Raw genomic sequence first — 115,343 nt, 5'->3', positions numbered from 1 at the left:
AAAGCCTAAGAACAACGTATGACCAACGACGCGCGACGAGAAACTCATGTCCCTGCTGTGATTTCCTGCCTTAACCATTTCATGACACATTGTTTCTCTGCGCTGAATTGCCTGCCCTTTGGATATACCAGGTAAAAGCCTTGATGCTCTGGGGCTGGCACATCACCGAACACCACCATATCCCCTTGTGCAACATAGCTCGACACCAACACAAAAGGCGAAATGCACAATCCCTGCCCCGACAATGCCGCGTCAATCGCCAAACCGGTTTGATACATATTCAGCATCTTTCCGAGTTTCGTGCCATTTTGTTTACCCATCACTTTAGACCAGTTCTGGTGCGAGTCATCAATAAGTTGGTGTCCGGTAAAATCGCGGTTCGCAGGCAATGGCGGATGCGATTCTAGATACAGCGGGTTATATACGATTTTGAGGTTTACTGGAGATAACAAATGCCATTCAAGTTCGTCGCCAAAAGGAGGAACGCCAAAACGGACCACAAAATCCACATCATCCGCAAAAAAGTTACTCACCGCTTCAGAAGAAGAAAGCCGCAAGTCTATGTCCGGATGACGTTGCTGAAATTGACCAAGACGCGGGATCAGCCACTTCACACCGAAAGACGGCGGTACACTCATCAACACGGATTGGTTTACATCGCCCAGCGCTTTTACGGCATGATTGAGTATTGATAAGCTTCTCGACACTTCACCAAAGAGCACCTTCCCACCTTCCGTTAAACTGACACCCCTCGCCTCTCTGAAAAACAGCACATGTTCGAGCTCTTCTTCAAGACGACGAACGCGTTGTGCCACCGCGCTGGGGGTGAGGTTGAGTTCCTCCGCAGCAATTCTCACATTGCCGTGACGTGCGACCGTTTCAAAGATTCGTAAACTGTTGAGATTCGGTAACCGCATCAAACGTCCAGACTGTAGTTTTTCTTCACACTAGCACAAAATTTTCGCGCTTGTTCCCGTGACGTCTAGCCAGATAGAATTTTTCTCAATAACGGATCATACCGACGAACCACAGTAGTGAATGTCGGCAACAGGAACAGTCAGAGGTGTTTCATGCCATCTTTAGTCACCATCGCTTTCATTGCTTTAGGGGTTGTTTGGGGGACCATGTTTCTCTTCACTAAATGGGCTGCTGAGTTCATCACTCCCGTGCAAATCGTATTCTTACGCGTGGTATTTGGTTTCCTTCCACTGTTTTTCTATGCCCTTTATAAGCGCGTGTTACGTTGGGAAGATGTAAAGCACTGGAAACATTTTGTGGTGATGTCCCTCATCGCAACCTCTCTTTATTACATCGCATTCGCCGAAGGCACCGCCTTACTGCCTTCGAGCATCGCCGGCATGTTAAGTGGCGCAATTCCTTTGTTTACTTTCGTCTCGGCAGCACTGTTATTACGTGACGAACCCATTACCCTCGGCTCAATTACGGGCACTGCAATGGGCTTTCTTGGCGTGTTGCTGATTGCGCAGCCTTGGCAGAGCGATGTGAGTAGTGTGAATGGTCTTGGAACGCTCTATATGATTGCGGGGGCATTTAGCGTCGGAATTTCGTTTGTATACGCGAAGCACTTCATCAAACCCTTGGGCTTGAAACCCCTCGCCCTCGCGACGTATCAAACGGGTTTTGCCATGGTGTTCTTGCTGTTCGTCACCGACATGTCAGGCATCACCCTTGTATTTGAAGACGCAAAAGCATCGCTGGGATTAGTCTTCGGCCTCGGCATTTTAGGCACGGGCATGGCTTACATCATCTATTACTACTTGGTCGATCAAATGGGGGCGATTGTCGCATCAGGGGTGACGTATATTCCGCCCGTCGTGGCACTGCTCATTGGGGCATTCTTAATTAATGAACCTATCAGCAGTGTCGACCTTGGCGCAATGGCATTCATCATGGTGGGCGTGTGGTTTGTTCAAAAGGCTCGTACTCAATCTGTCAAAGAAGCGTCATGAATTCGTCGCAATAACAGAGGTACCATAACGACAAGCGTGATCATTTATGCAATACTTTGCGTAGTGATTAGTACATCTAGTATTAGAGAGGTGTCGTATGTTTTCACTGTTTAAGAAAGACCCAACGAAGAAACTGCGTGAACAATATAACGCCAAGCTAGAACGCGCGATGCAAGCGCAACGCAACGGTGATATCAGTTCTTACTCATTTATCCACGCAGAGGCTGAAGATCTTTGGCGAGAAATCGAACGTATCGAAAGCAGCGCCAAATAACCTTTTCACATTCCCTTATCAGCCCATGTTCAACCTAAAAGCCATTGAATCGCTCAATGGCTTTTCCTTTTGTCACGTACTCATTATCGCCCACGCATCCTTGCCGTGTTAAGCTATAAATCTTAACTACAGCTTAATGAAAATCATGCTACGAGATTACGATTTGAACCTACTGACGGTTTTCGATGCTGTCATGACATTAGGCTCTGTGACAAAAGCCGCCGACAAACTTAATATGACCTCCGCCGCTGTCAGCCAAAACCTGTCAAGGCTTCGAGAACATGTAGGCGAACCGCTTTTTGTTAGACAAGGTCGCGGTATCCAACCGACACAGCATGCTATCAACATGCACAAGCACGTCGCAGAAGGGTTAAGTGCCATAAGGTTCGGGCTTGAGGCCAATACCTCTTTTGACCCGAGCACCAGTACTCGCGAGTTTATGATCGGTGGTCACGCGTATTTTGATTTGGCCGTATTGCCACAGTTGCTGAAAAAGCTCAGTGATATCGCACCACGAATCAAAGTTAATTTAACGCCTTATGAAGACAATCACTTCACGCCAAGTCAGGTACTTAGTGAACGTGGCGTCGATCTATTCCTTTCATCTTTGCCCATTAGCCACCCTTCGGTTATTACCGCCAAAGTGTCTGAAGAAACCCTTGTGGTTACCTACGCGAAAGATCACCCTCGTTTAAACGGGAAAGTAACGCTTCAGCAATTTTTCGCCGAAAAGCACACCGCACTAACAAGCCGACGCTTCGGTAGCTTCATGTTTTCAAACTTGATTGAAAAACCCTTGCCTGCTCGTAAAGTACATTATCAAAGTGACTCGATGCTTAACCTAATGGCGACAGCAGCGATGACCGATTTACTGTGCTTTACCCCCAAGCGCCTCGCGGATTTATGGGCAGAAAAGCTCGAACTGAGCGTCCAGCCCTTGCCCTTTGACATCCGCCCTATCCCAACGTTTCTCTGCTGGCATCAGGCCAAACAAAATGATGAAGGCATTACATGGCTGCGTAAACAGATAGAAGACATCCTTACAAACCATTAAGCAACACTTAACTATTGTTTATTGCAACACGAATCGTTCGCGCTAAGCCATTTCTTTATAGTGATTCTCGTTCCCTTCTCAATTAACGAAGAAAGCGAGATCACTATGAAAACAACATTCAAGCCTACGTTAATCGCATTATTGATTGCATCTATCAGCGCACCTGCAATCGCACATACCTATACATCAAACACCAAAGCACCGACGGCAACCACACAAGCCTTCGCCGCTGAGCAACGCGCCACCCTGCCTTTCTCAGACAAGAAAGATTTTGAGCTAGTCGAAAAAGGGCTCATCGCGCAGCAAGACAATCTTGAAATTAAAGACGCCAACGGCAAAGTCGTTTGGGAACTCGGTAACTACGCATTCCTGCTTGATGGCAAAGACTACGACAGCATTCACCCAAGTCTTCAGCGCCAAGCGCAATTGAACATGCACCACGGTTTGTACAAAGTCACCGACCGCATCTATCAAGTCCGCGGTTATGACCTTGCTAACATCACTTTCGTACAAGGTGACACAGGTTGGATCGTTTTCGATCCACTGACTGTGCCAGCAACGGCAAAAGCAGCCCTAGATTTCGTGAACCAAGAACTGGGTGAGCGCCCAGTGAAAGCCGTGGTATACAGCCACGCGCATGCTGACCACTTTGGTGGCGTAAAAGGCATCGTGACCCAAGAGCAAGCGGATAGCGGTGAAGTAGACATCATCGCTCCACGCGGCTTCTTGCATCACGCAGTGGCTGAGAACGTACTGGCAGGCAATGCAATGTCTCGTCGCGTGACGTACCAATACGGCAACGCGCTAGAAAAAGCGGCAACAGGCCAAGTTGATGCCGCCATCGGTAAAGGCGTGGCGCAAGGCGAAGTCAGCCTAATCGCACCAACCACTGTCATTAATGACGAAACGGAAACCAAAGTGATCGATGGCATCACCATGGAATTCCAAAACACCCCGGGCACAGAAGCACCCGCGGAGATGAACACTTACTTCCCACAATTCGATGCATTGTGGATGGCAGAAAACACAGTGGGTGGCTTGCACAATGTTTACACCCTTCGCGGCGCAGAAGTGCGTGATGCGAAAGCGTGGAGCAAATACATCAACGAATCCATTCACATGTATGCCAACAAATCTGACGTGATGTTCGCGTCACACAGCTGGCCACGTTGGGGCAAAGAAGACATCAACCACTTCTTGCGTAAACAACGTGACATGTATGGCTACATTCACGACCAAGCACTGCGTATGGCAAACCACGGCGTCACCATCAACGAAATTCAAGACGAATTTGTGGTGCCTGATGTACTTGCAAACGAATGGTACAACCGCGGTTACCACGGCAGTTACCACCGTAATGCAAAAGCTGTCATCAACAAGTACCTGGGTTACTTCGACATGAACCCAGCAACATTGCGCCCTCTCGCACCTGCCGATGCAGCGCCAAAATATGTTGAAGCCATGGGCGGTGTTGAGAACGTGCTTAGCGTTGGCCAAAAAGCCTTCAATAGCGGTGACTACCGTTGGTGTGCAGAGATCGTCGACAAAGCGGTATTTGCCGAGCCAAGCAACAAAAAAGCGCGCTACCTGCAAGCAGACTGCTTAGAGCAACTCGGTTACCAGAGTGAATCAGCGGGCGAACGTAATACTTACTTAATGGGCGCTTACGAGCTTCGCAACGGCACACAAACCGGTGATGCGACCAAAACAGCAGGCGCAGACATGGTCGTTGCCATGGACACCGAATTGTTCTTGGATTACCTCGGCGTACGTTTGAATGGCACCAAAGCGGCGAATGTCGATTACACCATCAACTTTGTACTGCCAGACGTGAATGAAACCTTCTTGGTGGAGCTGGAAAATGCTCACTTGAACAACCTGAAAGGTATTCAATCTGACAACCCAGACATGACACTGACGATGAACCGTTCTGAGTTAAATAAAGTCTTGATGGGACAAACAAGCATTGCTGACCTTGTGAAATCAGGCGATGCAAAAATCGAAGGTAACGGTAAAGCATTGACCGACATTGCGGGCATGATGGACAGCTTCGATTTCTGGTTCAACATCATCGAACCAAAGAAGTAATCATCACTTAGCACTGCCTTTTACTCACCGTGAAACGTGAGTACATGAACGCCCCCTCTTTGACGAGGGGGCGTTTCTTTTTCTTCCTGTTTGAAGACATGGCGTTTCAAATCTGTTTCTGACCATTCAATTCATGAATGCACGCCAATCGAACAAAACACCTCACCTATAACATTCGTCTGTAGCCCAATAAAATCGTGGCTTTCATTGATATACCAATCGTTTTCGTATGTAATTCTCGCGCGCAACATCGCGCGTCATCTACAGATACTATGTTTTCGGAAAACAGCACATAAATGAAAAAATCCTTTGTTATCGCAGCGACTTCCAGCCTGCTTCTCTCCGCCTCTGTGCACGCAGAACAATTCTTGAACATCTACAACTGGTCAGAATATCTTCCCCAGCCATTGATTGAAAAGTTCACACAAGAAACCAAGATCAAAGTGAATTACTCCACGTTTGAAAGTAACGAAACCATGTACGCCAAGTTGAAATTGCTCAACGCAAAAGGCTACGATTTGGTCGTTCCTTCCACCTATTACGTGTCTTTGCTGGCGCAAGAAAATCTGCTGCATGAATTAGACAAGAGCAAAATCGCGGCGTTTACTCACCTTGATGCCTCTATCCTTAATCAATCGTTTGACCCAGAAAACCGCTACTCTCTTCCCTACATGTGGGGCAGCACGGGCATGGGTTACAATGCAGACATGGTGGATGGCAAAGACGTAAAACGCTGGGCAGATCTTTGGAATGAGGCGTTCGCCGGTCAGCTAATACTGACTGATGACGTACGCGATGTGTTCGGCATGGCATTAATCATGAATGGGCACAGCGTTAACAGTCGCGATGAAAATGAAATTCGCCAAGCGTATGACAAACTAAAAACGCTAAAACCAAACGTGACTCTGTTCAATTCAGATGCCCCGCATACCCCGCTGATCATGGGCGAAGTCAATGTTGGTATGCAGTGGAACGGCACGGCGTATCGCGCGACGGTCGAAAACCCAGCCATACACTATGTTTACCCAGAAGAAGGAACGATTTTCTGGATGGATAACATGGTTATCCCTAAACATGCAGAGAACAAAGACGCGGCGTATGCCTTCATCAACTTCTTGATGAAACCAGAAAACCAAGCAGTATTGGTGGAAGAAATTGGTTATGCCGTGCCAAATCTACGTGCGCTACAGCACCTTCCTGAAGCGTTGAGAAACAGCGAAGTGATCTTTCCACCCATTGAGGTGAAACAAAAAGGTCAATTCCTGTCAGACATCGGTGATGCCGTCTCTATCTATAACCAATACTGGCTGGAGCTAAAGAAATAATGAAGGTTATCTACAGCGAGAAACAAAAGCTTCACCAAGTAAAATACGAATTCCTTGGCGGCGAACCGACCCCATGCTTTGAAACGCCTGAACGCGCCGACATGGTGCTTAACGCCATTAACAGCGATGGCGGCTATCAAGTTATCGAACCCAAAACGTTTGGTATTGACCCAATGTTGTGGGTACATACTCCAGATTATGTTGCGTTCCTGCAAAACGCATGGAACGAGTGGGAAGCCACTTACGGCCCAGAGCACGATGCATCACCTTACTGCTTTGCGCCTGCCCGACACCTTCGTAACCGCGTGCCGAAAGACATTGAAGGCAAGCTGGGTTACTACAGCTTTGACATGACAGCAGCGATCACTAAAACCAGCTTTGAAGCCATTTCTTCCGCGGTAGACTGCGCCCTGACAGGTGTTGACGCACTGATAAATGGCGAGAAAGCCGCCTTCGCATTGTGCCGTCCACCAGGCCACCATGCAGCACCGGATTTGATGGGGGGTTACTGCTACATCAATAATGCTGCTATCGCAGCAGAGGGTTTGCGCCGTCATGGTCATGAGAAGGTCGCAATCCTAGATATCGACTATCACCACGGCAACGGCACACAGGCCGCTTTCTACGATCGTGACGACGTGCTTTTCGTGTCTATCCACGGTGACCCAGACTACGATTACCCGCACTACTTGGGTTTTGATGATGAGCACGGCGAAGGCAAAGGCAAAGGCTTCAACCTCAATCTGCCATTGCCACAAGGCAAAACCGATTGGTCGTTGTATCGCCCGACCCTAGAAATGGCCATTGAGAGAGTACGCACCTTTGGCCCAGAATCGCTCGTGATTTCATTGGGTATGGACACGTATGAGCACGATCCAATCAGCCACTTCAAACTCAAGCTCGAAGACTATCTAAACATCGGTGAAATGCTGGGCGAGTTGGGTTTACCTACCCTCTTTGTGTTTGAAGGCGGTTACGCCGTTGACGATCTGGGCCATAACACCGTTGCAGTATTGAACGGATTTAGGTCTGCCAAGTGATCAATAGAACCTAAAAAGAAAAGTCGCCAACATTGGGCGACTTTTTTGTATCCACTCACTCCCATGACCGCGAGAGCATGCTTTTAAAACTACAGAACAAAACCCGCAAAAATAAAGCCGAAGATAATACTGAACACCATGCTCAACAGACCTGGGATCATAAAGCTGTGGTTAAAGATGTATTTACCAATCTTCGTCGTACCCGTGCGGTCAAAGTCGATTGACGCAATGATTGGACCGTAGTTAGGAATGAAGAAGTAACCGTTCACCGCAACAAACGTCGCAATAATCACTTCCACTGGCAATTCCAGCGAAATGGCAACCGGCACCAATACTGCTGTGGTTGCGCCTTGGCTGTTTACCATTACCGACAAACCAAACAAGGCAAATGCAAACGTCCACGGCGCGACTTCTACAAGGCCAGAGACAGTTTCTTTCACGATGTCGCCGTGACCTGCGATGAAGGTGTCACCCAACCATGCAATACCGAAGATCGCCACGATAGCGCGCATACCCGCATGGAACACAGAACCTTGCGTGATTTCATTGCCATCAGGCTTACAAATCAAAATGATCAACGCGCCCATGGATAGCATGATGATTTCAATGGTGTGTGCCATGCCCATGGCAGAACCGTCAAACTGAGGACGAAGTGCTGGGAATGCCCCCATGATGACCACGGCTAGCGCACCAAACAAGAACAGACCAACCGCCGTTTTTGCTTGTGGCTTAACCACGATTTCCGCCACTTCGATTTCTTGTTCCATCTCTTTACGGAACGCAGGATCTTGCATGCGACGTTGATATTCAGGATCGTCTTTCAGCTCTTTACCTAGCTTGTTCACGATGACACATGCTGCAGCTAGACCTAGGAAAGTACCCGGAATCGTGATCGCCAGAACTTGTGCAAGTGTGATGCCTTGTGGCTCAAGGAAAGCAACCAATGCCACAACAGCGGCTGCAATTGGGCTCGCCACAATCGCGAACTGAGAAGCGATAACGGCCATACCCATAGGGCGCTCAGGTCGCACGCCACTACGACGGCTCACTTCCGCGATAACAGGAAGCACGGAATACGCTACGTGACCCGTACCCGCAAGGAAGGTAAATAGATAAGTAACCAATGGCGCGATAAAAGTGATGTGACGAGGATTTTTGCGCAAAATGCTTGAAGCAATCTTGATAAGGTAATCCAAACCACCTGACGCTTGCATTGCCGCAGCCGCAGCAACAACCGCCATGATCATAAGCATTACATCAATCGGTGGGCTGGTAGGTTGAAGACCAAAACCAAAACTCAGGATGGCAAGACCAACGCCACCTAGAACACCTAGACCAATCCCGCCGATGCGAGCCCCGATAAGAATACAGCCGAGAACAATGAAAAACTCGATGAAAAACACATCAATCTCCTTGATGACAACGTTAATAATGAACTCGCGCATCATAGTTATTTCGCGAGTCAAATAATCAATTACGCATCACACTTGGAATTCAAAAGTTTCCTTAAGAATCAGTTGTTTTTCAAAAAGAGCGTTTCAGATCTACCTTTATGATTTTCAGAATCATTGATTAATTTTGTAGCACATATAAATACCGATTAAATAACGAAATATACGTGCCAGAGGCATATATAAATAAAGAAAACCAACAGTGGACATGTGTATGTAGAAATAAAAAAGCCGAAGACAAAAAGTCTTCGGCTAGTATTCGCATCGCGATTTTATTTCAGGGTATTGAGCTTACGCGTTTGCTAACATATCCAATGCCACAGCTTCAGCGATTTTGATACCATCGATACCCGCAGACAAAATACCACCCGCATAACCCGCACCTTCGCCACCAGGGTACAGACCTTTGGTGTTGATGCTTTGGAAATCAGCGCCACGCTTGATTTGTACAGGTGAAGATGTACGCGTTTCAACACCCGTTAACATCGCGTCTTTACTATCAAAACCACGGATTTTCTTTGCAAACGCAGGCAAGGCTTCACGAATCGCTTCAATCGCAAAATCTGGCAGTGCATCGCTCAAATCGGTCATTTTCACATTTGGTTTGTAAGATGGCTCAACCGCTTCATAAGGTTTACCTTCACCCGCCGCCAAGAAATCGCCGACCATTTGAGCAGGCGCATCGTAGTTGCTTCCGCCCATGATGTACGCATTACGCTCAAGCTTACGCTGCAACGCCACACCCTGAAGAGGATCATTGTCGAAATCTTCTGGAGAAATGCCTACCACAATCGCACTGTTCGCATTGCGCTCGCTACGAGAATATTGGCTCATACCATTAGTAACAACAGCATGCTCTTCAGATGTCGCCGCAACAACAACACCGCCCGGACACATACAGAAGCTGTAAACCGAGCGACCATTCTTACAATGGTGAACCAGTTTGTAATCCGCAGCGCCTAGCAGTGGGTGGCCCGCACTCTTACCAAAGCGCGCTTTATCGATCATCTCTTGCTTGTGCTCAATACGGAAACCAATCGAGAACGATTGTGCTTCCATATAAACACCTTTGTCGTGCAGCATTTGGAATGTGTCACGTGCGCTGTGGCCGATAGCAGCAACAACATGCTTACTGTTGATCACTTCACCGCCGTTGAGCGTCACGCCTGTCACATGTTGATCGTCGCCTGTCCCTTCAATGTTGATCTCATCAACACGCGTTTCAAAACGAATTTCACCGCCAAGCTCGATGATCTTACGGCGCATTTTCTCAACCATGGTCACCAGTTTGTAGGTACCAATGTGCGGTTTGCTTACGTAAATAATTTCTGCAGGTGCGCCCGCAGCAACAAATTCTTGTTTTACTTTCAGGCCTTTAAAGCCTGGATCTTTCACTTGGCTATACAGCTTACCGTCAGAGAACGTCCCTGCACCACCTTCCCCAAATTGGACATTGGATTCGGTGTTCAACTCGCTCGTACGCCAAAAGCGGAATGTGTCTTTCGCACGTTCATGCACCGATTTACCGCGCTCAAGAACGATTGGCTTGAAGCCCATTTGCGCAAGAATTAGCGCCACGAACACACCACATGGCCCCATACCAATCACGATTGGGCGCTCAGTTAAGTTAGCCGGTGCGGTAGCAACATATTTGTATTCAGTATCTGGCGAAACGCGAACGTTATGATCGTTCTCAAACCCTTTTAACAGCTGCTCTTCATCAACATCTGTTAGCGTCACGTCCAAGGTATAAATAAGAGTAATTTGATTTTTTTTACGCGCATCATAACCACGTTTGAAAACATGGATATCAACCAACTGCTGCTCAGAGATAGACAGAACCTCTAACACATAACGCTGCAGCGCATCTTCACTGTGATCCAGCGGTAGTTTAACTTGGTTGATACGAATCATAATTCACCTGATATTGGGCATAAAATTAGGCGCGTAGTTTACGTTATCTTTCAATAAAATGTAATACAGATCACACAAAGATAAATTATCTTAGTAATCAGAAAGATAAAGCAAGAATCTACTAAAAATATCACCTGCGATGGCAAGTTGACGCGAAGAGCAAAGCGACGCACCTCAGAGAGACATTGTACGCACGTCAAAACACGCCTTTTGTGTTCTTTTCAAAACAACAAGTCTCACCGTGATTGGTTTATGAGGCAACTGTTCACATTGCTTTCAGCTACACTCGTTTGCAATCAGCATGAAAGGGACAAGATGTATGAGTGCAGAACGGAAGCAATGGATACACGATCTTCTAAAAAAAGGAATTGAAAACGGTGATGCTCACGCTGTCGCTGTCGTTGACGAATCACAGTATGTACAGCACAACCCAATGACCAAAGAAGGTGGAATTGGACTCGCAGAACTGTTCACTCAACTCGCGAAAACAAACCCTCATGTAGAAATCATCCGCATTTTTTCCGATGGCGATTACATCTTTGCCCACACAGAGTACGATTTCAGCAGCGAGAAGATCTGCTTTGAAGTGTTCCGTTTCGAAGGCGACAAAACGGTCGAGCACTGGGATAACCTTCAACTTAAACAAGCGCCCAACGTTTCTGGCCATTCAATGACTGATGGCACAACGCAGGTTAGTGACATTGCACAGACAGAAAGCAATCGCGCCACCATCAACGCCTTCGTTCAAGATGTTCTGATTAACAAGCAAGCCCACCTGATGCTTGATTACATGAATGCAAACAATTACACCGAACATAACCCACAACTTAGCGACGACATTGATTCACTGATCGCTGCGTTGGGCACAGCAGACCAACCCGCGACCCTTCTCTACGAAACCCATCATCGCACCCTTGCTGAAGGCAACTTCGTTCTTAGCGTCTGCGAAGGCTTCCGAATGGGCGAGCATACTGCCTTTTACGATTTGTACCGCCTTGAGAATGGAAAGATCGTGGAGCATTGGGACACGGTCGAAACCGTTCCGCCGCGTTCAGTATGGAATAACGAGAACGGGAAGTTCTAGGCCTTAAGCTTGTTCAAACATTCTGAGTACCCTTCTGGGTAAACGTTGAACCAAGAATAAACGCTGAATCACTGATCTTGGTTCAAGGTGCATGCGTAATACGATTGAACTTAATGTCTAAGGATTACGCATGTTTTCATTCTTCAAAAAAGACCCGACCAAAAAACTTCGAAACACGTACAAGGCAAAATTAGAACAGGCAATGAAGGCGCAACGAAATGGTGACATCAAAACCTATTCGCTGATAACCGCTGAGGCAGAAGATATTTGGCAAGAAATCGAAAAGATCGAGAGTAGCGTCAAATCATCCTAAACAATGTGCAGCACTGTCAGGCTCACTCGAATCGATCCCAATAAGCTGATCCATTTCCTAGTTTTTCGACGATGAAATCCAAAAACACTCTGACTTTTTCTGGCAAATAGTCCCGTTCAGGGTAAACAGAATAGAGATTTTTGTAGGGCATTTCATAGTCGTCAAACAAAGCAACCAGCTCTCCGTTCCGAATGGCCTCTCCGACAACAAATGTCGGAAGCCTTGCTACGCCGGAACCTGCAATTACAGCGTCTCGAAGTGCCACGCTATTATTAACACGGTAATTGCCTGCGACTTTCACCTTGCAGAGGTCACCGCTTTTTGACGAAAACGTCCACACATCCGCATTACTGGAATAGCTATACGTGAGGCAATTTACATGTACCAGTTGTTCCGGTTTTGTCAGGTGCTTACGATGTTTGTTATGAAAAGCGGGAGACACGCACACGATGCTATGCAACGGCACCAAACGTCGTGCAATCAAGCTCGAATCCGTTAATTCTCCTCCTGTTCTAATCGCCAGATCATACCCCTGCTCAATGAGGTTAACGTCGCGGTCATCCAACACTAAGTCGATATGAAGCTGAGGATGAAGCGCCAGAAACTCAGGGATTAGCGGGGCAATGTGCAATTGGCCTATCGACATCGGCAACAGCACCTTCAGCACGCCTTTTGGTTCGCCTTGCAACTCCCCCACCGCATCTTCTGCTTGTTTTGCCGCTCTACTGGCTTGTGCTGCGTATTGGTAATAGCGTTCACCCGCCTCAGTCAAACTGAGTTTTCGCGTGGTGCGATGAAACAGTCGTGCACCTAGCTGCGCTTCCAACTGTGTGATTCTCTTACTCACCGCCGATTTAGAGATATTGAGTACACGCGCGGCACTTGAAAAGCCCCCCGTATCCGCAACAGCAACAAAAATCGGAATCGCATTAAACGTATCCACACACACCACCAATTGTTGATAAAAACTCAACATAGAGTCTACATAAAACCATATTGTTTACAAATTTAAACAAGCCTAAAGTTTCACCATCAACGTGATGACTGTGACAACGAAGTCGAAATACAGATGGTGGAGGTAAACATGGTGCGCTTAGAACATATCAATTTAGTGATGGAAGACATTCGACCAACGTTAGCTTTTTTGCTGACCGCGTTCCCGCAGTGGCGAGTCCGTGGTGAAGGCGATATGACATGGGGCAGTGCAGATTATGCATCGACCCGTCATTGGCTTCATGTAGGAGATGATGATTATTACCTGACACTCAACGACGGAGCTGTTGGCGAAATTAGGGATCTTAAAGGTATTCAACCCGGCGTCGCACACATAGGTTTCGTGGTTGACGACCTTCAAAGCGTCATTCACCGCTTATCACTCAAAGGGTTCAGTGTTGATATTAAAGGCCGCGACCACCCTTTCCGACAAACCGTGTATTACAACGACCCTGCAGGCTTTCAATTTGAATTCTTGCAATACAACAGCGACAAACCGTCAGAGAAAAACATGTACGGCGGCGAAAGCGGCGAGCTCGAAAAGAAAGAGACCAACCAGAATACAACCCATGCATAAGATGCAGTAAAGAGAGGTAAGAAAAATGGATATTCAACAAGTCGACACCCTAGTACGAAATTTATACCAAGCCGTTGACAATAAGAACGTTGATTACCTTAGTAACGTGTTAACTGAACAGAGCCGCTTTCGTCTGGGTAATTACCCAGAAGTGACTGACAAAACACAAATCCTAGAAGGAAATCGTCAGTTCTTTTCCAGCATAGAAGCCATGAAACACACCATTGATAACATTGTGTTTCAACGCTCAGATAAGACGGATTCTACCCATATAAGTTGTTTTGGTACTGTGGACTATGTGAGATTAGATGGCAGTGAACACGCCGCCGTTTTTTCTACGTTTTTAGATGTGAAAAATGGTTTAATTTCGGATTATCGGGTGTTTGCAGACTTATCGGGTTTATAGGCATCACACATAAAGACCGAGCTCCGTGTCGTACTCGGTTTCCCCCTTTGTCTATCCGCGATTCCTGTTCCCTTTTCCTCGTTCACAGAGCGATCTGCGAAAGCGATCACATCTGGAGACTCGTACACAATCACCGCGTCTAATTCTCTCGCCACAATTTGTTCAATGATTGTCATTTCATGCTCCTTGCTCGAAAGCCGCCAACACTTTCAACGAAAATACCTCCCAACCCGGGGCGGTAAATACGATATCTCGGATGGCTTTGATTTGATGGTAAGCGTCATTCGCGCTCATCTTTTGTGAATGCATCAGATAGGCGGCGAGCGCAATGCCTGTTCGATCTTTTCCAGAGCGACAATGTACGATGACTTTTCCAAGTGAGCGATGGCGAGCGATGAATTCAACAATGCGAGGTAAAGCGTCAAGGCAAAAACTGACATCACCCTGTAGCGGGGGCGCGTTACTTGATAGAGGAATATGTGCGTAGTCGATTCCACACTCTTTAAGGCGCGCGATATGCACGCCTTCTCCATCATTCATGGACAAAATTGCGGTGATACCTGCATCAGCGAGTTGAACGATATCCCAAGGGTCTTTGTCGGGACCAGAACGACCACCCACTGCGTTATCTTCTATCCAGAATATTTGTTCCATTGCGTCACTCGCTCCTTGCTTATTCACTCAATGAGGCAAGCCTACTCCACCCCACACGCCCCCAACACCACATTGACAACATGCTCGATCTTATCATCGATGTCCTTCCCTTCTGGGATAGCGCGCATTTCGAAGACTTGTGGCCACAGGAACATGCCGTTGAACAGGCTCGAGTAGGTGTTTGTGAAAAGCTCGGGGGTCATGTTTTTAAGCTTGCCCGCTTCCAACCCTTCTGCAAACCATGCAGAGAGTGCTTTGGCATTATAGAGCTTGGAAATGATGGTGTGTGCCATGTCAGGCTGGCGAAGAAACTCGATCAGGATGACACGCGTCAGCGGAATACCGTAGGAGTGATAAAGAATATCGACTTCCTTTCGGCTAATGGCTTTCAGCTGCTCATAGGCGCTGATTTCTGGGTCAAACGGATAGCTGACGGTTTCATCGATTGACGCTTGAATGATGGTCAGCACCGATTCAAACAACACCTCTTTGCTCTCAAAATGGCGATACAGCGTGCGCTTCGACACTTCTGCAGAGGTGCAGACTCTGTCCATATTTGCAGCGATAAAACCATGTTGAATAAATTCTTCTCTCGCCGCGTTGATGATGGCCAGACGTTTTTGTTCCGAGCGTGTCATTACATTTCTCCGTTTACCGACACACCAACTTTAGCAAGGCAGATCACCAAAGTACACTTTTGAGTTTACCTTTGACAAAAACACACCTAAAATAAACTCCAGAGTTTACTTCTGGGCGATACAACGGCTTAGAAATAACCAATAAACACATAAACCTTCAAACAGCGGTCGCGCCTGACCCTTCTTTCTAAGGAGAAAAAGGTGAACATGATTTCTAAAAAGTCAGCATTGGCAACATTCAAAGCCAATACCCTCGCTGCGAGCATCGCGGTGTCTGTCCTTCTATTGAGTGGCTGTGGCGAGAAAGAGGTTCAGCAAGTGGCTGCCCCCGTAGTTAAACCAGCCCTTACCGAACTTGTGTCAGCACGTGGCAGTGATGAACTGAGTTTCAATGGTGTGATCCGTGCGGCTGAACGTGCTGATCTCGCGTTTCGTATTGGCGGCCGTCTCACCGATGTGTTTGTGAAAGAAGGCGACCAAGTCAAAGAAGGCCAAGTGTTGGCAGTGCTTGATGCGCGTGATGCAAAAACCGCGTTGGAATCTGCCAAGCTAGAACTGAAAAACACCGAAGTGGAATACCGCCGTGCGAAGGCGATTTTCGACAAGAGCCAAGCCATTTCTAAAAGCGATTTGGACGCCATCACCACGCGCTACGACTTAGCCAAGAACCGTGTGGACGATGCAACGCGTCAGCTTGAATACACCGAATTAAAAGCCCCGTTTGACGGCATCATTGGCCGTAAATTCGTCGATAACCACGTTCAAATTCAAGCGAACGAAACCATCGTGGCGTTACAGGATCTGAGCGATTTGGAAGTGGTGATCAACATTCCTCACAAAGTGATGTTGTCTGGCCTAAATCAAACCAAAGCCTTGGCAGAACTGTCTGCGATTCCGGGTCAACAATTCCCGCTGGTTCTCCGTACCTACGCCACCGAAGCTGATCCTGTTTCCCAAACCTACCCCGTTGTTTTGGGCTTTGAAGATTTAAAAGGCTTCCGCGCCTTGCCGGGCATGGCGGTCAAAGTCGTCCCTGCTGATGCGAGCAATGGTCAAGAACAAGCGCAGGTTTTAACGGTGCCTCTCACTGCGGTCGTTCCTGACAACCAAGGCAAACAGTTTGTGTGGGTGATCAACGCAGACAACAAAGCTGAGAAACGCTTTATCGAGGTCGGCGCACTTAGCAAAAACCGCATCGTAGTCAAAAGTCACCTCGCGCAAGGAGAGCGTGTGGTAATCGCAGGTGTGTCGAGCATTCGCGAAGGATTGGAAGTGCGTCCTTACACAGACAAGTCGTCTGCTAAAAACAATGGCGGAGCGTAATCGATGGACTTAGCACGTATTACCATCGCCAAACGCACCAGTGTTTGGGTATTGATTGCCCTCACGCTGCTGGGTGGCTACATCAGTTATTTGAAGCTCGGGCGCTTTGAAGATCCTGAGTTCGTTATCCGTCAGGCTGTTATCAATACACCATATTCAGGCGCAACGGCACAAGAAGTGTCAGACGAAGTCACGGACGTGATTGAAGGCGCGGTGCAATCGCTTCAAGAACTTAAAGAAGTGAAATCCGTGTCGAAACAAGGCATGTCGGAAGTCACGGTCGAAATCAAACTCGAGTTCGCCAAAAGCGCGGCGGATTTACAGCAAGTGTGGGACAAACTTCGCCGCAAGATTTCCGATGTGCAGCGACAGCTCCCTCCCGGCGCTGGCCCTTCTATCGTCAACGATGATTTCGCCGACGTGTATGCACTCTTCTTTGCCGTCACCGGCGAAGGGTTTACCGACAAGCAACTGCAAGACTACGTCGATACCTTGCGTCGTGACTTAGTGCTGGTGCCAGGGGTTGCAAAAACCTCCACGTTAGCCGAACAACAAGAAACCATTTTTGTTGAAATCTCCAGCGAACGTTTAGCGAAATTCGGCGTATCTGCGGAGAAAGTCTACCAAGTGCTGCAAAAGCAGAACATGGTAACGGTAGCAGGCAGCATCGAAACCGACGCCATGCGTATTCCCGTGATCCCAAGTTCAAGCATTGATTCGTTCGCTGACTTGAAGAACCTGCAAATCGCCGTTGGCAACAACAATACCGTGCTGCGTTTGGGCGACATTGCTGACGTCACCCGCGGCTACAAAGAACCGGCATCTATGCTGATGCGCTACAACGGTGAACGTGCGATTGGCTTTGGTATCTCCAATGTCACCGGCGGTAACGTGGTCGACATGGGTGATGCGGTAAAAGCACGCATTGCAGAATTGGATGACCAACGCCCGTTGGGCATGGAACTGCATGTCATTTCCATGCAATCCGACTCGGTGCGCGATTCTGTCACCAACTTCATTGATAACCTGATTGCGGCAGTCGCCATCGTCTTTGTCGTGTTGCTGCTGTTCATGGGCGTGCGCTCCGGCGTGATCATCGGCTTTGTTCTGCTGCTGACCGTCGCAGGCACACTGTGCGTGATGTTAATCGAAGACATCGCCATGCAGCGCATTTCATTGGGTGCGTTGATCATCGCGCTGGGCATGTTGGTCGATAACGCCATCGTGGTGACCGACGGTATTTTGGTGCGCTTCCAGCAAAACCCAGATGAAGACCGTGAAACCATCGTCTCAGACGTGGTGAATGCCACCAAATGGCCACTGCTTGGCGGTACGGTCGTCGGTATCTGTGCGTTCAGCGCAATTGGCTTGTCCCCTTCCGACATGGGTGAATACGCGGGTTCCCTGTTCTGGGTGATCTTGTATTCCATGTTCCTAAGTTGGGTGTTTGCCGTCACCATCACGCCGATGCTTTGCTTGGATTTCCTCAAAGTGAAAGCCGCAAAAGCCGACCAAAAACCGGGCCGCGTCGTCACCGCCTACAAAGGCTTGTTGCAATGGGTATTGGCGCATCGTGCATTGAGTTCACTCATGCTGCTTGGCACACTCGCCACCGCCATGTGGAGCGTGCAGTTCGTGCCGCCGGGCTTCATGCCTGAATCACAACGTGCGCAGTTTGTTGTCGATGTTTACTTGCCGCAAGGCTCTGACATCAAACGCACCGAAGCATTGGTCGCGAACATTGAAAAAGATGTGCAAGCCAAAGAAGGCATCACCAATATTTCTAGCTTCATTGGCGGCGGTGGTTTGCGTTTCATGCTGACCTACGCACCCGAAGCGCGTAACCCAAGTTACGGTCAATTGCTGATCGACATCGACGATTACAAAAAAATCGCGCCATTGTTGGGAGAGCTACAACACGCGCTTTCCGTGAAATACCCAGATGCATCTATCAAGGTATGGAAGTTCATGCTCGGTCGCGGGGGCGGCAAGAAAATTGAAGCTGGCTTTAAAGGCCCAGACAGTGCCGTGCTGCGTGAATTGGCGGAAAAAGCCAAAGCCATCATGCTAAACGACCCGAACTTGATTGCCGTGCAAGACGATTGGCGTCAACAAGTGCCTGTGCTTCGCCCCGTGTATTCCGCGGAAGACGCTCAACGCTATGGGTTGACGACACAAGAGATCAACCAAGCAGTTGCGCAAACCTTGTCTGGTCGCAGTGTGGGTGTGTACCGCGAAGGCGACGATTTGATTCCAATTGTGGTGCGCTCGCCAGAAGCAGAACGTAACCATCAGCGTGCGATTGAAAACACCGAAGTGTTTAGCCACACCGTTGGTGGTTTCATTCCCGTTAGCCAAGTCGTGGAGTCGGTCGATGTGGTGTACCAAGATGACATGCTGCGTCGTATTGACCGCACCCCAACCATTCTGGTGCAAGCTGACCCTGCCCCAGGCGTGTTAACGGCGGATGCGTTCAACAAGGTTCGCGCTGAAATTGAAGCTCTCGAATTACCAGCGGGTTATACCCTGAAATGGTACGGCGAATACAAGGCATCAAAAGACGCGAACGAAGGCTTGGTGATTTCTGCACCGTACGGTTTTGCCGCGATGATTTTGTCCGTCATCTTTATGTTCAACGCGATCCGTCAGCCGTTGGTGATTTGGCTAACTGCCCCGCTCGCCATCATTGGTGTGACGGTCGGTTTGATCATCTTCCAAACGCCGTTTGAGTTTATGGCGATACTCGGCTTCTTGAGCCTGATCGGGATGATGGTGAAAAACGCCATTGTATTGGTCGACCAAGCCGACGTGGAAATCAAAGATGGCAAAACCGCCTACAACGCGATTATCGACGCCGCACTCAGCCGCGCAAGGCCAGTATTGCTAGGCGCATTGACCACCATCTTAGGTGTCGCCCCCCTCTTGGTAGACCCGTTCTTCAAGAGTATGGCCGTCACCATCATGTTTGGTCTGCTGTTCGCGACCATCCTGACCTTGGTAGTTATCCCGCTGTTCTATGCGATTTTCTTTAGGGTGAAGGTGGAACCGGTTTAAGCGCTAAAGCTGAAAAGTAGAGAGCAAAACGCCACGTGATTACGTGGCGTTTTTGTAGGTGCTCAAAGAACAGTCGCTTTGATCAAGAATGTGTTGAAGAGCTAAAATTTTTAGGCATCAAGTTGCGCTATTTGCTGTACTATTCGTGAGGTTAATGCACAGTATGCAATGTTGCTCGTATGAATTGAGCTATGGGTATAGTGAACAGTACATATTTAGGTCGGGACGCCCGATTTCTACAATTTCTAGTTTGGCATAAATGGTTATCTGGCTGATTTTCAATCACTAAATTTAAAGTCTGTTCTGCTGTAAGCGGACTAGTCGGGCGTCCCGATTTTGGACTAAACGGGCAAGTTGCCGATAGTAAGGTGTTATATGTTTAAAGCAAACGAAATGTACTCAGTTGTTAAGCCTCTTGAAAACCTTTTTATTCAATTTTAAAAAGTTTTGCTTTTTTTCATACATCGTTCTATTTTGTCTTTATTTTTGTACTTTTAAACGATAAAGTTAGGCGAAAATATACTCCTAACATGCGCCATTGTATATATTATAAGTTTGGGAAAAATATGGAAATACTAGAATCCCTTAAGAAAGGGTTGGAATCTGGAGACAGCGATAATGATCTAGCAAGAAAGTTTTTCTTGTCATATCAGACATTAATTTTTAAAGATCAACAAGATACTGAATTTTCAATCAAAGATCGCATTAAAAAAGAACTTAACATACCTTTCGTTAGTATTCAGGTTACTGGTTCTTCAAAGACAGGCGTTAGCTTTTTTAAAAAAACCAAATTCACTGAAGGTGAATCTGATCTAGATATATCAATCATCAACTTAGATTTATATAATCATTTCTTGGAAGAAGTACATAAGATTACAAATGGCTTTACTGACTTATCAGTCTTTCCTGAATTCAAAGGAAAATCAACCGACAAGCAATTTATCAACAATTTAAAGAAAGGATTTATAAACCCTTTCTTTATGCCTGACTGTGAAAAAAAATCCAAATGGCTGGATTTTTTTAGAGAAGTATCTAACGACTACTTCCGTTTATTCAAAAGTATTAACGGAGCAATTTATTCATCAGAGTACTTTTTTGAGTGTAAACAAGCTGAATGTATTGAAGAATTTAAAGGGAATATGAAAGCATATGATTCGTTACCAAGTAAGATCTAAAGAACTGATAGACTTAGTCAATGAAATTAAATCTCGAAGACTAATTTTGTCCCCGTATTTTCAAAGGAATTTAGTTTGGCGTGATGTCCACAAAATTGATTTTATTAAAACAATTTTGATGGGCTTACCATTCCCTCAAATATTTATTGCGAAAGGAAGTATAGATTTAGAATCAATGACAACTACTTCATGTATTGTTGACGGACAACAAAGAATGTCAGCAATAGTTGAGTTTACTTCTAACAAATTAAAAGTTGATTCAAAATTATTTAAGGACTTCACGCCAGAAATTAGAGAAAAAGTACTTAAATATCAAATTCCAATCATTGACTTGGATTTACAGAATGATGCCCCTGAGGTTAAGGAAATATTTCAAAGATTAAATAGAACATTTTATTCTTTGAATGCTATTGAGAAACTTTCCTCAGAATATGCTGCTTCAGAATTTATGCTGATAGCAAAGCACTTTACAGGAGAGATAGTATTTAAAGAAGAATCAGATGAAGACTCTCTTTTATTAATAGACCCGACCATACCTGAATCATTCATCGAATGGGCAAACTCTCATGAAGTGAACCATTTTAAAAAATTAATAGTTGAAGGTAATGTGTTTACGCCATATGAAATCAGCAGGCAAATTCATTTAATGTTTACATTGAACTTATTAGCCACTTTCAAGGGCGGCCTTTACACTCGTAATGAATTAGCAACTAGGTATTTAGATGAATTAAAAGAAGGCTTTGAAGAAAAAGACCAGGTTTTAGATAGGCTTGAGAGTACTTCAGAGTTTATTTTGAAGCTTGATTTATCGAATAAGTCATACTGGTTTAATAAAGCAAATATGTTTAGTTTATTTAGTCATTTAATGAAAACAGACAATCTGACTCTTTTGGGTGAAATAGACGAAGTAAAAGAAAAACTAAACTCTTTTGAGCAAAATATTCCAGCTGATTATCAAATAGCAGCAAAAGAAGGTGTGAATAACAGAAAAGAAAGGCTCATTAGGGCTCAACATCTGAAAGACCTATTAGGTTAACAACGGGGACATATATGGACGCTCTCTGAACGTCAAGTCAATACGCTCTTGTCGTTTCGCATAGCGAGACGATATTGAGGTTGTTTTTGCCACTGCGTTCAGTGTTGATGCTCAGGTTTTCATTCCCTTTAAGGGAGCGGAACAGAGGAAATAGCGGGGACAGGCACTTTTAGAAAAGCACAATATTATCAGTTGCATACAGTCAGTGTCCCCAAGCTCAAAGACGCTGAGTAAAGATAAATGGTCGGCCTTGGAACGATATCCTTTTCATATTGTTTGATTGCCAACCATTTTGATTGCTAATGACTAAACCCCGTTCATCCCTAATCAGTATCGACGCAACCCCTTACTATCACTGCGTTTCACGTTGTGTTCGGCGATCATTTCTTTGTGGGTATGATGAAAAAGCCCAGCAATCCCCTTGGCAACGTTGTCCAAGCGACGGCAGCTAGAACCTATAAACTGTGAATCCCTCCGTATACCTCTGATACAAAAGGCTAATTAGCACGAGATACTGTTACCATCACTTTGAATATTCAGGTATCGGGCGAACAATTAAAGGTAAGCCACACATGTATGGAAGCGAGAGTAAGAGGACGTTTTGTAATCAACGCAAGAAACTGACCTTACTTGAATATGCCGCCTTCGGTAAGGTTGCTATGTGTAGAAAAGGGATATTGAATTGCTAAAACAATGGATGAAATTACTAAGCGTGTTCACCTTGGGCGCAGCATTTTGCTTTACCATTGGACTCTATTTCGTCAGTGATATCTTAGACCGTAACAAAGAACTGATTTCAAAAATGGCGCAAGGCCAACTAGAGTTATCCCGATACTCTTATAGCAATGAAGCAAAGGAAATCATAAAAGCATCTAACGCCCTCGCCCTTGAATCGTCTTGTGACGGAGAACTTTCGTCAGATATACCCGAAGCACTCTCTTTAACTAGCTTATTTTTGGGTACTATCACACACCAAACAACGAAGACTCATGAACAGTCTATGGCGACTGCGCTCATCGTTCTAAGTCACCTTCGAGATAGTGGCAAAGTTGAAACCGCCGACTCGCTTCTTGTCGCAATAAAAAGTTACTGTGAAGCAAACCTCAACATTTTCATGAGTTGTGAAAAAATAGATAACACCCTACCTAGCTTTCAGCCAGATTGCGGATAGAAAATCAAAACAACGCAATAGCGGGGACAGGCACCTTTAGAAAAACACAATTTTGTCAATTGCATGCATTCAGTGCCCTCAAGCTCAAAGACGCTTAGTAAAGATAAATGGTTGGCTTTGGAACAACATGCTTTTCATATCGTTTGATCGCCAACCATTTTGACTGCAAATGATCTGAGACTGGCACTAATCACCCCCACCGCATCCTCCGCCGCCATCGCCACTTGCGCAGCTTGAACCCGCACAGCCAGAAGAGCAGCCAATATGGCTGGCGCAGTAGCCAATGCCATTCGTTGCGGATGACGTGTTCTGACAATCAAGCGAATAGATGAAACCGTCTTCGATATTGAGCTTCGCATCAATGGCAAAAAGCAGTGGTAATTTAGTCGGGTGAATGGGGTTAATGCTTTCTCTTGCACAGGCTAAGCGCCAAGCACGTTTGATCCCCTCTTGAGCGGAGGTGGGTGTTTTCATCGCTTCTGTTGGTGTGTGGTGAAGAAACCGTCCAAACGCTTTATCACAAAACTGCTGGTATTCCTTGGTGAACAAGATGAACTCGTGCCAAGCAACGTCAACCACCTGTGAAGGCATCGCAACCTGCTTTTTGTTCGCCTGATTGCAGATGGTGAGATACTCTTTGAGGCCATCTATCACTAACATCAAATCTTGATCAGTGAGATGCGGGTATTTATTCGCGACTTTCTTTTTAATCACTGAATTGAAACGATAAGTCCCAATGAAAACCAACTGCGCTTTCCGCTTTTTCTTGTAGGCAAACACACCCCAAAACATGCTCACCAACACGATGAGAAATATCCCTATATTCATCAATTCGTCCATTCCCTTTTTGTACGCTAAATCAATCGTATCTAAATTGAAAAAGAAAAACTCAATTTCAGTAAGAATCAATGAGGTTTAATGGTTCAACATGAATATGCACACCCTATAATGCGCACCACTGCACGCTCCTACTCCATCCATTCAGGTAGAATATTTATCATTTATTCAATGATTTATTTCGAGGATAGTCATTAGAAATGGACGGTATAAACGTTTCTTTAGAAGCCATGGATTCAGCGTCATTCTCCGAGTATTTGCAATTCGCCATCCCCTCTTACGCGCATGACAATGTCGAGTCTGGTCGGTGGGAAAAATCCGACGCATTGGAACGCTCGAAAAAGGTTTATGCGCAACTTTTGCCAGAGGGGTTAAACAGCCCAGACGACCACTTATTCAACATCATTGAAGGCGCGACGAACCAAAACGTTGGCTACATTTGGGTGAAAATTGAAACCCATTTTGGGGTGAAATCTGCGTTTATCTATGGTGTCGGAATATTCGAAGATTATCGCCGTAAGGGCTACGCTAAATCAGCCCTTCGCTGCATTGAAACGGTAGCATCTGACCTTGGCGCAACCAGCCTTGGCCTTCACGTTTTTAGCCATAATTCAGCGGCTCAGTCACTCTATTCAAGCGTGGGTTATCACGTCGTTAGCCACAACATGAAGAAGAGTTTGGTTAGTTAATTGGGGAAAGCGACGCTGTCACTTCCCCTAGCCCCAACAATCTAGCGTTCAAAGCTCGGAATTAACCGCTTTGCGAAAACCATAGCGGTTCAACATTAACCAGCCACACCAGAAGAAAGACGTAAGCAAAACAGCGGTCAAAATGGCAGGTTTAGGGTTTTCGAGGGAACTGATCGACCCCGCGTAAGCTGCAATGAGTGTGTACGGCAATGTCACCGCTATCCACGATAAAACAAACGTCATGAACTTCATGTGGCTGATCCCTGACATACAGGCAGTCACTTCGGGAAGGATCGGCAGCGCGCGGGACAACAGGATCATTAGCACGCCGTGTTTGCGAAATTTATGGCGAAGATCTTGCTGTTTTGCATCGTCTTTAATCACCACATTCAGTAGTTGGTCACCAAAGAAATAGCTCAACCCATAGCCCACCACTCCCGCCAAGAATGTGCCGATAAATGCTGCCAGCGCGCCAATGTATGGCCCTGCAAAGTAGCCCCCTAACATCATGATCGAAAGCGTCGGCACGGCGATAAAAAGGTCTAAGAAAAGCAATGAAATCACTATTGCTGCCACCACTAAGGCATTAACGGACTCAGCTGCCGTCAGCCAGCGCTCGATACTCTCCATGGACAACCAACCAAGGCCGTTGACCACTAAAAATGTAGATGCAAAAAAGACGGCCATTAGGCTCATGAGTTTAATGAGAGATGTCATAAGCCCTCCTTAGGGATAACGCATTGTAATGTCATGTGGCGCATTGCTTTCTTGAAGCTCTGCAACGGACAACCGTGCGCTAGAGAAACTCGGCGCTTTAAAGGTAATACGCGCCCCTTGAGAGAACCCCAAGCCCTCTTTGGGAAGGATACCCGTCCAATTCTTAGTGACCTTGCCATCGTCGTCTTCATCATGAAGGACTTTAATCGCAAACAATGTTGGTACGTTTTCCAACACCACAACGCGCTCAGTGTCCGTGGACGGGTAACGCAGAATGCTCAGTGCTTTGTCGTGCTCCTTAGGAAACCCTTCCTCTTGAAACAACATCACCAATATTGGCCCTGGTCGGCTTGTATCAATCCCTTTAACTCGTATTTCCACACTGTTTTCTAATGCATCAACACTCATCGATATTCCTCCTAAAATCATGGCAATCACCGTTAGCTTCAACGTCATTTATGACCCCTTTAACAGCTTTTTTGCGGCAAAGGGGGCGATAGCAAGCAGTACTCTCAAAAATCGCGTCATCCCAATGTCAAAATCCTTGTTCCCCTTCTCGATACCCGCAATGATTTCAAACGCCGCCGACAACGCGCTGATCTTTCCTTTGCCTCTGCCCGAGGTCATTTTTGTGTCCACCAGCGGCAAGAATGCCTGCTGAACACCCATTGCAGAGCCTTCAAATTGATAACGTAAGCTTTGAGAAAAAATATTGAGCGCGGCTTTGGTTGCGCAGTACACAGCCGACGATGCTTTAGGTACTAACGCAAGCGCGGAGTTAACGTTAACGATTCGCGATGAGGACGCCGCTAACAGTGACGGCAATAAGCCATGCGTTAATGCACACACCGAGGTGAAGTTGGTGTTAATTTCATGCTGAATAGAGTCAAATTCGAAGCGATCATCGTTAAAAAATGGCGTAAATTGCACCGCGGCATTGTTTATCAATACGTCGATTTTGGGGTGCTGGTGCTGAATAGAATGCGCGATGGAATGGACGTTTTTCACATCGGAAAGATCGGCGTTGTAGGTAATAACAGATGGCCAGTCACGTTTTAGTTGATCAAGTTTTTCGGCGTCCCGACCAATCACGATCAGTTGATTTGTCTCGGCCAAGCATTCCACCAGCGCTCGCCCGATGCCGGACGTGCCGCCTGTTAGCACAATACTTTTGTTGGTTAGCTTCATGATGTGTCCCTATCTGAATGATATGGAACTCATCGTAATGAACCGACGACCAAAACAAATTAACACATGTTAAAACGCCAAATTTTTCTGCCAGTGAAATGAACATTTAACCCTAGTATTAGCTCTGGCCTTAGCTATAAAAGCGCAGGGATCTACTTACGTTGATAGGCGTTTTGCATTCCAAGTTTCGCGCGAATGCGAGACAGCGAGACTTCGGTGATCCCAAGATAAGAAGCGATGTGGTAGTTCGGCAATGAAGCCGCTAAATCCGGTTGGGCATCGACAAATTGAAGATACAGTTCAGTGGAAGAAAGCAGAAGTAAATCGGCTTCCCTCTGCTCTTTTTTCATCGCAAGCGCCGTTACCATGGCAAGAAACGCATCTTTCCACCCTGAGTGACTCTCGCTTAACTGCTTTAAGCAGGACGCTGATATTTCAAAACACATGCCTTCCGTTAGCGCTTGGCAGGAGAATCGTGTCGGGCGCGATGCCACGAAGGAAGAGAGGCTTGCTGAAACGTCGCCGCTTTGCAAAAACGATTTGTTTCTTCGTGTTCCATCTGGCGTGAGGTAGTAATTACAAAATGTACCGGAACAGACAAATCGAAGTTTATCCGCAATATCACCCGCGTGAAATAGCACGTCTCCTTTCGAAAACGCGCGAAGCGTTCCTTTGTCAATAAAGGCAGTCCACCCTTCATCTGAAAGTGTAAATCGCGTTCGAAAATCATTTTCAAAAAGGCTTAAGAATTGGGTGTTTTCCATTTATTTTCTTTTCCATGAAATGTGAATCAACAGAGTGATACGACAGCGTGTTTCCTTCCGATCCAATGTTATCACTGTATTTTCCGGTGAATCCGCTGCGCACGCCGCTCAAGATGGCGTCACTCGCTTGTGCTACCTATAAACCCATAGAGCTATTCAGTTGCCAGTTTTGACATTGAACACCCCTCACGATATGCATCTAATCTATTTAGAATCTGCTACTTATGCCCTTCTTTGCATTGTTTTTTGAAATTAAACGCTGCAATTCTTTCCTGTCTAATATCCAGTACAGTTTTCATCTTCGCCTTTGCTTCTAATAGAACACAGTGGCACATAACAATTATCCGCCACTTTTTTCAACATCAACATTTCTGTCGGCAATAACAACGCACTCAAAGCCGCGCGGAAAGCATTAATTGGAGAAAGGTATGAACATCAACGACCAAGATCTATCAGAGCCGAATTCACTCTCACTAACGTCCGAAACGCAGCAGGACGACCTCATTAGCGCAGCCTCAACCACCCGTGCTTTATCAGACATTATTGGCACCAATGAAAACGACACCCTTCATGGCGATGAAAACGACAACCGTATTTATGGATTAGATTACAACGACACACTCTATGGCTACGGCGGCGATGACGAACTTTATGGTGGCTCGCGCTCCGATACGCTCTACGGTGGTGATGGCAACGACAAACTCTACGGCATGGCCGATACCGCCCCCACTGGTCCTTATTATGGATTTAATAAACTCTATGGCGAGAACGGAGATGATGAGCTCTACGGCAGTTTAGGGGTGGATTACCTCTATGGCGGACGGCAAAACGATACCCTTTACGGCGATCAAGGCAATGACCGTCTGTATGGTGAACAAGGCCATGATGCTTTATACGGTGGAGAGGGAATGGATCGTTTGTACGGTGACGGAGGCAATGACTCACTCTATGGAGAAGATGGCATTGACCAGCTTTATGGCGGCAGTGGCGATGATTTTCTTTCTGGCGGCGATGGCAATGATAAGATTTTTGGCGATGCCGGAGACGACGAGCTTAATGGCAATTCAGGTGATGATGAGCTCACTGGTGGTGCTGGCAATGACATCCTCAATGGCGATGAAGGCGACGACGAGCTCATTGGTGGTAGCGGCAATGACCAGCTCAATGGCGGGGATGGCGAAGATACCCTCCTTGCCAATGAAGGAAACGACACCCTGTATGGTGGCGAAGGTAACGATACGCTTTATGGCAACGAAGGCGACGACACGCTCGTTGGCCAAGGCGGCAACGATACCCTTTATGGCGATCAAGGCAACGATACTCTCACCGGCGGGCGTGGTAATAACACGCTAGATGGTGGGTCAGGCTATGACAGTGCGTATGGCGCGGCGGGCGACGATATGATCACTAACAGCGAATTTGCCGTCGGTGCCGGTGGTCAAGACATCATTTGCGCCAATGCTCACACCGCAGACATTGCCATCGGCGGTGCAGGCAGTGACTGGCTTGAAGGCTATGGCAGCGACCAAATTGGCGGCGGCAGCGGTAATGATGTGCTGATAAGCTTTGGTCGAAACGACACGATGCAAGGCGGAACGGGAGATGACGTTTTACTTGTCGAAGGCTCAACCGCAAATAACACACGTCTTTTCGGCGGCGCGGGTAACGATTACTTGTCAGGAAATGACCATGACCAACTTATGATTGGCGGAAGTGGTGCTGACATATTTCATTTTGGCCATTCGATTTTACGCAATGAAGACACCCTCTCCAATGCGCTTCCTTCTAGCGGTAACGACCGTATTGTTGATTTCGAAATAGGCGTCGACACCATCAGCATTGATACTGGCCTCGCGAATAGTTTTGATGATCTGATCATCGAGCAGCACGGCATCACAACACGCATCACCCTCTCAGACGATTCAACCATTACCCTAAACAACACAAGCGCGGATGCGCTTAGTGCGTCAGATTTTGCGTTTACAAGCGCAAACACCTACGCAGACCGACTTGGTGATTGGCAGAGCTATGTTGATCACTATTGGGGCTTTTCGACTGCCGCACACCCTGACCAGTACTGGCACAACGACACCAACAACGTAAAGAAAATCGGTAACAATACGAACAACTATCTAGAAGGAAGTTCAAATACCGCTGAATACTTCGATGGCGGTGCGGGTGATGACACGATAATTTCGACAGGGGGTAACGATATATTGGTAGGTGGAGAAGGTAACGACACTTTCGAACTACAACAAAAGCTCCGTTTGCCTAGCAACAACTCTACTGATATCCAAATTGCGCAGATTGAAGATTTCACCGTTGGCGCAGACACGATATTCGTCACCTTTAACTCTTACGATCTAAACGGCTTTGACTTGTCATCGATTACCGCGGAGCAAGTAGGTTCATCAACCCTATTCACACTTAATGAATACTTCCAGGTTGTATTGAAAAACTTCGATGCCTCCACGTTTGAAAGCGAGCTCGTTTCTTACAACATTCGCGGTAACAGTGGCAACGAAACGCTACTCGGTGATGAAGCCGCGAACACAATCTCCGGAAACAGTGGTAACGACATCATTGAAGGCAAAGGCGGTGACGACACGCTTTCTGGAGAAACAGGCAACGATACTGTGTCGGGCGGCAATGGCAATGACCAACTCCTAGGAGGTGGTGGTAATGACATGCTATTCGGTAACGAAGGTAACGATGAGCTCAATGCTGAAGGCGGCAATGACCAGCTAGATGGCGGCGCGGGAGACGATGTGCTCATTGCAGACATTGGCACCAATATGCTCACTGGCGGTTCAGGCGCTGACACGTTTAGCGCGGGAGACTATAAAGAATATGGCACGCAAAATAGCCAATACAACAATACGGTGACTGACTTTGATGTCGACGAAGACAGCATCATTGTTGCCCACATTATCGACGATTCAAGCCTCTATCACATCGATGAGGACGGTGTTTATCATGCCGACACACTGCTCGAGCAAACGGGAAATGATGTTGTCATGCAATTCTCACCAACCGCCTCTTTCACCTTCCAAAACGTTGATCTTGATGATATTTCCGGCGAACAATTTCACTTTACATTAGCGGGCAGAAACAACGCGAACCATATCGTGGGTTGGAATGGCGATGACACGCTGATTGGCCGTAACGGCAATGACACTTTAGAGGGCGGCGCAGGCGACGATCGATTACAAGGTGACGAAGGCTTTGATACGCTCACGGGCGGTGAAGGGGCAGATACGTTCGTTGTGGATGACGATAGTGCCAACTACGACAGTGATGTTGAAACTGACACCATCACAGACTTCACGATCGGTGAGGATAAAATCGCGTTTGATGATTACTACCACGAAGAGATCGACTTCAATGACTTCATCGTGACCCAACAAGGCGACGATACCTTGGTGCAGATCATTCGAGAATACACTGCGGGTGACAGTCAATATAGTGAAGCCCAAGTGAACGTTCTGCTCACAGGGATTAATGCAGAAGACATCAACGCCAATGACTTTGAGTTCTTCTACTCAGGCTGATAGCCTTCAACACCGCGTATAAAAAAGCACAATCCCTGTTCGGGATTGTGCTTTTCTTTTCTGTTTCGATCAGAGTTAAACCTTATATCGCGCCACGGAAATCAAACAGTTCATAGTGCGTATTGTTTTTCGGCATACCAAGAGACTCCAAGCCTTCTTGCATCGCTTTTCTCACCTCAGGGTTTCCGCAGAAATACAGTTCGGCATTGTCGACATTGCCGTTCAAATCATCCGCGATACGTTCCGGCGTGATGCGCCCTTCTTCCGAATAGACAATCTTCAATGTCACAGACGGCAAGTTTTCAGTGAGCTGTTGCAGCTCCTCGGCAAAAATCGCAGCCTCTGCATTTTTCACCAAGTAATACAGCACCACATTCGGACACGGTTTTGATGTTAACGCGCCGGTGTAATTAAGCTCTTGAAGCCAAGCAACAAAAGGCGTGATGCCGATCCCTGAACCCATCCAAACTTGCGGTGACGACGAGCGGTTCAGCTTGAATCGACCATAAGGCATGTCCAAACGCACCATGTCACCATTGCTTAAATGGTCATACAAGGTTTTGGTGTAATCCCCAAGCCCAGCAACAGAAAAACGCGCAACACCTTGATGTTGGCTGCTCGCAATCGTAAACGGATGCGGTTCTTTGGCGATCTTTTCATGATGAAGCACCGAGATGAACGCAAACTGCCCGGCATTCCAGGTTGGTCTGCCTTGAAGGGGTTTGGCTTCAAAGCTCACCACGCCGTTTTCTTTCTTCACATTCTGCACTTTGGCGAGATGGTGTTTGCTGGTTGATTTACCAAATGCGTAATACCACCATGCGAGCAAGCCCACAATGGAAGTAATATTCATGGCGATGCCCGCAGGAGAGAACAACTGGAAAGGACGCACGGCAAACAAGTAATGGAAGACAGACACGAAAAACACCAAGCCCATCAAGCGATGGCTCCATTTCCATAAATGGTAAGGCAAGACACGCATAAAACTGATGACCACCAGCCCAAGCAGCAACCATGTCGCCCACTCTCCAGTATCTGAGCCTATTTCCATCAAGCTCGAGTCATCGCGTGGCGCTTCCGATTGTGGTACTAACCACCAATGCATAAAGATGGAGAACACGGACCACATGCCCGCCCAGCGGTGCGCTTTATAGACGCGATCTAGCCCCCTAAAGATTGTTTCGAGGATCTCAAGCCGCGTAGACAACACAAAGGTCAATGCCATCGCCACCAGCGCATTCGCTGCGAAAAACGCCGCAACCCAGCGTTGCAGCGTCAACTCTTCAGGCAGCAGACTGCCAATAAAGACAAAGCAAGCCAGTACTACGGCAATCGCCACTATGTTTTTCTTGTTTTCTAGCATTACTTTCATGTTGTCACTCTTCGTTTCATACCGTGTTGTTTATTCAGTGAGTTTCCGTTCGCTGTGCAGATTACGCATTGAAAAAAGTACGACAATGCAAAGTTAAACGGTTATCAGTGAAAATAATGTGAAGTACCAAAAGTGAAACAGAAAAATGCCACATTGCGGCGCATTTTCGTTGCCTAAAACGGCAACTGATCACATCACGCACTGATACAGTGCATCGAAATATGAACGTTTGGCTTCCAAGAAACATCATTCGAGATAAGTTTAAAGAGTGGCTTCTTTGATTTTTAGTCGGTCTAAAGAAATACACCCCAACGAAAAAATATAACGTGTAAACTTTAACAAACAATAAATGACCATCAAAATGGGCATTTTATGGGGAGCCGCTCAACTCAACAAAGCAATCACTATGAAAAACCCAAACAAATATAAAGCTAATTTAATGCATCCATGCATTCTCACAAGACACCCTGCATGAAAAATTGGTCATAATCATTTCGTTTCGTTTCAAAATAAAGAAATAAATAGTCAAATATTAAATAATGACCAACCCCTCCATACTTTTGAGCCAAATAAGTATCATCCCTCTTATTTAGTTCTAATTTAATCTGCAAACTCACTCTGGCGTATCTATTATAAATTTCTTACACACATGATGAAAAACTATCCAATAGGCAGTTTGATTTGGAAATAATCATCAAAAGCAAATGTGCGCCATGTATATTGTTTTTAATAATATCGTCACACACCAACGCCACAGACTCTTTGTCCATGACAATGTTTGGAGAGATTGATTCACGCTGTTTAATTGAAATCAATTCCAACCAACTGGTTGACATTTCAAACCAACGCAGTGACAGCATTCCATTCACTCTTGATTGCAATCAAACACTTACATTATCGATATGGTCAAAACATGGTGGGCTGGCATTAAATAATGGTTTCTATAAAACAACAAACCCATATTTATTAAGCCTGAGTATTTCAAGTGTAGGAATGAATAAAACGTTTAATAGTAAAGAGTTGTCGTCAATCAAAAGAATAACTGAAAACAATAACATACCATTCAAAACAAGAGGAGAGATAAAAATAGAGAAACAGCAAGACTTTGTATTCTCTGGAGAATACAAAGATGTAATAACCATCGATGTTTCACCATCGATAAATGGAAGTTTTTAAATCATCGCCGTATAAAAAAGCACTTTCATCGTAAACGTATACGCCTTAAAAGTGCATTATCTCCCAACGGCATAAATGACAAACTGAAAAATAGTGTACAACCCATTGAAGGAAGACATTATCATGAAAAAACTAGGCATCTATTCAATCGCCGCTTCTGCATTCTTCGCTGCATCTGTTTCGGCTGATCCCGTTTCAATCGCTATTCAAGGTAACGTAGATCCCATCTGCCAAGTATCAGGATTAGGCCCTGTAAATTATCAAGCAGGTATTCTAAATTCAGGTGCAACGCTTAGCACATCGATCCCTGGCCTCACCGTACAATGTAATTATTCTTCCGGCGCAAATGTGACCCTCACAAGCACGAATGAAGGCATGAAAAGTAATTCATCAACTGACGTGGTGCACTACACAGCCACACTGAATATGGCGACGTTAGCAGACCTTACGCTCGACACTTCCGCGTCCAAGTCGTCAGTGGGTGCGTATTCGGGCTCATCCCTTCTCGCTACTGGCGAAACCGCCGCACTTGATATTGCCGTTACAGGTGCAGCAACCTACGCAGGTGATTACTCCGATACATTAACCATCACGATTGCCCAGCAGTAAAAAATCATGGGAGGCTTCTGCCTCCCGTTTTTATTGGCAAGGAGTTTTCGTCTATGCAGGTAATTTCGTCTATACAGGTAATTTCGTCTATACAGGCAGCAATAACTCGTATTTCTCTGCTGCTGGGAATGATGGTCATTGTTCCGTCTTACGCTTATCAGGTTCAACCCATGATTGCGGAGATGACCCCAACAGGCAGACGTGCGCAATTATCGATGCGCATCAATAACACCAACGATTTCCCTCTCACTGTCGAAATGGTGCCACTCAAACTCAGCATGAATAAACGCGGTGAGGAAACCCTTACACCCGCGGATAACGATTTATTGGTGATTCCCGTCACTGCCGTTATCGCACCCGGTAAATCGCAGTCCGTCACCATTCGCTATTTGGGTGCGCCCGACATTACGCAATCACAGGCTTATCGCATTTCTGTTCGCCAACAAAATGTTCTACGAAACAATGAGCAAGACCTAGACGTAGGTTTGTTGATGCGGTTTGACACCTTGATGAATGTAAAGCCAGAAAACGCTGATCCCAACCTTGCGGTGACGGGCCTTTCTTCTGGCAAGCAGCATTGGTCCGTCACGGTGAAAAACTCGGGTGACAGCTATGGCCGACTGAACGAGATGAAATGGACGCTTAAAAATGGCGGGCAGACGCACACCATAAAAGGTAGTGACATTGGTAGCTATATCGACGCCACACTGGTGCTTCCTCACTCTTCTCGAATTTTCGCCATGAAGCCAGTTACGGGTTTTAATGCACGCAATACGACGATCAGCCTCAGCCCTGCCCATTAGCCGAACAGCGCTCCATTGGCTGTGGGTTATCGCTGTATCGCTTGTTTCTGTTCGTGCTTCTTACGGGCTAACCATTTCTCCTACTGTATTAGAAATGTCAGCCTCAACCCGCAGCACGGCCCAAATTCGTCTGGAAAATCACAACACCCACAGCATTCCCATTGAAGCATCACTGCGTCAGTTGGTGTTTGATGCTAATGGTGGGTATGACACGCAAGACGCTGACGACGTAGGCTTGATGATCTTTCCTCCCGCGGCCGTGCTGCCTGCTGGCGGTATCCAAGTGTTTCGGTTGCAATGGTTAGGCGGTAACACCTTACCCGCGTCACAGAGTTTTTTTGTGCGTTTTACACAGCCTCCACTTGAGAATGACATGGCTGACGCCCCTTCCGGCGTCGCCATTGAAATTCACTACAACGCGTTAGTTCACCTCTCTTCCCCATCCCAGCGTGCCGAAGTCTCTTTGAGCGTTGATCCAAATGGTGAGGCGACGGTATCCAATCGTGGTAACCGCTACACCTTCTTGAGTCGCCTTCAGTTTTTGCACGATACGCACCCAAGTATTGATGCACCCGAACAGGTGTTTGGAGAGCGTTTTTTACCGCCATTCAGTTCCTTTACTTTTCCAGCGCCTGCATCCCTTCACACTGGGGAATACGAAAGCGAAGCCCAATGAGGAAAACACGGTTTATTGCCCTTTATGCTTTGTTCCTGCTTTTGCTAGCACAAAGCAGCGTTGCCTTTGCCGAACAGAAAATCAACCCAACAGGGCGCGACATTACGCTGACCTCGTTACTTCGAATCAGTGACAGTGTGATTGGTGAAACCGATATCACCATTACCGCGAAAGACGACATTTTACTGCCCAAACTCGCGACTTTAGACGTCCTCAAAACCTTGGTGGATGAAGATGTTCTCGATGCACTGTCTGCAGACGCCGAGGGCGAGTACTTATCGCAGCTGAATTTTGAACGCATGGGGTTGGGTCTGACGTTTGAGTTTTCCACTCTTGAGTGCGTGATCAGTATTCCCAATGACAAAATGCTGACTCAACAACTCTCCATGGGCCGGGTGTCGGCTTACACCGATTACATTTCCCCGTCGCTGTTTAGCGGATTTCTCAACGTGACATTGTCGAATTCGCTAAACCAATCCGTTGATGATGACACCGACCGACAGCACAACCAGAATCACCGTTTTGAATCCGCACTGAACTACCGTCGTCTTTCATTGGAATATGAATCCACGTACGACGATATTGATGGGTTGGGAACACATTACCTGCGCGAAGGCACGCGCTTGAATCTCGACTTTCCTGACGCCGGCTCACGCTTAGTGTTGGGTGACATGTTCAACAATGGCACCTTGTTTCAAAGCAGCGCCGACATCGCTGGCATTGGGTTAACCCGTGATTTTTCTCTGATCTCTACCAAGAATGTCAGGCCCACCGCTGCGCAATCTTTCACGCTCACCCGCACGTCCAGTGTTGATGTGGTCATTGATGGCGCCATTGTGCAGCGATTCACCTTAAACGCCGGGACGTATAACCTAAACGATATCCCTATTGCGCAAGGGCTAAACAATATCTCGCTCATCATCACGGATGCGAGCGGTCAGAAAGAGGAAATCGACTTCTCCGTTGCAACGGGCAGTGAATTGTTAAACACAGGGGAATTTGAATATTCCCTCATGCTCGGCGCGCCACGCGTATTTGACAGCGACAGACTCCGTTACGATACGGACAAGCGCCTGATCATGGGTAACGTGGAGTTCGGTGCTGCGCCTTGGCTAACGGTGGGTGTTAACGGCCAACAGCTCGACGATGTGTATCAATATGGCGGAAATGTTCTCTTCGCCACATCACTAGGCGTAACAGAACTTCATGCCAGCCAAAGCGAACACCCCTCTTTTGGTTCAGGCAATGCCTTTCGTTTTGCCTTTGATGCTGATATTCCTGAAAGCCACACGTGGCTTAACCAATTCAGCATCCTCTACGACCAACTTAGCCCCAACTTTGCTGGCACCGACGATGTAGACACAGTACGAGATGCCTCTACAAACCAAGAACCTTTGAACAGCGTGCAGCACTTTTGGTCCGTGTTTGCCGCCTTTCAATTGAGTTCGGTTTACCGTGGTTCATTTTCCGCCAACTTCAGCAAAGGCCACCGAGACAATGATAACTACTGGTCTGCAAGCCCCAGCGTTTCAGGCCCTATTTTTGACACTGACGCCACGTGGAGCACACGCGTTGACTACCAGCGTTTCGATAACGGTGATGACGAACTCTCTGGCACACTCACGTTAAGTTGGCCGCTTGGCAGAAAGACGCGTGTTGTCAACCGGCTCCAATCTGAGAACCGCTATGCAGGGTTAGATGTCAGCTACCAAGATGCAGTAGGAAACACAGGCGGTATATCCGCATTCGCCTCAGTTGAAACCCAGGAATCAACGGATGCAAATCTCAATGCGTCGATCGATTACACGGGCAATCGCTATCAAGCCAGCATTGACCATGCCACACGTTACAGCGACATTAACCAAGATGTCCGCACGCACAACACACGCGTTGAGATCTCCAGTGCCATCGCATTTTCAGGCACGACTTTCGCCATTGGACGAGAAATTGGCGAAGCCTTTGCGGTGGTCAGTAAACACTCGACGTTGTCAGAGAATCGCGTCGCAGTTGACCCCGCGGAAGACGAGAAATTTGCGCGGGTATTCCTTGAAGGAAGCAGCCATGTTCTGGTGTCCGATCTCGCGACATACAGTGATCAAATCATCAGCTATCACGTTGATAATCTGCCGCCAGGTTATGACCTTGGTGAAGGTGGCTTCGCGTTGTATCCCGGCTATCGGCAAGGCTATGCCCTCAACATAGGCTCAGATGCCGTCATTACTGCAATGGGTACGTTGATCAACAGGCGCACCGCTTCACCCATCGCGTTGGTGGCAGGAATCGCTTACTACCTCGATGATGAAAACATTGCCCCGCTAGATTTTTTCACCAATCGCCAAGGCCGTTTTGCCATCTCAGGCCTGCGGCCGGGTAACTACAAACTTGTATTGAAAACCAACGCGGAACAAACACTGACCCTATCCATCGACAGTGTTGATGACACTTTTGTTCGCTTAGGAGAACTGTATGTGGATTAAAACAATGCTGGCAGGCATGTTGGCGCTTTACCTTCCCGCGTCTATTGCCGAGGAATGCACCGCCTCGATACTCAATCTCAAACCGGTACTCAGTGCCAATACTTACGATGTGTTCTCTTCCGCCAGTTACCCGCTCAAAAAACAGTATGAACTGACCACCAACATCCCAGAAGGTTGTTCACTTGACGTTGTGATTGAAGTGAATGACGCTGCTAGTGCATTGAAGAGCAACAATCATAGGGAAATGCGCTTCGAATATTACGCTCAGGCAGGACGATTAGAAGCGGGGAAATGGCGCATCACGCTTGATAGCCATCAGCAAAGTACTGTGTTTGAGCTTCGTTTTCCTAACAACCAATGGCTAGAAGCCGCCGAATACAGTGGGATGCTTAAAGCGACCTTGTATCAAGAAAACAGCGTGATGGAGCAAGACCAATCGGAATTACGCATTGCCACCAAGGTCGTGCCGAGTGCAAGAATACAATTCTATGGGCTCACTCAGCGCCATTACAACCTCGATCTCGGCTCGCTAAAAACGAACAAGATCATCAACTATGCACCGCGTCTCTGGGTGGAAAGTACCGCCCCTTATACCCTCTCTGCGGCGTCCCAATTCAATGGAAAACTGCGTCACCAATCTCAAAACCCGAAATGGGATTTAGATTACATGATGCGAATTGCGAGTGAACAGATTGCCTTAGACGGCGGAAGCAGTGAATGGCGAAGCAACGTCTCGACCGAAGGCACACCGCTCCCGATCCAAATCATTATTGGTAACACGGAAAGAAAAGCGGGCGGGCGTTACAGCGATACCATTCACATTCACGTCGAGCCCGATTTGTCTTATACGCCATAAGGCGAAACGGACACACGATTCCCTCTGTGGGTATAAACACAGACGGACAAGAACATTTATGTCCGTTGTGTTATTCCTCATCCCAATAGGGCGTGCCCGAAAATCTATCGGCAAGAAAATCGATAAAGGTACGTACGCGACGAGAAAGATGACGGGTCTGCGGATACACGGCATAGGCATTCAGTGCGTTAAACCCACAACCATCCATAATAGGAACAAGCTCCCCTCGTTTTATTGCGTCCGACACCACGAAGGTAGGTAAATGCGTAATGCCTAAGCCAGCCACCGCCGCAGAGACCAAATATTCACCACTGCTCGCCTTTATGACGGTGTTAATTTTCACCTTCTTTTGAACACCCTCCGCCGTTTGAACACGCCAATGTTGAGTGTCTTTGCTCAAACTGTAGCTCAAGCATTGGTGCGTTGATAGCTCGTCAATACACGTTGGCGTTCCGTGTTTCTCAAGGTAGGACGGACTAGCACAAATAACATGTTTTACCGAGGCGATTCGACGAGCAAGCAACGTAGAATCCGGTAAATCGGCAATGCGGATCGCGAGATCATACCCTTCTTGAATCAGGTCTACTTGCCTGTCATTAAAATCCAATTCGAACGCAATGTGTGGGTGCTCAAGCAAAAAGTCATTAATCGCCGCACTCATGTGCATCACGCCAAAGGTCGAAGGCATCGCTACTTTCAGTGAACCTCGCAATACGCAATGCGCCTGCGACGTTGCTTGTTCGGCTTCCCGTAAATCTTCAAGAATACGCAGACAGTAAGCGTAATAGGATTTACCCGTATCCGTGGGATGCATAGAACGTGTCGTGCGATGAAAAAGCTGCACGTTAAGATAATTCTCGAGTTCTTTCAGGCGTCGACTAACCGCTGACTTTGCGATCTCCATGTGGTCAGCCGCCCCACTAATGCTGCCAAACTCCACCACGCGTACAAAGGTTTCCATGTTCGTGAACTTATCCATTATCCCTTCGATTCCTTCCCTCGATTGTTCTCTATTGAAGAACAGCTAATTAACAAAACTCGAGTTTATTCTCCGTTTACGCATTCTTATACTTTCAAGGAATGTTCAGGAAGTAAACAAAAGGGACGGATAAAATAATGAAAAGAAACATCATCACTGCAGCTCTCCTCGCCACCACCGCTTTTGGTGCAGCAACGGCGACAGCCAACGAACCAGTGTGGGATGCAAACAAAGTACAGCTGATTTCAGAAAAGCTGGATGACGGCGTTTATGCTTACTACCCTTCTGACGCAAAAGAACTCGAAAGCAAAGGCCTACCTGTTGCGACCAGCGGCGGTTTCATCGTGGGCGATAAAGGCGTGTTAATCATCGATACCATGCTGAACAAACGTTTGAACATGCAAGTCCAAGGCATGGTAAAAGCGGAAGCAAACAAGCCCATCATTTATGCGGTCAACACCAGTTCTCATGGTGACCACTCCTACGGCAACATGTATTTGCCGAAAGAGACAAAAATCATTCAACACCAAGAAACACAAGATTACATCGACGAGCATTTTGAACACGATACGCAGTTCATGATGCAGAACTTTGGTAAAAATCGTGGTATCGAAGAAGTCTTGCCAACAGACGCGGACATTCTTGTCGGTGACGGCGGCAAAATCACCCTCGATCTAGGTGGCAAGATGGTCGAAATCATGGATTTTGGTTTCGCTCAAACCGGTGGTGATCTGTTCATCTGGGAACCTGAATCAAAAACCATGTGGACAGGTAACCCAATTGTGGCCGTGAAGCCTTCTCTACCTTGGTTGCTTGGCGGCCATTTGCTGGAAACGCTTGAGTCGTTGCAAGAAGTTCGCGCTTTCTTGCCTGATGATGCCACCGTTATTCCAGGCCATGGTTCACCCATGACGCCTGACGATATTCAATGGCACATTGATTACCTTGAAGCGGTAAAAACACAAGTACAAACGGCTATCGATGACGGATTAACACTCCAAGAAACCGTGGCGAAAGTGCAACTGCCTGAGTTTACAGGTTACGCCCTGCGTGATTGGGTTCACCCTGGTTTGAACGTGCCTGCGGCGTATAAAGACTTGTCGGCGAAATAGTCGATAGCCACGATCCAAAAACAAAAAAACAGAAACAAAAACCAGAAACGAAAAAGCCATCCGAACGGATGGCTTTTTACTCTCAACAACAATCATGACTGTCGATTCATCAACAGCAAATTCCCACCGGAAAGCCCTAAAACAAATGCGCAACCACGGTTAAACCATCGTGCCATTTTAGGCTGTTCAAACCACTGCCTGAGGTAAATGCCAAACACGGCATAAATCGCAATGGCCGCGATTTCTAGGCCCAAAAACGTCACGCCGAGAACGAAAAACTGCGTATTCACGCTTGCAGAAGTATCAACAAATTGCGGTAAAAATGCCGTGAATATCAAGATTGCTTTTGGATTTCCAGCGGCCAAAGCCAACTCTTGCTTGAACAGCGCTTTTACCGGTTTATGACGTTCAGAATCGGTCACAGGAATGCTGGTTGAGCGCCACAGTTGAAACGCAATCCAGAAAAGATAGAGCGCACCAAACAGTTTAATGGCGAAGAAAACCGTTTCAGAGGCATACAAGATCACGGCGAGGCCAGAAGCCGTCAGGGTAATCATTGCAGAAAAAGCCAGAATTCGCCCTAAGCTGCCAATCATTGAAGCGCGAAAGCCATAGCAACGCGCATTATTCATCGCGAGTAGATTGTTTGGCCCTGGCGTCATGTTCAATGCAAAACATGCGGGCACAAAAAGTAATAGTGAAAGCAGATCCATGCGTTGTTCCTTACCAGCATTCTGTTTCTAACCTTATGCGTCAGCGTACGTTGTGCGCATCATTCAGGTCAATGCCCAATAGTTCCCCGACATCAAGGCATACAAACTAGATCGACGCATTCTATCGAACCCTCTCGCAATGATTTTATCGTCTTGCCAGAATCGCCATTCGCAGACGGTAACGATTCTCAGTGCTCAGCAACAAACTGCGCAAACCATTCCACAAACTGAACGGCCACGTCACTGGTGTTCTCGCGATAGCTAGCGTAATACCCTGTATCGTTCTGCGTGGAAATATCCGATAACACAATCAAGTCACCACGTTCAATCTCTAGCCGGAACACTTCGACAGGGCACAGCGCGACACCATGGCCGGCGATCACGGCAGTGGCTAGTAAGTTGAAATCCTGAAAGAGTGGCCAACTGTCGGTGGCTGTCCAAGGCACACTTGCGGCTTCAAACCACTCTTGCCAACCTTTGCGATTTTCATCATGGATAAGCGGCACCGTTAATATTTGCTCAGGCGCGTTTAACGGTCCGTGTTGTTGAAGAAAAGTGTTGCTGCATACGGGTTTGTTCGCGCGCGAGAACAGCCATTTAGACACAACATGGGGACCTTTTTCTTGCCCTGTGGTGATCAACACATCCAGCTCATCATCGCCTAAGGTGTCATCCACCGTCGCATAGACAATCTTCACATCGAGATCGGGGTGAGAAGACGTGAAAGTATTCAGGTTGGGTACAAGCCAACGGTTAGCAATGGACGGTATACATCCCACCGTGAGCGATTCTTTGCTCACGAGCGTTTTCACTGTGCGACACGCATCTGCGATATCAAAGAGTGCCGGCGATACTTTCCGGTACAACAATTCCCCCGATCGTGAGAGTCGTATTCCTCTTCCCTCTCGGATAAACAATTTTGTACCCACCCACTCTTCAAGGTTCTTTATTTGATGGCTGACCGCAGCGTGCGTGACAAACAATTCTTCCGCAGCCCTCGAAAAAGAGAGGTGCCTCGCTGTGGCTTCAAACGCTTTTATTGCAGATAACGGCGGTAATTTCATTGTAAGAAAATCTAACAAGTTGGTTGAAATTAGATCAATTGTTCAGCATCACGCTTCAATTCATCATCTTCTTCAAGGTTAGCAGCCTCATACATTCAAGCGTGTCGCATTCTCGACGATAGCGGCAAAGCGCTTGAGCGTTTCTCTTTTGTAAATTTTCTAACACTTGGAGATGCCATGTTTATTCGATCACTCAATGACGTTGAATCGACAGACCGATTTGTGAACTGGGGCAACGGGACGAGTCATCGACTCTTGACCCAACAAGACGGCGTCGGTTTTACCGTCTGCCACACCGTGGTTCGCGCGGGCACAGAATCTAAGTTGCACTATCGAAACCATCTTGAAGCGTGCTACTGCATTGCGGGAAATGGCGAGGTAGAAGACATGAATGGCAATGTGTATGCCATCAAAACAGGTGATATCTATGTATTAGACCAACATGACCCTCATTTTTTGCGCGGAGGCCAGTCAGAAGACCTCATTTTGGTCAGTGTCTTCAACCCCCCTCTTTCAGGCACCGAAAAGCACGATCTCAATAACCCAGAAGGTTCCGCTTACTAAAAGCGACAACACGTTCTAGCGAGAACATATGCAGTACGCCCAAGGAGGGATTATATGTCGACGTCACACACCACATCATCTGCTACGAAATACACATTTATTGACAAGGTTAAAGCGATTGGACCTGCAGTCGTGATCACGGGGTCTTTTATCGGCCCAGGCACCATCACAACCGCCACACGAACAGGCGCAGACTTTGGCTACAGCTTACTTTGGACCATTCTCTTTGCCATTGTCGCCACGATCGTTCTACAAGAAATGGCTGCAAGGTTAGGGGTAGTCACACGACAAGGCTTGTCTGAAGCCATCTCTAAAACCTTTGAAAACAATGCACTCAAACACCTCGCCAGAGGCCTCGTGGGTATAGCGATCCCGCTGGGTTGTATTGCCTATATGGGGGGCGATTTAACAGGTTCGGCGGCAGGCCTTTCCACCCTCACGGGTGTATCGACACAAATTCTCGGGCCCCTTGTCGGTATTACTATTCTGGTACTGATCAATTTTGGACCGTTTGAATTAATTGAAAAATTACTCATGGTCTTAGTGGCCATCATGGCAGTGGTTTTTCTTATTGCGGTGTTTGCCGTCGGGCCAAATTGGTCGGACGTTGCCACGGGATTAATCCCTTCAATTCCTGACGGTGGCATGTTTTTGGTTCTTGGTTTGATTGGCACAACCATTGTGCCCTACAACTTCTTTGTTCATGCCATCAATGCAAAAAAAGCGTTCACCAGTACTGATCAGTTGGAATTGTCCAAACTCGATATCATCGTGGCGATCACGGTTGGGGGCTTTATCACGGCCGCCGTCATGATCACGGCAGGAACCGTCATCAAAGGCACATCAGTTGAAAGCATTGCGTCTATGGCGAAAGCACTCGAACCCGTACTCGGCGATTTTGCGAGTCCGTTTCTGAGCGTGGGATTGATTGCCGCAGGCTTGTCCTCTGCAATCGTCACACCGCTGGGTGCATCTTATGTCTTAGCGGGGTTATTTGGTTGGAAATACGACAAATCGGATAAGCGTTTTTTCTTTACCAATCTGTCTATTTTGATTTTTGGTATTTTCATTTCCGCTACGGGATTGAACCCTATTTTCGTCATTATCTCCGCACAGGTATTGAACGGAATTATCTTGCCCATTGCTGTCATCTTGCTGGTGATGATAACCAGTCAGGCGAAATTTATGCGCGAATACGTGAACAGTAAAGTATCGCTCGCGTTTGGTATTCTGATTAGCCTGATCACCATCTTTTTAGGCGCGAAGAGCTTTATTTCAACGGTATCTTCATTGGGAGGAATCGGATAAGCGAACGCTATAACAAGAACCGCAGAGCAGCACTACGTTCACATGCGGCATCGAGTCCAACATTTTGCAGCTTTATTGGGCTGCTTTTTTCTTTTCAACGGCAGGTCATGTGAAACGGCGCGGAAGAACAATGCAAGGGCGAATCAACCCAACCTTCCGTAAAAGGTCATTCTTGCCGACTCGGAAAGTGAAATACCCTTCTCGGTGTTGTAGGCCAGCACCACCAGCATACGTGTTATGTCACCAACAACCGGTGTCACACGGTGCATGGCATTCCTTCCTCGAAACAACACCAACGCACCCGCATCCATGGCCAAGGTTTTCGTCTCCACCATCCCATCAAGGATTTGCCCAGACCGTTCAAAATTCATTTCACCCTTGTCAGCATCGCGCACGTCTTTCACGTATTCAAACGCGCCACCACCTTCCGGCGATTGAATCATTAAGGTGATAGCAAAGGATGAATTATCGAAGTGCCAACCAAGCTCCTGCCCTTCGTTTGCATAGTGCAAGTTGACAGACGAAAGCGGATCATCATAAGGATAAAGCGCTTGCTCTCCGAGCACATTGCACAGGAAGCGTTGGAATCTTTCGTCTTCATAGAGCGAATGTAGATGAGAAACTTGCGGAATTTGGTCGGTCGTGATGCAGCCTTTGGACGAAGACACTAAACGATTACGCGGGTGATCTTCTGCAAACTCATCATCAAGCGGGGTGAGGTAGATGTTGTGTTGTTTTTCCGAGTAAAAAGCAAGGTGTTGATTCTCTTCACCCTCTCTTTGGATAGACGAAATCGCTTCAGGGCGCAGAAAGTCCCTAAGCACCAACACACCGTGTTCATCAAGCGTGCGTTTGCATTCAGCGTAAAATTGCTCATCGTCGATTTGGTAGCTTGTAGTATCGACAATATTACTCACATCTATCATCTCACCAAGATCCTTCTGGCAGTGTGTCATCGTTGCATTCATCACCGATACATCGATGAGAAACACCTACAGTGTAAGTGCTTCATTGTCATGCCTGTGCGATCTTTCTGAGACAGAGAACGTACGACAGTCGATAACTTCGAACAATGACACCGCTTTCTGTTTTGTCACTCCAACCACTCTCTGTGCGCTTTTTCTGCATCGCCTAAGTAATCCAATATCCAATTCACGGCGGGGTTTTCTTTGTCGGTTCGCCAAGCAATACAACACGGGCTTTTGCTTGGTGGCTCAACCAAGGTTTTCTCTATCAACTCGCCGCTTTTTAAATACGGTTCTGCCATGTGAGATGGCATTGCACCAATCCCTAACCCGCTGCGAAAACACTGAATGGCGCTGTGCCAATTTGGCACCGTTAAACGTCGCTGGTTATCGAGCAACCAAGTGGCACGCTTCGGCAAGATGCGCGAGGTGTCTTCCAAACAAATGGCGGGATAGCTCAATAATTGTTCGTGACGAATCGGCTCTTGCTCGCTGGCCAATGGGTGATTTTTCGACACCACGAATCGCCACGTCAAAATGCCCATGTCACGATAGCTGAGGTTCCCACTGACAGGTACCGCTGCTGTTGCACCGATAGCAATGTCTGCGCGGTCATAAGCCAATGCATCCCATACGCCGTTAAACACTTCCATCGTCAGCAGCAATTCAACGTCAGGAAAGGCATCGTAAAAATCACGAACCAATGAATCGACACGGTCTTCTCGCACGACGTTATCTAAAGCAAGCGACACACTGCGTGTCCAACCGTTTGCGACACGTTGTGTTTGTATGCGGATTTCATCCATTTGTTTCATCAAGCCGCGAGCCTCTTCGACGAAGAATACCCCTGCAGGCGTTAATTTCACCGAGCGATGCAAGCGTTCAAATAAATTCACAGCAAGTTTTTGTTCCATTTGGCGAACCGTGTAGCTCACCGCGCTTGGAACTTTGTGAAGCTCTTCAGCCGCAGCCGAGAAACTGCCGCGTCGTGCGACAGCATCAATAACTTGAAGATCAGGATAAGAAAACATATGTGAAGACGCCCTTTTTCATTGGTGTACCTGCCACTCAACGAGCAAATATTCTCTTATATTGGCCACACTTAGCCATCAAATCAAATTTTTTGAAAGCAATGGAGAAATTTTACCGTTTCACAGAGTTTTTCGTGGCGGATACACTCCACGACATTGATAAACGAACGGACAACGTAAAATGAAAAATTCTGTTCCTATGACAACAATGGTGTGGTTTGCAGGCTTGAGCATGCTTGGCTTCCTTGCAACCGATATGTACCTACCCGCTTTTGAAAACATCCGTCTTGAAATGGGTACGACGCAATCCATGATCGGCCTATCTTTGACTGTGTTCCTATTGGGCATGGCGTTAGGTCAAGTGGTTTACGGTCCGTTGTCTGACCGCATTGGCCGCATTAAAGTGCTGGTCGGCGGTATGGCACTGTTCACGGTCGCGACCGTGGCGTGTTTCCTATCCGACAGCATTGAAGTGTTTCTTGCTGCACGCTTTGTACAAGCGTTAGGTGCATGCAGTGCGTCTGTGATTTGGCAAGCCATCGTGATAGATCGCTATGACAGCAAAACATCTCAACGTGTTTTCGCAACTGTCATGCCGTTGGTTGCACTGTCACCGGCTTTAGCACCACTTGCGGGTGCGGCACTGGAATCTCACTTCGGCTGGCGCAGTATTTTTATCGCGTTGGTGGGTTTAGGTGTGTTGTTGGTTGTTACCACGCTTCGCCAAGAAGAAAGCGCACCCGCCATAGATACGAACGAAAAAATGGGCGCGAAACTGGTTAGCGACTACAAGCACATCGTGAGTTCACGTAAGTTTGTTGGCAACATGCTTATCTTCGCTGGTTGTTCAGCGGCGTTCTTTGCATGGCTAACAGGCTCACCGTTCGTGATGACAGAAATGGGTTATAGCGGTGCTGACATTGGTATGAGCTATGTACCACAAACTATCGCGTTCATTGTGGGTGGCTACAGCTGCCGTGCATTGTTGAACAAGTACGATGGTTCAGTGCTTCTTCCTTGGTATGTGGGTTTGTTTATCGCGAGCGTATCGGCCATTTTCGTGGTGTCTTGGCAGTCTGATGTCACTACCATCATGCCAGTATTGATCCCATTCTGTTTCTTGGCAGTGGCGAACGGTGCGATTTACCCCATCGTGGTGAACAAAGCGTTGGAAGATTTCAAACACTGTAGCGCAACCGCTGCAGGTCTATTGAACTTCCTACAAACCATGATCTGTTTTGTTGCGAGTGGCATTGTATCAGCGCTAGCCGTTAGTGGTTTGTTGACAGTCTCTGCGGTAATGATGGGCGCTGCAGCTTCCGTTGCACTTGGTCTCGCGCTCAGCTGGAACGGCAACCGTGCGACGTTAGAAGAAGGCCCACAAGCGGCATAATTCATCGAAACAACAGACGAAAAGACATAAAAAAAACCGCCCTTATCGGCGGTTTTTTTGTTTATGCAGTGCGCTGACCGACCCCCATCAACACCCGCATGTCCCCCATGTTGAATGGAATGGAGGTCGAAATGACGTTCAAGCCCGCGTTCGTGTACGCCTCTTCAATTTCACTCACGGTGAAACCGGCGCCTGAACTCTCGCTCTTTTCCCAATCCCATTGCACCAGCAAACCACCATCCACCAACAGCATGGCTAACAACGCGATGGTTTCTTGATAATCCGGCACAAACGCAAGCGATGATGAAGCCACGATCACATCAAAACGTTGACCCGCTTGTTTGTATTCTCGAACAAATATTTCATCAACGACACCGATCACAGTGCTCACGTTCGGCAAATCTTTTGCTTTCAAGGCATTGATCATTTCCACAGAGGGGTCAATGGCAGTGATTGAAGTCACTTTCGGCGACAGCTTTTCTGTCAACAAACCGGTACCACACCCAAAATCGAGGATCTTACTTCCTTTGATTGCCACAACGTTCGCCAACGCACTGGCTACTTTTTCCGAATAGGCGATAACCGCTGCATTGGAATCCCATTCTGCAGCCATATCATCCCAACTTTTACTCATGTTCTGCTTCCTACAGCTTGGCGAATAAGAGAAAAATACTAGGGCAAATCACTATTCGCTGCCACCAAACCCCATGCGTTTTGTAGCGTATTGAGTGATTGGTTCACCTCTTGCCTAGATAACTTTAGAATTCCCTTGAAAAAAGCCAGAGCAATTGGCTCTGGCTTGTTCATTTTTTGGGTTTTGGCTACCTCGATCAGCGAGACACCAAACCCATTTCCATCGGTCCACCAAATTTCGGCAACGTTGGGAATACGGTATTAAGGGCACCGTTCCCCAATCCAAGCCATTTCACCATGTAGGCGGCATATTGTTCGTGCGCTATTTTCGGGATGATCCGACCTTCACCGTTGTCGTCTTTGCCACCACGAGTAAAATCTGGGTACTCGCCACAGCATTCGCCGCCGTGTGTTGGCCCGCCAAACATAAACTGCCCGCCGCCCCAACCGTGGTCTGTGCCCTTACGGGCATTATCGTGCATGGTGCGTCCAAACTCAGACAGTGAACATGTCAGTACGTTTTCAGATAAACCATCCGCTTCCAGTGCGGCATACAACCCGGCGACCGCCTCTGAAAATTCTTTCATCAAGCCATCTTGACGGCGAACTTGATTATCGTGGGTATCAAAACCACCGATAGAGACGTAAAACACCTGACGGTTATGACCCAAAAGCTGTGCTGCATCGATCATTTGCTTGATGCCACGCAGCTGGGTGCCAAGGTTTGATGTCGGAATTCGGTCATCCATAGGAATGCCTTCAACAATCGGCTCCATTTGTTTTTGCGCCGATACCGCTTGTTGCACAACATTGGCATACCCTGCGACCAACGGTGAGTCATAATGCTGGTTCGCCATGGATTCATAGCTCGAGCGAATAACTGCACTCGACAAGGCTTGTAGTTCTTGAAAGCCATTTTTGTTCACGAACATGGAATCCGTGGAATAGCTGTTCAAAATGGAGTTAGGGCCGGTGTAGAAGCAATTTGGCATGTCAGCCATAGAGCGGGCCATCACATCCATCGACATCCCCAACCAACCGTGCTGACTGTACGCCTCTCCCATCCAACTGTGTTGCCATACTTCTTGCTGCTTGTTATGAGCGAAAAGATAAGGCGGCAGTTCTGCGCGGCCAGACTCAAGATCTTCTTTTGATGTCGGCGCGAGCAATGGCCCTACATTCATGACGACATTCGCTTGGTTTTTTTCAAACAACGGCATGAGTGCACGCATGGATTTGTTCAGGCCAAATTGCACGCCATTTTTATCTTTAATGTTAAGCGGCATAACGTGACTGCGCGGTACTGCAATGCCTTGGCGTGATGCGTTGAATTTATTGAAATTCTCGCTATCCAGCGGCAAAACTTGATGGAAAAAATCATTACCGCCATTCATAAAAATGCAGATTAAGGCTTTGTAGTCTTCAACGCCTCGTGCTTGAAGGCTAAAGCTCATAGGTGCGGCAGCAGCAGCGCCTGCAATACCGGCTGATTTGATGAAATCTCTACGTGTTAGTTTCATGATGCGCGGTTCTCCTGAACATGGAAATATGGGGAAGATAAAGCGATAAACATTAATCGCTGAACCCACTTACCTGCGTGCATATCGAGACCGTTGTAATGATCAGACAATATGTGTTGCAGCTCTACCGGCATAGCGCCATTAAAAAATCGTTCTGATACTTCAGCAACAAAGCCTTGAATATCTTTGGTATCAAATGGCGCTTTTAAATCTTCAACGTTGATATAAAGTTGTTTTTTTAGTGGTTTATTTTTGTCTTGCAGATTAAGTCTGAATATTCCATATATGAAATTGTGCACATAAATAATATGGGACCAATCAATAATCTGTAATTCTGGGGAGACCAAATTGTTTTCACTTACAACACCATTAGGGGCGTAATCAGGTAAGTAAAAGTTAAATACAGACGGTGAACCCAGCGGATATTGGTTACACGTTTTCAGATACACTAAATCCGTTTCTACCAATGCGCTACCTGCCCCCGGTTGTGCATCTAATGCGCGGTAGATGTAAACCAAAGATAACCAAGGCTCACGGATTTTACTCATGGTCATTGGTGTGGCGGTGTACACTTCCTCGTCTGCAAGCACAGCCCAAACAACCGCTTTTAGATCCCCGACAACACCCTCTCCGTTATTCAAGAACACTTCGGTCACACGACGAACATAGTCTGGTGATGGATTAGATGTGGTCAGCTTTTGAATCAAGCCTTTACTGATGTTAGGGGCTGTAGAAGGATGATGTAGCAGCATATCCATCACGCGATCCATTTCTACATCGGCACTGGTATTTTTAGGGAAACGGTGCCCCATGATCATCTTTTCACCAGGGTCATGATACTGACCGTTGTTGGTCATGGCTTCTATCATGTGGCTATCAAGACTGTCCCAACCTGTGAAGACGCGTGCCAATTCCTGAATGTCTTTTTCGTCGTAGCAAGCCACGGGTTGGCCATTGTTTCCCATGATGTAGCTACCATCAATGTCACGTTCATACAGTCCAACAGAAAATAACTGCAAAATCTCACGTGCGTAGTTTTCATCTGGACGACGCCCTGTTAAAGGGTCACCCATCTGATTGCCTACCATGGTCAAGTAATGCCCCATCACTGGCGATAGAGACACTGCTTTCAATAATTCTCGGTAATTCCCAAACGCATGCCCACACAGCAAATCGTTATAGTGAGCGATTGCAGGTGTGTGGTTAATGAGGGTGGCATCTTGATCTGAGGCCACAAAAATTTGGCTTAGCGCGTAACCCACTTTTTGTCGCAGTTGGTCATCGCCATACAGCGCGATATCTAGCCATGCACGAATACGTGTCGAACGAGATATCATTTTTCCGTAACCCTGTGCTGCGAATTGTTTTTCGCATTGCTTTAAGTGAGAGGAAGCTGGCAGCTTCACTTGTTCATCGAACCAAGCCTTAGCGCGTTTGTTGACTAATGCATTTGCCTCGCCCTGCTTCGGACCAAACGTCGCGAGATCCAACCAACGTGAAGCATGTGTGAAAGAATCAAATTGCATATCAATTACCCTTAAATGAGTCGGGCAAAAGTGATTTGTATTTTTACTACTGGTTATCACTTTTGAACCATTGGACACACATTTAAGAATATTCATATATTTCACTCTGCAAATAAAGCCTGACTATTTATTGGGAGAGAGTCAGAATAATAGATTAGATCTCAATATAGAGACATTTACGTCATTGACTATTTACACCAATATGAACTAGCACTTTATTTTATTCTAATTACTGAAACGAAAATTTGTAATAAAACGTCGTAAAGCATTGGTAATTCTATTATTTCTCTTCATTAAATTACCGTAATTTAATGAAGGATTTTTTACGCATGGATTATATCGTATAAAAAAGAGCCTGTTGGCTCTCGTTTTATTCGGAAACAAAGCGCTAAGGCGATGTCGGAATGAATTCAATTTGATGAAGCACACTACCCGGTAAGAACGGGGTTGAATCCTGATTGGCATATTCACCAAACCCCGAGCGGTAAAACGGTGAAAGTGGATGGCCACTCTGCCCGCCTGGCAGTGTGAGAACTCCATTCACTTCATCGCCAGGCTGAACAATCAGACGCTGTGATGCGCCAAAATGCTTACCCTGCACGGCGGGCATAAACCTGTCTCCAAACCCTTCCACGTCGGGCATATTCAGCAGATTACTCAGCACTGGGATTTGCTGACTGAACGGATGTTGAACTTGAAGACGATTCACATCCCCCCAACGCAGCGCTTTCAACGATCCTGTTTCATGCCCTGTCATGTCCACCATGAGTTGCGCGCGCATATCAATGTATGTGGTTGTGAAAAAGACGTTCCAATTGGCCGCACCTAGAGGCTTCCAGCTGTCAGCCTGCGCTTGAACCAGTTGCCACAATGCGGGCTCTAGCTGTCTTTCTATTAACGCCAGACTTAGATTCTGCGCAGCAAGTTGAGACTCTATGGGCGCGAACAGTTGATCGATGAGTGTATCTCGGTAACGTTTCACTAAGCTGTAACCGACGGAGTCGGCACATGCACAGCCTTGCCACCCTTCTATTTCCCTGATGTCTTCGGAAAATAAATCAGGATCTGTTTTCAATACACCGAGCAAAAAGCCCTGCCATCGCGTTAAAAACAACGCCTCGTTATCCAATTGAATCTGATAGAAATCATCAATGTCGAACACGTCTTTCTCAAACAACCGTGCTTTTATCTGCTCGCTGCGCGCACCAAGTGCATAACCACCATCACCAAACCGTCGATGCTGAGAAGCACTCACAGCGCGGCTGTTCGCTGTCCAAATTCGTTGATCTTTCGGATTAACCCGCGAGGGAAGGTCGCGCGCTTGTTGTAACCAAGCATCATCAAAACGTGAAGATGAAACGGGCACATCACTCGGTTTGCGCCTGTCAGGCACTGCACCCGTGATTTGCCATGCGATATCACCACGGCTATCCGTAACCACCATGTTTTGCGCCGGTATGCCAATCTTCTTACTCACAGCAAGCGCGTCGGACACGGAGTTAGCCACTTCAAGGTTCATTAAGTTCAGATTGATGGCGTAATCCTGATAGCCAACCCAGGTCAGCGCATATTTCTCGTTATCAATCCGTCTTACTGGTCCAAAATGACTCACTTCGACATAGAATGTCTTCTCGCCATTTGGCAAAGGAATGCTTTCAGCATCAAGCGCCGTTTTGTCTTTATCAGACAGTTTTATCCAATCTGCCGTATCGATATACGAGTTCGTAAAGCCCCACGCAACCTTGTTATTTGAGCCAACGACAATCGCAGGCACACCCGGTAGGCTCACGCCCGTCACCTGTGTCTGTTTTTCATCATTGATGATGTTGAGCTGCGCGCGGTACCAAATCACTGGCGTACTGAGCATGAGGTGCATATCGTCCGACAACATGGCCTTACCATTGCGAGTCAACGCACCGCTCACAGCCCAATTGTTGCTGCCAACTTCTGCGTTTTTCTCGATGGGTTTCACCATCGCCGTTTTTAGGAAAATACTGTCGAGCTCTGGAATTGACACTTTTTTAAGGGGAAGGCGACTGCCATCCAACGCGGCTTGGAATTCACTGGTTTGAATCAGAAAAGCGAGGGTGTTAGCACCAAAAGTTTGTTGAATAGCGTGATAGACAAGATCTCTGTCAATGCTCAGCCCCTGCAAATCCAAATACATGCTATACACAACCAGTAGTGAATCCTCGGGCTTCCAAGGTTTTCGCTTTGACTGCGTGAGCAAGTATTCGAACGTTGGAAAGGACGCATGGGCAAGTGCATCGTTAACGCCTTTGGCATAAACAGACAGCATCTCTTTTTGTTGCTCAGGAAAAGCGGCGAGCATTTTTTGACTGCGTTTTCGAAGTTGGTGGAAACGTACCTTTTCATCGAGCGGCAATGCGGCAGCACCAAACAACTCCGCAAGCTCACCTGCGGCGTTGCGGCGGAGTAAATCCATCTGAAAGAAGCGATCTTGACCATGCGCATAGCCAAGCGCATACGAAGCATCTAATCGATTTTCAGCATGTACAATCGCTGTGCCCAATTCATCGCGACGTAAAAGAGTGGGCTTAGAGATCACAGAGGACACTGTGTTTCCAGACAATGTCGGCAAACTGATCGTGAGCGCGCCATAAAAAAGTGCTGTGGCAAACAAGCCCAGCAATATTAGCGCTACAAGGATCACCCTGATCTTTTTAAACATGTCCCTAAACCTTAAGCCAAAGCGCAATGAACGTTTTCTATCCGCTTTGAGAAATAACCTCATACCCCAAACGTTGAGCTGTTTAGTCGTTATCTATTTATTTAGCATATACCCAGAATGACTATGCATACCATTTCATCATATTGATGCTGAACACAAAATAGTCATTTCACAATATAAGGCACTAAATGCAGATGGTCTCAATAACGATGTATGGATTAGTGGTTTTAATGGGCAACACAATATAGCTTAGTGGGCAAACCTGCCGCTTTTATGGCTAATGACCATGAAGACCAATACGATTGCCTTCACTGTCTTTAATATGGGCATAGTAGCCATTGTTGCCAATGGCGGTTTTAGGTACGAGCACTTCAGTTTCATTTGCTACACGCTCTAACACCGCATCCATGCCTTCTACATTGATATACACCATGACGCCCGCAGTGCTCGGCGTGCAGCCTTCACCCGCGATAAGCGTACCAGTCGCACCGTATGCTGCACCCTCTTGCACGGGGAACCATGCCATGTCCGTGCCGTTCATATCATGACGTTTAAGAGAAATAGCAAACACGCGCTCATAAAAAACGATCGCCCTTTCCATGTCTTCAACGGGAATTTCAAACCAAGTAACAGGGTTCATGCTGGGCTCCTTTGCCTATTTTTTGACTCGCTATCACATTGATTAACACTAGCGCATGCTACTTTTCATTTACGCCCAAAACGACAAAAGCCCCCATAAATGGAGGCTTTTTCTCGAACTCAGGAATTATTTTACGTATTCACCACGACGTAACGCATCAATACGTTTGTCCAGTGGCGGGTGCGTCATGAACAATTCGCTCAGTGATTTTTTACCGTTGATACCGAAAGCGACCATCGAACCTTCAAGACGGCTCTCATGGCTCACCTTCAGACGCTCAAGTGCAGCGATCATCTTCTCACGGCCAACCAAGTTAGCAGAGCCCGCATCCGCATAAAATTCGCGATGACGGCTAAACCACATGGTAATGATGCTCGCCAAAATACCGAACACCACTTCCAGAATCGATGACACGATGAAGTAGGTCATAAAGCTACCACCGCCCTCGCCTTCTTCATCATTGTTCACGCCACTGATCGCACCAGCGATGAGGCGAGAGATAAAGATAACGAAAGTATTCACTACACCTTGCATCAACGTCAGTGTCACCATATCGCCATTCGCGATGTGACTCACTTCGTGCGCAAGTACAGCTTCTGCTTCGGCGCGGGTCATGTTTTCAAGCAAACCACTTGATACGGCTACCAGCGAGTCGTCACGCTTTGCACCAGTAGCAAACGCGTTAATGTCGTCTGAGTAGTAAATAGCAACGGTTGGCATGCCAATGCCCGCTTGTTGCGCTTGACGGCTTACGGTGCTCATCAACCAGTGTTCTGTTTCGTCGCGCGGGTGTTCAATCACTTGACCGCCCACTGAACGTAGTGCCATTGATTTTGACATCATCAAAGAGATCAATGAACCACCAAAACCGAATAACGCAGCCATCAACAACAAACCAGACAGGCTGCCAGGTTGCATGCCGGTGACGGCATATACGATGTTAAGAACAATACTGAAGACGAAAACAACCGCGAGGTTGGTCAACAGGAATAAAGCTATGCGTTTCATGAGTAATCTTGTCTCCGAAATGATTGAAGCGCTCAGGTGAGATAGTAGGGTCAAACGTGCGAAAAACAAGTCCATGTAGCAATTTGTTACGCATTAGCTTGACGAATTAGAACACTGCCTCTTTTATATACAGCACAGCTGACGTTTAAAAAGTTTTAAGGGATTAGACTTTGGTCGAGTTGTCTTTAGGCACTATCCAGAATAGTGTGTTTGAAACGGTGAGCGCATCAGGTTGATACGCTTTTGCATCCAAGTTTGGATGCGATTCTAAGGAGAGAAAACCATGGCTGACAAAGAGAACTATCGTGTCGCTATCGATATACTTTGCTGTCACTTAGGCATGAGCTTTGACGAAGCTTGCGCAGAACTTGGTCTCGCTGATGACGAGAACCATAAGTTGCAACAGGTTTCTGAAATGCAGCAGTCTCTAATGGGATTGCTAGAAGACAACAAATAGTCGTACTGCACTGAGCAGATAAAGAATATTGAAAAGCCAGCATTCGTGCTGGCTTTTTGTTGTTTAATGTCTAATTTTTTACGCTTTTTTAGAGCGACCTATCAGACTAAAGTCCAAGAGGTTTTATATCAATATAGGCGCTTAGATCACGTGTTTTCACTTTCGTCATGTAAGGTATTTCACCGAGTTTTGGCACCTGTAAGTGATGCTCCAACGTTTTGACGATATCACTGTAATGTTCTGTGCCGGGATTAATACGGTTAGCAACCCAACCTGCAATTTCCAGCCCGTCACGACGAATCGCTTCTGCCGTTAAATAGGCATGATTTAAACAGCCAAGTTTGATGCCTACAACAAGGATAACGGGAAGCTTTTCTTCTTTTACCCAATCTGCCAGTGTCGCATCATACGTGACAGGCACTCGCCAGCCGCCCGCGCCTTCCACCAACGTAAAATCTGTTTTTGCTTGGATGTTTTTCAATCCATCAGTTAGCACGGAGAACATAATCTCTTTGTTTTCTAGCTCGGCAGCGATGTGCGGAGAACACGGTTCATGAAGCAAACAAGGGTTAACTTCATCGTAACCGAGGGCCAAATTTGATGCCGCACGTAAGCACACTGCATCTTCATTTGTCAGCCCTTCATGTGTTTCGTCACTGCCTGCTGCAATCGGTTTATAACCACCGACGAGCAGCCCAGCTTTCGCCACTGCTTGCATTATTGCTACAGAGGCGACCGTTTTACCCACCTCGGTATCTGTGCCAGTCACGAAATAGCTTTTAGTCATTGGTTATCACTCCAAAGCAAACTTGATAAGTCGCGGGGACAGTGCCATCAGCACGTTGGAATTGACGATACGCCGACTCTACCGTGAGCAATGCTTTTCTGCCATTTAATCCCGCCTTTCTTCCTTCGTCTAAATGCGTTGCACCTATGCCTTTAAGATCTTTCATCAGTGCAAAAGCCGAAGGATAGCTCTCTGCTATCGCTTTGCATTCTAGGGTGTACCCTGTGAAACCAGCTTGCGCGAGCGCAATGTTTACCGCCTTAATGTCTACAAAGGCATTCACATGCTGTTCAGAATCTACGACTTCCCACGCTTTTTTCAGCTCCAACAGTGAACCGTCGAGAAGCGTTGAAAACACAATCGTCCCGCCGGGTTTCACCACACGTTTTAACTCAGACAAAGGCACAGAGAGATCTTTACACCATTGCAGAGCAAGCGAACTGAACGCCATATCGACACTGTTCGACGCCAATGGCAATGCCTCAGCATCTCCCGATACATAAGTCAGTGAATCGCCACAACGGTCTCGTGCTTTTTCAAGCATACGATCAGACAAATCAAGCGCGATAACTGACGCACCTTTACTGGCCAACTGCGCGCTGAAATATCCCGTCCCACAGCCCAAATCAAGGATGTGCCTACCCTTCCAGTCATGGTGCATCGCCATCAATTCATGACCAACTCGACGCTGAAACGCTGCACTTTTGTCGTATGAGTTTGCCGCTCGTCCAAACGCCGCTTTGATTGCAGCTTTGTCATCATGTTGCTGTGCGTTTAATTCTTCATCAAACAAGGAACCGAGCGATGCTGCGTTACTCATGTCGATCCCCTTCGAGTATGTGGCGTAACTTGCAGGCTAACGCGTTAACGTCATCCAATGTTTGATTCACAGACAAAGTAATACGAAGCCGCGATGAGTTCGGTGGCACCGTCGGTGGCCGAATAGCACCCGTCCAAAAGCCTGCTGATTTAAGATGTTCTGCCGCTGTTAGCATCGTTGTGACATCACCAAGCACTACGGGTTTTATCGGTGTTTGCGTTTCCACGACTTCATGGTGTTCACTCAACACACGGTGAAACCGTGAAGACAATTCATGCAATTTCTCTCTGCGCCAGTTGTCTTTTCTTATCATGCTTACGGCTTTTGACAGCGCATAAGCCTGTGCGGGCGGCATGGCAGTGGAATACACATAGTGCCGCGCGAACTGCGTCAGATAGTCATGCACTTGCGCGCTGCACATCACAGCAGCGCCCATCATTCCAAAGGCTTTTCCGAAGGTCACAATCAAGATGTCAGGCTGAATGCCTGCATTGTCGCAAGATCCGCGCCCTTCTTTACCCAACACACCAATGCCATGCGCATCATCAACCATCAAACACGCCTCATTCGCACGACACACAACATCGATGTCGGCAAGTGGTGACAGATCGCCGTCCATACTAAAAACACCTTCTGTGATGACAAAACGGGAGGGTGCTTCTGATTGGTTTTTTAACGCACTGTCGAGTTTGGCGGTATTGTTGTGCAGGAATCGCAGCATGGTGGCTTCAGACAAGATACCCGCTTCCATTAAAGACGCGTGATTGAGCTTGTCTTGAAACAGAACATCCCCTTTCTCTAGCAAGGAAAAAATCACCGCTTGATTCGCTGAAAAGCCACTATTAAACAACAGTGCTTTGTCAAAACCGAGCCAGTCACACAGCGATGCTTCTAGTGCCTGATGGGCGTGTGAAAAGCCCGTCACAAGGGGCGATGCTGTGCTACCAGCACCGTAAAGAGATAGCCCATCCTGCCACGCTGAAATCAAAGCAGGATCATTGGCAAGACCGAGGTAATCGTTGCCCGAAAAGTTCAGGTACGTATTGTTGTGCTCGTCAATGAGCTTCCCATCTCGATGATGGAAAGCCTTCACTGAACGATGAAGCCCTTGTTGCTGACGTTCAGCAAGCTTCTGCGCGATACGGCTTGGCAGTCGGCTTGGTTCACTCATGGAATATTGCGAACCTTAGACGCTGGCTTCGTAGAACAAATCGTCTTTGCCAGGACGCGAAGCAACACGTTCAGCGACTTCGGCTAACAGAGACTCTTCCTGAACGGCATCAGGTTTCTGCGCACGTTGTTCGCTGTTGATTCCCAACTTTTTAAACAACATCATGTCTGCATCTTCGTCTGGGTTTGGTGTAGTAAGCAGTTTGCACCCGTAGAAAATTGAGTTAGCACCCGCCATAAAACACATGGTCTGCATTTGCTCGTTCATGTTTTCACGGCCGGCTGAAAGGCGAACAGCAGATTTCGGCATCATGATGCGCGCAACGGCAATGATGCGGACAAAATCGAACGGCTCGACATCATCAACGTCTTCTAGCGGCGTACCTTTCACTTTCACCAACATATTGATTGGCACACTTTCAGGGTGGTGAGGAAGGTTAGCCAACTCCATCAACAAACCCACGCGGTCACGGGCATTTTCACCCAAACCGATGATGCCACCTGAACACACTTTCATGCCCGCGCCGCGCACGTTTGACAATGTGTCCAAGCGATCTTGGTATGTACGCGTGGTAATGATGTTGCCGTAGTATTCTGGCGACGTATCCAGGTTGTGGTTGTAGTAGTCCAAACCCGCACCTGCCAACTCTGAGGCTTGAGCTTCATCCAGCATGCCCAAGGTCATGCAGGTTTCTAACCCCATGCCTTTCACCCCTTGGATCATTTCCTTGAGGTATGGCATGTCGCGTGCTTTAGGGTTTTTCCATGCCGCCCCCATACAGAATCGGGTTGCGCCAGAACGCTTCGCTTTATCCGCTGCATCTAATACGCGCTCAACTTCTAACAGGCGCTCTTTTTCAACATCAGTACGGTAATGGGCACTTTGAGGGCAATATTTGCAATCTTCTGGGCATGCGCCCGTTTTGATAGAAAGCAATGTGCTCACTTGCACTTCATTGGCGGGATGAAACTGTCGATGAACCTGCTGCGCTTCAAACATCAGATCCATAAAAGGTTTTTCGAATAAGGCCTGCACTTCCTCGACAGTCCAATTATGGCGAACTTCCACCTGTAATACCTCAATTTGGAATGAATGACATACCCAAAACACCTAATGAGACGCACCTAAGTGCCAACCCTTTCTCGACAGTGACGAGAATACAAAGTGATTTGGGTATGGTGACTTGTTCAGTCTAAAGTCAGGCATTACAATGTCAACAGTGATTGACTTCTATAGTTTACAACTGGATATTTTATATACATGGATATTGCTTTCGATCGTGAACATATTTGGCACCCTTACACCTCAACCATCAACCCGCTTCCGTGCTATCCCATCGCGCGCGCAGATGGCGTTTTTCTTTACTTAGAAGATGGCACCGAACTCATTGATGGCATGTCTTCTTGGTGGGCAGCGATTCATGGTTACAATCACCCTGTGTTGAATAAGGCTTTGATTGATCAAGCGGGAAAGATGTCTCATGTGATGTTTGGTGGGATCACCCACGAGCCCGCGATTGCACTTTGTAAACAACTTGTCGAGATGACACCCGCGCCATTAGACAAAGTATTTCTGTGTGATTCAGGCTCAATTTCGGTGGAAGTTGCACTCAAAATGGCGTTGCAATATTGGCATGCGAAAGGCGCACCGAAATCGAAATTTTTAACACTGCGCCACGGTTATCACGGCGATAGCTTTGCAGCCATGTCGGTCACCGATCCAGACAATTCGATGCATAAGCTATACAAAGGTTTTCTTCCTGAACACATCTTTGCCGATTCACCTGAATGTGGCTTTTATGATAAATGGAAGGAAGAGGACATTGCTGATTTTGAACTCAAACTGACAAGCAACGTTGATGACATTGCAGCGGTGATTCTTGAGCCTATCGTTCAAGGCGCAGGCGGCATGCGTATTTATCACCCTACATTTTTGAAACGGGTGCGTGCGCTGTGTGATGAACATGGGGTGTTGCTAATTTGCGATGAAATTGCCACCGGATTTGGTCGTACAGGTAAGCTCTTTGCCTGTGAACATGCGGGTATATCGCCGGACATTCTTTGCGTAGGTAAAGCCCTAACGGGAGGCTATATGACCATGGCCGCCACGATCACAACAAAACACGTTGCTGATACCGTATGTAGCGGTGAAGCAGGCTGTTTTATGCATGGCCCGACGTTTATGGGCAACCCTCTCGCCAGCGCCGTGGCAAATGCAAGTTTACAGCTTTTAAAAGACACTCCGTGGCAGGAAAAAGTGCTGACCATTGAGTCACACCTTGCATCCATGCTGCCCCCACTAGAAAGCCTTAATGCAGTAAAAGACGTGAGGTGGCTTGGGGCGATTGGCGTCGTTGAACTCAACACCCCCGTACACGTAGAGTCAATTCAAAAACACTTTGTTGAGTCAGGTGTTTGGATCCGTCCTTTTGGACGTCTTATCTATATCATGCCACCATTTGACATGCGTAAAGAACAACTTCAAAAACTGGTTGATGCCATTCAACGTGCAGTAGAAAACATGTCATAAGCACGCATACGCCGTGTTACACGGTGCCGAATTGATGCCCGAAGTGATCGCATCATGAAACACCTTCGTAAATTCTAACGTTATTTATGGAGGTTCTTCATGCAATTGGGTCTATTTCCGCTACCCCTGTTTTTGCTCCCAGGGGGCATTACAAAACTTCGTATATTCGAACCTCGTTATGTTCGCCTTGTGAAAGAATCCATGGCAGAGCAAAAAGGGTTCGTTCTTGCGATGAAAGAAGGCGATGCTATCTGTACCTACGGAACGCACGTTCAAATTATCGACTTTGAAACCCTGCCAGACGGTTTGCTCGGGGTCACCATAAAAGGTTTATCACGGGTCAAGTTGTCACACATTGACAAAGAAAACGACGGCCTATGGGTTGGGCACACCGAGGCGCTGCCTGATTGGCCACCAAGCAATGCGGATACTGGATTGCTTGGCGAAGCACTGGAAGCCTTGTTCAAAACACACCCCGAACATGCCTCGCAATACGAGGAAGTATTGTGTTTCAATGACGTTAATTGGGTATGTCAGCGCTGGTTAGAAGTGCTGCCTTTAGCCAACAATCAGCGCCAATGGTTTATCGCGCAACACGACGCAGAAGATGCGATGCAGTTCATAACCGTACTTCTTACCGAAGAAACTCAGAGAGAATATTGATCCAATTCCTTTTTCATTACGTTAACCAATACATGTCACAAATTGGCACATACAGGAAACATTGATAATGGAAATGGCCAGAAGTACGTATAATGCTAACAACACAAAACGTTCGAGTAGTCAGACACCTATGTCAGTTCCCACTCCCGAAAAGTTGGCAGAACTATTACAACGCGTCGCTGAAGGGCGTGATGAGGCAGCATTTGCTGCGTTGTTTAAGCACTTCGCACCCAAACTCCGTGCATACGGCTTACGTCACCTTCGTGTCGACGGGCATGCCATGGAACTCGTCCAAGAAACAATGATTTTGGTATGGCGCAAAGCACATTTATACGATGGCTCCAAAGGGGGCGCATCGACGTGGGTTTTCACTATCATGCGGAATGTCAGTTTTGACATGCTGCGCAAAGTGAAAAGCAACAGAGAAGATTGTTTGAGCGGCGATATTTGGCCTCTCATCGATGGTGAATCGGGTGACCAAGAAGATGAAGCACTGCAGGAGCAGATACAAACTCAGCTCCTGTCATACATCGATCTTTTACCTGACCTACAGCAGCAAGTCGTTAGAGGTGTTTACTTGAAGCAGTTAACTCATCAGGAACTAGCAGAACAGCTCGACGTCCCGTTGGGTACGATTAAATCTCGTCTTCGTTTAGGTCTTCAAAAGCTTCGTACACACTTGGAGGTGAACGATGATTAAGTATCACCCAACCGATGAAATGCTTGCAGCGCATGCTGTTGGCGATCTTGCGGCTTCAATGTCCATCGCCGTATCTGCACATTGCGAGATGTGTGAACAATGTATGAACAAAGTGGCTTTGTTTACCGAGCAAGCCGCCCAACTGGCGTTCGATGCACCTATGCTGCATGGCGAAAATGCAGTGGCGAGCAACGACAATGCTCAAGAAGAACCCTTGGACATGGATGCTATGTTCGGCAACATGCTTGCTGACATCATGTCTGACGAAATGGTGCCTAAAACGCTCGTTACGCCTTCACCTAAAGCTGAAATCAGCGTGTGCGGAGAAACGTACTCACTCCCAATAGCATTGCGCCGTTATCATCAACTGGGGTGGAGCTCTATCGGCACCATTAGCCGCGCGCGACTTCCATTGAATGAGGGCGATACGCGAGCCAGTCTTTTGCACATAGGCATGAACGGCAGTGTGCCTAGCCATACCCACAAAGGCACAGAGCTTACTTTATTGTTGGGTGGCCATTTTGAAGACGAACACGACACTTATGTGCCGGGTGACTTCATTATGTTAGACGCCAGCAACCATCACACACCACAAACTCACGACGGTTGCCTCTGTTACACCGTTTCAGATGCCCCCTTGCACTTTACCAAAGGCGTTAGCCAATTGTTAAATGCCGTGGGTCGCGTTATTTATTAATCAATCCAACTGGTTAACATAGACGCCACAATTTAAAGCGCCCTTCGTGGCGCTTTTCCTTTTTCAGAATTTACAACTTCATTACAATAACCATCGCAATATTTTACATCGCCGCAAAACATCACTGCTATATATAATCAGGCATATGCGATCGATCATCATATTTTATTTCATTTACTACTTTACAGATTACTAATCCAGCTGATTTAATCCAAACGTTAACAGCTCATACACAGTGAAGTGAGAAAAATGAAGCAAAAAAACTCCCCTTTAGCACGTGTTACTAGTGCCAGTCTGGTCGTCCAGATTTTGGTAGGTATTATCGCCGGTGTTGCCCTCGCTAGCCTTTCGCCAGAAAGTGCCAAAGCCATTGGGTTTCTAGGCGGCTTATTTGTAAATGCTCTAAAAGCCGTTGCACCTATCTTGGTATTTGTATTGGTAGCAGCATCTATCGCAAATCAGAAGAAAGGCCAACACACTCATCTTCGTCCAATCATCACCCTTTATTTAGTTGGTACTTTCGCTGCAGCAATTACGGCTGTCACCATGAGCTTTTTGTTCCCAACAGAGCTTACGCTAACAACAACAGATTCTGCTATTGCACCACCAGAAGGTATTGTTCAGGTTATCCAAACGCTATTGTTTAGCGTTGTCGACAACCCAATTCATGCACTGATGAACGGTAACTTTATCGGTATTCTTGCTTGGGCAATTGGCTTAGGTATTGCGCTTCATCACGCATCAGACACCACCAAAACCGTATTTGGCGACGTTGCTGAAAGTGTTTCTTTCATTGTTCGCTTCATCATTAAGCTTGCCCCTATTGGTATTTTCGGCTTGGTCGCTAAGACCTTTGCAGAAACAGGCTTTGAAGCATTGGTGGGTTACGCTCACTTGCTTGCGGTATTGCTAGGCAGCATGGCGATTATCGCCTTGGTTGTGAACCCATTGATTGTTTACCTTAAAACCCACACCAACCCATACCCATTGGTATTTCAATGTCTGCGTGAAAGTGGCGTGACCGCCTTCTTCACACGTAGCTCTGCCGCGAACATTCCTGTGAACATGCAGCTATGTAGCAGATTGAAATTGGATAAAGACACCTACTCTGTTTCTATTCCATTGGGCGCAACTATCAACATGGGCGGTGCAGCCATTACCATCACGGTATTGACACTTGCAGCCGTTAACACCATGGGAATTCAAGTTGATATTGCGACAGCAATCCTGCTGAGTATTGTTGCTGCCGTATCTGCATGTGGCGCATCGGGTGTTGCAGGTGGTTCACTTTTGTTGATTCCACTTGCGTGTAATTTGTTTGGTATTCCAAACGATATCGCGATGCAAGTCGTTGCCGTAGGCTTCATCATCGGTGTGGTTCAAGATTCAGCAGAAACTGCATTGAATAGCTCAACAGACGTTGTGTTTACCGCAGCAGCTTGCCGCGCGAAAGAAGCCGAAGAACTGCAAACCTCGACAGTGAAATAAGCCAAAACCATATTTACCTAAAAAGGCGCGTCTGCGCCTTTTCTATTTCTCCCATGGCACCCTTTCCTTATCTCCCAAACGCAAGCCGAGCCAGCGAACACGAGGTCACAGCATAGAAAACAGATAAAAGCTGACACCTCTCCTCCACAATGCCCTGTTCTCACCTTCCGTCTATCGCTCTAAGTTTCGACGTTCTCAACTCTGATCCGCTCACTACATCAACAATCTGTGTATCTTGGTTTACAGACATTTTTAGACGTCTAGACTGTTAGCTTTCCTTTCTATGCGTTTATCTTTATAATCCCGCCTCTTTTTTGTGAGCCACTTAAAATAACTGGCGTCAAAATATGCGTTGGACAAATAGATCCTGTCCAGCACAAAGGTTTATCTATGAATTTCTCAGCAAAGACTGTCGTTATCATTGCTATTGGTGCTGCTCTCTATGGCATTGGCGGCTTGCCAATGTTTGGCATTCCTGTTTTCGCAAACACGACGCTTAAGCCTGCTATGGCCATTCTTGCTCTTTTCTCCGTTTTGTTTGGCCCGGGCGTGGGCTTTTTTGTTGGCTTCATCGGCCACTGGGTTACCGACATGTTCGCAGGTTGGGGGGTCTGGCTAACCTGGGTGTTAGGTTCTGGCATCGTGGGCTTCGTCATTGGCTTCTTCCCTATTCTGACCAAACGTCGCCTGAAATACGGGAGCTTTGGCCCGATTGATATCGTACTTTTCGCCTTCCTGGCTTTGCTTGGCAACGTGATTGGATATGGCACGTCTGCTTTCCTTGATACCGTGCTTTATGCCGAACCTTTTACCAAAGTCTTCATTCAGCTTTGTATTATTGCTGCGGGTAACGCCTTGCTAGTTGCCGTTGTTGGCTACTTCATTTTGCAATCTGTGGCCAAACGCAACAGACAGTGCCGTAATCTGACTGAGGCCTAAACATCTCCATGACCATCGAATTTAAAAACTTCTCCTTTCGCTATGATGCGTTGGTTAACCCCACGCTAAAAAATATCAACTTAACCATAGAAAAAGGCGAAAAAGTCCTGATCATTGGCCCAAGCGGCAGTGGTAAATCCACGTTGGGTCAGTGCATTAACGGCCTTATTCCCCACGCAATTGAGGGACACATCGACGGTGAATTACTGATCGATGGCAAAAACAGCCAAAAAATGACCTTGGTGGAATACACAGAGAAAGTCGGCACCGTACTACAAGATACAGACAGCCAGTTTGTCGGATTGAGTGTGGGTGAAGACATCGCGTTTGCGCTGGAAAACCAATGCATGTCCGTCGCTGACATGTACCCATTGGTCAAGGCCACCGCGAAAATGGTCGATCTTGAAAACCTGCTTCATCATGCCCCGCATGACTTGTCTGGCGGGCAAAAACAACGCGTTTCCCTTGCGGGCATTTTGGTAGATGACGTAGACGTCCTTTTGTTTGATGAGCCTCTTGCCGCACTTGACCCGAAAACGGGCAAGCGCACTATAGAGATCATTGACCAACTTCATCGTGATACGGGCAAAACGATCATCATCATTGAACACCGTTTAGAAGATGTACTGACGCAACACATCGACCGCGTGATCCTTATCGACAACGGAGAGGTCATTGCTGATACCACGCCAGACGAGATCCTGACATCGTCATTGCTTAACACCCATGGCATTCGTGAGCCCTTGTATCTCTCTGCGCTCAAACATGCAGGCTGCGCAGTTGAGCAATCAGATAAACCATCAAACATGGCTAATTTGCCCGTTGCGAAATATGCAGAAGCATTAACGACGTGGCATGGCAATGCGCAAATCATCAACAAGAAACCGTCATCAGATGCGCTGCTAACGTTGAACAATCTCACCTACTCCTATGATGGCGAGAAGAACGCCCTTGAGGATGTCAGCTTTACAGTCAATCGCGGCGAGATGATGTCTGTATTGGGTAAAAATGGTTCGGGAAAATCCACCATCACCAAGCTGATCATGGGCGTCATAGACCCAGATGAAGGCAACATTGTTTTCGACGGCGAAGATTTCTCAACACTGTCCATATTCGAACGCAGCCGTAAAGTTGGCGTTGTCATGCAAAACCCTAATCATATGATTTCACACCACATGATTAAGGATGAAGTGGCGTTCGGTTTGATGAACCAAGGGCTAAGCGATGCCGACATCGACAAACGCGTCCTGGATGTTCTTGAACTGTGTGGCTTGAGTAAATATCGCCATTGGCCGGTAGATGCGTTGAGCTATGGTCAGAAGAAACGTGTCACCATTGCGTCTATTTTGGTGATGGAGCCAGATCTTCTGATTTTGGACGAACCGACGGCAGGCCAAGATTACCGCAACTACACCTCTATGCTGCAATTCATTAAGAAACTCAATGAGGAGCAAGGCATCAGTGTGATGATCATTTCTCACGACATGCATTTGGTGTTGGAATATACAACGCGCTCTGTCGTGATTGCAGACAGTAAGCTGATCGCGGATGCGCCAATGACGAGTGTGTTCAGCCAACCCACTTTGTTGGATGAAGCCAACCTTACCACCACCAGTTTGTACCAACTTGCTGAGAAGGCAGGTATTGAAGACATCGACGGATTTATGCAGACATTTATTCAGTCGGAGAGCAACGCCAAATGAAAGCATCAAAAATGAAGTTCGGCATCAATTACGTTGATACCAAATCGCCACTTCACGCGCTCAATGGCATCACCAAGTTTGCTCTGTTTATGGCATGGGTAACTGTAGTACTGACGACCTTCGACATTCGCATTATCGTCAGCATGGTGTTGCTGGGTTTAGCCTTATTGAAAATGACGAGGGTGGCGTTTCAAGCCTATAAACCACTGCTGTTTGGCACCATCAGTGTGTTGAGCATGAATGCCGTGTTTATGTTTTTGGTTGCGCCGCAACAAGGCTCTGAATGGGTCGGTTCTACCACGACACTGCTCGAACTCCCTGCGGGTTACTCACTGACGCAAGAAACCTTGTTCTATCTGTGCACAATCACATTGAAATACTTCAGTATGTTCCCGATTGCACTGGTGTTCGTCTTTACCACGCACCCCACTGAGTTTGCGTCGAGCCTCAACCGTATCGGTGTGCCTTACAAAATCGCGTATGCCGTCAGCCTAACCTTGCGCTATCTGCCTGAAGTAAAGAGTGACTTCATCAATATCATGCACGCTCAACAAGCGCGTGGCGTTGATTTTTCGAAGAATGCGCCATTGATGACACGCTTTAAAGGTGTAGCGAAAATTCTGATCCCGTTGATTTTCTCTAGCCTCGACCGCGCGGATGAAATTTCCAATGCGATGACACTCCGTGGCTTCGGACGAAGTAAAACACGGACTTGGTATAACTATCGCCCGCTGACACGAAAAGACATCGTGGTACTTTCAGGTATCGCCTTGTGTGTTGTGCTTGCGCTTTACAAACGACACCTAGAAGCCGCCACGGTGTGGTATCCATTCTAAGTGACGAAAAAAGGAGCCTAAGGCTCCTTTTTTGTTTGTCTCATCATGACTAAGTTGATCTACCAACAATAACGCTATTAGCCTTCTAAGACCTTCATCAACAGATAGCCGTTATACATAGCGCGTTTGACTAACGCAGCACCTGGCATTGTTGCCTGAGTATAGAAATAGGTCTCTTCCAGCATCAGGTTCTCGGTATAACATGGCATGCTTTGGCTTTTCACACAGTCGATAATGGCGGGATACAGCACACCTTTCGCACGGTTAAATTCACCCCCAATGAGAATTCTTTCGGGGTTAAAAAGATTCACCATGATCGCAATGGCTTGACCGAGGTGATGCCCTAACTCTGTAATGACTTTCACCGCGACACCGTCTCCCGCTTCCGCAGCATCGCAAATACCATCAATGGTTAAAGGCTTTTCCTGTAGCACGCTTTCATGGCCTTGCTCGAGCAGTAGTTTCGTTTCTTCCAGCACGGCTTGAAGGCTCGCTACCGTTTCTAAGCACCCGCTATTTCCGCAAAAACAACGCTTACCGAACGGTTTGATTTGAATGTGGCCCAGTTCGCCAATGTTGCCAACCTGCCCTTCCAACACCTTTCCATCCAGCATGATACCGGCACCTACACCATGATGAATGGCCACCAATACCGCATTCTCTACATCACGTGCATTACCAAATAATTTTTCTGCCAATGCCCATGACCGTGTGTCGTTACCAATAAACACGGGTAAACCTGTCGCACGGTGAATTGCCGCCCCTAAGGGCATGTTATGAACATCATAGTGGGGCATTTGAATCACGATACCCTGAGCACTATTTACGAGCCCTGGGAGTGATACTGCAATGGATGTAACACGATCAACCACAGAGGAATGCTTGGCAAAGAATTGATTGATATGTTCAAGAACCTGTTCGATAAGAAGGTCTTGGTCGAGCACATGGATATCGTGACGGTTCTCTATCAGAATATCGCCACCCAGTTCATGCAACGCCAACGTTAAGTATCCGCGCCCTAAGCGCAATGACAGGAACTGCCACCCTTCATTATTCAGAACAAGCCCGACGGCGGGGCGTCCGCGGGCTGCGGTTTCGCCATACTCGGTTTCTTTTACGAGGTGCGCATCAATCAACTCTCTGGTGATTTTAGTGATACTCGCAGGCGCTAGTTGGCTGCGTTTTGATAGTTCGATTCGAGAGATAGGCCCGAGCTGATCGATCAACTTATATACTGTGCCAGCGTTATTACGCTTAATGTGATCTATGTGTCCCGGCTGGGCAAGAATCATCCCATTTTCCCTAAAGTGAATCCTATCTTTGAATTTTTTTACTTTGCGAAGTAATTGTGAAGCACATTGAGATGATGTCGTGATACACGTCACGAGCTAAATCAAATATCTTCCATTTCCAGCGTCCAACTAAAAAAAATCAATAAGTTATCGCTTGCTTTTACCGCACTTCATACTTCAAATAACAACAAGCCAAGACACTCGTGCTATAAGCTGACATAATCCAGCCCCACATGCGATTCTGATTGTTAAAGCGGTATGTACAACGTCAACGAAATTTTTGAAACGATTCAAGGCGAAGGCACCTTCACAGGGGTCCCTTCCGTATTTGTTCGCCTACAAGGCTGCCCTGTTGGTTGCCCTTGGTGCGATACACGACAGACCTGGGACACCTTGCCCACCGACGAGCGGGACTTTGGCGCAATCATCACCAAAACCGGAGACAGTCCGATTTGGGCTGCTGTCGACGCCAATGATATTTTGACGCATCTACAAAATAGCTATACCGCTAAACACGTAGTGATCACTGGCGGGGAGCCGTGTATTTACGATCTTCGCCCGTTAACCGAACGGCTTGAATCTGCGGGCTATCGCTGCCAAATCGAAACCAGCGGAACGTACCCAGTAGAAACCACAGAAGGCACATGGGTGACAGTGTCACCTAAAATCAACATGCGTGGGAAACTGCCTGTTTTGGAAAGCGCGTTAGAGCGTGCCAATGAAATAAAGCACCCTGTCGGCACTGAATCTGACATTGAAAAGCTTGAAGCGTTGTTAGATGGTGTTGCACTGCGTGAAAACGTAGAAATCGCACTGCAGCCTATTAGCCAGAAGCCGCGTGCAACGGCATTGTGTATCGATACCTGCATCAAACGTAATTGGCGCTTGTCGATTCAAACGCACAAATACCTCGATATCGCATAACGGTCGCACCTCAGAGGGCGTTCTGTTGTGCCATTGAAACGTTGTGCCATAAAAAAAGGAGCCATAGGCTCCTTTTTCGATTTCTAACGTGCATGTCTTTCACATAAGGCTCAAGCCTTCGCGTCACACCCGCTTATTCGCCAGTGTAAATACACCCTGCCGTACACGTTTCTTTGATCATCACTTTGCTTAGACAAGGCAATTCAGGTTTCAATTGATCCCAAATCCATTTCGCCAGCACTTCACTTGTCGGGTTTTCTAACCCTTCAATGTCATTCAAGTAATAGTGGTCCAGACGGTCGTAAATCGGTTTAAACGCGGCTTTGATTTCAGAGAAATCAATGATCCAACCTGTGTGTGGATCTACTTCACCCGTCACATAAAGACGCACAAGGAAAGAGTGCCCATGCAAACGACCACACTTATGTCCTTCTGGAACATGTGGCAAATGGTGGGCAGCTTCAAACATGAATTCTTTGAACAGTTCAGTGTGCATAATGTGCGTTCCTGTATATAGCGTGTTACTACGATGGACAGCATGCCACTCATTACTGAGCAAAAATGCGTCAATCAAATCTTCAATGCGCCGCGATGCTACTCAATATTGGTGAGAACCTCAAACGCAATCGCAAACAGATGTCGCCGATTTCCCTGACAACCTGTCTGGTATCAAAGGCGATTTGACGCAAATTCTGCGGAAATAACGCCAGCCGGTTAAACCTTGAGCAGCTTTTGGCGCTGATTTGATAAAGTATCAATCAAATTAGACTCGCATCTTATAACAACGCTTGAAGGTTATCTGGATACAGGTAAACTTGCTGGTTCAAATGCGAATTGTCTCTGCTCGGTGAACATCATCATCGAGCCATCTTCAACGGAGTTAGATGCAAATTATGAACTATATGCCTGTAGCAGACGTCCTGCACGGCAAAACGGAAGTAGACTCAGAAGTCACTGTCCGTGGTTGGATCCGTACCCGTCGTGATTCAAAAGCCGGTATTTCTTTTCTTGCCATTTATGACGGCTCTTGTTTTGACCCTATTCAGGCGGTTGTTCCTAATGAGCTGAATAATTACCAGGAAGAAGTACTCCGTCTAACCACTGGTTGTTCTGTTGAAGTCACTGGTAAAGTGGTAGAAAGCCCAGGACAAGGCCAAGCGTTCGAACTACAAGCAACAAACGTTAACGTTGTTGGTTGGGTTGAAGATGCAGACACGTACCCAATGGCGAAAACGCGTCACTCTATTGAGTACTTGCGCGAAGTTGCACACCTACGTCCACGTACTAACGTGATCGGTGCGGTTGCACGCGTGCGTAACTGTTTGTCACAAGCGATTCACCGCTTCTACCACGAACAAGGTTACTTCTGGGTATCTGCACCACTGATCACCGCTTCTGATGCAGAAGGTGCAGGTGAAATGTTCCGTGTTTCTACACTTGACATGGAAAACTTGCCACGCACTGACGAAGGCAAGGTTGATTTCAACGAAGACTTCTTCGGTAAAGAAACCTTCCTGACCGTATCAGGCCAGTTGAACGCAGAAGCTTATGCATGTGCATTGAGCAAGGTTTACACCTTTGGCCCAACGTTCCGTGCTGAAAACTCAAACACCAGCCGCCACCTAGCGGAATTCTGGATGGTTGAGCCTGAAGTCGCTTTTGCGGATCTAGACGATGTGGCAACACTGGCTGAAGACATGCTGAAGTATGTGTTCAAAGCCGTACTTGCTGAACGTCGTGATGACCTTGAGTTCTTTGCTCAACGCATCGACAAAGAAGCGATCACTCGCCTAGAAAAGTTTGTTGATTCTGACTTCGCTCAAATCGACTACACCGACGCGATTGATATCCTGCTTAAGTCTGGCCAAACGTTTGAGAACCCAGTTGAATGGGGTATCGACTTGGCGTCTGAGCACGAACGCTACCTTGCTGAGAAGCACTTTGAAGCGCCGGTTGTAGTGAAGAACTACCCGAAAGACATCAAAGCGTTCTACATGCGTTTGAACGACGACGGTAAAACCGTTGCTGCTATGGACGTACTTGCACCTGGCATTGGTGAAATCATCGGTGGTGCACAACGTGAAGAACGTTTAGATGTATTGGATACGCGTATGCGTGCCATGAACATCGACCCTGAGCACATGAACTGGTACCGCGACCTACGTCGCTACGGCACCGTTCCTCACGCTGGTTTCGGTCTCGGCTTCGAGCGTCTGGTTTCTTACGTTACTGGCATGGGCAACATCCGTGATGTTATTCCATTCCCACGCGCACCACGCAGCGCGAACTTCTAAGTTATTGAACAAACCCGTTCAATACCGATTTAAAAAGACCGCTTGTTAGCGGTCTTTTTTTTAGTAATTTTCCCTCAAACTCCCCCACCGTCATCCCTTTGTGTTTCGTTAACACACATTCTCGTTTTTATGAGGCGCTGATTTGTTGAATGAAATTCGGTCCTTTTCCGCGCGACCTTACACACGCTGGACTTTCCAAGAGACATGCATCCAAAGCCGACAAGAATATGATTTCGATGACAACAAAAAAATGTGTGGATGATCGCGCAAATATCACGATACAAAGAACAATAAAATTTCAGAAAATTTCGGTTTTATTACAACGGATCAAAATGGTATAAACAAAGACAGTTCCCTTTACTAACGCCATGGATGAATGAGATGTTTGAAAAAATTGCTGCAGCTCCCGCTGACCCTATTCTAGGTCTTACTGAAGAATTCAAAGCAGATACTCGCGCTGAGAAAATTAACTTAGGTGTAGGTATCTACAAGGACGAATCTGGTAACACCCCTGTTTTAGCGACTGTTAAAAAGGCAGAAGCCATCCTTCTTGAAAAAGAAACCACCAAGTCCTACCTAAGCATTCCAGGTACGCCTGAGTACGGTTTGGCCGTTCAGAAATTGTTGTTCGGTGATGATGCAACCATCATTGCTGACAAACGCGCACAAACTGCACAAGCCCCCGGTGGTACTGGTGCTCTGCGTGTTGCAGCAGAATTCATCAAACGTCAGCTTGGCGACGTAAAAGTATGGGTAAGTAACCCAACGTGGGCGAACCACAACGGTGTATTCGCGGCTGCAGGTTTGGAAGTGGCGTCTTACGGCTACTACAACGCAGAAACCAAAGACATGGATTTTGCCGCGATGCTGGCAGATCTTGAAACCGCAAGCGAAGGCGATGTTGTTCTTCTGCACGGTTGTTGTCACAACCCTACGGGCATCGACCCAGATGCAGCGCAATGGCAACAACTTGCAGCACTGTGTAACGAAAAGAACCTGCTGCCAATGTTTGACTTTGCTTACCAAGGTTTTGCCTCTGGCGTAGAAGAAGATGCGGCAGGTCTGCGTATTTTTGCAGACACATGTACTGAGCTGTTAGTAGCAAGTTCGTTCTCTAAAAACTTTGGCCTTTACAATGAGCGCGTTGGTGCATTCACGATTGTGGGTAAAACAGCACAAGAAACAGCGACAGCATTCAGCCAAGTGAAGAGCATTGCACGCGTTATCTACTCTAACCCACCAGCACACGGTGCTGCCGTTGTTACCATTATTCTGAATGACGCAACATTACGTGCAGAATGGGAAGAAGAAGTTGCAGGTATGCGTGTTCGTATAAAAGAAATGCGCGAACTGTTTGTGGCGACACTTGCTGAAGAAGGCGTACAAGGTGACTTCAGTTTCATTCAACGCCAAAACGGCATGTTCTCTTTCTCTGGTTTGACCAAAGATCAAGTTGCTCGTTTAAAAAGCGAATTTGGTGTATACATCGTTGGCTCTGGTCGCATCGCAGTTGCTGCGATGATGCATACAAACATGCGCCCACTGTGTAAGGCTATTGCAGCGGTACTTAAGTAATCAATAGATTACTGTCCTGCTAACAGACATGAAAAAAGCGCCGATTGGCGCTTTTTTTGTTTGTGTATATTGAAACTCAATATGCTGTTAACCCGTTTACATACCAATGCCGTGTAAGAACTCCGCACGCGTAGCAGCATTTTTCTTAAACACACCGCCTAACGCTGTCGTGGTTGTCTCACTGGTCGCGTCCATTACACCACGTGATTTTACGCAGTAATGCGTTGCATTTACGTGAACTGCCACATTGTCGGTTTCGAGCAATGTCTGGAGCGCGACGAGCACTTGACGCGTTAAACGTTCCTGCACTTGAGGACGTTGCGCGAAGAAACGAACAATGCGGTTAATCTTCGACAAACCAATGATTTTGTCTTTCGGCAAATAGGCCACGGTGCAGGCACCATCAATGGTGACTAGGTGATGTTCACACGTACTGGTAAGCGTAATGTTTTTTACTCTTACCATCTCATCACAGCCCATCTTATTATCGATAACTGTGATTTTCGGGAAGTTCGAGTAGTCTAAGCCAGAAAACACCTCATCCACGTACATTTTGGCAATGCGCGCAGGTGTTTCGATTAAGCTGTCGTCTGTCAGGTCAAGATCGATAACAGATAGAATTTCCCGCATGTGGTATTCAATTTTTTCTTTTTTTTCTGTCGCGGTCATCGAAGATCCCGGCGTCATTGGTGTCTCAATGCCCCGTGCAACTAGCGCTTCACGCACTCGAATTGCAGAATCGCTCAATGCTGTCATAGAAAATCCTCGGGTCGTTACAATGTTGTTATCTAATTAAATACTCGTCTTTTAAGGACAAGGATCAATTTGTGTCAGATTTTTGAAGCATAACGTTAATAGTAATAAAATTACACCTCGATTTGCGTGTGGACATTAGTTTGAGCGAACAAAGTTTGCGATAATGACCGCTTTCTTCTACGTGTTGAGCATGTTTTGCTCAAAACCACCGAGAGTCTATTTATGGGTTGCTGCGATACACCGGGTTTGATGCCAGTTTCCACTGCGATTTCTACCTTGCTTGAAAACACCACACCACTTACACAAACCGATGTTGTGTCCTTAATGGACGCGCAAAACCGCATAACCGCCGAAGACATTTGCTCCCCGATTAACGTGCCGCCGTTTGCTAATTCAGCAATGGATGGTTATGCCCTGCGTTGTGCAGATTTAGAAAAATCGCGCACCCTTACGATGGCAGGCAAATCTTTCGCAGGTATTCCTTTTGAAGGCGAATGGCCTGAAGGGACTTGTATTCGCATCATGACCGGCGCAGAAGTGCCAGAAGGCGCTGATGCCGTCATCATGCAAGAGCAAACAAACGTAGACGGAGACCAGATTACTTTTACTGCATCTGCGACCGCTCAGCAGAATATTCGCCCAATCGGTGACGACGTTAAGCAAGGCGCTGTCGTTATTCCAAAAGGCACGCTTCTGACACCCCGCGAAGTGCCGATGCTGGCAACACTTGGTATTGCAAACGTCACCGTTATACGTAAGCCCAAAGTGGCGTTTTTCTCTACGGGCGATGAGTTGCGTCAAGTGGGAGAACCTTTAGGTAAAGGTGAAATCTACGACAGCAACCGCTACACCATTCGTGCCATGCTCGATAAGATGAGCTGTGAAGCAATTGATATGGGGGTTATCCCTGATTGCCCAGATCAGCTACGTGACGCTTTCCTAAAAGCGGCAGAAGTTTCAGACGTTATCGTGACATCGGGTGGCGTGAGCGTAGGTGAAGCTGATTACACCAAAGACATTCTTGACCAAGAAGGCGATGTTGGCTTTTGGAAAATCGCCATCAAGCCCGGTAAACCTTTTGCTTTCGGTACAGTAAAAGATGCGCTTTTCTGTGGCTTGCCAGGTAACCCAGTTTCAGTGCTGGTGACGCTTCACGTGATGGTTCAGCCTCTGTTGGCAAAACTCGGTGGGCATACACAATGGCAACCGACTATTGCGCTTAAAGCGAAAGCCGCAACACGTTTCAAGAAATCACCAGGTCGCACGGATTACCAGCGCGCGGTATATCATGTAGATACAGAAGGTCAGCTTTGGGCTTCTACCACAGGCAACCAAGGCTCTGGTGCATTCAGTTCATTGTCCCAAGCCAACTGTTTTGCCATTTTGGAGCAAGACAGAGGCCATATCGATGTCAATGAAGACGTGACCATTGAACCCTTCAACGCCGTGTTAAATTAAAGGATCGTAGTGGATATTCTTTCGCCTGAAGAAGAGCTCAGATACAACCGCCAAATCATTCTGAGACAGTTTGATTTCGACGGTCAGGAAGCGTTGAAGCAAGCCAGCATCTTGATATTGGGTGCTGGCGGTCTTGGCTGCGCAGCGAGCCAATACCTCGCAGCTGCGGGCGTTGGAGAAATGACTTTGATTGATGATGATCGTGTCGAACTTTCGAACCTTCAACGTCAAGTACTTCACAATGACTCCACCATTGGCGAGCTCAAAGTCGATTCAGCGGCGAATGCCTTGCGGCAACTCAATCCCCATGTGGTCATCAATACGCATGCAGAACGCCTTGACGATGAAACCCTTTCGGCACTCATCGCCAAACATTCGCTCATCATGGATTGCAGCGACAACGTAGAAACACGTAACCAACTCAACCGACTTTGCTTCACGCACAAAACCCCGCTGGTTAGCGGCGCTGCTATTCGCTTAGAAGGACAAGTAGCCGTGTTTACCTATGGCGAAGATGAGCCATGTTATGAGTGCCTGAGTGCCATGTTTGGGGCACAAGCGCTCAGCTGTGTAGAAGCAGGCATCCTGTCGCCAGTGGTAGGGATCATTGGCGCGTCACAAGCACTCGAAGCAATCAAGGTGCTTTCTCGCTTCAGCACACCGCCATCAGGCAAGCTAATGATGTTCGATGCCATGGACAGTTCATGGCGCAGTTTTACGCTCCCTAGAAACGCAAACTGCCCTGTCTGCAATTTTTGACAAACGTATAATTGCTTGCTGGCAATGCATACAAGCTCATAAAAAGTAAACTACATTTAAGAAGGTCGCAGCGGATGTGTTCTCACCATCGCTGCGTGTTTTTCTTTTTGTTTACGGGCAACTATCGATAACGATGATAAAAACACTCTCTATCATCCTTGTGATATTAGGCATGCTTGCCATCGTGTCGGCATTGCGCTCTTCGATCGCTCTCTACCAACGAGACAAACGCCCTTCCACGTTTAGTTTTATCCCTGTCATGCTCGGTTTTGTGCTTGGCTATTTAACGTTTGCTGGTTTCTTGTCAATGAAGCCGACCACGACCCCGATTGAATTCATTGTTTCCATGATTTTCTTCGGCGGCGGTATATTCTGCGTCATGATTTTCGGTGTGATTTCCCAATCAATGGAGCGCATCGCTTTTGCTGAATTTCAGCAACATCACAATGAATCTCACGATCCACTCACAGGCCTTCCCAATCGTCGATTTTTACTTCGAACCATTAGTCAGCAAGTGAATGAGTTTAATCTCAGCGAACAGCACTTCGCACTCATCACGTTTGACATAAATAACTTCAACAACATAAACGAAGTGTTTAGCCATCAGAAAGGGGATGTGCTTCTCGCGCAGTTTTCTGAACGTCTTAAAGAGTTCATTGATGCTGACATTTTTCTCGCGCGTTCCAGTGGCAACCGCTTCACGCTGATTGTTAATGATCCGCAAGACAGCAATATCCCCAATTACATCGAGAGCATTCAATCGTATTTAGACCACCCACTCACGATCAACGAACACGACGTAAACGTCACCAGCACAGCGGGGGTCTCTCTATTTCCCGAACATGGCAGCAGCGCTGAAGAGGTGTTGAAGCGTTCAGAGATTGCCATGTACAGTGCGAAACGCATACAAGCCCCTTATTCAATTTACGAGCCTTCGGCCTCATCGCACTTTTATGACAAAACAGAACTGGCCTCCATGCTTCACACTGCCGTGACCACCATGGATTTTGACCTGTATTTTCAACCCGTCATAAATGTGAACAATCAAAACCAAATGACGCTGGAAGTGCTTCTACGCTGGCCGCTGGGCGATGGCTATTCGGTCCGTCCTGATGAATTTATCCCCATCGCAGAGCAGACCAATGCCATTAAGCAAATTACGCATTGGGTGCTTGAAACCACGGTGACGCAACTGGCTGCATGGCGTAGACAAGGCATCACACCGCAAGTTCAGGTCAACCTATCCGTTAGAGACATAGAAGATGATGCGCTAGAAACCTTCCTAAGTAGTCTCATGAAAAAACACCCCATTAACCCCGCGCAACTCACACTCGAAATCACTGAAACGAGCATGATGCAGAACCCTTGTAAAGCGCAGGCTGTATTGGAGAAAATCAAAAAACTGGGGGTGTATCTGAGTATCGATGACTTCGGCACGGGTTTCTCTTCCCTTTCAATCCTGAGCAACATGCCGATCGACGAAATTAAAATCGACCGTAGTTTCGTCACGGACTTGCTGTATAGCAGCAACCATGAAGCTATCGTTAGATCGACCATTTACTTAGCGCACAGCCTTGAATGTCGCGTCGTTGCTGAAGGTGTAGAAACCGAAGCGCTAGGGCAATATCTCATCTCAATTGGTTGCGACAAGCTGCAAGGCTATTGGTATGGCCGCCCAATGACGCTCGCTCAAACCGACGAATGGCTTCAACAATCCACACTCACCAATACACGTGTTGCTAGCCAAAACTGATCAACCGTCTACCCGATCTCAACGACACCCTATCTGATGAGATAATGAAGCTAACCAAGGCGTCCCCATCAGGGATACCAAATACAAAGCATCATCATTTTTGCACCTCACACACACTGCCATATGACACGAAAACCTCGAGTCAAATCGCTGAACACTCGCCACATTCATCATGAAATAACATGACTCTTTATTGAAACATTAGAGACTTATATGATTCTTTGTCTCGTCATTAATGCTTCAAATTAGTGAAACATGAATGTCACAAAACTCTCCTAAAGTTGCCTCGTTGAGTCAAACAACGCTTTCATAGAAAGGCATTTTTTAAGGATAGTTATCATGAAATCAAACGTTATCACCGCTCTATGCATGGCAGGCGCATTGGTTGCCAATTCCGCTTCAGCGCAGGAAACCATCACGGTTTCAGGATCAACGTCTGTGACAGAAGTAATGGAAATTTTGGCCGAAACGTACCAAGCACAAAACAACAGCACCTTCATCGAAGTACAAGGCACTGGGTCTTCTGCTGGCGTAAAAGCGGCGAAGAATGGTACGTCCATGTTCGGGATGTCTTCACGTGATTTGAAAGACTCAGAAAAAGAATCTTCGCTAAAAGAAACTGTGATTGCACGTGACGGCATTGCCGTTGTCATCAACAACAGTAACGCGCTTAACGACCTTTCCATTGAACAAATTGCCAAGATTTACCGTGGCGAAGTGAAGAATTGGTCTGAAGTGGGTGGCGAAAACAAACCCGTTGTCGTTGTTACGCGTGACACTGCATCAGGCACACGTGGTGCATTCGAAGACATCATGAATCTAAAGCGCAAAGTGAACGGCATAACAGTGTCTGCTATCTCCCAACGCGCACAAGTTGGCAATGGTAACGGTGTGGTCAAAACCATCGTAGCTAACAACCCATTTGCTATCGGCTACATCTCTTTAGGGTCCATCGACGAATCGCTGAAGGCCATCAAAATCGATGGCGTAACCCCAACCGAGCAAAGCGTTGCATCAGGTGATTACCCTGTCGCACGACCATTCTTGGTTCTTAGTAAAGATGGCAAACCTTCACCAGCTGCTGAAAAGTTCCTTGATTGGGTTGTCTCTGTAGACGGTCAAAAAATCGTGATGAACGAAGGCTACGTGTCAGCACAATAAACCCAAATACCTTGGCCTGACACATTTTGTCAGGCCGCTTTACTATACATCCACACTGTCAGTGCATGACATCTGGAGTTTCCATGACCATCGCAGCCGAACAAGCGCCTAAGCAATACACCAGCAAGCTCGGTCGCCGTAAAGGCCGAGATTGGCGAGAAGCCATCTTTCGTTCTTTATTCCTAGCAGCAGCCGTTATCGGCGTGCTTTCACTGGCCACCATTGGCTACTTTATTTTTCTTGAAGGCATCCCTGCGATTCAAGAAGCAGGCATTACAGGCATCGTTACAGGGTCAGAATGGCTACCCCCGGCCCTATACGGTATTTCGCCAATGATTGTGGCATCTCTGGCATCCACGTTGGGTGCTGTCGCACTGGGCGTGCCGATTGCCGTCTTAACTGCCGTCTTCATTGCAGAGATTGCCCCTAAGTGGCTAGCAAACATTATCCGTCCTGCAGTCGAACTATTGGCAGGCATTCCTTCCGTGGTTTATGGCTTTTTTGGCCTCGTGATCATCGTGCCATTGATTCAGGACGTGTTTAACGTACCAGCGGGAAACACCTTGTTAGCCGGTATCGTGGTGCTTGCCATCATGATTCTCCCTACGGTCATTGCCGTGTCTGAAACGTCACTTCGCGCTGTGCCTAAAACCTACAAAGAAGGTTCTCTCGCGCTGGGTGCATCACACATGTTCACCACATTTAAGTTGCTCATACCCGCAGCGCGCTCAGGGATCATGACAGGTGTCATTCTGGGTATCGCACGTGCGTTGGGTGAAACCATGGCGATCATCATGGTGATGGGGAACGCGCCCGCCATGCCAGAAGGCATTTTAGATTCAGCGCGCACGCTTACAGCAAACATTGCTCTGGAAATGTCTTATGCATCAGGGATTCACGCCAGTGCACTCTACGCCACAGGTATCGTGCTGCTTGTTTTCATCATGATATTGAATGCTTCACTGCTTTATCTTAATCGCGAAAAAGCGAGGTAATGACGATGTCTATTTTACAAAACGTCAGCAAACAAAACGCGCGCATTCGCCACCTAAAAGACAAAGTGGCACTTGCCATTGTATGGACAGCTGCCGCGATGACTGTCGGTTTCCTGTTCTGGATTATTTGGTACATCTTGAGTAATGGTTTGCAGTATGTGAACTGGTCTTTTATCACCAGTGACTACACCCGCATTGGCGAAGAATCGGGCATTTGGCCGATGATCGTATCAACCATTTACATGGTACTTGCGTCCATATCTATCGCGGCACCCATTGGCATCATGACGGCGATCTATTTGACCGAATACGCAAAGGTCGGCAGCAAACTGGTAAAGGTGATTCGCTTCTGCACGGAATCACTGGCGGGCATTCCGTCCATTATCTTTGGTTTGTTCGGTATGACCTTCTTTGTAGCAGTACTGGGGTTAGGCTTCTCCATTCTCTCTGGCGCGTTAACACTGAGTATTTTGATACTTCCCGTCATTATCCGTACCACAGAGGAAGCGCTGATTGCGGTTCCAAATACCTACCGAGAAGGCTCATATGCCTTGGGGTCTTCAAAGATCTACACCATTTGGAAGCTAATTCTCCCAAGTGCGATGCCAGGGATTGTTACGTCCATCATCTTGAGCGTTGGTCGTGTGATTGGCGAATCCGCCCCGGTTTTCCTCACTGCTGGTATGGTCGCGCGCATTCCAGATAGCCTGCTCGACTCAGGCAGAACATTAACTGTCCATCTATATAAATTAACTCAGGAGCTCTACACGGTTCACGAATGGCATCAGGCGTACGCCACCGCCACCGTACTGATTGTTGTCGTGCTACTCATCAATATGCTGACAAAACTGATTGCAAGCAGATTCAGCAAAGCCACTTACTGAGCCCGAGGATTAAGAACATGAACAAATTCAACATTGAAAACCTGAACCTGTATTACAACGATGGCGACACCCACGCACTGAAAAACATCAACTTGCCGATTCCTCACAAGAAAGTAACGGCGCTCATTGGTCCATCAGGGTGTGGTAAATCCACCCTACTGCGCTGCTTGAACCGCATGAACGATTTGATTGCAGGCGTAAAAATTGATGGCCTAGTCGAAATGGATGCTGAAGACGTGTATGGCAACATCGACGTTGCCAACCTTCGCATTAAAGTCGGTATGGTGTTTCAAAAGGCGAACCCTTTCCCAATGAGCATTTATGAAAACGTGGCATATGGCTTACGTGCTCAAGGCATCAGTGACAGAAAGCACCTCGATGAGGTGGTAGAGAAAAGCCTTCGTAGTTCGGCACTATGGGATGAAGTGAAAGACCGATTGAAGTCGAATGCCTTTGGTCTGTCTGGCGGTCAGCAACAGCGTCTGTGTATTGCACGTACGATCGCCATGGAACCTGACGTTATCTTGATGGATGAACCAACGTCGGCACTTGACCCGATTGCGACCAAGAAAATTGAAGACTTAATGGAGACCTTAAAAAAGGACTTCACCATCGTCATCGTGACCCACTCAATGCAACAAGCACGACGCATTTCAGACCGCACAGCTTTCTTCCTCATGGGTGAGCTGGTTGAGCACAACGACACTGAACACATTTTCATGAACCCAACCGATCATCGAACTCTGGGTTACGTCAATGGTGACTTTGGCTAACGGTGATATTGGCTATCGGTGATGTTGGCTAACGGTGGCTTTGCCTAATGGTAGTTTTATCTAACGCTAGCTCAGCGTAATGGCGACGCCGGTAGGTTAAAGACAGTGACTTTTCACTCAATTTGACCGTCTTCTTACTATAACGACAACAAAGCGATGGTATTAACCCTTGCCCCCTGAATTTGGGGGCTTTTTTGTTTCTGTCCGAATAATATCCGCCAATTGTTCATTACATCGACAGTATTCACATAATTATTAGGGTTTTGACACTTTCCTGACTTGCTTACGTCGCAATAATCGGAATAATGGCGAAAGTCAGTAAACGTCCAGTTGATCGCTCAGGTGTTGAACCAAGCCTTGACTAGACTGTCTCTATCGAAGCTGATTCAGTTTTCTATCTGGAGTTGATAATGAAAAAAACCGCAATCGCAATGCTATTCGCGCCAGCAATTTTGGCTGGCTGTGCTGCTAGCTCAGGCCAAGGATCATCAATGGACGTTACCGTTGATAACATGCAGAACCATAACTGGGTGCTAGAAAGTGTTGACGGTAAAGCGCTGGATCTTCCAGAAGGCTTTGCAGCGCCAAACCTAGAAATTGGCGAAGCATTCGCTGCTAACGGTCACGGCGGTTGTAACCGTTACTTTGGCCAAGCTGAATTGAAAGGCCACCAGTTCCGAATCGACAAAATGGCAACAACCATGATGGCGTGTCCTGAGCCTGCGATGGCTCTTGAAGGTGTTATGTCGAACGTATTGGGTAACTGGAGCTCAGTGGAACTAGGTAAACAACACCTAGTACTGAAAAACAGCGACCACACGCTACGTTTCCAGCTGACTCAAGGCACTAACTGATTTTCAGCTAGTCCATTTGCACATGCAAATGATGCGTCAGTAACGAACAATCAGCCTCCTACGTGAGGCTGATTGTCTTCTGGGGAATAGATCCAATGCGTTTGGTCTCGCCCCTCAGCAATGGCTTTGTTCAACGCAATTTCTGCGTACGCCATGAATTTGGCAGGATCAATCTCTTCTGACTTCAACACGGTTACGCCACCGATAGACACGGTAATAATGTCATCCCCCGCTTCTTTGTCGAAAGGCAACTTTAATACCTTCAGTGCATCAAAACACAGCTGCGCGATCGGTGCGCCATCTTTGGTGTTGGGTAAAAGAATGGCAAAAGACTCACCCCCATAGCGTGCAAGTAAGTCACCTGGACGTTTTAATTTGTCTGCCAGTGCTTGGCTCACGAGGCGAATCACTTTGTCCCCGCCCACACGACCATGTTTCTCGTTATACGCAGACATATGATCGATCTCTACAATGAGCATGCTCATTGCCATGCGATCGCGTTGCGAACGCTTCACTTCCGCATCGACACACTCATCGAAATAGTCGCGGTTATATCGACCTGTCAGCCCATCAGATTTCGACATTTTTTCGAGTTTCTTATTCGCGTCTCTTAATTCTCTCGTCTTTGCATCCACACGCTTTTGTATGCTCAATGCTCGGTGTTGTAACACATACTGCAAGTACGCCAGCAACGAGAAAATGATCATGCCGACAACGAATATCATGTAAGGGTAAATACTCATGCGCGCTTTTACGTAATCAACGGTTGGCGTACCGCGCAACACCCATTCTCGGCCTGCAAAGTAGATCGGCTTGGATGTATAACCCAGTTTCATCACAGGCGGTTCAGCCAAGTCCACGACGCTCTCAAAAATCACGTCACTTTGTTCATTCAAACCTTTGTCGATGAGTTCCAGATTAATGTCCTCATTAACGGTATTACTGATAGCGATATCAAAAATATCTTGCACGTCGAACAGGGCAACAAGGAATCCGCGTAACGCCGCTTCCCTGTCTGTTTGTGTCTCAGGGTTACCGATAAAGACAGGCAGCAGCATCAAGAAGCCGCTGTGATCTTCAAATTCTCGCTTTAATCGAATGGCAGGCGTCGCAATGGGCACGCCACGATACCAACTCATTTCAAGCGCATCTTTCATTGACGGGCGTGAGGCTAAATCAAACCCCATGACATTTTGGTTTTCTTCATAAGGAGTGACGTATCTGACGGGAAAATACTGACTGCGCGAGGCGGCCTTTACCAACTGACCATTCGCGCTGAGCTCTACAATCTCAAATAAAGCGAACTCAAGTGCTGCCTCTGCTTCATAAAGATCGCGATTTTTCTCAACCAAATATTCAGCCCATTCCATCGAACGGATATTGGGGTGTCGGTCCATCACACTGTCGGCAAATGCAACGAAGGCGTCTTCGTTGATTTCTTCGCTCAATGCAACTTGGTTACGAAGTGCGTAGAGCAATTCAATGCCGATGTTTAGTTCTCTGCCAAGTGACAGCGCTGCATTCTCAACATCTTTTTGTATTTCATGCTCGACGGCTTGTTGTTCGGAACGCTGCAAAGACATGGCGGCAAGGAACGAGAAAAACAGCCCAATAAAGACTGTTATTAACGTTGATGCCATCATCTTCTTTGCCATTGCCTACCCCACCAGCAAAATGTGTTAAGTAATTGTTGTGCATAAATCGTAAAATCGCCAGCCAAAGGTGTTTTAACTGCTTGTATTCATTTAATTGAACACTAGTGAGAAGTAACGTAGTAGCAACAAAAACACCCTCAAAGGATAATGTCTCTTACGGTATTTTTAGTGACCGATTATTGTCAGCTATGCGACGTTTTCGTGCAGTATTTCTGCTGCTTTAACCGCGTTTGTTCCCGATGTACAGGTGCGCAAGAATGTGTGTCTTGGGCATTATCCGCTTTTTTTTAGCCGTCCAGATGTTTACATGCCCACCTCGATTGATTAAAGTCCTTAAAGCGAACTCAAGTTACTCAAAAGGATGTTGAGAAAATTTCATGATTGAAGTTAAACATTTACGCACCTTGTCAGTGTTAAGAGATACAGGATCACTCACTTCCACTGCAACGCAGTTGTGTTTGACCCAATCCGCACTCTCTCATCAACTCAAAGACTTAGAGGTGCGTATTGGATCCCCCTTGTTCTTGAGAAAAACACGTCCCGTACGTTTTACAGCGGAAGGACAGGTGTTATTAGCACTGGCTGATGATGTGTTACCTCGACTGGCACGTGCAGAAACAGATTTGGCTGCGCTGAAAGAAGACGCCCAAGGTCGACTGCACATGGCGATTGAATGCCACTCTTGCTTTCAATGGCTCATGCCTGCGTTGAAAGAGTACAAAGTCAGTTGGCCATTGGTGACGTTAGATTTCTCTTCAGGTTTCGGCTTCGAACCCTTGCCCGCGCTTGCAGGGGGTGAACTGGATGTGGTCATCACGTCTGATATCGCTCAGCGCAGTGAGATTCATTACGAAGCCTTGTTTGATTTCGAAATGCGCTTGGTACTGGCGGACACACACCCATTGGCGAACAAGAAAAGCATCTCGCCAGAAGATTTGGCGAACGAAACGCTTCTCACCTACCCCGTTCAACGACAACGTATGGACGTAATTAAGCACTTCTTACAACCTGCAGGTATCGAGCCTGCTCAGTTCAAATCTGCCGACAATACGTTAATGCTTATTCAGATGGTCACAGCAGGACTAGGGGTTGCAGCCCTACCAAATTGGGCGATCAGCGAGTTTTCTCGTCAAGGATTGGTGGTTGATAGACCGCTAGGGAAAGGATTGTGGCGTCGTTTGTACGCGGCCGTGAGAAGCCAAGAAGCATCTCGTCCTTATTTAACGGCATTTTTTGCGACTGCAAGAACGCAGTGCCATACCCATTTGATCGGCATTAAGAAGGTCTAAGCCACACGTCGGAGCGCAGTATGCGCAACCAAACCCAGCTACTTTTGACGTAGCTGGTTCACATCCGCGTCGTAGTAACACCCCATTTCATCGAGACGGTGCTGCAGTTCATTTGCATCAAGATCGTACTTCACTATCAGGGCATCTAAACTGCCACATTCCAAGCGCAGCTTCTCATTCACAATGCCATATACGATAGGTGCTTCGAGCTTTTCAAGATGATGGATTGCCATACTTTCTCTCCTGACAAATTCGCAAAAAACCGAACAAGGTTCGCGTTCGCTTGGTCGCGTATTTCTAACATTTAGCTTCTAACATTTAGCAACAACGTTCTGCCCTAAAGTGTAGAGCGTCAGGGTCATATGGGCGATCAGCGGGCATGAAAAAAGGCACTATCTGTGCCTTTTATTAATCCTGTTACAATCGCGCTATTTGGCCATTACATGAACGGTGCAATCGCGATGGTTGACGCACTTAATAGCACGCAAAAAGCAACGCCAAGTTGAGCAACATGAGGGGGGGTTTGACGCATCAAATGCATCGCCCAAATACACACGCCTAACAACACAAGGCCAAGACTGGTCAGTATGGTAGAAACCAAAGCCGCCGATTCTTGATCCGGTAACATGGCGCTTGAAACCGCCAACATCAACGCCATCATCATGGCGGCAAAAATACCGACCACAGGAAGGATTCGGTGAAATGCTTGTAAACGCGAGCGGGCTTTAACCAACAAGTAGTGCGCGGTTACCGCACCCACCAGCAGTACCTGAGAAAGCATCAACAGGCCAGTTGTCAGCCCCTGCTCCACCGCTGCCATCAATACCGCAAGCACAGCAAAGCCGTTCGCTAAATGCAGCACAGGAATTGGCCCTGATTGGCGTGTTTTCCCTGATTTAGATCTAAGCGAAAAAATACCCAGCGCGATGAATGGCAATGCAGAGAAAGAAGAAAATGGCGTCACAATGGCCCAACCCGCCACCAGAAACCAAAATGCTTTGTGCAAACGGCCACGTTGTCCTGGGCAAATATCCCCTTTCAACAACACAAGTGTCAGCACTAATTGAGCACCCAACAATCCAGCCATGACCACGGTGCTTATTACGTCGTACATATGTTTCTACCTATCAGAATCTTGAGAGCAATTATATGTGCTCGCCAAATAGGTGCAACAACATAGATAACCTCACAAAAATAGATGATTAACTTGTATGCACTCATTTTTATATGCAATTAATGATATATCTAGACAGCGTTCATGAACGCACTTCAAAAAATCGGTGGAGAGTTACCCGTCTTTTGGGTGAGAATTTAAACACAATGAGCACAAGGCTACGAAGACATGGAGTTATCGTATAAACGCTTATCTTTTATTTGGTTGGAGCTATGGAGCGCAAAGCAGCATGCAACCAGCTTTAGCACCACTCGTGCGACCTATCTCAGTCCTAGAATCTCCGCCTTGTGTTATGTTTGGGCGTTTTTAACGCTCGCTTGGATACCCGTTGATGTATACCTCCTTGGTATTCAATCCCACTCTATAGTGACATTGCGTGTCATTCTCGCATTCACGGTTTTCATCATCGGCCAAAAAGCATCAAAACACGGCACACTTCCCGCAGGAAGGCTCGCTATTGCTGCCTTTGTCGTTTCTGTAAATTGCTTTTATTTGTTCGCAAATAGCACGCTCGACTACCAACACTCCGTCACAAGTACAACGTACTTTTATACGTTACTGCCCTTTGTGCATATTGTGTTGTTAGCGATCTTTCCACTGACTATTCGTGAATCTCTGAGCTTTATGGCTTTCACCGCTGCCGTTCAACTTCATGTTGATGCATCAAGCGGTGCGCTTTTTAAACTCGAGGAAATGGCCATTTACTGGCTACAAACCGTGGTGGGACTGATGGTGATTTGGGCACAAACGTCCAAAGTCCATATGATGCTTCGTTTATACCGACACGCCACGCTTGATCCGCTGACAGGTGTGTATAACAAACGCATGCTGCTGACACTTGCTAAGCGCGATTTTGAAAATACACGCTTTAAATCGCGTCCGTATTCCGTCCTCATCATGGATCTTGATCGGTTTAAACGCGTGAATGACAGATACGGTCACTTTGCTGGTGATGTGGTACTCAAAGCCTTTTCAGATTCTGTGCAACAGACATTGAGAAAGTCAGATATTTTTGGACGTTTCGGCGGAGAGGAATTCATTCTGTTTCTGCCACATTGCAGCACGACCAACGCAAAATACGTGGCAAACCGAATCATGCAAAATATCCAAGACTTAGACATTGCCGTGGAAGGTTTAGCGTCGCCAATCAACATCACCACATCGATAGGCATTGCTACCAGCGAATCGTTTGATGATGATTTTTCAACGTTACTCGAAAAAGCGGACGCAGCACTCTATCGCGCCAAAGACAAAGGCCGTAACTGCGCGCTTGTCTTCGATGCGAAGGCCAAAGAAAGCAAAGACAATTGCCGACGCCCTTGGATAGAATTCGCGAGCTGATACTCTAATAGTTTGGGAACTCACTTTACGATCGTAGGTTCAACACCACTGGGGGTTTGTGTTTTTTCGCGAACACCCAGTAAATGAATCAACAACACATTCAACGCCGCCAACGACATGGCCCCTAGCGTAACGAGCGGCCATCTCCCATGCTCCCAGCAACCAATAAGATAGAAGCCTCCTAAACTGCCACCAACGTAATAATGAACGAGATACAAGGCTGTCGCTGTCGCCTTACCCTGCTGCGCTTTTCGACTTACCCATCCGTAAGCAAGGGAATGGGTAAAGAAGGCACCCCCACCAACAATTAACAGTCCGACAATGACCATGCTGATGGCATCAACACTTGCTACCAGCACGCCAAGCATTGTGATGCCAGTACCCAGTAGCAACCCACTAAACACGGAATGTCGATTCGCCCATCGTCCGCTCAGTTTTGATGTTAACGTCCCAGCCAGATAACAAATAAAAATGGTTGAAACCAAGCTCACAGGAAGATTGAAAGGTGTATCCACTAAGCGAAACGCGGTCACGGAATAAATGTTCACGAAAATCGCGAAGTTAATTCCGCCTATCATCATGGCAAGAAGCAACAAAGGATTGGTCAGGTGTGAACGAATGGTCGAGAACTGCGCTCGAAATGACGTATTGGATGCAGAAAAGTGTTGTTGAGGAGGAAGCAAGGCATAAACAAAGCCGATCCCAAGAACAGTAAAGACCGTCATTCCGACAACCGCGCCGTGCCAACCAAAGGCATCAGACAAAAAGCCTCCCGCCAAGCGCCCGCTGATACCGCCAATTGAGTTCGCACTGATATATCCGCCCACAGCCATCACAAGCGCCATTGGGCTGAATTCTTCTGCAATGTAAGCCACCGCAACCGCGGCGTAACCCGCCAGCGCAATGCCCATTAAGCCGCGAAGTATTACCAAGGTCCAAAATGATTCAGCCCAAAGAGAGGCAATACTGGCCAAAGGGATGAGCACCAAGCTGGTTAGCATGACGTCGCGACGGCCTATTTTTTCAGAAAGCATCGCCCACGGAAGCAAGCTCACAGACAAACCCAAGGTCGATGCCGCGAGCAGCCAATTCACTTTGGTGGCGGTAACGTCAAACGTATTAGCAAACACTGGCAACATGGGCTGGAAAAGGTAAAGGTTGCAAAACACCAGAAATGACCCAAACGAGAGAGCAAATGTGGCTTTTCGATAGGCAGGACTATTCAGTTCAATCATGGTGTTACGCGCAGTTTGTTTCACAAGGTAAATTGAAAGTAGCAATACAGCATCAATAAATGAAGTATATTAAATTTATCAAAGTAAGATCTTTTATTAATAGCCAAGGAATCCCTTCGTTAACGAGAGCACTTGAAGGAAAGTGAGCATGGATTTACGTCAACTTCGCTATTTCATCAGCGTTGCAGAACACCGCAGTTTTACCAAAGCCGCGTCAACGCTTCATATCGCACAACCTGCATTGAGCATTGCGATAAAGAAACTGGAGGCCAGCGTTGGCCTGCCGCTTTTTGATAGAAATGAACGGCAAGTTCACCTCACACATGAAGGCGAAGTGTTGTTGCCCCATGCGTATCGCATTCTTCAGCACGTCGAGGATGCGAGTACTGAAATGGCAGAGTTACGTGGTCTTCAAAAAGGGGAAGTTCGCGTAGGCGTTCCTGGTATGCTGGGGTCGTATTTCTTCCCCTCTCTGCTTATGGGATTCAAAAGTAAATACCCCGATCTCACTTTGATTGTCGTGGAAGCTGGCACGCAATCTATTCGCCAGATGTTATTGGATGGCGAACTGGATATTGGCGTCATCCACAGTCAGGATGTTCCCGCAGCACTCGAAACCACGCATTTAATCTCCTCGCAAATGGTGGCTGTCACGAGTAAAGATCACCCGCTTGCCGATGTGAAATCCATGTCATTTGATGATTTCTTTAAGGAAGAGCTGGTGATGTTCAAGAAGGGGTATTTTCACCGTGAATTCATCGATCGCATTTGTGTGGAACGAAAAATCACACCGCACCTCTCTTTTGAAACGAACCTATTGGCGATGATTCTAAATATTGTCAGGCACGGTTTCGCGATAACGGCGTTGCTTGAAATGGTGACCGAATACGAGCCAAGCCTCGTCCCTATTCCCTTTGAAGAGCCTGTTATTCTTGATATCGCCATGGCATGGCGTAAGCACGGGTATCTCTCTCTTGCTGATCGCGCTTTCATCGATTTCATACAACAAAACAAATAGGTACATCATGACCTCATTCGCCTTTGGTAACGCCAATGCACACGTCCATGTTTATGTAGAAAAAGCGCCACCGGTTGAAAGCTTGTTTGGTCACGCTGACGACCTCCCCCTTTATACGTCTCTTCAAAAGGGGCATATCAAAACGTTGGGCGAAGCAGGAGGAAATGGTTGGAGAAAGGTATTCAATGTTTACGCGAAATTGATGTTTGCCTTGCCACAAAGCAGCCCTTTCTATCTGCATGGATACAAAACGTGGCAAGCATTCAGAGATCAAGCGCTTCTTCAGGCAGAATCAAACACAGCGCTGCACTTTGGTCATGCTGATCCGTTACGTTTAGCTCAAACACAACACAGTGATCCCAAACACCTTGCCATACATATTATTGCTGGGAGAACTCACGCACACAAACTGGGACTGTCGGGCTCGTGTGTTTGGATAAACAACGAATTTGCTAAGCACCCAACATTGCCCATTCTGATTTGTCCCTATTTCGACTATCGACAGCTTTCAAATAACAAAATAGACGTACTGACAAAACTAATGGCCATAAAATGATTGTATTGAATAACGTATATGCAACATTTTTATCTCTTCGTTAAACACATCGCAATAAAGCTCTGATATGATGAAAACTCTGCCACTACGTTTAATTTATGAGACAAAAGAAACGCCTGCCATTCTGGATAGAAATTGGCAGTGGCATTTAAGCAAATAACAACGTGCCGCGCATACAGGGACTTTAAAATGAAAACAAACAAATACACCTTAATTGGCTTGGCTATAGCACCGTTTTTTGCTCAAGCACAGCTTGCTGACCACGGTGGATTGAGCGGAGAAATTTCAGTATTGGGTGGTGTCGTTTCAACAGATTCGAACCTTTCAACAAGCGGCGAAGAAACCAAAAATGGTGAACTAAACAGCAACGGTGGTCGAGAAACAGATGCCATTTTCGGCGCATTGGGCAAGCTTGCATTTACCTTTGGCAGCGGTCTGGATAAGCAACTCTTTGTAGGTACGTCTCGCGAAGATATTGCTATCGGTACTATCGCACTTGAAGCTGGCTACAAGCAGCAATTTGGCTCGGGCACTACGATCACTGCGTCTTACTTGCCCACGCTAGTAAACGAAGACATTTGGGCTGACCCCTTTATAACAAACTCCCCACGCACCGAAACAGAAAAATCCGGTAATGCCTATCGCTTTCAAGTCTCGTCTATTGGTGGGTCTCCATTGTCGGTTGATGTTGCTTACGCAGAAACGGACATCGACAATGAACAAAGTGGTCAAGCATTGGGGTTGTCGCAATCAGCACAAGAGTCACTTCAACGCAGCGGTGACACGTTTTATTCCAAAGTCAGCTATCGCCAATTTCTGGGGCGTGGATTAGGTGTTACACCTTCTCTGATTTACTTTAACCATGATGCTGATGGTCAAGCCATGTCTTACCAAGCGTATGGCGGCGAGTTGACATATTTCAGCTTCGCGGGAAGAAATAGAATCGTGCTAACTGGTAGCTATCAATACAGCGAGTATGACGCTGCCCATCCGGTGTTTGGACAGCCACGCGAAGACAGCAAATACGGGGTTTTCCTAGCGTACGAATACGCACATTTGTTTGAGATCCACCCACTATCTTTGGTGGTTCTCGCGGGGTACAACAATACCGAATCCAATATCGATTTCTATGATTCGCGCCAATACCTTGCTTCAGCGGGCGTCAACTTCAGATTCTAACGTTAAGCCATTGTTGCTCTGGGGCATCATTGATGTCCCTAAGTACTTTTGTTATCCCAGAGCACCTTTGCTGCCCTCGCGTAGCTTTGTTTCATTGGAGTAGCTTTGTTTTCTTGGAGTGGCTTTGCTGCCTTAACGCACCATTGTTGCTTTAAGATACATAGTGCCCTAGGGTATGTTCTGAAAGTTTCCCCACCCTATTGGGTCTATTCCTAAATTGAGCGCAATAAAACATCAGTGATAGTATTTACTGCATTGCGCTATTTTCAGTTGTCATCATGGCAATGTCGTTTCTATACATTTCAATTTAAGTAGTCGAAATATGCACAATAGTGCGCTCTCGACTATTTTTAAAACAAGGTGCTCTTCAAAGCATCATTAAATACATCTTAAAAAATTTTTGGGTCAACTATGTCAACAACACAACCAACCAACCGAACGGATTGGCTTATATTTTTTCGACGTGCAAAAACCGTTGATACGCTTGATGTCATGCTAGACGCTGCACTGAGAAAACTCACCACACCGGCAGAGCAAGCCGATGCCATCCTGGGGCATGAAGCAAGATTGGATGAAATTGAAGGTCAGAAAAGATTGCCGTTCTAATGGCTAAAAGGCAGTACGATTTTGATCTGAGGATCGGAAAATTGCTTTAAACATGCCACCTACAACACTGACGGTATTGCAGGTGACAATACGCGGGTAGTAGCAGTCAGCTATGCCAAACATCACATATCATGTCGGTCCATGTATTCCTGAGTGTCGTGCATACTGCTTCACTATGGAGCATTTCATCGATCTCATTGAGGTCGTAATGTTGGCAGCGTTTTTCAAACACCTCTTTTGCCACTTCTTTCGCATCAGCTCTTAGCGCATCGCTGATTGCATCACCGACTCTCAATTGTGCTAACACATCGACCGCTTGGTTGTATTGCTTGTCCATAGATTCCCTCCGTTGGAATATTTTACACTGACTGCTCATATACGACTCGCATTCAATGCTATGTTTCGTTATTGATAGTGTTGTTACATTAATAATTAAAACTTTAAAGAGTTAAGTCAAGATAGAAAGACATTAAGTTTGATTTCATGTCTATTTAATAAGACTTGATAGTTCTCATTAAAAATTAATATGCCAATGCATGAATATATATCCGTCGGAGTATTGTTCTGCGTTATCTGTTTCTCCATTTTTTCCCTCCAATGAAATCGATAAACCTCCTTCACTTTTTGTGCTTCACCGTGCTTTTATTTGGGGTTAAAAACCGCAAGATGCTCTGCTATGGCAGCCGACAAACAAATTCTCTAAAAACCTTGTAAAAGTGCGGGTTTAATCTCGCTGGCTCTCACCCCTTCAAGTCGCTATAATTGCCGCCTTGCGAGAAAGAGGTCAAAAAATGCGCAATTCTGTTACTCCTATTTACGATTACCCAAAATACTGGGCTGAGTGCTTCGGCGCTGCGCCATTCCTTCCTACCAGCCGTGAAGAAATGGACATGCTTGGTTGGGACAGCTGTGACATCATCATTGTCACGGGTGATGCCTATGTCGATCACCCAAGTTTTGGTATGGCTGTTATTGGTCGTGTACTCGAAGCACAAGGCTTCAGAGTAGGTATCATTGCGCAACCTGAATGGCAGAATAAAGATGCCTTCATGGCGTTAGGGCAACCTAACCTCTTTTTCGGTATCACTGCTGGCAACATGGATTCCATGATCAACCGCTACACGGCTGACCGCAAACCACGCCACGATGATGCATACACACCAGACAACAAAGGCGGCATGCGCCCAGACCGTGCGGTATTGGTATACTCGCAACGCTGCCGTGAAGCCTATAAAGATTCTGCGATTGTTATAGGCGGTATTGAAGCCAGCCTTCGTCGTCTCGCGCACTACGACTATTGGTCTGATAAGGTTCGCCGTTCAGTACTGTCTGACGCAAAAGCCGACATTTTGCTATTCGGTAACGCAGAACGTGCATTGGTCGATGTCGCACACCGCCTCTCTCGCGGCGAAGACATCAAAACCATGATCCGCATTCCTGGTACGGCAGTGATGTTAAAAGCGGCACCGGAAGAAATGTCAGAAATAGACAGCACACGCATCGACAAACCAGGCAAAGCCATGGTGATGTCTAACCCGTATGTTGTGGAAACAGCGTGTGAAACGTCAAAAGACGCAGCGAAAGAAGACGTTGCGAAGCCAGTAATGGTACGCCCCGCTCGTCACGATGCTGAAAACAGTTATGTGCGTCTGCCTTCTTTCGAGAAACTGCTGAACGACCGCATCCTATACGCGCATGCAAGCCGTGTGATGCACTTAGAAAACAACCCGTATTCAGCACGCGCGCTGGCTCAAAAACACGGTGACCGCGAGCTTTGGGTAAACACGCCGCCAATTCCTCTCACAACAGATGAAATGGATTACGTGTTTGGTCTTCCTTATGCTCGTGTTCCTCACCCGAAATACGGCAACGCGAAAATCCCTGCGTATGAAATGATCAAAACATCGGTCAACATCATGCGAGGCTGTTTTGGTGGTTGTTCTTTCTGTTCTATTACCGAACACGAAGGTCGTATCATCCAAAACCGTTCTCAGGAATCCATCCTGAATGAATTAGAAGACATTCGCGAGAAAGTGCCAGGTTACACAGGTGTCATCTCAGATTTGGGTGGCCCAACAGCCAACATGTATCGCTTAGGCTGTTCTGACCCGAAAGCAGAAAGAAACTGCCGTCGCCCATCGTGCGTGTTCCCTAAAATCTGTGAAAAACTCAACACAGACCACCAGCACACCATTGACCTTTACCGCGCAGCACGTGAAACCAAAGGCGTGAAGAAAGTGGTAATTGCATCAGGCGTTCGCTACGACCTTGCGATTGAATCGCCAGAGTACGTGAAAGAGCTTGTGACGCACCACGTTGGTGGTTACCTGAAAATTGCCCCTGAACACACAGAGAAAGGCACACTGGATCTGATGATGAAGCCGGGCATGGGGACTTATGACCGTTTCAAAGAAATGTTCGATAAGTACACCAAAGAAGCCGGTAAGAAACAGTATCTGATTCCTTATTTCATTGCGGCGCACCCTGGCTGTACAGATGATGACATGCTGAATCTCGCATTATGGTTGAAACAGAACGACTTCCAGTGTGACCAAGTACAGAACTTCTACCCATCACCGATGTGTAATGCGACAGCGATGTACCACTCTGAAACGAACCCACTCAAGCGCGTGAAATACAAGAAACGCGAAGAGTTGTTTGTTGCAAAAGGCGAACTTCAGCGTCGTCTGCATAAAGCCCTGCTTCGCTATCACGATCCAGCCAACTGGCCGATGATCCGTGAAGCGCTGACCAACATGGGTAAAAAGCATCTTATCGGTGATCGTCCGGGCTGCTTGATCCCGCAACCGGGTACAGAAGCAGAACAAACATTCGCGCAACGTCGCGGTTCTGGCCGTCACGGTGCGAAACGCTTCGCAACAAAACACCCTAATCAGCCTGATATTCGCAAACCACAGCGTAAAACCGCTGATGGTAAACCTGCGGGTGGTCGCCCTACCAATGGTCAAAGCCCAAGCAACGGTAATAAACCGAGCAATGGCGGAAAACCAAGCAACGGTAAGCGCCCAACTTCTGGCAATACTGCTGGAAATGGACAGAAGCAAGGCGGCGGTAAGCCATTTGCAGCCAAGCCTGCAGGGGGCGGTAAGAAACGTCCTGCTGGACAGCGTAGCCGTCAAACCGCACGCTAACCGTCATCCCGCTTTCTTTGCGGTATAGAAACGAAAAAAGCGAACCGAATGGTTCGCTTTTTGTTTATCTGTACATGACTATTTTTTGCTTTTAAGCGGGCATTGCTAGCGAATGAGTTCGGAAACGACAAGGCTAAGAACAGCAACAGCCACAAGGGCAACGAACACGATGGCAATCTTCTTTTGCATTTTTTCATCCACAAATTTTGCTGCCAGAAGTCCAACGAGTATCAAACCAACAATGAAAACAATCTTAATCATTTACAAGCCTCGCTTTGGCGTTACGTAGTGATCATTGCTTAACGCCTTAGTCAAGGCAACGATTTGATTTTCAATAGAGTATACCTTCTAAATCCAAGTTATTCCGAGCTCAGTCCCCCAGTTCCCTTCGAAACATCCACCACACGCCCCATCAGCTTTCCAAGATGCATGTGACCCTTTCCGAATAGTTGAAGTCGTTTAAACGCTTGTCGCTTTGGGTGGGTCAATCCAACAAAGCGGACAAAGCCATACAATGTGCTACGTTTAAAGCGCAGTACAGGAACAACTCCTACTCCATACTTTTGCATTAAAACAATTCGCCAATACGAGGCGATGTGAAAAGGACGCTTTGTTATGTTGAAAAAATTAACTGCCGAATTTATCGGTACGTTTTGGTTAGTTCTGGGAGGCTGCGGTAGTGCTGTATTAGCAGCTGGAGTACCCGACGTAGGTATTGGGTACTTAGGTGTCGCGCTGGCATTCGGTTTAACCGTTGTCACAATGGCCTATGCCATTGGCCATATTTCTGGTTGCCACTTAAACCCTGCCGTCTCTGTTGGCCTATGGGCTGGCGGTCGTTTCCCAACCAGCGAACTCTTGCCATACATCGTGATTCAGGTTGCAGGCGGTATTGCCGGTGCATACGCCGTTTACATGATTGCTAGTGGTCAGCCAGGGTTTGATTTAGCGGGTGGACTTGCGTCAAATGGTTACGGCGAACACTCACCAGGCGGCTACGATTTAACGTCGAGCTTTATCACCGAAGTCTTGATGACGTTTATGTTCTTGATTGTCATTCTTGGTGCGACGCACAAACTGTCTAGTCCTGGTTTTGCTGGTCTCGCAATTGGTTTATCACTCACACTGATTCACCTCATCAGCATCCCTGTGACCAACACCTCTGTAAATCCAGCACGAAGCACAGGCCCTGCCCTGTTCGTTGGTGACTGGGCACTTTCACAGCTTTGGCTGTTCTGGGTCGCACCACTGATTGGCGCTGTTCTTGCTGGTGTCATTTATCGCTGGTTAAGCCCTAACGAAGATTAATATTGCTGCGAATCAGGCTTCAAGAATCCTGATTCTAATGCCTCTAACTTTATGGCCTCTGACACCTTGCTTGCTTCATTGCTTGGTTTCAGAGGCCTTTTAATCTTCTGGATTCTCTGCAGAACAACTTAACATCCAACGTACACCGAACTTATCTGTAACCATCCCGAACCTTACCCCCCAAAACGTATAGTCCAACGGCATGATGATCTGCCCTTGGTCTGACAATGCTGAAAAAATCACGTCTTGACGCCTCTGCTCTGTAAAACTGACATGAAATGCAATATCACCAGACCCTTGAGCTAATGAGTCATCTAGACCGTCTGAGGCGAGGAAAGAAAGCTCGGGAGAAACAAATTCTGCATGCATAACACGATTAAGAAAATGAGAAGGAAATTCGACGGGAGACTCATCAAAAGTGCTTAGCGTGACAATCTTACCGCCAAGCGCATCCGTGTAAAATTGAAGCGCGTCTCGACACATGCCATGAAACGTAATATGTGGCTGAAGTGAAGACATAACGACAGACTCCTTTCTAAAAAGGCATACCCAACCAACCTCAAAGAACTTACTCAGTAAGAGTGTGTTTAGGTATAAGGGTTACTGCTAAGCCTATCAGTTCGCAGAGATCACCCCGCTCTACAATTGCGACGGTACGTAAAATTGTGACGTTTTACGTGTTTGGTGTGAGAAGAGGCTGATTGGTGAGAAAAAGAAAAGGGGCAAACGCCCCTTTATGCTATTCAACAAACATTGTGATATCGAACAAATCACAAAATGGCTTACACCAGTTTGAGTAATACCTGTACAGGATGAAGCATTTTATGATGCTCAAAACGCTTCACTTGGCTGCGGCATGAATATCCCGTTGCCATGGTGCGTGTTGGCGGTAAAGACTCAAGACGTGGCTGCCAGCTCAAACCGTAAATACCTTTTGAGTTTTCCAGCTTGTCAGCTTCATGCCCGTAAGTGCCCGCCATGCCACAACAACCGACAGCGACCGCTTCCATTTTTCCGCCAAAGTGCGCAAAAATCTTGCCCCACTCTGCTTCCGCGTTTGGCATCTTGGTTTTCTCAGTACAATGAGCAAACAAATACCACGCATCCGTGTCTGCTTGCGCTTTGGTCGGCTGATGATTGATTTCTTCAATCAGCCATTCGTGAGCAGTGAGCACTTGGTAGTCACCACGTTTGTCACCCAAGATTTCGTTGTACTCATCGCGATAGCACAACACCAATGCCGGATCGACTCCCAGCATCGGCACACCAAGATCGGCGACTTGATTAAGAAACGCCGCCGTATTCGTCGCTGTTTTCGCGAACTTTTTCAAAAAGCCTTTAATGTGCTGTGCTTTTCCGTTCGGCTTGAACGGCAAAAGCATGGGTTTTTTACCTAACTTTTCAATCAAGCTCACCAAATCACGAATCACATCCGCTTCATAGAAACTGGTGAAGGGGTCTTGCACGATCAGTACATAACGAGCACGCTCTGATTCACTCAACGCCTGTAACCACTGCAAATCGAATTTGGTGGCATGATGCCCATCCAATGATTCCATCAAGGTCGGCACGGACAGCGCTGGCGTATCGACATAGCCAATGGTTGCCTTCGTTGCGGCTTTCGCCCATTTAGGCTGGGTCATCGCGTTGATCAATACAGGCGCTTTCGCCATCCAAGGCAACATGGTTTCGATGTTAGCAACGAGGTAATCTTTTGCGGGACGCTGATAACGGCTGTAATACAGGTTAATAAAGCGCGAGCGGAAACTTGGCACATCCACTTTAATCGGACATTGGGTTGCGCAGGCTTTACACGCCAAACAGCCGTTCATTGCTTCCATCACTTCATGGGAGAAATCGTAGTCGTCTTTCTTCGCCATCCAGGTGTTTTTGAAGCGATCGAAAATTTGACGAATCGACGGCGTCTTGTCCATCAACTCTTTTTCAAGCACCAAGGGATCAACACCTTGTTCTGCCAACAGTCGCAACCATTCACGCACAATGCCTGCACGGCCTTTTGGCGAGTGGCGACGGTCATAACTGATCTTCATCGACGGACACATAGGAGAACTGGTGTCGTAGTTAAAGCACAATCCGTTACCGTTACATTCCATCGCTTGGCGGAAACTATCACGCACTTGAATCGGGATTTGTCGGTCAAAGGCACCGCGTTTTTCGCCGTCCACTTTCACCAATTCATCAGAACTTTCAAACGGCGTACAAATCTTGCCCGGGTTCATGCGGTTATGCGGATCGAACGCCGCTTTGACTTTGCGCAGCTCGTTGAACAACGCTTCCCCGAAGAAGTCAGGGCCGTACTCAGAACGGAATCCTTTTCCGTGCTCGCCCCACATCAAGCCGCCGTATTTCGCCACCAGCGCAACCACTTGATCAGAAATTGTCTTCATCAGAAGTTCTTGTTCGGGGTCGCACAAATCAAGGGCTGGACGCACATGGAGCACACCTGCATCCACATGACCAAACATGCCATAGTTTAGGTTATGGCTGTCCAGCAGCGCACGGAACTCGACAATGAAGTCAGCGAGGTTTTCTGGCGGCACACAGGTGTCTTCAGTAAACGCGACAGGTTTTGCTGCGCCTTTCGCCGCGCCAAGAAGGCCAACGGCTTTTTTGCGCATGTTGTAAATTTTGTTGATAGACGCCAAATCGTTACAGACTTGATACCCAATCACGCCTTGATCACCGGCTTCGACCAGCACATCCAATCGTGCACAAAGTGATGTAACTTGTGCCTCGATCTCATCGACATCGTTGCCCGCAAACTCAACAATGTTGATGCCCTGCATGTCTTTACCCGGCACATCGGTCAACAGATCTTTGACCGTGTTCCAGACAATGTCTTCACGCGCTAAATTCAGTACGCGTGAATCAACGGTTTCTACCGACAACGCATTGGCTTCCACCATTACAGGTGCGCTGCGCAATGCAGAATCAAAGCTGTCGTATTTGACGTTCAATAAGGTGCGTGCTTTGGGAATTGGCGTGATATTCAGCTTGGCTTCCGAAATAAAACCCAGCGAGCCTTCTGCACCACACAATACGCGTGCGATATCAAACGTGTCGTGTTCAGGTTGATAGGCATTTTTCAGATCATAGCCCGTCAAGAAACGGTTCAGCGGCGGGAATTTCGCGTCGATATCCGCGCGATTTTCTCGGCAGATCCGCGATACTTCGCGCAGTGCATGTCCTGCATAATCTTGGCGTTCATTTGCTTGCACAGCATCATATTGAAGCGATTCGGTATCAAGCTCAGAGCCATCTGCGAGTATGGCTTTCAATGCCAGAACGTGGTCAGAGGTTTTACCGTAACGCAACGAGCCTTGGCCCGACGCATCGGTGTTCACCATGCCGCCGACCGTTGCACGGTTGCTGGTCGACAAATCCGGAGAAAAGAAAAAGCCATGTGGGCGAAGTGCATCATTGAGCGCGTCTTTCACGACACCGGCTTGAACACGTACCCAGCCTTCCTCAGGGTTAACTTCAAGCACTTTCTGCATGTGGCGGGAAACATCCACCACGACATGTTGCGTGAGTGATTGACCGTTGGTGCCTGTACCGCCCCCACGAGCAGAGAATCGAATAGCATCAAAATCGCCGTTTAAAGAGGCTTTACCGACAAGGGTTAAATCTTGTGTAGACGTTGGGAAAATGACGGCTTGAGGCAACATCTGGTAAACAGAGTTGTCTGTTGCGACAGCGAGGCGACTCGCATAGAAGGTTTCGGTTTCACCTTGGAAACCCAGCTCTTTTAGCTTATCAAGATAGCGACCAACAACTGGGTCAAGCGTATGTTGATGATTGAGTACTGGTAACATCTTGCTCCCTGAAGCCAGAAATTGCACCGTTGATCCTTACGGTAACTGGCAGTATGCGGATTATTTAACTGCGCATAACTTTACAACAGCCAAGGGCGGCTTCAAAGCGGATTTCCTCCTCGATTCAACCTAAAAGCGGCTGAAAACACAAAGCTTTCATTTCAGCCAGTGTATTTTCAACCGCTTATTCAAGATGTTTGGCGATGCATATCGTTGGGAGATGCATCCATCAAGACGACAATCAGATTTTCAATACGTTGGGTAACACCCGAGGAGCCACCACCAACAGCCACACCGCGATTGACCATAACGCCCCGCAATGCACCGCCACAATCACGGTATTCACGGCATACCTCGCAGTAAGCCAATGATCAACGCCCACAATCGCGAGTACGCCCATTGAAAGAAGCGAAAAAAACGTCAACTGAACATGCCGCTTAATGGGTGACACATAGATAGGGAAGAATTTTAACCACATCAGAGCGCTATACACGCCAAGACAGATCGCTGACAGATAAATGATGTGTGGCTTGTGAATTGCTCCGCCAATGACCGCTGTAACCGCAAACGCTGCAATCCAAAAGCGTGCTGAAATTAACACGTAGCGCCTGTCTGTGAATCGCCACTTTCTCACATGGTGAAGTCCAAATGTACCCGCAACACCCAGTGCAATGCCAACCAAAACATCTGTTGGGTAATGTTCACCCAGCAGTAAGACTTTGAGACTGACAAACAGAATCGACACCGCGCCACACACGGCGATCAGCCAACGGTATTTCCGCTGTTTTTCAGCGGTTTTTGACGTCATCCAAACCCAGCCAAACAGCATGGTCGTCAATGTCACCATGGTACTCGGTAAGGTGTAACCCAAGGTGTTATGCACGCCGAATACAGGGTCGATAAAGTAAGGACGAGGCACCACAATGACTGTACTCAGAATCAAGGTAAACGTCGCCATGGTGAGCATACCTGCACCATAAATCAGCAACGCACGATGGCCATGATAGCTTCGTATTAATGGCAAAGTGAGCAGAAAGAAAATCGGTGAAAACACACAACCGATCAGGATGACGATTTTGGACAGAAACAGCGTCAGTCCATTGTTTGAAATCGTATTGTGCCACTCTTGCAGCATGATCAATTGGGATTCATAGAAAGGGATCAATGTGCCAATTTCACCGGGAGAAAACACAAACGCGCTTGGCGTCACTTCTGGTACCCAATTCGGAAATTGCCACTTGTGTTCAGGAAAGCGGTAATTGCTTCGCATGGCTTTATTGTCCGGTTTGAGCAGCACTCGCGTCACTTCTTTCCCGAAGTGTGGTGCGGTCCAAACCATCACAATACGTTGACCATTTTGATCCATGTAGTAATTCGCTGGCGTCGCCAGCTCACATGCAAATAGGACAGAGTTATAGGTACGTGCAATTTGCTTCCCCACATTGACGTCTAGCCCTGTTTCTTCGAATGTTTCTCGTTTTGCCGCCACCTCTGGCGATTCATCGCCAATGATTGAACCACCGGGTATCGAAAACTTACCGCTGATGGCTTCTTCGATCATTAAGATATGTTTGTCTTTGTCCACCACCAAACAATCTGCCGCCTTGATTGGCAACGTACTGTTGATTGAATTTTTTGCTGGTTCCGCCCCTACAAATGCAGAAAACATAACCCCTAGCCCGATTAACAGTTTCAGCATTCTCACCGTAAACGTGTCCTTTATTATTCTCATTCCTAGCCACGTCCGTTTGTGACATCACCAAGAGGCAGTCATAATCAAACATTCGTATTCCCAACCGTTCACTACAATGACCGATACCGCTGTTTTTCCAGATCTCCCACCGCATTATTACCTTGCTAATTTTGCTTCTATCATCGACACCGTAACCCTCCGTTACGGGGATCTTCTTACGCAAGAAGAAGGTGACTGGATAACGGCATTTCATGATTTACCCACGAATGCACAATGCTTATTGGTGCGATTTCTTTCCCGAAAAGGGCATTGGTTTCGTGAAGACAAACTCAATTACCCAGAAATCGACAACCTGCCGCATGCCATCTCTTCTCTCGCTGAAGCAACATTCATTGATATTGAGCGCACACCTCCTTTTGATGTTCTTTGTTCACTGTTAACAAAGCCTGAGCTTTTGAGTCATTTCGATGTATTACCGCTGGACAAAAAAAGTAAGAAAGCTGACCTCATCGAAGAGATTGCAACCCACTCTCCCACCGCCGAGCCACTGACATTTTCGTGCTTACACGTTCGGCTCGACGTGATGCCAATTTTCTTACTTTTGTATTTTGGTAACGCGCGACAAGACCTCAGTCAGTTTGTTTTAAGTGACCTAGGTATTCAGCGGTTCGAAAGCGTATCACTTACTGCGGAGGTAAGGTTGTTTACAAGTAGAGACCAAATGAAAGACTGGTTAGATTTGTCCTATCTTTCTGAGCAATATTGGCAATTGTTGGAAAAAAAAGACAAACATGCCCTTCTTGAACTGCCAAAAGCACTGCCATTTACAACAGCGTGGCCACCACTCGAACGAAAACGACAGCGACTGATCAACCAACTGGCCAGAGAACAAGAGCGCGCTGGAAACATCGAAGAGGCCATGTTGCTCTTCTCACAATCGTCTCTTCCGCCGTCAAGGGAACGCCAAGCACGTATCGCGATGAAGCAAGCCGATTGGTCACGCGTCTGTGAATGGGTCAGCAACATGCTCGCCAACCCCTTCAATGAAGATGAAAAAGACGTGGCTGCGCGTATTGCAAAACAACTGGCAAAGAAAACCGATTTTGATTGCCCTGTCGCCACAGAACACCTCTATGAAGCGCTTCACCTTTCGTTGCCTTTGGATGCTCGCGTGGAAGTCGCCAGTGCGGCGCATTTCACCGAACAAGGATGGACTGTGTGGTTCAGTGAGAACCTATTGCTGAATGCACTCTTTGGTTTGACGTTTTGGGACATCATTTTCAGCCCTGTTTCGGGGGCATTTTTAAACCCTTTTCAGCGTTCCCCTCGCGACATGTTTTCTTCTGAGTTTTATGCTGCGCGACAATCCGCCATTGAAGAGCGGTTAATTGCCTTGGCACAACAAACCCAAGAGGAAAGCGTCAAGCAACGACTCGCAACGTTTGAGCAGAAATATGGATTGGCGAATGATTGGGTTGTCTGGGGTTATATCGACAAAGAACAGATCACGGCAGCGTTGTTGAGTTTGACACCGCCTCAACTCGTGGCGTGTTTTGAACGCATATTGTTTGACCCAAAATCTAATCGAGCTGGGCATCCTGATCTTTTCATGGTGAAAGGAAATACCTGCCAATTTATCGAAGTGAAAGGACCGGGTGATAAGCTCCAGCATCATCAGGTTCGTTGGTTAGATTTCCTTAACAGACATCACATCATCAGCAAGGTGTTATATGTTGAGGACGCAAATAAATCGCCTCGCTCAAATGCAAATTCTTAAATATAATACATACTTTAACGAGGGCGTATCCGCAGTAATCTTCTGCCGACTATGACGTTCTCGTCGAACCCGCGTTAAGAGGTTGCTTAGGGATAAATCTTGGAGCAAACAATGAGCAACAACCTACAGCAAATTGTTTATATCAGCAGTGCAGAACGCCCTTTTACCGAATCCGAACTTAACACTATGCTTTGTGATATTCGCAGTAATAACGAAGCGCTTGGCATCACAGGAATGTTGCTCTACAAAGATGGTGACTTTATTCAAGCCATCGAAGGTGACGAGCACATTGTCTCGTCACTGTTTGAAAAGATCTGTAGGGATCATCGCCACTACGGCATCGTAGAAATGATGCGGAAATCGCTGGTCGAACGTCAGTTTAAAGATTGGAGCATGGGGTTTCACAAGCTCAGCAACAATGACCCACGGCTAGACGGTTTTAACCGCTTTTTCGACGACGACCCGTCCACTGAAATCAACCCCGGCGACGCGCTCAATTTGCTGCTCGTTTTCAGAGAGTAAAACCTCCCGATCCGGCAATAAAAAAGCACCGATTCCTCGGTGCTTTTTTCATGACTCGGCGTAAATGAAAAGCCAATACCTTGGTTACGATTTTCCGCCCGGTGCTTGGTCTTTCTTCGGGTTCTTGAACACGTATTTCGTGCCGTCGTAAATCAGGGTTGAAAGCAAACGGCGGCAGTTTGCCTTGCCAGGTTCATCGAAAACCATGCCATATGTCTGTTTACCACGCTTTGTACGTCCGTTTTTCACCGCCCCACTCAGCGCATAGGTGTCCTGCGTGGTGCTGTTGATGACTTCAAGCACAATCTTCTGGTCAACATCAAATTCAGGAGAGATCGCATCATAGGCAAACCCACACCCGCCAGAAGACACATCCGTTAAGATAACGCGCAGTTTACGATTAGAAAGTTGAATATCGCCAGGAAGACGTAAGTCATAACGAATTTCGTTTCTCAATAGCACCAATTTAGCTTGCTGTGGCACAGGAAAAACAATCAAAGATACGGGACGATAAATCACATGCTCGATACGCGTACGAAATCGCACCAACGCCCCTTCACCCTGCTCTGATACACCTTCAATATCGACATTAAAGCCTTGGGTGAAAAACATTTCGTAATCACCTTTAGACAGCTTCGGCATGGTAAAGAAGATATGTTGCTGATCATCGAAGCCAATGAAGTTAGATTTGAAGTTCAATCGTTGACCCAGAGGGGTCACTATTTCTAGTGAGGCTTCCGTACCATGTTGAATAAAGTCCATGGCTTGTAAGCCCATGACCACTTTTTCTCTGGTTTTTGCCGGCGGCTTTTTCGCAGATGTCGAATTCATACTTGTTTATTCCTCGCCGGATCCACGACCTAAAATATGGGTTGCTGTATGTGTCTGTGCCTTTTTATCGACCACATATTGAAAAACTGTCCATGTTTTTTACACATAGAATTACCCATTACAGATAAAAAACTCACAGCATCATTAATGTCTTTATTTATATATAGGCAAAAGATCACATTAATTCAATGTGATATAACAAGAAATATTAGGGCTTCCTGATGCAAAATTGCCTTTTAAAATAAGATCTTTGGTGAAAAACCGCACAGTATTCGATTTATTGTGAATTGTGCGTTTGCTTCACTTTTTATACAAGCAGGTTATGCAAAGTACGGTGACTTTTCTTTTCAGAGTTCAAGGTGAAGCAGTCCATGTTATTCACGATCTAAGCATCAATGACTACAATGGAACATATGCAATCCTCAGAGTACTCAACCCTATTGAATAGATTTCAGACGCTTTTCCCAGCGTCTCTCTTGATATCGCTCACCCTATTTTGGGGAGCGCCGCTTCATGCTCAAAGCTACCCCAGCGCGGGCGAAACCAAAGCAAACTTAGAAATGCTGGGCTATCAAAATGAATGGCAGCCCATGCAAGAGGGTGAAAAGCTGGTCATCGATAGCGGGGAGATTTGGATCAACAACGAAGACACGTTCGCCCTCCTTGCCGTCATTGATGATGACGAAGACGCGATGCGCACTTCTATAATCGACAATTTGGCGATTTGCGCCACATTGGGCGTTGCAGTGTCAGGGCAAAGCTCAGCGCACGCCTTCAAAACCTTTGGAAGTCTCATGGGCAATGCGCTCAGTCATCCCAAAAAGCAAATCTTCAATGACGCATTGGCATTTCGATTCCACCTCATGGTCAGTGATGACTCAGGACAAGCCACCATGCTGCGCTGCGGTGTTCAAGCCAGCAATAGCTAATCACGTTCAGCTCGCCATAAGTTGCTTTTTAGTAATGGAAGACGAAACAGGATAATCGCCCTGCCACAACTCCTTCACGAACACTGAAGCCGTTTCAGGCTCACAACATACCCAACATTGATGCTTAGCTCGCGTCAGCGCGACATAGAACAATCGGCGTTCTTCTGCATGCTCTACCCCTTCTTCCATGTGCAACAATGCCCCTTCAAGACCCTCTGCATAAGATCTTGCGGGGAAGACGTTTTCATTTACATCCACAATGAAGGTGTAGTCTGCTTCCAACCCCTTACTGGCATGAGCGGTGACATAACTGATGTCTAGCGAGGAATAAGAAGATTGCCATTGGCCCAAATCCGCTGGCTTATTGGCATTGTTACGCCCAATGATGAGCACACTTGCGGTTTTCTCGCCTTGTGACGACGCCAGTTTGTCTAGGGCTGCCGCAATACTCTCAGTAGGCAGCAAGGTAACGGCCTTTTTCTTCTGCAGTCGGTGACTGTTGAGCGGTTTTGAAAGCTGTGTTGGGTTCACTTGAACGAATCGATTTGCGACATCGCCCAGCATGGAGTTGAAACGATAAGTCGTATCAAGGTACCGAATTTCGCCTTTTGGAAAGCGGGCTAGAAAATCCGTGGTTAAGCTCACGTCTGAACCTGCAAATCGGTATATCGCCTGCCAATCATCACCCACCGCAAACAACGACGGAGATCGGTCTCGTTTACCGCCACACACAGCCTCAAGCAGTGCCAAGCGTGACGGCGAAATATCTTGATACTCATCCACCATCACGTGGTCATAATGCGACGCGAGCGTGGCGTTTTTCTTGGAAAGGATTTTCGTGGCTTCAATGATCAAACCATTAAAATCGAGTGTTTTGTTCTGCGTTAAATGCTGGCGATAGTCCCGAACCAAAGGCCAAACCAAGGCCAATTCGCTCAACGCTTTGGCAACCATGTTGTTGTTCGTTGAATCCAACTCAGTGAGCGTCGTGTCACCTTCGCGTTCTGTCGTGTTCGGCTGCAAAGCTTGAATGCGTTGCTTTATCGCAGTCTGAGACAAGGTTTGCTGTTGAAGTAAGTCCAGTTGTCGCCACAGCCATTTGTGCAGTTTGGGTTCATGGGCTTGCTCAACCAATGGGCGGTCTGCACTCAAGCCAGACACTTTCCACTGCGTCAGGTGTTTCTGCCAACGTTTCTCTACTGTTGGATTGGCTAAGTTTTTCGCCAACCACAATGTCATCCAGCTCAACTTGCTCTCTTCGTCCGTCGCAAGGTCAGCCATCACGGGGGCTTGCCCTGTTGCCTCTTTAATGATTTTCGTGGCAAAGCTGTGGAAAGTAGACACATTCACTTTCGTCAGTTGGTGTGCCTGCAATCGCGTCTTCATTTCCTCGCTGGCTTTCTTACCGAACGCCAGCATTAGAATACGTTCAGGCGTCGTTTGTTCACCCATAACAAGGTAACGTGTTCTCGCCATGAGCACGCTGGTTTTCCCTGAACCTGCCCCCGCGAGGAGTAAATTGTGGTTGTCGTCCATTAACACAGCATCTCGCTGCGATGCATTCAAAGGCGACGACTCTGCCCCATCAAACCATGCAGACCAACGTTCGCGCTCGTTAGTTTGCCATTGTTGGTTTCTCGCCATGCGCTTGGCATCGCCATTTTGAATCCAACCATAAACCGCTTGATACAGCGCTGGGTTTGCAACAGAGAAGACTTGAGGATGCAGGGTATGGGCTTCAAACACAGCGTCTGCCTTTTCGCGCCATGCTGTTAAATCTGCATCACGCAAATACCCTTGGTGATCGGCCAAGATATCGCGAAGCGCAAATAACTCGTGCTCCACCAACATAAAGCGCTTCTGCTGACCCGCTAACCAGACTTGGTATTCTCCCGTGAGCTGCTCTGCGAACGCTTGCAGTTCACGCCATGGCAATCCATACACAGTGAGAGTTTGCGCAGGACGGTCCGCTGGCGACACAATCACCGTCAATTTCCCCCACCATAAGCCACGGGAAATGCGGCACTGACCATCCCAAATTGAAAATGGCACAGTTTCAGTGATGTGTTTGGATTCGAACACTAGACGGGATTCATCCAAACGGATGCTGTAGTGATCGCCTTGTACAAACCATTGCGCCAATCGGCTCGCGGATAATTTCATCGGAGTGCGTCTATCGCTTTATTTCGTTGTTTTCTATAGTGACTCAGAATACCAAGGAATGGGCACCAACTCATCGATATCCTTTGCGGAAAGCCGACTTGTGCAACGATACTTGTATGAATTGTCAGCAAAAGCGCGCGATGTGCAGGAATGGGACTGAAAATGCCGACCCTTTTTGATCTCGCCACTTGGATGCCCTTTCTAATCTGTTATCTTACCTGCATTCGAGGCTTATCTCTGTTCGTATGATTTCTAAACGATCCTCTTTAACTCTTCGAGAATACTGGGCAAACAGTCGCATCAATTACAGCGTGCGTGTGTTCATCGCACTGGTTGGCGTTGCACTGCCATGTTGGTGGTTTGGCGCAACGGAGGCCATTACGCCTTTGGTGCTCGGTATCATCGCTTCCGCGTTGGCAGAAACCGACGACAACCTTGCAGGTCGATTCTCAGCGCTCATCACCACGCTCGTGTGTTTTGCCATTGCAACTTTCTCGATTGAACTCCTTTTCGACTATCCCTTGTTGTTCACGGTTGGCTTAATCTCGTCCACGTTTGGATTTACCATGCTTGGGGCGATAGGTCCGCGTTACGCCAGCATCGCCTTTGCTTCCTTGCTCACGGCGGTTTACACCATGCTTGGTGCACACGAATCCGTGAACTTGTGGTTCCAACCTGCCATGTTGTTAGCTGGGGCTGCTTGGTATGGCGTGATTTCGCTGGTGTGGTTGATGTTGTGGCCCATGCAGCCCGTTCAACAAAGTCTTGCTGCGCTGTTCAAAACCCTAGGGAAATACCTCGACCAAAAATCAGACATGTTCCATCCGAGTCGAGATGTAAATCCTCAGGCGTTGCGCTTAACGGATGCTGACCAAAACCGCCATGTGGTGAACGCGCTCAATGCAGCAAAGGCTTCGCTACTGAATCGTGTTCGACGCGGACGTTTGAACGACAGCAGTCGCCAACTATTGAAGATTTATATTCTGGCGCAAGACATTCACGAACGTGCAAACTCATCGCACTATCGCTATCAAGATCTCGCCACCGTGTTCTTCCACAGTGACATTCTTTTCCGCCTTCAGCGTTTACTGCGTCTTCAAGCCAAAGCCTGCTTGGAAGTCTCACACTGCTTGACCCTTTCTCGCCCTTATCGTCATGGCGAAGAAAGCATCAAAGCATTGGATGAGTTAAACGAATCGCTGATTTACGTGAAAGAACAGAACAACCCGGAATGGAATGCCCTGTTAAGCCAACTGGATTACCTGTTCCGTAACCTTGCGACGGTTGAACGCCAGCTAGCAAACATCAGTAACCCTGACGCCACACAAACTGACGAAGACAAAGAGATTGCCGACCCAGATGCGCATAGCTTGCGAGACAAAATCTCGCGCATTTGGGCGCAGATGACCCCGAAATCGCTGTTGTTCCGCCATGCTGTGCGTCTCAGCCTCTCGTTGGCTGTCGGTTACGGCATCATTCAAGCGCTTGACCTGACGCGTGGCTATTGGATTTTGCTCACCATCTTGTTTGTCTGCCAAGCCAATTACTCCGCAACGCGCAGCAAACTCACCGAGCGCGTTTCAGGTACCTTGATCGGCTTACTGATTGGCCTGCCCCTGCTTACGCTTTTCCCCGATCCGACGGGGCAACTGGTGTTAATGGTGTTATTTGGCGTGTTGTTCTTCGCCTTTAGAACCACACACTATGCCGCCGCAACCACCTTCATTACGTTGTTGGTACTCATGTGTTTCAACCAATTGGGCGAAGGATATGCCGTCATGTTGCCACGTTTGGGCGATACCTTAATTGGCTGTTTGCTGTCGGTCATCGCTGTGCGCTTTGTGCTGCCGGATTGGCAAGCTCACCGTCTACGCGGGATCATGCAAGATGCAGTGGCCGCGAACCGCGATTATCTGGCACAAATCATCGGTCAGTACCGCATAGGAAAACGCGACACCATGGCCTATCGCGTTGCACGCCGCGAAGCACACAATAACGACGCGCAACTCACGACGGCCATCAGTAACATGTTGGCTGAACCCGGCCGATACCAAACAGCCACTGACGAGAGTTTCCGCTTCTTGTGCTTAAACCACGCGATGTTGAGTTATATCTCCGCGCTTGGCGCACACCGCATGCAAATGGATGACGACAGCATTCACGAACTGGTCTCGAAAGCACACAGAGGCATACACAAAGAATTGGATTGCTTGGTGGCGAAGCTGTCTAAAGAAAGCGATGTGCAATCTTGTTATGACGATGAACTCGCGAAACATCTCGGTAAATGGCGCGAGGAAGAGAGCAGTTCTGCGGGCATGGTGTTGCAGCAGCTTCATCTTATCCATCGCATCTTGCCAGAGATGCACATGCTGACGGACAAGCTGGCGGAGAAAGCGTTACAACACTCGAAATCGTAGCATGTCCAAGGCGCGGTTTGCTTGGCGAACACAGCTGAAACACACCGCGCCAGACATCACCCCACCACTGTTCGAGCTTGAGCCTTTTTCATTGAAGGCTCAGGCTCGAATCGTATTAAACCTGCGGTCACGATCAGTAAACACGCGACAACCTCCACGTATTCTAGGTTTTGCCCCAGTAAAACCACGCTGAACATCAATGCAAATACGATCTCGAATGTGCTGATCATGGTGGCCCTCTCGCCACCTAACAGTAGCGTCCCTCTCACGAAAAGGTATTGAGGTATTGCGGCCGCAAAGACACCGATTGCCAAAATAAGCCCGCTTTGTTCAAACGTCTCGGGCATAACAAGTGTCGGTTGAGAAAACCAGGTGACGGGGATAATCACCAACATATGACCTGCTAATGTGGCACTCATTCGCTCGCCTACCTGAAGTGGGAGGATGGGACGAGAAAGGTAGTTAATCACGAGTGCGTAAGAAGCGGGTGCGACAAAACAAAGTAGCACATACCCGAATGGCGTATTTGAGGCGTCCAATGACCCTTGCATCAATGACACCGCCAATCCAATGATACAGGCCGCAATCAAGCGATTACGCGTGAGCGCTTGACCAAAAAACAGCCAACTCAACAACATCGCAAACAAGGGGTAGGTGTAATAAATCAGGATGACGGAGGTGGGAGAAACCCATTGAAAACTCGCTAAAAATGCGAGCATTCCTAAGGCAGAGCACACGCCAATGACCATGCTTCTGACATATTCTGATGCATTATTTTTTATTGCCCCCAGATACGGCAGCGCCAGTAGCATTGGAATACCACAGCGAAAGAATGCGACCACTTCAGGCGAGTATCCCTGCTGAAGCAGTAACTGAGACAGCAATGGATTCAGTCCAAACCCAATGGCTGCTCCCATCATAACAACCACACCCATTCGATAACCCCTTTAACGCTGTCCAGACATTCCCGTTTCTCATTGGATAATAGGTGCTTTTCCGTCATATAATTAATGAAATATAGGCGTTAAGCATGAATAACTCTCATGTAAACAGTTGGACGTTATGCGACTAGATATTAAGCACTGGAAACTTCTGGAAGCGGTGGGGAAATACGGCAGTCTTGGTCGTGCTGCAGACGCCATCGGCGTCACACAGTCTGCGTTGAGTCATCGCCTTGCTGAGGCAGAGCGGCGGTTAGGTAGCCCTATCTTTGAACGTGAGGGACGCAGATTACGGCCAACACCGGCAGGGCAATCCTTGGTGCAGGCAGCACAATTACTATTGCCCGAGCTATCTCGCGCTGAAAAAGACTTCGAGCAAACGGCACAAAACGCCAGTCACTTCGTGAGAATAGGCGTCGCAGCCTACAGTGCTTATCATTGGGTTCCCGGTTTTTTGGCCTCTCTTCCCGTGAAACGAGAAAAATTGCAGGTCGACTTCGTGGCGGCAGCGACCCGAGAGGCAGAAAATACCTTGCTAACAGGTGCAACGGATTTATTGATTTCGCCAGTGAATATCGATAACTCTGCCTTTTCCTCTGTCCCATTGATTGACGATGAACTGGTTCTTGTCACGCATCCTCAACATCCGTTCGCCGATAAGCCTTGGATTATTGCAGAAGATCTCGCCGACGTGGATTACCTCACTTACAGTCTCGATGCATTGCCAGGGTTTGAATACGAACGGTTTATCAAGCCTTCAGGTATTCGCCTTCGCCACATTCAGTCCGTCGAAATGACCGATGCGATTGTGGAGATGATTGGGGTTGATTTGGGGATCAGCATACTTTCAAAATGGGCAATCACTCGCTCGTTAACGCAGAAGCTCGTCGCCGCCGTGCCATTGACAGAAAATGGCCTTCCTCTGACTTGGCATGTGTTAACCCGAAAATCAGACGCAAAACATCCTGCAGTGCAACTGACCTTAGACGCACTCTGCCAATGGTTTAACCCTCGTTAATCCATGAAAACGTTCAAAGCATTCAAAGCATT

Annotated in this window: 102 protein-coding genes and 2 pseudogenes; 61 read left to right on the top strand and 43 right to left on the bottom strand. The window is 47.2% G+C overall.

What is annotated here, in order from left to right:
- Positions 1 to 44: 44 nt before the first annotated feature.
- Positions 45 to 917: a LysR substrate-binding domain-containing protein gene (locus tag BCT27_RS21135; protein ID WP_102316995.1), complete on the bottom strand. Its 873-nt coding sequence runs from the start codon at positions 915 to 917 to the stop codon at positions 45 to 47.
- A gap of 153 nt (positions 918 to 1,070) precedes the next feature.
- On the opposite strand from BCT27_RS21135, the gene BCT27_RS21130 reads away from it, so the two are divergent.
- The 6 genes from BCT27_RS21130 to BCT27_RS21110 all read left to right on the top strand — a co-directional run bounded on the left by BCT27_RS21130 (position 1,071) and on the right by BCT27_RS21110 (position 7,751).
- Complete coding sequence (locus BCT27_RS21130) at positions 1,071 to 1,970, top strand: DMT family transporter (RefSeq protein WP_102396688.1); 900 nt, start codon at positions 1,071 to 1,073, stop codon at positions 1,968 to 1,970.
- 97 nt (positions 1,971 to 2,067) lie between these two features.
- Entirely contained in the window at positions 2,068 to 2,244 is a 177-nt protein-coding gene (locus tag BCT27_RS25365; protein WP_106427194.1) for a DUF6435 family protein, read from the top strand.
- 145 nt (positions 2,245 to 2,389) lie between these two features.
- Positions 2,390 to 3,298, top strand: coding sequence for a LysR family transcriptional regulator (locus BCT27_RS21125; protein WP_198597602.1), 909 nt, complete (start codon positions 2,390 to 2,392; stop codon positions 3,296 to 3,298).
- A gap of 105 nt (positions 3,299 to 3,403) precedes the next feature.
- Entirely contained in the window at positions 3,404 to 5,386 is a 1,983-nt protein-coding gene (locus BCT27_RS21120) for an alkyl/aryl-sulfatase (RefSeq protein ID WP_102390571.1), read from the top strand.
- 296 nt (positions 5,387 to 5,682) lie between these two features.
- Positions 5,683 to 6,711 carry a polyamine ABC transporter substrate-binding protein gene (locus BCT27_RS21115; protein ID WP_102396686.1) on the top strand — a complete coding sequence of 343 codons (1,029 nt, stop codon included), beginning with the start codon at positions 5,683 to 5,685 and terminating at the stop codon, positions 6,709 to 6,711.
- Positions 6,711 to 7,751: a histone deacetylase family protein gene (locus tag BCT27_RS21110; RefSeq protein WP_102396685.1), complete on the top strand. Its 1,041-nt coding sequence runs from the start codon at positions 6,711 to 6,713 to the stop codon at positions 7,749 to 7,751. Before BCT27_RS21115 ends, BCT27_RS21110 begins: the two co-directional genes overlap by 1 nt.
- A gap of 89 nt (positions 7,752 to 7,840) precedes the next feature.
- Here the strand turns inward: BCT27_RS21110 and BCT27_RS21105 are convergent, their stop codons facing one another.
- Positions 7,841 to 9,154 carry an anaerobic C4-dicarboxylate transporter family protein gene (locus tag BCT27_RS21105; RefSeq protein ID WP_102396860.1) on the bottom strand — a complete coding sequence of 438 codons (1,314 nt, stop codon included), beginning with the start codon at positions 9,152 to 9,154 and terminating at the stop codon, positions 7,841 to 7,843.
- 339 nt (positions 9,155 to 9,493) lie between these two features.
- On the bottom strand, positions 9,494 to 11,116 hold the full coding sequence (locus BCT27_RS21100) for an NAD(P)/FAD-dependent oxidoreductase (RefSeq protein ID WP_102317001.1): 1,623 nt from the start codon (positions 11,114 to 11,116) through the stop codon (positions 9,494 to 9,496).
- A gap of 319 nt (positions 11,117 to 11,435) precedes the next feature.
- On the opposite strand from BCT27_RS21100, the gene BCT27_RS21095 reads away from it, so the two are divergent.
- Entirely contained in the window at positions 11,436 to 12,200 is a 765-nt protein-coding gene (locus BCT27_RS21095; RefSeq protein ID WP_102396684.1) for a nuclear transport factor 2 family protein, read from the top strand.
- A 130-nt stretch (positions 12,201 to 12,330) separates the two neighbouring features.
- Positions 12,331 to 12,513 (top strand): DUF6435 family protein, encoded by a 183-nt coding sequence (locus tag BCT27_RS21090; protein ID WP_017010025.1) that lies wholly within the window; start codon positions 12,331 to 12,333, stop codon positions 12,511 to 12,513.
- A gap of 22 nt (positions 12,514 to 12,535) precedes the next feature.
- Here BCT27_RS21090 and BCT27_RS21085 read toward each other — a convergent pair whose 3' ends face one another.
- Positions 12,536 to 13,489 (bottom strand): LysR family transcriptional regulator, encoded by a 954-nt coding sequence (locus tag BCT27_RS21085; protein WP_102396683.1) that lies wholly within the window; start codon positions 13,487 to 13,489, stop codon positions 12,536 to 12,538.
- A gap of 108 nt (positions 13,490 to 13,597) precedes the next feature.
- On the opposite strand from BCT27_RS21085, the gene BCT27_RS21080 reads away from it, so the two are divergent.
- On the top strand, positions 13,598 to 14,083 hold the full coding sequence (locus BCT27_RS21080) for a VOC family protein (RefSeq protein ID WP_102396682.1): 486 nt from the start codon (positions 13,598 to 13,600) through the stop codon (positions 14,081 to 14,083).
- A gap of 25 nt (positions 14,084 to 14,108) precedes the next feature.
- Entirely contained in the window at positions 14,109 to 14,489 is a 381-nt protein-coding gene (locus tag BCT27_RS21075; protein ID WP_102396681.1) for a nuclear transport factor 2 family protein, read from the top strand.
- Positions 14,490 to 14,581: 92 nt separating this feature from the next.
- Here BCT27_RS21075 and BCT27_RS21070 read toward each other — a convergent pair.
- From BCT27_RS21070 to BCT27_RS21060, 3 genes and pseudogenes are all read right to left on the bottom strand, one after another.
- A pseudogene (locus BCT27_RS21070) lies at positions 14,582 to 14,665 on the bottom strand (HIT family protein); the annotation flags it as partial.
- A gap of 1 nt (position 14,666) precedes the next feature.
- The gene (locus BCT27_RS21065) at positions 14,667 to 15,143 is read right to left on the bottom strand and encodes a dual specificity protein phosphatase family protein (protein ID WP_102396680.1); all 477 of its coding nucleotides are present in this window, start codon (positions 15,141 to 15,143) and stop codon (positions 14,667 to 14,669) included.
- A 41-nt stretch (positions 15,144 to 15,184) separates the two neighbouring features.
- Positions 15,185 to 15,781, bottom strand: a complete 597-nt coding sequence (locus BCT27_RS21060) for a TetR/AcrR family transcriptional regulator (protein WP_017013790.1) — start codon at positions 15,779 to 15,781, stop codon at positions 15,185 to 15,187.
- A gap of 207 nt (positions 15,782 to 15,988) precedes the next feature.
- Between BCT27_RS21060 and BCT27_RS21055 the strand changes: the two genes are divergently transcribed.
- From BCT27_RS21055 to BCT27_RS21030, 6 genes and pseudogenes are all read left to right on the top strand, one after another.
- A complete protein-coding gene (locus tag BCT27_RS21055; protein WP_198597608.1) occupies positions 15,989 to 17,104 on the top strand; it encodes an efflux RND transporter periplasmic adaptor subunit in 1,116 nt (371 codons plus the stop codon).
- Between the two features lie 3 nt (positions 17,105 to 17,107).
- Positions 17,108 to 20,158, top strand: a complete 3,051-nt coding sequence (locus BCT27_RS21050; protein WP_102396678.1) for an efflux RND transporter permease subunit — start codon at positions 17,108 to 17,110, stop codon at positions 20,156 to 20,158.
- 566 nt (positions 20,159 to 20,724) lie between these two features.
- On the top strand, positions 20,725 to 21,333 hold the full coding sequence (locus BCT27_RS21045; protein WP_102396677.1) for a hypothetical protein: 609 nt from the start codon (positions 20,725 to 20,727) through the stop codon (positions 21,331 to 21,333).
- Complete coding sequence (locus tag BCT27_RS21040) at positions 21,308 to 22,369, top strand: DUF262 domain-containing protein (protein WP_102396676.1); 1,062 nt, start codon at positions 21,308 to 21,310, stop codon at positions 22,367 to 22,369. Before BCT27_RS21045 ends, BCT27_RS21040 begins: the two co-directional genes overlap by 26 nt.
- Before the next feature lie 302 nt (positions 22,370 to 22,671).
- Positions 22,672 to 22,788 (top strand): annotated as a pseudogene (locus BCT27_RS25915) (alpha-amylase family glycosyl hydrolase); the annotation flags it as partial.
- 263 nt (positions 22,789 to 23,051) lie between these two features.
- Positions 23,052 to 23,540, top strand: coding sequence for a hypothetical protein (locus BCT27_RS21030; RefSeq protein ID WP_241908618.1), 489 nt, complete (start codon positions 23,052 to 23,054; stop codon positions 23,538 to 23,540).
- Positions 23,541 to 23,726: 186 nt separating this feature from the next.
- Here BCT27_RS21030 and BCT27_RS21025 read toward each other — a convergent pair whose 3' ends face one another.
- A complete protein-coding gene (locus BCT27_RS21025; protein WP_102396674.1) occupies positions 23,727 to 24,368 on the bottom strand; it encodes a glycine-rich domain-containing protein in 642 nt (213 codons plus the stop codon).
- Between the two features lie 209 nt (positions 24,369 to 24,577).
- On the opposite strand from BCT27_RS21025, the gene BCT27_RS21020 reads away from it, so the two are divergent.
- Positions 24,578 to 25,066, top strand: a complete 489-nt coding sequence (locus BCT27_RS21020) for a GNAT family N-acetyltransferase (protein ID WP_102396673.1) — start codon at positions 24,578 to 24,580, stop codon at positions 25,064 to 25,066.
- 48 nt (positions 25,067 to 25,114) lie between these two features.
- Here the strand turns inward: BCT27_RS21020 and BCT27_RS21015 are convergent, their stop codons facing one another.
- The 4 genes from BCT27_RS21015 to BCT27_RS21000 all read right to left on the bottom strand — a co-directional run bounded on the left by BCT27_RS21015 (position 25,115) and on the right by BCT27_RS21000 (position 27,735).
- On the bottom strand, positions 25,115 to 25,783 hold the full coding sequence (locus BCT27_RS21015; protein WP_102396672.1) for a TVP38/TMEM64 family protein: 669 nt from the start codon (positions 25,781 to 25,783) through the stop codon (positions 25,115 to 25,117).
- A 9-nt stretch (positions 25,784 to 25,792) separates the two neighbouring features.
- The gene (locus tag BCT27_RS21010; RefSeq protein ID WP_102396671.1) at positions 25,793 to 26,239 is read right to left on the bottom strand and encodes a DUF2141 domain-containing protein; all 447 of its coding nucleotides are present in this window, start codon (positions 26,237 to 26,239) and stop codon (positions 25,793 to 25,795) included.
- Positions 26,240 to 26,971, bottom strand: a complete 732-nt coding sequence (locus BCT27_RS21005; protein WP_102396670.1) for an SDR family oxidoreductase — start codon at positions 26,969 to 26,971, stop codon at positions 26,240 to 26,242.
- Positions 26,972 to 27,123: 152 nt separating this feature from the next.
- Positions 27,124 to 27,735, bottom strand: coding sequence for a Crp/Fnr family transcriptional regulator (locus BCT27_RS21000; protein WP_102396669.1), 612 nt, complete (start codon positions 27,733 to 27,735; stop codon positions 27,124 to 27,126).
- A gap of 428 nt (positions 27,736 to 28,163) precedes the next feature.
- Here BCT27_RS21000 and BCT27_RS20995 point away from each other — a divergent pair, with 428 nt between their 5' ends.
- Positions 28,164 to 31,286 (top strand): calcium-binding protein, encoded by a 3,123-nt coding sequence (locus BCT27_RS20995; RefSeq protein WP_102396668.1) that lies wholly within the window; start codon positions 28,164 to 28,166, stop codon positions 31,284 to 31,286.
- Between the two features lie 82 nt (positions 31,287 to 31,368).
- Here the strand turns inward: BCT27_RS20995 and BCT27_RS20990 are convergent, their stop codons facing one another.
- A complete protein-coding gene (locus tag BCT27_RS20990; RefSeq protein WP_102396667.1) occupies positions 31,369 to 32,658 on the bottom strand; it encodes a ferredoxin reductase family protein in 1,290 nt (429 codons plus the stop codon).
- 768 nt (positions 32,659 to 33,426) lie between these two features.
- On the opposite strand from BCT27_RS20990, the gene BCT27_RS25430 reads away from it, so the two are divergent.
- From BCT27_RS25430 to BCT27_RS20960, 6 genes are all read left to right on the top strand, one after another.
- A complete protein-coding gene (locus BCT27_RS25430) occupies positions 33,427 to 33,834 on the top strand; it encodes a hypothetical protein (RefSeq protein WP_133153389.1) in 408 nt (135 codons plus the stop codon).
- A 123-nt stretch (positions 33,835 to 33,957) separates the two neighbouring features.
- Positions 33,958 to 34,443 carry a hypothetical protein gene (locus tag BCT27_RS20980; protein ID WP_102317029.1) on the top strand — a complete coding sequence of 162 codons (486 nt, stop codon included), beginning with the start codon at positions 33,958 to 33,960 and terminating at the stop codon, positions 34,441 to 34,443.
- A gap of 128 nt (positions 34,444 to 34,571) precedes the next feature.
- A complete protein-coding gene (locus BCT27_RS20975; RefSeq protein WP_102396666.1) occupies positions 34,572 to 35,246 on the top strand; it encodes a fimbrial biogenesis chaperone in 675 nt (224 codons plus the stop codon).
- Positions 35,206 to 35,922 (top strand): fimbrial biogenesis chaperone, encoded by a 717-nt coding sequence (locus tag BCT27_RS20970; RefSeq protein WP_102317030.1) that lies wholly within the window; start codon positions 35,206 to 35,208, stop codon positions 35,920 to 35,922. Before BCT27_RS20975 ends, BCT27_RS20970 begins: the two co-directional genes overlap by 41 nt.
- Positions 35,919 to 38,399 carry a fimbria/pilus outer membrane usher protein gene (locus BCT27_RS20965; protein ID WP_102396665.1) on the top strand — a complete coding sequence of 827 codons (2,481 nt, stop codon included), beginning with the start codon at positions 35,919 to 35,921 and terminating at the stop codon, positions 38,397 to 38,399. Before BCT27_RS20970 ends, BCT27_RS20965 begins: the two co-directional genes overlap by 4 nt.
- Positions 38,389 to 39,255: a hypothetical protein gene (locus tag BCT27_RS20960; protein ID WP_102396664.1), complete on the top strand. Its 867-nt coding sequence runs from the start codon at positions 38,389 to 38,391 to the stop codon at positions 39,253 to 39,255. The genes BCT27_RS20965 and BCT27_RS20960 overlap by 11 nt, the downstream gene beginning before the upstream one ends.
- A 70-nt stretch (positions 39,256 to 39,325) precedes the next feature.
- Here the strand turns inward: BCT27_RS20960 and BCT27_RS20955 are convergent, their stop codons facing one another.
- Positions 39,326 to 40,234 (bottom strand): LysR family transcriptional regulator, encoded by a 909-nt coding sequence (locus tag BCT27_RS20955; RefSeq protein ID WP_102396663.1) that lies wholly within the window; start codon positions 40,232 to 40,234, stop codon positions 39,326 to 39,328.
- A 137-nt stretch (positions 40,235 to 40,371) separates the two neighbouring features.
- On the opposite strand from BCT27_RS20955, the gene BCT27_RS20950 reads away from it, so the two are divergent.
- The gene (locus tag BCT27_RS20950; RefSeq protein WP_102396662.1) at positions 40,372 to 41,346 is read left to right on the top strand and encodes an MBL fold metallo-hydrolase; all 975 of its coding nucleotides are present in this window, start codon (positions 40,372 to 40,374) and stop codon (positions 41,344 to 41,346) included.
- Between the two features lie 92 nt (positions 41,347 to 41,438).
- On the opposite strand, the gene BCT27_RS20945 is transcribed toward BCT27_RS20950, so the two are convergent.
- Both BCT27_RS20945 and BCT27_RS20940 read right to left on the bottom strand, forming a co-directional pair.
- A complete protein-coding gene (locus tag BCT27_RS20945) occupies positions 41,439 to 42,059 on the bottom strand; it encodes a LysE family translocator (RefSeq protein WP_017013809.1) in 621 nt (206 codons plus the stop codon).
- A gap of 188 nt (positions 42,060 to 42,247) precedes the next feature.
- Positions 42,248 to 43,123, bottom strand: a complete 876-nt coding sequence (locus BCT27_RS20940) for a LysR substrate-binding domain-containing protein (RefSeq protein WP_102317036.1) — start codon at positions 43,121 to 43,123, stop codon at positions 42,248 to 42,250.
- A gap of 177 nt (positions 43,124 to 43,300) precedes the next feature.
- On the opposite strand from BCT27_RS20940, the gene BCT27_RS20935 reads away from it, so the two are divergent.
- Together BCT27_RS20935 and BCT27_RS20930 are read left to right on the top strand one after the other, a co-directional pair.
- Positions 43,301 to 43,687, top strand: a complete 387-nt coding sequence (locus BCT27_RS20935; RefSeq protein WP_102317037.1) for an ectoine synthase — start codon at positions 43,301 to 43,303, stop codon at positions 43,685 to 43,687.
- Positions 43,688 to 43,741: 54 nt separating this feature from the next.
- On the top strand, positions 43,742 to 44,995 hold the full coding sequence (locus BCT27_RS20930) for an Nramp family divalent metal transporter (RefSeq protein ID WP_102317038.1): 1,254 nt from the start codon (positions 43,742 to 43,744) through the stop codon (positions 44,993 to 44,995).
- Between the two features lie 143 nt (positions 44,996 to 45,138).
- Here BCT27_RS20930 and BCT27_RS20925 read toward each other — a convergent pair whose 3' ends face one another.
- Both BCT27_RS20925 and punR read right to left on the bottom strand, forming a co-directional pair.
- Positions 45,139 to 45,921, bottom strand: a complete 783-nt coding sequence (locus tag BCT27_RS20925; protein ID WP_102396661.1) for a HalD/BesD family halogenase — start codon at positions 45,919 to 45,921, stop codon at positions 45,139 to 45,141.
- A gap of 167 nt (positions 45,922 to 46,088) precedes the next feature.
- On the bottom strand, positions 46,089 to 46,991 hold the full coding sequence (gene punR, locus BCT27_RS20920) for a DNA-binding transcriptional activator PunR (RefSeq protein WP_102396660.1): 903 nt from the start codon (positions 46,989 to 46,991) through the stop codon (positions 46,089 to 46,091).
- 181 nt (positions 46,992 to 47,172) lie between these two features.
- Between punR and punC the strand changes: the two genes are divergently transcribed.
- Entirely contained in the window at positions 47,173 to 48,384 is a 1,212-nt protein-coding gene (gene punC, locus BCT27_RS20910) for a purine nucleoside transporter PunC (protein WP_102396658.1), read from the top strand.
- Positions 48,385 to 48,445: 61 nt separating this feature from the next.
- Here punC and BCT27_RS20905 read toward each other — a convergent pair whose 3' ends face one another.
- The 6 genes from BCT27_RS20905 to htpX form a co-directional block, all read right to left on the bottom strand.
- Positions 48,446 to 49,018 (bottom strand): class I SAM-dependent DNA methyltransferase, encoded by a 573-nt coding sequence (locus BCT27_RS20905; protein WP_102317043.1) that lies wholly within the window; start codon positions 49,016 to 49,018, stop codon positions 48,446 to 48,448.
- Between the two features lie 196 nt (positions 49,019 to 49,214).
- The gene (locus BCT27_RS20900; RefSeq protein WP_102396657.1) at positions 49,215 to 50,537 is read right to left on the bottom strand and encodes a DUF1501 domain-containing protein; all 1,323 of its coding nucleotides are present in this window, start codon (positions 50,535 to 50,537) and stop codon (positions 49,215 to 49,217) included.
- Positions 50,534 to 52,063 carry a DUF1800 domain-containing protein gene (locus BCT27_RS20895; RefSeq protein WP_102317045.1) on the bottom strand — a complete coding sequence of 510 codons (1,530 nt, stop codon included), beginning with the start codon at positions 52,061 to 52,063 and terminating at the stop codon, positions 50,534 to 50,536. The genes BCT27_RS20900 and BCT27_RS20895 overlap by 4 nt, the downstream gene beginning before the upstream one ends.
- 388 nt (positions 52,064 to 52,451) lie before the next feature.
- The gene (locus BCT27_RS20890; RefSeq protein ID WP_102396656.1) at positions 52,452 to 54,755 is read right to left on the bottom strand and encodes a penicillin acylase family protein; all 2,304 of its coding nucleotides are present in this window, start codon (positions 54,753 to 54,755) and stop codon (positions 52,452 to 52,454) included.
- Positions 54,756 to 55,032: 277 nt separating this feature from the next.
- On the bottom strand, positions 55,033 to 55,395 hold the full coding sequence (locus BCT27_RS20885) for a VOC family protein (protein ID WP_102396655.1): 363 nt from the start codon (positions 55,393 to 55,395) through the stop codon (positions 55,033 to 55,035).
- A gap of 126 nt (positions 55,396 to 55,521) precedes the next feature.
- Positions 55,522 to 56,403 carry a protease HtpX gene (htpX, locus tag BCT27_RS20880; RefSeq protein WP_102396654.1) on the bottom strand — a complete coding sequence of 294 codons (882 nt, stop codon included), beginning with the start codon at positions 56,401 to 56,403 and terminating at the stop codon, positions 55,522 to 55,524.
- A gap of 283 nt (positions 56,404 to 56,686) precedes the next feature.
- Here htpX and BCT27_RS25720 point away from each other — a divergent pair, with 283 nt between their 5' ends.
- On the top strand, positions 56,687 to 56,860 hold the full coding sequence (locus BCT27_RS25720) for a hypothetical protein (protein ID WP_198597601.1): 174 nt from the start codon (positions 56,687 to 56,689) through the stop codon (positions 56,858 to 56,860).
- 106 nt (positions 56,861 to 56,966) lie between these two features.
- On the opposite strand, the gene bioD is transcribed toward BCT27_RS25720, so the two are convergent.
- From bioD to bioB, 4 genes are read right to left on the bottom strand one after another with little or no spacing between them, the layout of a single operon-like run.
- Entirely contained in the window at positions 56,967 to 57,647 is a 681-nt protein-coding gene (gene bioD, locus BCT27_RS20875; RefSeq protein ID WP_102390996.1) for a dethiobiotin synthase, read from the bottom strand.
- Positions 57,640 to 58,467: a malonyl-ACP O-methyltransferase BioC gene (gene bioC / locus BCT27_RS20870; RefSeq protein WP_102396653.1), complete on the bottom strand. Its 828-nt coding sequence runs from the start codon at positions 58,465 to 58,467 to the stop codon at positions 57,640 to 57,642. Before bioC ends, bioD begins: the two co-directional genes overlap by 8 nt.
- Positions 58,460 to 59,638, bottom strand: a complete 1,179-nt coding sequence (bioF, locus tag BCT27_RS20865) for an 8-amino-7-oxononanoate synthase (RefSeq protein WP_102396652.1) — start codon at positions 59,636 to 59,638, stop codon at positions 58,460 to 58,462. The genes bioC and bioF overlap by 8 nt, the downstream gene beginning before the upstream one ends.
- A gap of 15 nt (positions 59,639 to 59,653) precedes the next feature.
- Positions 59,654 to 60,706, bottom strand: coding sequence for a biotin synthase BioB (gene bioB, locus BCT27_RS20860; protein WP_102396651.1), 1,053 nt, complete (start codon positions 60,704 to 60,706; stop codon positions 59,654 to 59,656).
- 192 nt (positions 60,707 to 60,898) lie between these two features.
- Between bioB and bioA the strand changes: the two genes are divergently transcribed.
- The 8 genes from bioA (at position 60,899) to BCT27_RS20820 (ending at position 69,193) form a co-directional block, all read left to right on the top strand.
- Complete coding sequence (gene bioA / locus BCT27_RS20855) at positions 60,899 to 62,167, top strand: adenosylmethionine--8-amino-7-oxononanoate transaminase (RefSeq protein ID WP_102317052.1); 1,269 nt, start codon at positions 60,899 to 60,901, stop codon at positions 62,165 to 62,167.
- Between the two features lie 99 nt (positions 62,168 to 62,266).
- The gene (locus BCT27_RS20850) at positions 62,267 to 62,830 is read left to right on the top strand and encodes an LON peptidase substrate-binding domain-containing protein (protein ID WP_102317053.1); all 564 of its coding nucleotides are present in this window, start codon (positions 62,267 to 62,269) and stop codon (positions 62,828 to 62,830) included.
- A gap of 67 nt (positions 62,831 to 62,897) precedes the next feature.
- The gene (locus tag BCT27_RS20845) at positions 62,898 to 63,530 is read left to right on the top strand and encodes a sigma-70 family RNA polymerase sigma factor (protein ID WP_102317054.1); all 633 of its coding nucleotides are present in this window, start codon (positions 62,898 to 62,900) and stop codon (positions 63,528 to 63,530) included.
- Positions 63,523 to 64,227 (top strand): ChrR family anti-sigma-E factor, encoded by a 705-nt coding sequence (locus BCT27_RS20840; protein WP_102396650.1) that lies wholly within the window; start codon positions 63,523 to 63,525, stop codon positions 64,225 to 64,227. The genes BCT27_RS20845 and BCT27_RS20840 overlap by 8 nt, the downstream gene beginning before the upstream one ends.
- 249 nt (positions 64,228 to 64,476) lie before the next feature.
- Entirely contained in the window at positions 64,477 to 65,715 is a 1,239-nt protein-coding gene (sstT, locus tag BCT27_RS20835) for a serine/threonine transporter SstT (protein ID WP_102317056.1), read from the top strand.
- Between the two features lie 390 nt (positions 65,716 to 66,105).
- Positions 66,106 to 66,654, top strand: coding sequence for an ECF-type riboflavin transporter substrate-binding protein (locus BCT27_RS20830; RefSeq protein ID WP_102317057.1), 549 nt, complete (start codon positions 66,106 to 66,108; stop codon positions 66,652 to 66,654).
- 8 nt (positions 66,655 to 66,662) lie between these two features.
- Positions 66,663 to 68,357: an ABC transporter ATP-binding protein gene (locus BCT27_RS20825; RefSeq protein WP_102396649.1), complete on the top strand. Its 1,695-nt coding sequence runs from the start codon at positions 66,663 to 66,665 to the stop codon at positions 68,355 to 68,357.
- On the top strand, positions 68,354 to 69,193 hold the full coding sequence (locus tag BCT27_RS20820) for an energy-coupling factor transporter transmembrane component T family protein (protein ID WP_102396648.1): 840 nt from the start codon (positions 68,354 to 68,356) through the stop codon (positions 69,191 to 69,193). The genes BCT27_RS20825 and BCT27_RS20820 overlap by 4 nt, the downstream gene beginning before the upstream one ends.
- A gap of 77 nt (positions 69,194 to 69,270) precedes the next feature.
- On the opposite strand, the gene mlc is transcribed toward BCT27_RS20820, so the two are convergent.
- On the bottom strand, positions 69,271 to 70,485 hold the full coding sequence (gene mlc, locus BCT27_RS20815) for a sugar metabolism global transcriptional regulator Mlc (RefSeq protein ID WP_102396647.1): 1,215 nt from the start codon (positions 70,483 to 70,485) through the stop codon (positions 69,271 to 69,273).
- 258 nt (positions 70,486 to 70,743) lie between these two features.
- On the opposite strand from mlc, the gene queE reads away from it, so the two are divergent.
- A complete protein-coding gene (queE, locus tag BCT27_RS20810; RefSeq protein WP_102396646.1) occupies positions 70,744 to 71,409 on the top strand; it encodes a 7-carboxy-7-deazaguanine synthase QueE in 666 nt (221 codons plus the stop codon).
- Between the two features lie 133 nt (positions 71,410 to 71,542).
- On the opposite strand, the gene queD is transcribed toward queE, so the two are convergent.
- Positions 71,543 to 71,905 (bottom strand): 6-carboxytetrahydropterin synthase QueD, encoded by a 363-nt coding sequence (gene queD, locus BCT27_RS20805; RefSeq protein WP_017011915.1) that lies wholly within the window; start codon positions 71,903 to 71,905, stop codon positions 71,543 to 71,545.
- Between the two features lie 397 nt (positions 71,906 to 72,302).
- Between queD and asnS the strand changes: the two genes are divergently transcribed.
- Both asnS and BCT27_RS20790 read left to right on the top strand, forming a co-directional pair.
- Positions 72,303 to 73,703, top strand: a complete 1,401-nt coding sequence (asnS, locus tag BCT27_RS20800; RefSeq protein ID WP_102396859.1) for an asparagine--tRNA ligase — start codon at positions 72,303 to 72,305, stop codon at positions 73,701 to 73,703.
- Between the two features lie 381 nt (positions 73,704 to 74,084).
- Positions 74,085 to 75,278: an amino acid aminotransferase gene (locus BCT27_RS20790; RefSeq protein WP_102317062.1), complete on the top strand. Its 1,194-nt coding sequence runs from the start codon at positions 74,085 to 74,087 to the stop codon at positions 75,276 to 75,278.
- Between the two features lie 96 nt (positions 75,279 to 75,374).
- On the opposite strand, the gene folE is transcribed toward BCT27_RS20790, so the two are convergent.
- Positions 75,375 to 76,034 carry a GTP cyclohydrolase I FolE gene (gene folE, locus BCT27_RS20785; protein ID WP_102396644.1) on the bottom strand — a complete coding sequence of 220 codons (660 nt, stop codon included), beginning with the start codon at positions 76,032 to 76,034 and terminating at the stop codon, positions 75,375 to 75,377.
- 222 nt (positions 76,035 to 76,256) lie between these two features.
- On the opposite strand from folE, the gene moeA reads away from it, so the two are divergent.
- The 8 genes from moeA to BCT27_RS20745 all read left to right on the top strand — a co-directional run bounded on the left by moeA (position 76,257) and on the right by BCT27_RS20745 (position 84,671).
- Entirely contained in the window at positions 76,257 to 77,492 is a 1,236-nt protein-coding gene (moeA, locus tag BCT27_RS20780) for a molybdopterin molybdotransferase MoeA (protein WP_102317064.1), read from the top strand.
- A gap of 9 nt (positions 77,493 to 77,501) precedes the next feature.
- Positions 77,502 to 78,251, top strand: coding sequence for a molybdopterin-synthase adenylyltransferase MoeB (gene moeB / locus BCT27_RS20775; RefSeq protein ID WP_102396643.1), 750 nt, complete (start codon positions 77,502 to 77,504; stop codon positions 78,249 to 78,251).
- 133 nt (positions 78,252 to 78,384) lie between these two features.
- Positions 78,385 to 80,004 (top strand): putative bifunctional diguanylate cyclase/phosphodiesterase, encoded by a 1,620-nt coding sequence (locus tag BCT27_RS20770; RefSeq protein WP_102317066.1) that lies wholly within the window; start codon positions 78,385 to 78,387, stop codon positions 80,002 to 80,004.
- Between the two features lie 339 nt (positions 80,005 to 80,343).
- Positions 80,344 to 81,165, top strand: coding sequence for a phosphate ABC transporter substrate-binding protein (locus BCT27_RS20765; protein ID WP_102396642.1), 822 nt, complete (start codon positions 80,344 to 80,346; stop codon positions 81,163 to 81,165).
- Positions 81,166 to 81,248: 83 nt separating this feature from the next.
- Entirely contained in the window at positions 81,249 to 82,160 is a 912-nt protein-coding gene (pstC, locus tag BCT27_RS20760; protein ID WP_102396641.1) for a phosphate ABC transporter permease subunit PstC, read from the top strand.
- Complete coding sequence (pstA, locus tag BCT27_RS20755) at positions 82,160 to 83,044, top strand: phosphate ABC transporter permease PstA (protein ID WP_102396640.1); 885 nt, start codon at positions 82,160 to 82,162, stop codon at positions 83,042 to 83,044. The genes pstC and pstA overlap by 1 nt, the downstream gene beginning before the upstream one ends.
- 17 nt (positions 83,045 to 83,061) lie before the next feature.
- Positions 83,062 to 83,817 carry a phosphate ABC transporter ATP-binding protein PstB gene (gene pstB / locus BCT27_RS20750; protein ID WP_241908617.1) on the top strand — a complete coding sequence of 252 codons (756 nt, stop codon included), beginning with the start codon at positions 83,062 to 83,064 and terminating at the stop codon, positions 83,815 to 83,817.
- A 410-nt stretch (positions 83,818 to 84,227) separates the two neighbouring features.
- Complete coding sequence (locus tag BCT27_RS20745; RefSeq protein ID WP_102396638.1) at positions 84,228 to 84,671, top strand: META domain-containing protein; 444 nt, start codon at positions 84,228 to 84,230, stop codon at positions 84,669 to 84,671.
- A 50-nt stretch (positions 84,672 to 84,721) separates the two neighbouring features.
- Here the strand turns inward: BCT27_RS20745 and BCT27_RS20740 are convergent, their stop codons facing one another.
- Entirely contained in the window at positions 84,722 to 86,326 is a 1,605-nt protein-coding gene (locus BCT27_RS20740; protein ID WP_241908616.1) for a CHASE domain-containing protein, read from the bottom strand.
- A 377-nt stretch (positions 86,327 to 86,703) separates the two neighbouring features.
- On the opposite strand from BCT27_RS20740, the gene metR reads away from it, so the two are divergent.
- Positions 86,704 to 87,615 (top strand): HTH-type transcriptional regulator MetR, encoded by a 912-nt coding sequence (gene metR, locus BCT27_RS20735; RefSeq protein WP_017010508.1) that lies wholly within the window; start codon positions 86,704 to 86,706, stop codon positions 87,613 to 87,615.
- A 38-nt stretch (positions 87,616 to 87,653) separates the two neighbouring features.
- Here metR and BCT27_RS20730 read toward each other — a convergent pair whose 3' ends face one another.
- The gene (locus BCT27_RS20730; protein ID WP_017010509.1) at positions 87,654 to 87,848 is read right to left on the bottom strand and encodes a DUF4250 domain-containing protein; all 195 of its coding nucleotides are present in this window, start codon (positions 87,846 to 87,848) and stop codon (positions 87,654 to 87,656) included.
- 206 nt (positions 87,849 to 88,054) lie between these two features.
- A complete protein-coding gene (locus BCT27_RS20725; protein ID WP_102317074.1) occupies positions 88,055 to 88,729 on the bottom strand; it encodes a hypothetical protein in 675 nt (224 codons plus the stop codon).
- Between the two features lie 228 nt (positions 88,730 to 88,957).
- On the opposite strand from BCT27_RS20725, the gene BCT27_RS20720 reads away from it, so the two are divergent.
- Positions 88,958 to 90,130 carry a GGDEF domain-containing protein gene (locus BCT27_RS20720; RefSeq protein ID WP_102396636.1) on the top strand — a complete coding sequence of 391 codons (1,173 nt, stop codon included), beginning with the start codon at positions 88,958 to 88,960 and terminating at the stop codon, positions 90,128 to 90,130.
- 20 nt (positions 90,131 to 90,150) lie between these two features.
- Here BCT27_RS20720 and BCT27_RS20715 read toward each other — a convergent pair whose 3' ends face one another.
- Positions 90,151 to 91,365, bottom strand: a complete 1,215-nt coding sequence (locus BCT27_RS20715) for an MFS transporter (protein ID WP_198597607.1) — start codon at positions 91,363 to 91,365, stop codon at positions 90,151 to 90,153.
- Positions 91,366 to 91,513: 148 nt separating this feature from the next.
- Here BCT27_RS20715 and BCT27_RS20710 point away from each other — a divergent pair, with 148 nt between their 5' ends.
- The 4 genes from BCT27_RS20710 (at position 91,514) to BCT27_RS20695 (ending at position 94,724) form a co-directional block, all read left to right on the top strand.
- Positions 91,514 to 92,383, top strand: coding sequence for a LysR family transcriptional regulator (locus tag BCT27_RS20710; protein ID WP_102317077.1), 870 nt, complete (start codon positions 91,514 to 91,516; stop codon positions 92,381 to 92,383).
- Positions 92,384 to 92,390: 7 nt separating this feature from the next.
- On the top strand, positions 92,391 to 92,939 hold the full coding sequence (locus tag BCT27_RS20705) for a DUF6942 family protein (protein ID WP_102396634.1): 549 nt from the start codon (positions 92,391 to 92,393) through the stop codon (positions 92,937 to 92,939).
- Between the two features lie 189 nt (positions 92,940 to 93,128).
- Positions 93,129 to 94,118 carry a DUF2860 domain-containing protein gene (locus BCT27_RS20700; protein WP_102390986.1) on the top strand — a complete coding sequence of 330 codons (990 nt, stop codon included), beginning with the start codon at positions 93,129 to 93,131 and terminating at the stop codon, positions 94,116 to 94,118.
- 411 nt (positions 94,119 to 94,529) lie between these two features.
- On the top strand, positions 94,530 to 94,724 hold the full coding sequence (locus tag BCT27_RS20695; RefSeq protein WP_102317080.1) for a hypothetical protein: 195 nt from the start codon (positions 94,530 to 94,532) through the stop codon (positions 94,722 to 94,724).
- A 106-nt stretch (positions 94,725 to 94,830) separates the two neighbouring features.
- Here BCT27_RS20695 and BCT27_RS20690 read toward each other — a convergent pair whose 3' ends face one another.
- Positions 94,831 to 95,061, bottom strand: coding sequence for a hypothetical protein (locus tag BCT27_RS20690; protein ID WP_102317081.1), 231 nt, complete (start codon positions 95,059 to 95,061; stop codon positions 94,831 to 94,833).
- 454 nt (positions 95,062 to 95,515) lie between these two features.
- Here BCT27_RS20690 and BCT27_RS20685 point away from each other — a divergent pair, with 454 nt between their 5' ends.
- Positions 95,516 to 97,876, top strand: a complete 2,361-nt coding sequence (locus tag BCT27_RS20685; protein ID WP_102390985.1) for a YgiQ family radical SAM protein — start codon at positions 95,516 to 95,518, stop codon at positions 97,874 to 97,876.
- Between the two features lie 105 nt (positions 97,877 to 97,981).
- Here the strand turns inward: BCT27_RS20685 and BCT27_RS25715 are convergent, their stop codons facing one another.
- Positions 97,982 to 98,137: a hypothetical protein gene (locus tag BCT27_RS25715; protein WP_198597600.1), complete on the bottom strand. Its 156-nt coding sequence runs from the start codon at positions 98,135 to 98,137 to the stop codon at positions 97,982 to 97,984.
- A gap of 357 nt (positions 98,138 to 98,494) precedes the next feature.
- Between BCT27_RS25715 and aqpZ the strand changes: the two genes are divergently transcribed.
- Complete coding sequence (aqpZ, locus tag BCT27_RS20680; protein ID WP_371977278.1) at positions 98,495 to 99,184, top strand: aquaporin Z; 690 nt, start codon at positions 98,495 to 98,497, stop codon at positions 99,182 to 99,184.
- Positions 99,185 to 99,283: 99 nt separating this feature from the next.
- Here aqpZ and BCT27_RS20675 read toward each other — a convergent pair whose 3' ends face one another.
- From BCT27_RS20675 to BCT27_RS20665, 3 genes are all read right to left on the bottom strand, one after another.
- A complete protein-coding gene (locus BCT27_RS20675) occupies positions 99,284 to 99,703 on the bottom strand; it encodes a VOC family protein (RefSeq protein ID WP_017010521.1) in 420 nt (139 codons plus the stop codon).
- A gap of 263 nt (positions 99,704 to 99,966) precedes the next feature.
- Positions 99,967 to 103,020, bottom strand: coding sequence for a D-2-hydroxyglutarate dehydrogenase YdiJ (gene ydiJ / locus BCT27_RS20670; protein ID WP_102396633.1), 3,054 nt, complete (start codon positions 103,018 to 103,020; stop codon positions 99,967 to 99,969).
- Between the two features lie 241 nt (positions 103,021 to 103,261).
- Positions 103,262 to 104,752, bottom strand: a complete 1,491-nt coding sequence (locus BCT27_RS20665; RefSeq protein WP_241908615.1) for a bifunctional NUDIX hydrolase/phosphatase PAP2 family protein — start codon at positions 104,750 to 104,752, stop codon at positions 103,262 to 103,264.
- Between the two features lie 76 nt (positions 104,753 to 104,828).
- On the opposite strand from BCT27_RS20665, the gene BCT27_RS20660 reads away from it, so the two are divergent.
- Together BCT27_RS20660 and BCT27_RS20655 are read left to right on the top strand one after the other, a co-directional pair.
- Positions 104,829 to 106,490 carry a VRR-NUC domain-containing protein gene (locus tag BCT27_RS20660; protein WP_102396631.1) on the top strand — a complete coding sequence of 554 codons (1,662 nt, stop codon included), beginning with the start codon at positions 104,829 to 104,831 and terminating at the stop codon, positions 106,488 to 106,490.
- A gap of 111 nt (positions 106,491 to 106,601) precedes the next feature.
- Positions 106,602 to 107,012 (top strand): BLUF domain-containing protein, encoded by a 411-nt coding sequence (locus BCT27_RS20655; protein ID WP_102396630.1) that lies wholly within the window; start codon positions 106,602 to 106,604, stop codon positions 107,010 to 107,012.
- 84 nt (positions 107,013 to 107,096) lie between these two features.
- On the opposite strand, the gene BCT27_RS20650 is transcribed toward BCT27_RS20655, so the two are convergent.
- A complete protein-coding gene (locus BCT27_RS20650; protein ID WP_102317089.1) occupies positions 107,097 to 107,843 on the bottom strand; it encodes a flagellar brake domain-containing protein in 747 nt (248 codons plus the stop codon).
- 395 nt (positions 107,844 to 108,238) lie between these two features.
- Between BCT27_RS20650 and BCT27_RS20645 the strand changes: the two genes are divergently transcribed.
- On the top strand, positions 108,239 to 108,772 hold the full coding sequence (locus BCT27_RS20645; RefSeq protein WP_241908614.1) for a hypothetical protein: 534 nt from the start codon (positions 108,239 to 108,241) through the stop codon (positions 108,770 to 108,772).
- A 6-nt stretch (positions 108,773 to 108,778) separates the two neighbouring features.
- On the opposite strand, the gene helD is transcribed toward BCT27_RS20645, so the two are convergent.
- Positions 108,779 to 110,935 carry a DNA helicase IV gene (gene helD, locus BCT27_RS20640; protein ID WP_102396628.1) on the bottom strand — a complete coding sequence of 719 codons (2,157 nt, stop codon included), beginning with the start codon at positions 110,933 to 110,935 and terminating at the stop codon, positions 108,779 to 108,781.
- A 245-nt stretch (positions 110,936 to 111,180) separates the two neighbouring features.
- Here helD and yccS point away from each other — a divergent pair, with 245 nt between their 5' ends.
- The gene (yccS, locus tag BCT27_RS20635; RefSeq protein ID WP_102317092.1) at positions 111,181 to 113,352 is read left to right on the top strand and encodes a YccS family putative transporter; all 2,172 of its coding nucleotides are present in this window, start codon (positions 111,181 to 111,183) and stop codon (positions 113,350 to 113,352) included.
- 56 nt (positions 113,353 to 113,408) lie between these two features.
- Here the strand turns inward: yccS and BCT27_RS20630 are convergent, their stop codons facing one another.
- Complete coding sequence (locus tag BCT27_RS20630) at positions 113,409 to 114,287, bottom strand: DMT family transporter (protein ID WP_102396627.1); 879 nt, start codon at positions 114,285 to 114,287, stop codon at positions 113,409 to 113,411.
- Positions 114,288 to 114,414: 127 nt separating this feature from the next.
- On the opposite strand from BCT27_RS20630, the gene BCT27_RS20625 reads away from it, so the two are divergent.
- Entirely contained in the window at positions 114,415 to 115,311 is an 897-nt protein-coding gene (locus BCT27_RS20625; RefSeq protein ID WP_102396626.1) for a LysR family transcriptional regulator, read from the top strand.
- Positions 115,312 to 115,343: the final 32 nt, after the last annotated feature.

The organism is Enterovibrio norvegicus, assembly GCF_002876705.1.
Taxonomy (GTDB): Bacteria; Pseudomonadota; Gammaproteobacteria; order Enterobacterales; family Vibrionaceae; genus Enterovibrio; species Enterovibrio norvegicus_B.
Note: the sequence above shows the minus strand (reverse complement) of the source record. Positions and strands in the feature narration are given on the sequence as shown.

Coding starts and splice junctions, on each gene's coding strand:
- BCT27_RS21135 (WP_102316995.1), bottom strand. CDS start 917: ATGCGGTTACCGAATCTCAACAGTTTACGAATCTTTGAAACGGTCGCA.
- BCT27_RS21130 (WP_102396688.1), top strand. CDS start 1,071: ATGCCATCTTTAGTCACCATCGCTTTCATTGCTTTAGGGGTTGTTTGG.
- BCT27_RS25365 (WP_106427194.1), top strand. CDS start 2,068: ATGTTTTCACTGTTTAAGAAAGACCCAACGAAGAAACTGCGTGAACAA.
- BCT27_RS21125 (WP_198597602.1), top strand. CDS start 2,390: ATGCTACGAGATTACGATTTGAACCTACTGACGGTTTTCGATGCTGTC.
- BCT27_RS21120 (WP_102390571.1), top strand. CDS start 3,404: ATGAAAACAACATTCAAGCCTACGTTAATCGCATTATTGATTGCATCT.
- BCT27_RS21115 (WP_102396686.1), top strand. CDS start 5,683: ATGAAAAAATCCTTTGTTATCGCAGCGACTTCCAGCCTGCTTCTCTCC.
- BCT27_RS21110 (WP_102396685.1), top strand. CDS start 6,711: ATGAAGGTTATCTACAGCGAGAAACAAAAGCTTCACCAAGTAAAATAC.
- BCT27_RS21100 (WP_102317001.1), bottom strand. CDS start 11,116: ATGATTCGTATCAACCAAGTTAAACTACCGCTGGATCACAGTGAAGAT.
- BCT27_RS21095 (WP_102396684.1), top strand. CDS start 11,436: ATGAGTGCAGAACGGAAGCAATGGATACACGATCTTCTAAAAAAAGGA.
- BCT27_RS21090 (WP_017010025.1), top strand. CDS start 12,331: ATGTTTTCATTCTTCAAAAAAGACCCGACCAAAAAACTTCGAAACACG.
- BCT27_RS21085 (WP_102396683.1), bottom strand. CDS start 13,489: ATGTTGAGTTTTTATCAACAATTGGTGGTGTGTGTGGATACGTTTAAT.
- BCT27_RS21080 (WP_102396682.1), top strand. CDS start 13,598: ATGGTGCGCTTAGAACATATCAATTTAGTGATGGAAGACATTCGACCA.
- BCT27_RS21075 (WP_102396681.1), top strand. CDS start 14,109: ATGGATATTCAACAAGTCGACACCCTAGTACGAAATTTATACCAAGCC.
- BCT27_RS21065 (WP_102396680.1), bottom strand. CDS start 15,143: ATGGAACAAATATTCTGGATAGAAGATAACGCAGTGGGTGGTCGTTCT.
- BCT27_RS21060 (WP_017013790.1), bottom strand. CDS start 15,781: ATGACACGCTCGGAACAAAAACGTCTGGCCATCATCAACGCGGCGAGA.
- BCT27_RS21055 (WP_198597608.1), top strand. CDS start 15,989: ATGATTTCTAAAAAGTCAGCATTGGCAACATTCAAAGCCAATACCCTC.
- BCT27_RS21050 (WP_102396678.1), top strand. CDS start 17,108: ATGGACTTAGCACGTATTACCATCGCCAAACGCACCAGTGTTTGGGTA.
- BCT27_RS21045 (WP_102396677.1), top strand. CDS start 20,725: ATGGAAATACTAGAATCCCTTAAGAAAGGGTTGGAATCTGGAGACAGC.
- BCT27_RS21040 (WP_102396676.1), top strand. CDS start 21,308: ATGATTCGTTACCAAGTAAGATCTAAAGAACTGATAGACTTAGTCAAT.
- BCT27_RS21025 (WP_102396674.1), bottom strand. CDS start 24,368: ATGAATATAGGGATATTTCTCATCGTGTTGGTGAGCATGTTTTGGGGT.
- BCT27_RS21020 (WP_102396673.1), top strand. CDS start 24,578: ATGGACGGTATAAACGTTTCTTTAGAAGCCATGGATTCAGCGTCATTC.
- BCT27_RS21015 (WP_102396672.1), bottom strand. CDS start 25,783: ATGACATCTCTCATTAAACTCATGAGCCTAATGGCCGTCTTTTTTGCA.
- BCT27_RS21010 (WP_102396671.1), bottom strand. CDS start 26,239: ATGACGTTGAAGCTAACGGTGATTGCCATGATTTTAGGAGGAATATCG.
- BCT27_RS21005 (WP_102396670.1), bottom strand. CDS start 26,971: ATGAAGCTAACCAACAAAAGTATTGTGCTAACAGGCGGCACGTCCGGC.
- BCT27_RS21000 (WP_102396669.1), bottom strand. CDS start 27,735: ATGGAAAACACCCAATTCTTAAGCCTTTTTGAAAATGATTTTCGAACG.
- BCT27_RS20995 (WP_102396668.1), top strand. CDS start 28,164: ATGAACATCAACGACCAAGATCTATCAGAGCCGAATTCACTCTCACTA.
- BCT27_RS20990 (WP_102396667.1), bottom strand. CDS start 32,658: ATGAAAGTAATGCTAGAAAACAAGAAAAACATAGTGGCGATTGCCGTA.
- BCT27_RS25430 (WP_133153389.1), top strand. CDS start 33,427: ATGACAATGTTTGGAGAGATTGATTCACGCTGTTTAATTGAAATCAAT.
- BCT27_RS20980 (WP_102317029.1), top strand. CDS start 33,958: ATGAAAAAACTAGGCATCTATTCAATCGCCGCTTCTGCATTCTTCGCT.
- BCT27_RS20975 (WP_102396666.1), top strand. CDS start 34,572: ATGATGGTCATTGTTCCGTCTTACGCTTATCAGGTTCAACCCATGATT.
- BCT27_RS20970 (WP_102317030.1), top strand. CDS start 35,206: ATGCACGCAATACGACGATCAGCCTCAGCCCTGCCCATTAGCCGAACA.
- BCT27_RS20965 (WP_102396665.1), top strand. CDS start 35,919: ATGAGGAAAACACGGTTTATTGCCCTTTATGCTTTGTTCCTGCTTTTG.
- BCT27_RS20960 (WP_102396664.1), top strand. CDS start 38,389: ATGTGGATTAAAACAATGCTGGCAGGCATGTTGGCGCTTTACCTTCCC.
- BCT27_RS20955 (WP_102396663.1), bottom strand. CDS start 40,234: ATGGATAAGTTCACGAACATGGAAACCTTTGTACGCGTGGTGGAGTTT.
- BCT27_RS20950 (WP_102396662.1), top strand. CDS start 40,372: ATGAAAAGAAACATCATCACTGCAGCTCTCCTCGCCACCACCGCTTTT.
- BCT27_RS20945 (WP_017013809.1), bottom strand. CDS start 42,059: ATGGATCTGCTTTCACTATTACTTTTTGTGCCCGCATGTTTTGCATTG.
- BCT27_RS20940 (WP_102317036.1), bottom strand. CDS start 43,123: ATGAAATTACCGCCGTTATCTGCAATAAAAGCGTTTGAAGCCACAGCG.
- BCT27_RS20935 (WP_102317037.1), top strand. CDS start 43,301: ATGTTTATTCGATCACTCAATGACGTTGAATCGACAGACCGATTTGTG.
- BCT27_RS20930 (WP_102317038.1), top strand. CDS start 43,742: ATGTCGACGTCACACACCACATCATCTGCTACGAAATACACATTTATT.
- BCT27_RS20925 (WP_102396661.1), bottom strand. CDS start 45,921: ATGATAGATGTGAGTAATATTGTCGATACTACAAGCTACCAAATCGAC.
- punR (WP_102396660.1), bottom strand. CDS start 46,991: ATGTTTTCTTATCCTGATCTTCAAGTTATTGATGCTGTCGCACGACGC.
- punC (WP_102396658.1), top strand. CDS start 47,173: ATGAAAAATTCTGTTCCTATGACAACAATGGTGTGGTTTGCAGGCTTG.
- BCT27_RS20905 (WP_102317043.1), bottom strand. CDS start 49,018: ATGAGTAAAAGTTGGGATGATATGGCTGCAGAATGGGATTCCAATGCA.
- BCT27_RS20900 (WP_102396657.1), bottom strand. CDS start 50,537: ATGAAACTAACACGTAGAGATTTCATCAAATCAGCCGGTATTGCAGGC.
- BCT27_RS20895 (WP_102317045.1), bottom strand. CDS start 52,063: ATGCAATTTGATTCTTTCACACATGCTTCACGTTGGTTGGATCTCGCG.
- BCT27_RS20890 (WP_102396656.1), bottom strand. CDS start 54,755: ATGTTTAAAAAGATCAGGGTGATCCTTGTAGCGCTAATATTGCTGGGC.
- BCT27_RS20885 (WP_102396655.1), bottom strand. CDS start 55,395: ATGAACCCTGTTACTTGGTTTGAAATTCCCGTTGAAGACATGGAAAGG.
- htpX (WP_102396654.1), bottom strand. CDS start 56,403: ATGAAACGCATAGCTTTATTCCTGTTGACCAACCTCGCGGTTGTTTTC.
- BCT27_RS25720 (WP_198597601.1), top strand. CDS start 56,687: ATGGCTGACAAAGAGAACTATCGTGTCGCTATCGATATACTTTGCTGT.
- bioD (WP_102390996.1), bottom strand. CDS start 57,647: ATGACTAAAAGCTATTTCGTGACTGGCACAGATACCGAGGTGGGTAAA.
- bioC (WP_102396653.1), bottom strand. CDS start 58,467: ATGAGTAACGCAGCATCGCTCGGTTCCTTGTTTGATGAAGAATTAAAC.
- bioF (WP_102396652.1), bottom strand. CDS start 59,638: ATGAGTGAACCAAGCCGACTGCCAAGCCGTATCGCGCAGAAGCTTGCT.
- bioA (WP_102317052.1), top strand. CDS start 60,899: ATGGATATTGCTTTCGATCGTGAACATATTTGGCACCCTTACACCTCA.
- BCT27_RS20850 (WP_102317053.1), top strand. CDS start 62,267: ATGCAATTGGGTCTATTTCCGCTACCCCTGTTTTTGCTCCCAGGGGGC.
- BCT27_RS20845 (WP_102317054.1), top strand. CDS start 62,898: ATGGAAATGGCCAGAAGTACGTATAATGCTAACAACACAAAACGTTCG.
- BCT27_RS20840 (WP_102396650.1), top strand. CDS start 63,523: ATGATTAAGTATCACCCAACCGATGAAATGCTTGCAGCGCATGCTGTT.
- sstT (WP_102317056.1), top strand. CDS start 64,477: ATGAAGCAAAAAAACTCCCCTTTAGCACGTGTTACTAGTGCCAGTCTG.
- BCT27_RS20830 (WP_102317057.1), top strand. CDS start 66,106: ATGAATTTCTCAGCAAAGACTGTCGTTATCATTGCTATTGGTGCTGCT.
- BCT27_RS20825 (WP_102396649.1), top strand. CDS start 66,663: ATGACCATCGAATTTAAAAACTTCTCCTTTCGCTATGATGCGTTGGTT.
- BCT27_RS20820 (WP_102396648.1), top strand. CDS start 68,354: ATGAAAGCATCAAAAATGAAGTTCGGCATCAATTACGTTGATACCAAA.
- mlc (WP_102396647.1), bottom strand. CDS start 70,485: ATGATTCTTGCCCAGCCGGGACACATAGATCACATTAAGCGTAATAAC.
- queE (WP_102396646.1), top strand. CDS start 70,744: ATGTACAACGTCAACGAAATTTTTGAAACGATTCAAGGCGAAGGCACC.
- queD (WP_017011915.1), bottom strand. CDS start 71,905: ATGCACACTGAACTGTTCAAAGAATTCATGTTTGAAGCTGCCCACCAT.
- asnS (WP_102396859.1), top strand. CDS start 72,303: ATGAACTATATGCCTGTAGCAGACGTCCTGCACGGCAAAACGGAAGTA.
- BCT27_RS20790 (WP_102317062.1), top strand. CDS start 74,085: ATGTTTGAAAAAATTGCTGCAGCTCCCGCTGACCCTATTCTAGGTCTT.
- folE (WP_102396644.1), bottom strand. CDS start 76,034: ATGACAGCATTGAGCGATTCTGCAATTCGAGTGCGTGAAGCGCTAGTT.
- moeA (WP_102317064.1), top strand. CDS start 76,257: ATGGGTTGCTGCGATACACCGGGTTTGATGCCAGTTTCCACTGCGATT.
- BCT27_RS20770 (WP_102317066.1), top strand. CDS start 78,385: ATGATAAAAACACTCTCTATCATCCTTGTGATATTAGGCATGCTTGCC.
- BCT27_RS20765 (WP_102396642.1), top strand. CDS start 80,344: ATGAAATCAAACGTTATCACCGCTCTATGCATGGCAGGCGCATTGGTT.
- pstC (WP_102396641.1), top strand. CDS start 81,249: ATGACCATCGCAGCCGAACAAGCGCCTAAGCAATACACCAGCAAGCTC.
- pstA (WP_102396640.1), top strand. CDS start 82,160: ATGACGATGTCTATTTTACAAAACGTCAGCAAACAAAACGCGCGCATT.
- pstB (WP_241908617.1), top strand. CDS start 83,062: ATGAACAAATTCAACATTGAAAACCTGAACCTGTATTACAACGATGGC.
- BCT27_RS20745 (WP_102396638.1), top strand. CDS start 84,228: ATGAAAAAAACCGCAATCGCAATGCTATTCGCGCCAGCAATTTTGGCT.
- BCT27_RS20740 (WP_241908616.1), bottom strand. CDS start 86,326: ATGGCAAAGAAGATGATGGCATCAACGTTAATAACAGTCTTTATTGGG.
- metR (WP_017010508.1), top strand. CDS start 86,704: ATGATTGAAGTTAAACATTTACGCACCTTGTCAGTGTTAAGAGATACA.
- BCT27_RS20730 (WP_017010509.1), bottom strand. CDS start 87,848: ATGGCAATCCATCATCTTGAAAAGCTCGAAGCACCTATCGTATATGGC.
- BCT27_RS20725 (WP_102317074.1), bottom strand. CDS start 88,729: ATGTACGACGTAATAAGCACCGTGGTCATGGCTGGATTGTTGGGTGCT.
- BCT27_RS20720 (WP_102396636.1), top strand. CDS start 88,958: ATGGAGTTATCGTATAAACGCTTATCTTTTATTTGGTTGGAGCTATGG.
- BCT27_RS20715 (WP_198597607.1), bottom strand. CDS start 91,365: ATGATTGAACTGAATAGTCCTGCCTATCGAAAAGCCACATTTGCTCTC.
- BCT27_RS20710 (WP_102317077.1), top strand. CDS start 91,514: ATGGATTTACGTCAACTTCGCTATTTCATCAGCGTTGCAGAACACCGC.
- BCT27_RS20705 (WP_102396634.1), top strand. CDS start 92,391: ATGACCTCATTCGCCTTTGGTAACGCCAATGCACACGTCCATGTTTAT.
- BCT27_RS20700 (WP_102390986.1), top strand. CDS start 93,129: ATGAAAACAAACAAATACACCTTAATTGGCTTGGCTATAGCACCGTTT.
- BCT27_RS20695 (WP_102317080.1), top strand. CDS start 94,530: ATGTCAACAACACAACCAACCAACCGAACGGATTGGCTTATATTTTTT.
- BCT27_RS20690 (WP_102317081.1), bottom strand. CDS start 95,061: ATGGACAAGCAATACAACCAAGCGGTCGATGTGTTAGCACAATTGAGA.
- BCT27_RS20685 (WP_102390985.1), top strand. CDS start 95,516: ATGCGCAATTCTGTTACTCCTATTTACGATTACCCAAAATACTGGGCT.
- BCT27_RS25715 (WP_198597600.1), bottom strand. CDS start 98,137: ATGATTAAGATTGTTTTCATTGTTGGTTTGATACTCGTTGGACTTCTG.
- BCT27_RS20675 (WP_017010521.1), bottom strand. CDS start 99,703: ATGTCTTCACTTCAGCCACATATTACGTTTCATGGCATGTGTCGAGAC.
- ydiJ (WP_102396633.1), bottom strand. CDS start 103,020: ATGTTACCAGTACTCAATCATCAACATACGCTTGACCCAGTTGTTGGT.
- BCT27_RS20665 (WP_241908615.1), bottom strand. CDS start 104,752: ATGAGAATAATAAAGGACACGTTTACGGTGAGAATGCTGAAACTGTTA.
- BCT27_RS20660 (WP_102396631.1), top strand. CDS start 104,829: ATGACCGATACCGCTGTTTTTCCAGATCTCCCACCGCATTATTACCTT.
- BCT27_RS20655 (WP_102396630.1), top strand. CDS start 106,602: ATGAGCAACAACCTACAGCAAATTGTTTATATCAGCAGTGCAGAACGC.
- BCT27_RS20650 (WP_102317089.1), bottom strand. CDS start 107,843: ATGAATTCGACATCTGCGAAAAAGCCGCCGGCAAAAACCAGAGAAAAA.
- BCT27_RS20645 (WP_241908614.1), top strand. CDS start 108,239: ATGACTACAATGGAACATATGCAATCCTCAGAGTACTCAACCCTATTG.
- helD (WP_102396628.1), bottom strand. CDS start 110,935: ATGAAATTATCCGCGAGCCGATTGGCGCAATGGTTTGTACAAGGCGAT.
- yccS (WP_102317092.1), top strand. CDS start 111,181: ATGATTTCTAAACGATCCTCTTTAACTCTTCGAGAATACTGGGCAAAC.
- BCT27_RS20630 (WP_102396627.1), bottom strand. CDS start 114,287: ATGGGTGTGGTTGTTATGATGGGAGCAGCCATTGGGTTTGGACTGAAT.
- BCT27_RS20625 (WP_102396626.1), top strand. CDS start 114,415: ATGCGACTAGATATTAAGCACTGGAAACTTCTGGAAGCGGTGGGGAAA.